Source organism: Mesorhizobium sp. B263B2A (assembly GCF_020165775.1).
Taxonomy (GTDB): Bacteria; Pseudomonadota; Alphaproteobacteria; order Rhizobiales; family Rhizobiaceae; genus Mesorhizobium; species Mesorhizobium opportunistum.
Genome location: NZ_JAIUIU010000008.1, coordinates 1 through 111,289 on the forward strand (window position 1 = coordinate 1; position 111,289 = coordinate 111,289).

Consider the following 111,289-nt stretch of genomic DNA (forward strand, 5'->3'; position numbering starts at 1 on the left):
TCGGCGAAGACGCGATAACGACGCTCGGCATGGAGCTGGTCGATCGCTTCCTCGAAGAACCGCTGATAGTTCATGTCGGCTTCCCAATTTTTGGCGGGATCATAATCATTGACCTATTGGTCGTCCACCGGGCCATTTTGGTCAAAATGCCACGCCCCGCACCTGTTCCTAACGCCGGCGGATCGTGGCCTATTCCCCTCCACGATACCCCCTTTGGATCACTTTTGTTTCAGCATGACGCCACATCGGTGAACGCCGGTAACCAACGGTTCTAATGGCCACGCGGCAGGCTTTCCAGTAAGGCGATGGTTGAGACAGTTTCCGATAAATCTTGGTAAGCGAGGACGCGGATGACGGTTTTGGTGACAGGCGGCGCCGGTTATATCGGCAGCCATATGGTCTGGGAGCTGCTGGATGCCGGCGACAGCGTGGTCGTTCTCGACCGTCTGTCCACCGGCTTCGAATGGGCGGTGGCGCCGGAGGCAAAGCTGGTCGTCGGCGATGTCGCGGACAAGGAATTGGTCGGTTCGATCATCAGGGACAACAAGGTCGACGCCATCATTCACTTCGCCGGCTCCATCGTCGTCCCGGAATCGGTTTCCGACCCGCTCGCCTATTACGAGAACAACACCTCGAAGACGCGCACGCTGATCGAAACCGCGGTTCGCGAGGGCGTGCCCAATTTCATCTTTTCCTCGACCGCCGCCGTCTATGGCGGCGCCGGACTGGAGCCGGTGCGCGAGGATGCCCGCCTGGCGCCGGAATCGCCCTATGGCCTGTCCAAGCTGATGAGCGAATGGATGCTGCGCGATGCCAGCCTCGCGCACGACATCCGCTATACCGCGCTGCGCTACTTCAACGTCGCCGGCGCCGATCCCAAGGGGCGCACAGGCCAGTCGACGCCCGGCGCCACCCATCTGATCAAGGTCGCCTGCGAGACCGCGCTCGGCAAGCGGCCCTTCATGCAGGTGTTCGGCACCGATTATCCGACACCGGACGGCACCTGCATGCGCGACTACATCCATGTCAGCGATCTGGCGGCGGCGCATCGCCTGGCCTTGCAGCGGCTGCGCGCCGGGGGCGAGAGCCTCGTCGCCAATTGCGGCTACAGCCATGGTTATTCGGTGCTCGAGGTCATCGACAGCGTGCGCCGTGCCTTCGGCCATGATTTCGAGGTGAAGATGGGCGCCCGCCGGCCCGGTGACGCCGCGGCGGTGGTTGCCAATTCGGATCTCGCCCGGGCGGAACTCGGCTGGATACCGCAGCGCGACGATCTCGACCAGATCGTTGCCGACGCGCTCGCCTGGGAACGCATCCTGACCGGCAAGAACTCCTCGCGCGGCTGAGTCAGCCCCCCGAGGGCTCGCAAGCCATCCGGCGAAGCGCTATGGAAGGCATTCGCGGAGGGCGCGGACGCGCTGCGCCGTGCCGAGCTTGGGGGATTGGCATGAAGATAACGGTGCTCGGAGCCGGCGTCGTCGGTACGGCGGCGGCCTATTACCTGGCCGGGGATGGTCACGAGGTCACCGTGATCGAGCGCCACGCGGCGCCGGCGCGCGGCACCAGCCAGTCGAATGCCGGCCTGGTGTCGCCGGGCGACGCCACCGCCTGGGCCTCGCCGGCGGCGCTGAAGACGTTCCTGCGCGCGCTCTACAACCACGATCTCGGCATCAAGGTGCGGTTGCGCTTCGATCCCTATTTCCTCGCTTGGAGCCTGCGTTTCCTGCGGCAATGCACTGTGGCGCGCCTGCGCGCCAACAGCCAGGTCAAGCTGCGCCTGGCGCTCTATTCCAGGGATTGCATCAACGCCATCTCCGCCGAAGCGGGCATCGGCTACGACGAGCGCAAGAAGGGCATCCTCTATTTCTTCCGCTCGCAGCACAGTCTCGACACCGGCACCGACAATTACCGCTATCTCGCCGAGCACGGCCTGCCGATCGAGATCGTCGGCCGTGACCGGCTGGTGGAGCTTGAGCCGGGTCTTGCCGGCGTGAAGGAAAAGATCGCCGGCGGCGTCTATTCGCCGATCGACCAGACCGGCGATTCCCGCCAGTTCGTCGAGAAGCTCGCCGCTCATGCCGTCGAAAAGCTTGGCGTGAAATTTCTCTACGGCACGGCGGTCGAGGGGCTGGACATCGAGGGCGACCGGGTGCGCGCGGTGATGACCTCGGCCGGACCGATTGCTGGCGATGCCGTGGTCATTTCTATGGGACCGGAGAGTGGTCTGCTCGGCCGCCGTTACGGCATAGACCTGCCGGTCTACCCGGTGAAGGGCTATACCGCGACCATTCCCCTGGAAGACGAGAGCAAGGGGCCGACCATGGGCGGCGCCGACGAGGACCAGCTGATGGCCTATTCGCGCCTTGGCAATCGATTGCGGTTGGCTTCGACCGCCGAATTCACCGGCTTCGACCGCACCCACAAACCCAGCGACTTCGCCACCATGTTCAGGACCGGCAAGGATCTGTTCCCCGGCGCCTTCGACGAGAAGAAGGCCGAACTCTGGGCAGGCCTCAGGCCAATGATGCCGAACTCCGTGCCGGTCATCGGCCAGGCGCGCTACAAAAATCTCTACCTCGACACCGGCCACGGCCATGTCGGCTGGACCATGGCCTGCGGCTCGGGGAAATTCCTTGCCGACCTTGTCGCCGGGCGAAAGCCGGAGATCGACCCGCAAGGGCTGGTCTATGTCAACTGAAGGAGCTCTCAAGCGGTCCACCGTTTCACGGAAACGTCGGACCGCTCTAACTCTTTGTTTTGGCGCGATTCCCCAAGGGAAAGCGCTACGCGCTTTTCCTGGGAAAACCGTTTCACACTTTTCCTGGAATTGCTCTATCGTCGTGCTGGCACCGAACCCATTCTCCCGGACTCAAACGGATCCTGTGATCATCCCCGCGCTTCGACCGCCCTGCGCCAGGCGCTGACATAGCCGGGCCAGGCCGAGTCGGTCGGCGGTTCGATTCGCCCGCCCTTGCCGTGCGCCGAGGCCTGATCCGATGCCAGCAATGCGGCGCCGATGCTGGTGCCGGTGGCGGCCTCAGAGGCAACTACGGTGCGTGCGGTCGCCGCCGCCAGCATGCCGACAAACAGCCGGTTGCGGGCGAAGGGCCCCTCGACGGTGGTCGGGCCGTCGGCGCCGATCAGGTCGAGGCAGGTCGCCGTCATCAGCGCCAGATAGAACGAGATGGCGGCGAAGCGCTGGCCGCTGTTCATGTCGTCGGCATCAAGCCAGATCGCGGTCTGATGTGGGAACGGCCCCGACCCCTGCTGGGTCGACGGCAGCAGCAACGTCCTACGCGCCAGCACGGCGTCGACATCTTCCTCGGTCCAGTTCTCCGGCTGGCCTTGCGTCAGCAACGAAAATTCGCGCCCGCCCATGAAACGGGCCGAGGGAACGGGATCGCCGAGCGCGTTGACATTGACCAGCGTGTCGCGCGCCGGGTCGAGCGTGACCTGTTTGCCGCCGACCGCCATCGACACCACCCAGGTGCCGGTCGAAACGACCGAGAAGGGCGGTGTATCGGAAAGGAGATGCGGCAGCAGCGAGGCGTTGGAATCGTGCAGGCCGCAGAAAACAGGTGTTTGCGGATCAAGGCCGGTTCGCGCCGCAAGCGCGGGCAGGGCCGGACCAAGGCGATCCCTGGCCGGCCGCACCGGCGCCATCAGCGCGCGCCAACCCAGGGTGTCGACCAGCGACGAAAAATCCGATTTCCACGGGTTCCACAGATCGGTGTGGCAGCCGAGCGAGGTCACCTCGTTGGCGGCGATGCCGGTCAGCCGCAAGGCCCAGTATTGCGGATACATCAGCACGGCGGCGGCTTTTGCGAATTCGGCCGGGAAGCCTTTCTGCTGCCAGAACAATTGCGCGCCGAGATTGAGGCCGAGCGGCAGGCGCGGCGTGCCGGTCTCGGCGAAGGGGGGGCGAACAGCGTCATAGTCCGCCGCCAGCCTGTCGGGGTCGTCGAACTCATAGTCGAGCACAGGCAGCACCAGTTCGCCCGCGGCATCGACCAGAACGCTGGTCGCGCCATGGGTGGTGATCGAGATGGCGTCGATGCGCTGTTCGCGGTTGAGGCCGGCAAGGCTGTCGAGGATGAACGCCCACAGCGCTTCGACATCGTGATGCGGATAGGGCGCCTGGCGCACCGGCGCATTCGCCATGCGGCGCAGCGCGACCTCGCTCAGCGTTGCGAGGTCGACCAGCGCCACCTTGGCGTTGGTCTTGCCGATGTCGATGACGGCGATGTGGCGCATCGCACTCATGCCATATGGAACACGGTTTCCAGCGGCACCGCCACCGGTTCGTTGTCCGGCTTGGTCTCCATGAGGTCGGCCATATCAGCCCACCAGCGCTGCATCACCGGATGCCCGGGCAAGTCGTCCATGCCGTGGTCGTCACGCCGCCACAGCACGCCGAACAAGATGTTGGTCTCCTCATCGAGGTGAATCGAATAGTCGCAGACGCCGGCCTGCTTCAGAAGCGCGACCAGCGACGGCCAGATTTCGTCGTGGCGCTTCTGGTACTCGGCCTTCATGCCGGGCTTGAGCTTCATCTTGAACGCGTATTTCTCAGGCATCAGCGTCCCCCGCGCAACCGCCGCCAGACGATCGGCAGCGCGATGACGATGATCAGCAACAGGCCGATGAAGATCGACATGACGATGCCGGGCACGTTGAGCAGGCCGAGCCCGAAGGTCACCAGTCCCATGATGAAGGCGGCGAGCACGACGCCCAGGATGCTGCCGGCGCCGCCCAGGATGCTGACGCCGCCCAGAACCACCATGGTGATGACTTCGAGCTCGTAGCCCTGCGCAATCGATGGCCTTGTCGAGCCGAGCCGCGAAGTGATCAGCACCGAGGCGATGCCCGCCATCAGTCCGGTCAGGCAGAACAGGGTGAATTTGATGCGGCCGACGCGCACGCCGGAAAACTGCGCCGCGACCGGGTTGTTGCCGATCGCAAAGACGCGGCGGCCGAAGCTCGTGCGATGCAGCAGGAACCAGTAGATGACGGCGGCGATGAGGAAGAGCATCAGTTCGAACGACACCACCCACCAGACATAGCCCTGGCCGAAGAAGGCAAAACTCTCGGGATAGCCCTTGTAGGCCTGGTCGCCGAGGATGATGAAGGCGATGCCGCGAAACAGGCTCATCGTGCCGATGGTGACGACGATCGAGGGCAGGCCGAGCCTTGTCACCAGCAGCCCGTTGAAGGCGCCGCAGCCGAGCCCGACGACGATGCCGATCAGCACTAGCACCGGCGTTCCGGCACCGGCCTGCACCGCCATGCCCATCATGGTCGAGGCCAACGCGATGATGGCGGCCACCGAGAGGTCGATCTCGCCTGAAATGATCAGCAGCGCCATGGCAAAGGCGATCAGGCCCTTCTCGGTGAAGTTGAAGGTCAGGTCCGACAGCGAATAGGGGTCGAGGAAGTAGGGCGAGGCGAAGCTGTTGATGGCGAAGATGGCGACCGCCACCACGATCAGCAGCGCCTCCCATGAAAAGATCGCCGAACGCAGCGGCTTGTCGAGCCGGTCGGGAATGTGGCGCGGGGCAGGGATGTCGGTCATGCCGCCTCCGCCTTTCTCAGGATGATGCGGCCCTGCTGGCGTTCGCCGCGCGCGTTGAGCACGACAGCCAGGATGATGGCGCTGCCCGAGATCGCCATCTGCCAGAAGGGCGAGATGTTGATGACCGGCAGAGCGTTGGAGATGATGCCGAGGAACAACGCGCCGAGCACCGCCCCACCGACCGAGCCGATGCCGCCGGCGATCGAAATGCCGCCGATGACGCAGGCGGCGATGATGTTGAGCTCATAGCCGTTGGCGACCTCGACCGAGGCGATCACATAGCGCGAGATCCAGAGATAACCGGATAGCCCGCCGACCATGCCGGAGATGCAGAAGACGATGAATTTCGTGCGGCCGACATCGATGCCGGCATAGACCGACGCCGTCGGGTTGACGCCAATGGCATAGATCGAGCGGCCGAGCGCGGTGCGTGTCATCACAACGAAGAACAGCGCGATGACCGCGATGGCGATCCAGGACAGCACGGGAATGCCGAGGAAGGCCGCTCGCTGGAAACCAATGAACTCGGGGCTCATCTTGTCGGCATTGACCCAGGCGCCGCCGGACAGGACGAACGTGGCGCCGCGATAGATGGTCAGCGTGCCCAGGGTCACCACGATCGAGGGGATGTTCAGCCGCCACACCAGCAGACCGTTGATGGCGCCAAGCACCAGCCCGACGGCCAGCGCGATGACGATCAGCAGCGGGATCGGGATCGCCGGATGCGCGGCGTTGAGCATCGCCACCACCATGCCGGTGAAGCAGAGGTTCGACGCCATCGACAGGTCGATCGACCGGGTCAGGATGACCACCATCTGGCCGAGCGCCAGGATCATCAGGATCGAGGTGTCGTTGAACACCTGGCGCAGATTGCCGGGATCGGCAAAGGCCGGGAAGCGCGTCGAGATCAGCCCGATCAAAACGATGATCGCCGCGGCCAGCCAGATTTCGCGGTATTTCAACAAAGCCTTCATGCCGCGATCCCCGCTGCCGTCCGGACCAGCGTCTCGGCGTCCAGTTCCTTGTTGTCGTAGACCGCCGCGACCAGCCCTTCGCGCATGACGACGACGCGGTCGGACATGCCGAGGATTTCGGGAAGCTCCGACGATACCATGATCACCGACAGGCCTTGCGCCACCAGCTCGGCCATGAAGCCGTGCACCGCGGCCTTGGAGCCGATGTCGATGCCTTTGGTCGGCTCATCGAGGATGATCACCTTGGGCGCGGTCGCCAGCCATTTGGCGATGACGATCTTCTGCTGGTTGCCGCCCGACAGCGTGCCGACATCCTGGCTGAGCGAGGAGGCCCGGAGGTCGAGCCGCTCGGTGTAGGAGCGGGCGAGCGAAAACTCTTCCGCCAGCCGCAGCAGGCCGGATCTCGACGTGCGCTTGAGCGAAGGCAGCGAGACGTTCTGGAAGATCGGCAGGCCGATCACCACGCCTTGCTTGCCGCGTTCTTCGGGCACATAGACGATGCCTGCCTCGATCGAATCCGCCGCGGATTTCGGCGCGATCGCCTTGCCGTCCAGCGTGATGGTGCCGCTCGAAATGCGGGTGATGCCTGAAATCGCCTGCATCACCTCGCTGCGTCCGGCGCCGACAAGGCCGTAAAAGCCGAGGATCTCGCCCTTGTGTAGTTCGAATCCGATGTCATTGAATTCGGTCGGATGCGAAAGCCCGGAGACGGTGAGCACGGGCGCGCCGATTTCGGCCTTGCGCTGCGGAAAGATGTGATCGACCGAACGGCCGACCATCATGCGCACGATCTGGCTCTGGGCAGCATCCCTGATCAGGCCTTCGCCGACCATCTCGCCGTCGCGGAACACCGTGTAGCGGTCGGCGATCCGATAAATCTCGTCGAACTTGTGGCTGATGAACAGGATCGCCTTGCCTTGTTCCTTGAGAAACTCGATGAGCAAAAACAGCTCCTCGATCTCCTTCATCGAAAGCGCGGCGGTAGGCTCGTCCATGATGACGATCTGCGCGTCGATCGACATGGCCCGCGCCACGGCGACCAGATGCTTGTTGGCGATGCCGAGATCCTTCAATCTTGCATCGGCGTCGATATGGCCGGCATGCATGGCATCGAGCACTTCGCGCGCATTCTTGCGCATCGTGCGCCAGTCGATGGTGCCGAAACGCGTGCGCGGCGCGTGGCCGAGAAAGATGTTTTCGGCGACGCTCAGATCGTCGAACAGCACGGTTTCCTGATGGATGGCGGTGACGCCATGGCCGAAGGCCGCATGCGCGCTTGGCAAGGTGACCGGCTGGCCATCGATGCTGATCGTGCCCGCGTCGGGCTGGTAGATGCCGGTCATGATCTTGACCAGCGTCGACTTGCCGGCGCCATTCTCGCCGATGAGCGCTGTTACCTGGCCAGGATAGAGCGACAGGCTGACATTGTGCAGCGCCCGCACGCCGGGAAAGCTCTTGGAGATGCCAGACAGCGTCAGGCGTGGGGCTGCCTTACCCTCCCCCTTGTGGGGAGGGTCGCGAACAATGTGAGCGGGGTGGGGGTCTACTAGCATATCAAGGTCCTGGTGCATGGAGATGTCGCCACCCCCACCCCGTCTCGCCTGCATCGCTTCGCGAAGCCGGCTCGCCGACCCTCCCCACAAGGGGGGAGGGTGGTGCGAGCGTCCGAGATCAATAGATCTTGGAGAACTTCTCGATGTTGGACTTGTCGAACTGGAAGGGCGGAGCCATCGCAGCCGAATTGGTGTCGTCGAGCGTGACCTTGCCGACGCGGCCGATCGACAGCGTCGCACCGGGCTTGGCCTCTTCCTTCTTCACCGCCAGGTCATGGGCGAGGTAGACGGCGGAGTAGCCGAGGTCGATCGGGTTCCAGAGAGCCACCGCCTGGCTGGCGCCGTTGTCGATGAACTTCTTGAACTCGGACGGCAGCGCGAGGCCGGTGACGTTGACCTTGCCGATCAGGTTCGCGTCGGTGACGACCTGGGCGGCGGCGACGACGCCGACAGTGGTCGGCGCGATGATCGCCTTGAGGTTCGGATAGGACTTCAACAGGCCCTTGGCTTCGTCGGTGCTCTTGGCCGAATCGTCATCGCCATAGACGGTGGCGACCAGTTTGATCTTGGGGAACTTCTCCGGCAGGATTTTCTTGGCCGCGTCGATCCAGGCGTTCTGGTTGGTCGCGGTCGAGGAAGCCGACAGGATGGCGACGTCGCCGCCCTCAGGCAGATAGTCGGCGGCAAGCTTGATGATGGTCTCACCGATCAGGCCGGTATCGGACGGGTTGAGGTGAAGCTGGCGGCCTTCCTTGGCAACGCCCGAATCCCACGAGATGACGGTGATGCCGCGTTCCATGGCCTTCTTCAACACCGGCACCAGGGCGTCGGCGTCATTGGCGGAAATCGCGATGGCGTTGACCTTCTGCGCGATCAGCGAATTGACCACTTCGATCTGCGCTTCGGCGGTCGCCTTGGTCGGGCCGGTGTAGATGATGTCGACATCGCCGAGTTCCTTGGCCGCCTCTTCGGCGCCCTTGTTGGCGGCATCGAAGAAGCCGTTGCCGAGCGACTTCACCACCAGCGCGATCTTGACGTTTTCGGCGTAGGCGGCATTCACGAACATGGCGGCGGAAAACGCCGCCGTAACCATCAATTTCTTCAGAAAGCTCATCGAATTTCCTCCCTTGAGCGTTGCATTCCATCGCCGCTGCGGGCGTGAGTTGGCCTCAGGCCTGCAGCGAAGATTCTTCCTTTGCCGATTTGCGGGCGACGATCAGCGTCACGCCCGCGGTCTCCAACATCTTGGCTTCGCGATCCTCGATGCCGTCATCCGTGATGACGGTGGCGATGCGCGACAGGCCGCACAGGATCAGGCTGGAGCGCTTGCGGAATTTCGAGGAGTCGACCAGCACCACCAGCTCGTCGGCCTGGTCGATCAGCTTCTGCTCCGCCTGGATCAACAGCGGATCGCCTTCCATCAGGCCGAGCGGCCCCAACCCTTGAGCGCCCATGAACATGCGGCGCGCGTAGAAATTGCGCGTCACGTCATTGTCGAAAGGCGACAGGATGATGTTCTGCTCGCGGTAGATCGTACCGCCGGACAGCATCACCGTGTTCTTGGAATGCTTGAGCAGATGCTCGGCGATCGGGAACGAATTGGTGAAGATCGGCATGCGCCGGCCGGTCAGGAAATGCACCATCTGGAACGTCGTGGTGCCGCCATTGATGATGATCGGCTCGCCATCCCCGCACAGTTCGACCGCTTCACGCGCAATCGCCCGCTTCTGAGAAGCATTGATCGTTTCGTTTACGGAAAAGGGCCGGCCGGCGAGCCCGATGAACTGTGGCGGCGAGATTGCCTCGGCGCCGCCTCGCACCCTGCGCAGCCGCTTCTGGACATGCAGTGCCGCGATATCACGCCGGATCGTCGCCTCGGAGGACTCCGTCAGGTCGACCATCTCCTGCACCGTCACCACAGGCTTTTCCTGGACGGCGGACAGAATGATCCTGTGGCGCTCTTTTTCGTGCATGGTTCCTCCCTGCTTGGCCATCTAGGCACTCAAAACGAGCAGTGTCAATCATTTCCGATCATATAATTTCATTGTGCAGTGCAATATGATCGATATTGATCGTTTATGATTGACAATCGGCCGGCTTGCGTAGACATTCCCGGCAAAATGGACTGCACCCTTTTGCGTCCCAGGGAGGATACCTATGCTCGACAAGCGCTCCGGCTCGCGCCTGGCCAATCTGTGGGATGATGCGAAAGCCAAGGGGATGAGCGACCCAGAGCTTCTGGTCTATCGCTCGAACACGCTCGGCTCCGACAAGCGCGTCACCAACTATGGCGGTGGCAACACCTCCTCCAAGATCTGGCAGAAGGATCAGCTCAGCGGCGAGACCGTCGAGGTGCTCTGGGTCAAGGGCTCCGGCGGCGACAGCGCCTCGATCAAGCTCGATGGCTTCGCCACGCTCTACATGGACAAATTGCGCGCGCTCAAAGGCCTTTATCGCGGCGTCGAGCATGAGGACGAGATGGTCGGCTTCCTGCCGCACTGCACGTTCAATCTCAATCCGCGCGCGGCCTCGATCGACACGCCGCTGCACGCCTATGTGCCGAAGCCTTTCGTCGACCACATGCATCCCGATGCCATCATCGCCATCGCCGCCGCGAAGGACTCCAAGGCGCTGACCAAGGAAATTTTCGGCGACGCCATCGGCTGGTTGCCATGGAAGCGGCCGGGCTTCGAACTCGGCCTGTGGCTGGAGAAATTCTGCATTGAAAACCCCGAGGCCAAGGGCGTCATCCTGGAAAGCCACGGCCTGTTCACCTGGGGCGACACGCCCAAGGAATGCTACGAGACGACGATCTCGGTGATCAACCAGGCGATCGAGTGGTTCGAGCGCCGCTCCGAGGGCCTCGCCATATTCGGCGGCGAGGTGGTGAAGTCGCTCGACGCCGCCGCACGCCGCGCCATCGCGGCGAAACTGATGCCGAAAATCCGCGGCCTGATCTCGGAAAAGAGCCATAAGCTCGGCCATTTCGACGACCAGCCCGCCGTGCTCGAATTCGTCAACTCCAGGGATTTGCGCTCGCTGGCCGCACTTGGCACCTCGTGCCCGGACCACTTCCTGCGCACCAAGATCCGCCCGCTGGTCATCGAGTTCGATCCGGCCAAGCCCGATGTCGACGCCGTCATCGCCCGCCTCGCCGACGACATTGCCGCTTATCGTGTCGGCTACCAGGCCTATTACGACAGCTGCAAGCATCCGGACTCGCCCGCCATCCGCGATCCCAACGCCGTCGTCTACCTGATGCCCGGCGTGGGCATGTTCACCTTCGCCGGCGACAAGGCCACCGCACGGATCTCGGGCGAATTCTACGTCAACGCCATCAATGTCATGCGCGGCGCTTCGACCGTCTCCTCCTATGTCGGCCTGCCCGCGCAGGAAGCCTTCGACATCGAATACTGGCTGCTCGAGGATCTGAAGCTGCAGCGCATGCCCAGACCGAAGTCGCTCGCCGGCCAGATCGCGCTGGTCACCGGCGGCGCCGGCGGCATTGGTCGGGCAACGGCCAACCGGCTGCTGCGCGAAGGCGCCTGCGTGGTGCTGGCCGATATCGATGAGGCGGCGCTCGCCAGCGCCAATGAGGAACTGGCGAACGCCTACGGCAAGGATTTCGTCCGGCCAGTGGTGATCAACGTCACCTCGGAGGACCAGGTCGTCGCCGGCTTCGCCGAGACGGCGGTCGAGTTCGGCGGCATCGACATTCTGGTGTCGAATGCTGGGCTGGCCTCCTCGGCGCCGATCGAGGAGACGACGCTGGCGCTGTGGAACAAGAACATGGACATCCTGTCGACCGGCTATTTCCTGGTCTCGCGGGAAGCATTCCGGCTGTTCAGGGTGCAGAAGATCGGCGGCAACGTCGTCTTCGTCGCCTCCAAGAACGGCCTTGCCGCCTCGCCCAACGCCGCCGCTTATTGCACCGCCAAGGCGGCCGAAATCCATCTCGCCCGCTGCCTGGCGCTTGAGGGCGCGGAGGCCCAGATCAGGGTCAATGTCGTCAATCCGGACGCCGTCCTGCGCGGCTCGAAGATCTGGACCGGCGAGTGGAAGGAACAGCGCGCCGCTGCCTACAAGATGTCGACCGACGACCTGGAAGAGCACTACCGCTCGCGCTCGATGCTGAAGCGTTCGGTGTTTCCCGAAGACATCGCCGAGGCGATCTACTTCTTCGCATCCGACATGTCGGCCAAGTCGACCGGCAACATCATCAACGTCGATGCCGGCAACGCGCAGAGCTTTACGCGCTAGGCCTTCTTCCTTCTCCCCGTTCACGGGGAGAAGGTGGCCTGAAGGGCCGGATGAGGGGCAGCGTTGACGGAACGCATTTTGGGAGGAATAGCAGTTGTCCGAAACCATCATCTCCACCGAAATCGTCGAAAAGGACAACGCCGCGCGCAAAGCCAACCTCGAGCGTGACTACGCCTCGCTCGGCGAACGTCTTGATCGTCGCGGCATCGCCATCGACGCCATCCGCGACAAGGTCGAGAAATTCGCCGTGGCCGTCCCTTCCTGGGGTGTCGGCACTGGCGGCACACGCTTTGCGCGTTTTCCCGGCGCCGGCGAGCCGCGCGACATCTTCGACAAGATCGAGGATTGCGCCGTCATCCAGCAATTGACGCAGGCGACGCCGACCGTCTCCTTGCACATTCCGTGGGACAAGGCCGACCCGAACCGGCTGAAGCAGGCGGCCTCACGCTTCGGTCTCGGCTTCGACGCCATGAACTCCAACACCTTCTCGGATGCCAGGGACCAGAAGCTGTCCTACAAATTCGGCTCGCTGTCGCATGCCGATGCCGGCACCCGCCGTCAAGCGGTCGAGCACAATCTCGAATGCATCGAGATCGGCAGGACGCTGGGCTCCAAGGCGCTGACGGTGTGGATCGGCGACGGCTCGAACTTCCCCGGCCAGGTGAATTTCGCCAAGGCGTTCGAGCGCTATCTCGACGCCATGAAGCAAATCTATGCCGGGCTGCCGGCGGACTGGAAGCTGTTCAGCGAACACAAAATGTACGAGCCGGCCTTCTATTCCACCGTCGTGCAGGATTGGGGCACCAATTACATGATCGCCAGGGAGTTGGGCGACAAGGCCTTCTGCCTGGTCGACCTTGGCCACCACGCGCCCAACGTCAACATCGAGATGATCGTGTCGCGGCTGATCCAGTTCCGGAAACTCGGCGGCTTCCACTTCAACGATTCCAAATATGGCGACGACGATCTCGATGCCGGCTCCATCGACCCTTACCGGCTGTTCCTGGTCTTCAACGAATTGGTCGATGCCGAACTCTCCGGCGCCGAGGGTTTCGATCCCGCCCATATGCTCGACCAGAGCCACAACGTCACCGATCCGATCGAAAGCTTGATGCTGTCGGCGGTCGAGGTGCAGCGCGCCTATGCGCAGGCGCTGCTGGTCGACCGCAAGGCGCTCGAAGGCTTCCAGGAGGCCAATGACGCGCTGATGGCGACGCAGACGCTGAAAGCGGCCTACCGCACCGACATCGAGCCGATCCTGGCCATGGCGCGGCTGAAGACCGGCGGTGCCATCGATCCCGTCGCCGCCTACCGTGCCGCGGGCTACCGCGCCAAGGTCGCGGGAGAGCGTCCGGCGGTCGCCGGCGGGAGCGGCGGGATAGTGTAGCCCATAATTCGACGTTTCAGTCGATCCGACAGGGGCGAGGACAGCACTTGAGCACCCCCCTCTGCCCTGCCGGGCATCTCCCCCGCAAGGGGGGAGATTGGCCGCTTCATCGGCGGCGCTCTTCCTGCAACGTCGGAGATTGGCGAAAGCAGGGACAACAACCGATCTCCCCCCTTGCGGGGGAGATGTCCGGCAGGACAGAGGGGGTGTGAAGGATCGCCACCCGTTATTATTGGCTGGACTAACCCACCCCAAGAGGCTCTTCTAGGCGCACCCCTCACGCTCCCGGAGGCACGCCATGCCGCTCACCCGCAGAACGCTGATCGCCGTCAGTCTATCGTTGATGCTTACCCTTCAGTCGGTGGCGGCTTTCGCCGCCTCGCCGGCACCGGCGAAGGGCGAACACGGCATGGTGGTGACGGCCCAGCACCTGGCATCCGAAGTCGGCGTCGAGGTGTTGAAGAAGGGCGGCAATGCCGTCGATGCGGCGGTCGCGGTGGGTTATGCGCTCGCCGTCGTCTATCCGAACGCCGGCAATATCGGTGGCGGGGGGTTCATGACCATCCGCTTCAAGGACGGCAAATCGACTTTCCTCGATTTCCGCGAACGCGCGCCGCTGGCGGCGACCAAGACCATGTATCTCGACAAGGACGGCAAACCGGTGAAGGGGGCGAGCCTCGACGGCTACCTCGCCGTCGGCGTGCCGGGCTCGGTGGCCGGCTTCGAGATGGCGCGTGAAAAATATGGGACGCTGTCCCGGCAAGACCTGATGGCGCCGGCGATCACCTATGCCAAGGACGGCTTCGTCCTCAACCAGGGCGATGCCGCGTCCCTTGCCGGCAATGCGGAGCGGCTGGCCAAGGATCCCGCCGCGGCCGCCATTTTCCTGAAGCCCGATGGCAAGCCCTATGGCATCGGCGAGCGGCTGGTCCAGCCTGATCTTGCCGCCTCGCTCTCGGCGATTTCCGACAAAGGTCCTGATGCATTCTACAAAGGCGCGATCGCCGACGCCATCGTCAAGGCAAGCGGCGCCAAGGGTGGCATCCTGGCCAAACCAGATTTCGAGCAATATGCGGTGCGCGAACTCAAGCCGGTGACCTGCAGCTATCGCGGCTACGAGATTACATCCTCGCCGCCGCCAAGCTCGGGCGGTGTCATCATCTGCGAGATACTCAACGTGCTGGAAGGCTATCCGCTGTCCTATCTCGGCGCTGGTTCGGCCGAGACGGTTCATGTCATGGTCGAGGCCATGCGCCATGCCTATGTCGACCGCAATTCGGCACTTGGCGATCCCGATTTCGTCGACAATCCGGTCTCGAAGCTGCTCGACAAAGGCTACGCCAAGGACATCCGCGACAAGATCGATCCGTTCCGCGCCGGCGTCTCGCAGGATCTGATGCCGAAGGGCTTTGGCGAGTCGAAGGAGACGACCCACTACTCCATCATCGACAATGAGGGCAATGCGGTCGCGGTCACCTACACGCTGAACGGCTCGTTCGGCGCCGGCGTCGTCGCCGACGGCACCGGCATCCTGCTCAACAACGAGATGGACGACTTCACCCAGAAGCCTGGCGTGCCTAACCTCTATGGGCTGGTCCAGGGCGAGGCCAACGCCATCCAGCCCAAGAAGACGCCGCTGTCGTCGATGAGCCCGACCATCGTCGCCAGGGACGGCAAGCCGTTCATGGTCATCGGCAGCCCGGGCGGCTCGCGCATCATCACCATCACGCTGGAAGCGATCGTCAACGTCATCGACCACGGGATGAACATCCAGGAGGCGATCGACGCGCCGCGCATCCACCACCAGTGGCTGCCCGACACGGTTTACATCGAACCGTTCGGACTGTCGCCGGACACCGAAAGGCTGCTGGCCGGCATGGGCTATCACCTCGATCTGAGCGACCAGACCTGGGGCCAGGCGGCCGGCATTCTCATTGGCGGCAAGAGCCTGGCGGAAATCGGGAAGGGCGGCGGCGCGCGCTACAATGGCGCCATCGACAGCCGCGCGGCCTCAGGCGAGGCGCTCGGATACTGATTCCAGGCGGATTCTCGGACAGCGCCGGTTCAAAGCCCGGCGAGGGCCGTCAGGTCACCAGCGTGATCGTCGATGCGATCAGCATCAGGGCAGCGATGGCGACGAACAGCGCGTAGATGCGCGGCCGGTCGAGCAGAAGCGCGTTTCCGGAGATCCACGCCGATGTGGCGCCGCCCAGCGCGAAAAGGAAGCCGTTGCGGTGGCCGAAGGTCATCGATGCGGCCATCAGCCCGCCAATGATCAGGGCGCCGAACACGATGATCACGGCGACCGCGTATTTCTCGAAATCGTTGTTGCCGATTCCCGGCCCGATCGCGTTCAGATTTGGCAGGTCGTCCGGATCGAAAGGGTTGGCCGACCCATACTCGTCTTGACCTAAGGATTCTCGCATCACTCGTTCTCCGCTGACCGGCAACAAACCATCAACACTTGCCGAGCGCAACCCGATCGTATGTCCCCCTACATGCTGAGTGTCATCTTCAACACGTTCCAGCGGCGCTTGTCACTGTCTTTTCAGATACCTGGCTTGACCGCGCCCGCAATTCGCCCCCCGTTTCGGCCTTCGCGACTGCGGCCGCGAGTCGCAGCGCCTGCCTGCAGCCGCCAGATTGATGGCTCCTGGGCACCTAAAATCTTGACTATGAAAATCATGTTTTATAGTCAGGGCATTAGTCGTTCGACGCCAAGATCCGCAGACAGGCACGTCACGTTGGAAACAGATCAGGATAACCGGCTGGGCAAGGCAGCCGATCGCCCGCGCGGTCGAATGAGCCGGCGCGGCGCGCTGGCGCTGTTCGTGCTGCCTTTGGTCGCAACCATGGTTCGGCCGGCTGACGCGAAGCCGCTGCGTGTCGTCTGCCTGGACGATGGGCTGGCGGAGACTTTGCTGATACTCGGCGTCACGCCGGTCGCCGTCGCCGACCGCGAGGTCTGGGAAAAATGGGTGGTCGAGCCGCCGCTGCCGCCGCAGGTTGCCGATATCGGCACGATCCTGGAGCCCAATCTCGAATTCCTCCAGCAGCTTCGTCCCGACGTCATTCTCTCCATCCCCTATCTCGACGGCATCAAACCGCTGCTCGAACGCGTGGCGCCGGTAACGACGATCGGCATCTACACGCCGGATGGCCAGCCCTACCAGCGCGCCATCGAGGCGACCCGCCAGCTGGCGGCGCTTGTCGGCAGGGAAAGCGAAGGCGAAGCCCTGATCGCCGCAACGGAGGCGCATTTTTCTGATGTCAGGCAGCGGCTGGCGCCGCTGTCGGCGAGGCCGATCTATGTCGTCAGCTTCCTCGACCCGCGCAATGTGCGTGTCTACGGCGAGAAAAGCCTGTTCCAGGCGGTGTTCGACCGCATCGGCATCCGCAACGCCTGGACCGGCGAGACCAATTACTGGGGATTTGCAACTGTCGGCATCGACGGGCTGGCGACATCGGACGATGCGCGCCTTGCCTATCTCGAACCCTTGCCGGAGGGGGCGGGCGGCACGCTGACCGAAAGCCCGATCTGGAATGCCATGCCGTTCGTGCGCAACCGCTCGATCATGCGTCTTGCCCCCGTTCTGATGTTCGGCACGCTGCCTTCGGCGAGCCGTTTTGCCCGGCTGCTGGCGCAAGCGCTGACGACGGAGCCCGCCGGTGGCTGAGCAGGAGGCAATCTTGTCCGACGACACCAGCCTCGCCCCGCCAGTTTGTGCGTCGTCGTTTCCTATCCTCAAGAAATATCCGGCGGGCGCGATCCTGCTCTGCGCCGTGCTTATCGGCGTCGCCGCTGCCGCAAGCCTTTCCAACATGATCGTGCAATTGCCGCCGGCACTCTGGCTCGATGCGCTTGCAAGCCCCGATATCGGAGACATGCGGCAGGTGCTCGTCCACTACGCCTTCCTGCCCCGGCTTGCCGTCAGCCTGCTCTGTGGCGCGGCACTCGGCCTAGCCGGCACGGTGCTGCAGCAGGTCCTGCGCAACCCGCTCGCCTCGCCTGAAACCGTCGGCGTCTCGGCCGGCGCCTATCTGGCGCTGGCGCTCACGACGCTTCTTGCGCCGTCGCTGCTTGCCTTCGGCCGCGAATGGGTGGCGCTGGCCGGCGCGTTCACGGCCCTGGCCGCGGTCTTCGCGCTGTCCTGGCACAAGGGGCTGTCGCCGCTTGCGGTCGTGCTGGCCGGGCTTGTCGTCAGCCTCTATGCCGGCGCCATCGGCGCGGCGCTGGTGGTGCTGCGGCATGAATGGCTGGCCAGCCTGTTCATCTGGGGCGCCGGTTCGCTCGGCCAGCAGGACTGGTCGACGACGCTGTGGCTCTTGCCGCGCCTGGGCGGCGCCGCGCTGGCGATCGGCCTGATGGCGCGGCCGCTGACCTTGCTTGGTCTCGGCGACGAAGGCGCACGCAGCCTGGGCGTTCCGCTCGGCATCTGGCGCTTCGCCGGCCTGGCGGCCGCCGTCGCCCTCATCGCCTTTGTCGTCGCCGCTGTCGGCGTCATCGGTTTTGGCGGCCTCGCCGCCGCGACCCTGGCGCGCATCGGCGGCGCCCGGCGTCTCGGCCAGCAGCTCTTGATGGCGCCGCTGATCGGCGGCGCCTTGCTGTGGGCCGTCGACCAGGGCGTGCAGGTCGCGACCGGCCCGCAGGGCGATCTCCTGCCGACCGGCGCGATGACAGCACTTCTCGGCGCGCCGCTGCTGCTCTGGCTGCTGCCGCGCCTGAAACTTGCCACCGAGACGCCGTCGCTGGGCTCGGAGCACCTGCCGCGTGCCCGTCGGCCCGGCCTGGCGCTGGCGGCGATAGGCGGCCTCCTGCTTCTGTTGCTCGCCCTGGCCTTGCTCTACGCACCGGGGCCGCATGGGTGGACATTCGCGTCCGGCGACCAGCTGCAGCCCTTGCTATCCTGGCGGTTGCCCAGGGTGTGCGCCGCGCTTGCCGCCGGCGCAATGCTGGCGCTGGCCGGGTTTATGATGCAGCGGCTGACCGGCAACCCGATGGCCAGCCCCGAAGTGCTCGGCATCAGCGCCGGCGCCGCGCTCGGCATGATGGTGGCGCTGTTTTCGCTGTCCGATGCGGGCCGCCCCGTCCAGACCGCGGCCGCCACCATCGGTGCCTTCGCCGCTTTGCTGGTGACACTGGCGATCGGCCGCCGCGCCGCCTATGCGCCGGAGCGGCTGCTGCTTGCCGGCGTTGCCCTGACGGCCCTGTTCGACGCGCTGATCCTAGTGCTCACCGCCACCGGCGATCCGCGCGCCATGCTTTTGCTCAACTGGCTGACCGGCTCGACCTATGGCGTCGATGCGAACTCGGCGCTTTTGACCTCGGCGATCGCCTTTTGCCTGTTCTTGCTTGCTCCGCTCTTCATGCGCTGGCTGGACATGCTGCCGCTTGGGTCCGTTGCCGTGCAAAGCCTCGGCGTCAATCTGGGCGCGACGCGGCTCCTCGTGCTTTTGATGGTCGCCGCACTCACCGCGGCCTCGACCCTGGTGGTCGGGCCGCTGACCTTCATAGGCCTGATGGCGCCCCATCTTGCCCGCCGTCTCGGCCTCGCCCGCGCACTGCCGCAAGCCGTTGGCGCGGTGCTCGCCGGCTCGCTGATCATGGTTGCCGCCGACTGGATCGGCCGCACCGCCATCTTCCCACGCCAGAACCCGGCTGGCCTCGTCGCCACGCTGATCGGCGGCCCGGTGCTGATGTGGCTGCTGCGCCGCCGCTGATTTTGTCCCCTGGAGAAGAGCCATGACCGTCTCGCCGCAGGCGTCGCCCGCCTTGATTGCCGACACCACCATGCACGATATTGTGCCGGTCGGGGGTGGCGATCCCTGGCGGGTCTTCATCCATGTGCCATCAGGCCCGGCGCCCGAGGCCGGCTGGCCGGTGCTCTACATGACCGACGGCAACGCCGTCATCGCCACGGCGGTCGACGCCATGCGCGCGCAGGCCTTCTATCCCCTGGGCACCAATGTCGGCTGGGGCGTCATCGTCGCCATCGGCTATCCCGTCGAGAGCGCCTACGACCCGCTGCGCCGCTCATGGGACCTCGGCCCGCCGCCCGGCAAAACCTATCCGCCCTTCTACGAGGGCACATCCGAAGTCAGGACCGGCGGGGCAGGGGATTTCCTGGCCTTCATCGAAGACGAATTGAAGCCGTGGGTCGCCGGCCGGACCAGGATCGACGGGAAGCGCCAGGCACTCTATGGCCACTCCTTCGGCGGCCTGTTCGCCCTCTACGCCTTGTTCACGCGCCCGCTTTCGTTCCGAACCTTCATCGCGGCCAGCCCCGCCATCTATTGGGAGGACCGCGCCATCGACCGTTTCCTGGAAACTTTCGAAGCGGCTGTTCCCGATGGCCTGACGGCCGATGTCATCCTGTCGGCAGGCGAATATGAGACCGGGAAATTGGCACCATTCCAAATCGGTGCCGACGACGAACAAAAGCGCCTTGAGCAGAAAAAGCTGACGCGCACCGACGAATTCGCCCGGGCGATGGCGGAGCGCCTCGACGCCTTGCCCGGGATACGCGCGAGCTTCGAACTGCACGCCGGCGAGAACCACATGTCGATCCTGCCGGTGACAGTCAACCGAGCTGTGCAGGCGGCGTTCGAGGTGCGGCAAGGGAATATTGCCGCTGCCGAACGCCTGCCTCGGTAAGAAGCGCCATCATTCCTGTGAGGGGGGCGCGCTCAATCGACGATAGGGGACGCCATCGAATCTTGCCGTCACAAAATCCGTGACGGACATCCTGCGCTTGCGTCCGTCGCTGCAGGCGTAGACCGGCCAACCGGCATCGCTGCATTCGCTGGCGGCGCAGATACGCGCCAGGCAGTTGCCGATAGTCAACCGGAAGCCGCCCTTGCCGGCGAAGCCTTGCAACAAGCTGCCATCCGCCGAGCGCCATGTCCGCGCACGGAATTCCGCCCGCAAAAGCGATGGTTCGAGAGGGACCGCAAGATTGGTTTCGCCGGCACGCCCTGCGAGCTGCAGACGGAAATGCGCCATTGCAGTCGTGTACGCGGTCACAAGATCCGATTCGCGAAAATAGGCGATCGCCATATTGGAGCGGTCAAGCAGATGAGACATACGCTCGCTTGCCTCTACCGGCGTCAGCAAGGCAACAAAGACAAGAAAGGCGAAGCAAGCTCGCGACATTTTCCAGCAGCCATATCGATCTCGGCCTGCCGGTTGGCTCCGGTTGCCCTTCAGCAACATCCCGCCAATCGTCGCCCTGCGCAAGCCGCTTGCTGAGACAGTCAATAGGTGGCCGAGTGTGCAATCCGCAAGGCTACCCAGTCGAAGGGCTTGGAGCCGAAGACGGTGACGACGAATTTGCGCGGACCTGGCGAGGTGCAGGCGGCGTTTGCGGCAAGGAGCAACACCTGCCGCCAGGGTTCCTTAGCTGGCGCGGGCTGGCGGCAGTTCGAACAGATTGGCGCCGTTCTCCTGGCCGCGCTCGACGTAGCCGATGATGTGAAACCATCTGGCGACATCGGGCCCCTTGAGCCAACTGCGCGAGTGGATGGGAAGGTTACCGGCCAGCGCCTGGATATGCCTGATATGCCGCTTGCAGAAGCGGACGGTCGAGGCCCGGAAGAAATCATCCTGCGCGGCGAACAGCGTATCGGCGGCGTCGCTGCTTTCATGCCAGGCGATGATCGCCACCGCCTTCTCGCCCTCGATCAGCGCGTGCGCACGGCCTTCCTTCAAATTCATCATCAGATTGTCGTAGGCGATCTTGCTGTCCTTGCCGGCGGCGACGTACTCGTCCGACATCCGCTTGGAGAGGCCATGAAAGACGTCCTCGAGATCGCCGAGCGTAGCTGCGCGTGCTCTCATTTCACCTCCTGCAGCCCCAAGGGAAGTTTGCCCTAGGGTTGAGGGGGCGCCAAGCAAATTGAATCCCGACACGGGTGGATCAGAGCAAAGTTGTTCCGCCAGATCGCGGGGGAAGTCGCAACGGGGTCTTGGGGAGAAGATCGACAGTCGCGACGCCGGCCAATCGCTGCACGCGGTCGGCCATGTTTGCCTCAGCCAGCTTTGCCAGTGCGTGCTCGACTTGGTGCGCCGAGTCGTGCCGAAGCCTTCCGGGCTGGCGGGTCGATCTTCATCATCTGTCGCTTGGCCTCGCTCACCCGGCGTTGAGCGGACCGTATCCGGCCGCACAACGCCAAGCTGATGCCGATGCCGCAGTCGTCTCCGAGCAATTCTTCAGCACGTTCGAGATCCAGCTTCGCCCGGCCGACATTCTGCCTGGCCTTGGCCAGTTTCATATCCAGCAAATCCATTCTTCCGCTCCCATTCGGGTTGCGGTCCCTTCGCTTCGTTAACCGCGGCTGATCGCGTTGGTTCCGACAACGACTGATCACGGATGGCGAATTACATATTTGAAGCTGGCCGGATGGGTGGCCGAGGTCGATATTCCGGCCTCTGCGGTGGTTTGAGCGGAACATCGGCCAGCGATACCCGCATCGGCTTGCCGGGCAGCGATGGCACGGCAGCAGCCTGCCGCTTGCGCAACGCGGCCGACAGCTTGGAAACGAAGTCTCGTATCTCCATGGGCGCTCCTCCCGAGCAGCCCCCCGAAGCTTGCATACACTACCGCGGCAGTCGCTGCATTTAACTTTGATGTATCGGCGCGCCGGGCGTCGCGAACCGGCACTCGGGACCAAACGGGAAGGCAACGGCGGCTCGATCAGAATTTGCAACGTCAGTCGGGGTGTGCGCTGGGAGCGGTCGAACGGCGGCATGCCGAAGCGCGCTTCCAACTCCTGTAGTCACATCGGAACCTCGGCGCCATGGCCCGGTTATCTCACTGCGAGGAGGTGCTCCATGAATGCGACGAAAGAATTCCTGCGCAGCTGGCTGGAGGAGAATGTCGGCAACTTGCCGGCCGACACCGAGGTCAGCGTTCCGATGCTGGCGCAGCAGTTCGAGCAGGATGCCGATGCGGCCGGTTACGGGCGCGAAGTGCGGGAGCAGGAGCTAGGCAACATTGAAGATGCCATCCAGCGCGCACTCGATAGAACTGGCGACGGAAACGAGCAGGCGTATCTCGGCGAGGAGAATTCACTGGCGCCAGTCATCGATGCCCTGGAAGCAGCCGAGCCTGGGCATGAGACTTCGGAGGATGCCGAGGGCCCGCAGTAATGGATCTGCGTGCATGCCGGAACAAAAGGCCGATGCCAAAGGTTTGGCGGACAGATAATCCGTCGAAACAGAGAACGTATCGATGACGAAGTCTAATGAGAAAGCGAATCCTGCCAGATCGGGATCTAGCAGCAGTCAGCCCGTCCGGCAAACCGCGACGGACGAACGTTTGTCGCAAGAAGATCCCGTGGAGGGATCTCGCAAGACGGTGGATCATGAGCTCGATCGACAAAAGCAGCCGGCTGACACCGAGAACGCGAAATCTGGACGCCAGGCGCTACGCAATCAGGTCGAGGAAGAGACCGAACTGCCCCAGAAAGGATCGGCCTGAACCGGCCCATCAGTGACGCTGCGCCCCCGAGGATCGTTAAGCCCTGCTGGTGGACTCCCCGCCCTCGAATCCTTGCAATCGTGACCGCAAAGCCCAAACGGAAAGCCGTCCTGTTGCTTGCGGCGGCAACGGTTGGCTTGGCCCTGTACAACAACCTGCTTGCGAGACGGGCATTGGCTGGACGCCCGCTCGGGCGCTTCATCCACCTCCGCAGAACGAAGCTGCATTTCTTGGAGGCAGGCCATGGGCCAATGCTAATTCCGCCTCGGCTGGAGTCCGGCGCGCAGCGCGAGCAGATGATCGGTCGCCAGGCCACCGAACAATAGCCAAACGATGTCGGAAGCAGGCCCTGCTGCCAGCACGGAACCCAGGCCAGCCTCGACGCCGCAAATCGCGGACGAGAGGAACTTTCCTGTGGTTGCGGGCTTTATCTTCATGATTTCAAGCGATTGCAATGAGGGGAAGATGGTCGGCCCTGTTATTCGGCTGAGCCGCGCCTGCCTACCGCTGCTCTTACTGGCGCTAACCTCCTGTTCTTCGTCCGACACCGCCGAACAGCAAACGGAGCTTGCAAGCTCGACGGCGCAGGCGGCCGCGATGGTGACTGATGCCTGGCTTTCGGGTGCCGCGCCATCCTGTTACGCCTCTTCTGCCTTGCTATCCTTCGCCGAGACACTCGCCGACGCCGCCCGGCAGGTGCAGTCGGCCTCTCCGTCCGATCCAGCGAAGCGCGATGCGTTAAGCACTGCCTTCAGCCGGTTGTCGAACGCGGCGAACCGGGCCGCGAGCGCGGTCAAGACCGAACACCACGCGCAGGCCGACCAGGCGCAACAGGAGCTCCGTGCCGCGCAAGGCGATCTCGCCAAGGCCTACAGCGAATATTTCGCGCCGCAACGATGAAGAAGCTGCTCGAGATCTCGCTGGGTGTCGTGACCAGCGTCGGCGGCTTCCTGGAGGTCGGTTCGATGGCGACGGCGGCACAGGCCGGCGCGCTGTTCGGCTTCCAGCTCATCTGGGCGGTCGCGCTCGGCACCATCTGCATCATCTTTCTGGTCGAGATGGCTGGTCGCTTCGCCGCGGTGAGCCGTCATACCATCTCCGATGGCATCCGCGAACGGTTCGGCTTCAATGCGTTCATCTGGCCGCTGCTTGCAGCCTTGTTGGTCAACTTCCTGGTGCTCTCCGCCGAGATAGGCGGCGTTGCCATTGCGGCCGAGCTTGCCACGGGCATTGGTTTCCAGTGGTGGGCGTTGCCGGTGGCGTTTTTCGCGTGGCTGCTGTTGTGGAAGGGCACGTTCGGCCTTATCGAGAAAGGCGTGTCGATCCTTGGCCTCGTCACCCTCTGCCTCGTCGTGGCAGCCGTGATGCTTCACCCCGACTGGAAAGGGGTGGCTGCCGGTGCCGTGCCCAGCCTGCCGCAGCACGACACGGCAAAATACTGGTTCATGGCCGTCAGCATTCTCGGCGCCTCGATCTCGCCCTACCTTTTTATGTTCTATTCCTCAGGCGCGATCGAGGATCAGTGGGACAAGAGCTATCTCGGCGCCAATCGGGCGATTGCTGGCCTGGGCATGACTTTCGGTGGAACGATTTCCGTGGGCGTTCTGATCGTGGCGGCGGTGGTGCTTGGCGCTAATGGTGTTACCGAGGTGGACGACTATAACCAGCTTCCGCTGATGCTGATCCCGATATTCGGCTTCTCGGGTTTCGTACTTTTCGTTGCTTCGCTGGCCGTCGCCTGCTTCGGCGCCACGCTCGAAGTGGCGTTGCAGCAAGCCTATCTTGTCGCGCAGGGATTCGGCTGGACGTGGGGCGAAGATCTCAAGCCGCGCGACGATCCCGGCTTCAGCCTCGTCTACACGCTGAGCCTCTTCCTCGCCGCCGTTCCGATAGCGCTCGGTCTCGATCCCCTGAAGCTCACCATCTTCTCAATGGCGCTGACCGCAGCCAGCCTGCCGCTGACCGTCGTTCCGTTCCTTATCCTGCTGAACGACGACCGCTATGTCGGCGAGCACCGCAACGGCGTCGTTTCGAACACGGCCGTGATCTTCATCATCGCACTCGGCTTCGTGCTGGCGGTGGTGACCATTCCGCTGCAGATATTCGGAGGCACCTGATGCAACTGCTGCGCGATATCCTGGACAAGCAGGTCGTCGACCGCGAACAGGTCAAGATCGGCAAGGTTGATGGGCTGGTCGCCGAGTTGAGACAAGGAAAACCGCCCAGGGTCGTTGCCATCGAACTTGGTTCGGTCGCGCTGGGGCGACGGCTTGGCGCGGCGCCCGGGCGATGGGCCGCGCGGCTCGCGGCAAGGCTGAGCGGCAAGCGCCAGGCACGGCCGCATCGGATCGCGTGGAACAAGGTGCGCGACATCGGGGTCGACATCGAATTCGATATCGACGTGCGCCGGACCAAAGTCTTTGCCTGGCAGGACTGGCTGCGCCAACACGTCGTCGGCCGGATTCCGGGAGCCTGACGATGGCGACTGTCAATCTCGACCATCTGGCAGGCAGGCGCGTGTGGTCCGAAAACGGCAGGAGCATCGGCTATATCGAGGAGATCATCGCAGAGCAGGATGGCGACGACCTCGTCGTGACTGAATTCCATGTCGGTATCTTCGCCGCTTTCGAGCGCCTGTCCGCTTCGACCATCGGCACTGCATTGCTCGACGTCTTCGCGCTGCGGCGCCGCGAGGGTCTTTATCGGATTCCCTGGGACAAGATCGATATTTCCGAACCGGCACGCCCGAGGCTGCTCTGCTCGGAGCAAGAGCTTTCCGGCTTTACGGCCGGAAGCCAACGACGAAAAACTTCGCACTGAAATGCTCGTCAGACACGGCTCAAGCCAACCAACCATTGATCCCGCTCGGGTCTAGGCTGCAAAAGTCGGGTATCGAACGTGTCGGGCAAGCGCGGGTGAAATGGTGCCCTGACGGATGCAGTGGTCACAAACGTCCGGCGGCAAGAGGACGATCATCTTCGCTTCTCGCTCCGCCAAAGCGGTCTGCCGGCCAGCGAGAAGGGGATTGCGAGCACGCATGTCAGGAGAAGCGCTACGAATAGGTTCGCAATGATTTCGCCGAACTGCATGTGCAACTCCCGCAAACAAACACCCGCCGTGTCGCAGGCAACGGCGGGCGTTTGTGAACCGACGACAAAGGGACTGATGCTCGCCGGTTCCTAACCAAATGAGCTTCACCGGCTTATGTTTCGGGATTGGGACCAATGCTTTCGCCCATGGACTACAGTCGCAAGGCGTTCACATCCAGCTCAAGGCCGCTACGGTCGGCAACGTGACATTTCGCCAGCCGTTTTGCGCGGATGCCTCCGGAACCATCGCCTCGGCCTCGCCGTTCAGGGTTCGAGTCAGGAAGGAGGTTTCGATGACCGGCAAAGCACCACCCACACCTCCCGGGAACCAAAGCCCAAAGGGTCCCGGCGACCCGAAACAGGCGCCGCTTGATCAGAAGAGCAAGGGCGGATCTCCAGTTCAAGATCCGGAGAAACGCGGGCACCAGGGCAATACCAGGGTGAACGTCACTCCACAGCGTAGTCAGCAGGACCGTTGAACATGTCGACATCCAGCAAGACGCCCGCGAGCGTAAGACAAGGCGGCCCGGGCGCAGCTCACGAGAACGCCAAAGCTCCATTGAAGATCAGAAAACCGACGGCGAGTTCCGATCAGCGCAGCCATAGCGGGGTCTCCGGTGGTGGCGGCGAGCGCGACCGTCATCATAGCCATGATCCGGAGAGAAAAGGCGACACGCGCCCTGCACACCGGCGGTGAACCGCTTCCCGGGTTGTCTGGCGGGTTTGCTTCTGACTCCGAATGCTCGCGCGGGGCCATTGCCGTGGCTGTGCTGGGCTAAGAAACGAGTTGCTTGAAATCGCGGGCGAACGATTTCACCCTTTGTCAGATCGGCCTGCGAATTGATCGACTGCCCCCGCCATTTGTAGCATCAGCTCGTCCATTGAGATTGAATTGTCTCCATAGGGATAGAAGTCTGATTTGTCGCCGGTTTTCCATTTCTGCCGCAGTTCGGGTTCGGTAATGTCCCAATCGCGATAGGTCTGGCGCGCCAACTCGCGCAGATCGGCGTGCAACTCCGAGACCGCCGGTCGTCCCCAATAGTAATAGCCGTTGTAGATCTTAAACACTTTCAGATCGCGGCCGAGCACGATTGTGTGCGGGATCATCACGTCGTGCGACGTGTCAGTATATTCCTTGATGTCCAGATCCTTCTGTACGATCCGCTCCTCGTCATAGAGGAACGGCCACGAGGCCGCGGTCTGCTGGCGGTAGTTGTTCGTGGTATGCCAGTCGTCCGTTGTGATGGTGACAAGTTGGGTGTAGCCGACGACGAACTGCGGATGGAAGCGCACGAGCTCGAGCACATGCCGACGATCCTTCGGGCAGAATGAGCCACGCGTCAGCACAATGACCATAAGCTGGTCGCCCTGCAGATCCGATAGGCGCCGAGCTGTCTTGGTGTGGTCGGGAAGAACATAATCCGGGAATTTCGCTCCAGCCGATATATCCTGTCTCATCCGGAATTCTCCTATGTGTTTGGGACATGTACCGAACCCGCGTGGCTGCTGCTTGTTCCTGGGATTTGCGCGGCGCGAGAGGTGGAAGCCTCCAGGCTGAGCGCGCCGGTCTCGCGCTGGGCCGCTCATGGCCGCTTTCGTGGAATGGAACAGCGGCTTTGTGAAACTGTTGTTTATGCTGCAAAGGAGAATGCCAACGGTGGCAGTGAGAGCGAAACCATACTGGCAGTGACCTTCATCATCGTTGCGCAGCAGGCGCAGACAGGCAGCTGACGATGCGTAGGAAGCGTACAAATGCGTCCGAGAAATCGGAAGTCGAACGGCAAGAGGGCAGCGCGATCAAAGAAAGCGGGACGCTGCCGGGATCCGCGCCGACGGGCGACGATTTTCCTCGTCGGCCCAAGAAGAAGCGAGCGCTCGACGGAAATGACCGGGATGCGCATCCGGTCAGCGACGAGCCACTGCCGGACGACGAGGAAGAGCTCGTCACCTCGCAGAACCCGTCGAGGCGAGACATTGACGAGCCGTGACTGGGACGTTCGGGCTGCGACTTTCCGGGCGAACAAAAATGTCAGACCGCGACAACCGCGTGCATTTCGACATGTCGACCGAGGCAACCGGCGTGGTCGTTGCTTTCCGAGCACCAGCGGGTGAACCGATCCGCGCCCACGAGCTATCGGTGATCGGGACCATCGCTCGCGCCATCGCTCGTCTCAAGGGATTTTCCTTCAGAGAGGATGTCGCAGGCGTCACCAACAAGGCGGGGAACCACTATTTTGTCCCTGACGATAGCCTGCTTGCGGCCGATGCAGCCCGCTTGGGAATTCGTGGACCAGAACACCTCTATGGCGGGGTTGTGCCGTGGCATTTCGTAAAGACCAAGGCCATAACGCACCCACTCCTCGACGGTTCAGCCGACCGACCGAATGGATGGCGCTCACAGTTCGGCGAAGCCACCTGCATGGCTGTGCTGCCTGGCTATACTGTTTTCTCGCGATCGGATGCTTTGCGAGCAGCAGAACGTCTGCTCAGGCGTGGTCCGGTTCGTCTCAAGCCCCCGCTTTTTTCGCGGGGCAGTGGCCAAGTCGTCGCGACGACGTTTCGTGACTTCGAGAGGCTGATGGAGCGTTTTTCCTCGTCTGATCTGGAAACGTGTGGGCTTGTGCTCGAAACGAATATTCACGCCATCATCACGCTGAGCGTTGGCATAACGAGAATCAATGAAATCGAAGTCGGCTACCACGGCACCCAGACGACGACTCTCGACAACAAAGGTCGGGCCGTCTATGGCGCCTCTCATCTGAACGTTCTGCGTGGTGGTTGGCGGGCACTTCAGAATTCGGACCATCCGCTCACGCTGAAGCTGGCCGTCGAGCAGGCGCAAGCGTACGACGCGGCCATGGCCAATTACCCCGGATTTTTTGCCTCGCGACGCAACTACGATGTCGGCCAAGGGATCGACTCGTCCGGCATTTGGCGGTCGGGCGTGCTCGAGGCCAGTTGGCGGGTCGGCGGCAGCAGCTCGGCCGAGCTCGCTGCAATAGAACTGATGAACGCGGATCCGGAAATCCGAACCGTCCGCGTGTCCGCCGTCAAGCAGTACGGGAAAGATTGCAGGCCTCCGGAGGCCGCAGACATCCACTTCCAGGGAGACGATCCCGAGGAAGGCCTGATCACGCGCTATACCGTCGTCCTGCAAGCTAAGCGCCGCCTGCCTGGACAGTCATTCTCGTCCTAGGCGATCTGTTATCGTTCAGAACCGAACCGGCGCCTGAGCACTTATCAAATCCAGAACGATAAAAACTCCTCGCACGCAGCCGGAACGACACAGTCCCAATTGCCGTTAGCAATAAAAGCACAGGAGAAAGCGATGACCGGACGCAGAATCCGTGAGCAGCAAATGCGCAACATCGAGGAGCGCGAGAACACGAAAAACGCGCCCAAGGAATTCGACGCCGAGGCGGACCTGAAGCAATCGGCTGCCGAGCGCGAGGCGCGCCGGAAGGGGTCGGATATCAGAAGCGACCCGCCCGACCTCGTCGACCCGGACGACCGCAACATCCTTCGCAGCAAAAATCAGGAAAGTGCACACAACAAGAATCGAGGTGCTAAGTAGCACCGCCTTGCACCGGCGCGTCCGCTTTCGGCTTTGGCTCTTGCACCCCTATCTCTGAATTCTTGAACCTCCGCTTCGGTGATGTTCGACGCCAACAAACTCGTTTTTGGCCCGATCGAATGAGTTCATGCGCGTGAAACAAAAGAATGCCGAGGGTTCGCGGAAGGCTGGTGCGACGCCAAGGAAGCGGCCGCTCTGCTGAAAAGGGGATGAAGAATTTCGCAACAAAGGAAAAGGCGGCACGCTGATTGACTGCTGTCTCACCGCGCCATTGCCCCGTCAAAAGAATGCGGCCCCGGTCAGATTACCGGGGCCGCATCGCCAGACTCGGCGTGGCATGCGAACGGCAGCGCATGTCTCGTCAGCGCGCCTTACGCGGCCGCCTGCAGGGCCCGCTTGTTCGCACCGCTTTCGCCGAGCCTGGTAAGCGTCTCGTCGGTGGCGGATTCTTCCTTGAGAGTCTCGCGCAGCAAGGGCAGGGCGTCTTTCAGCCCCAGTTCCTCCGCCCAGGCGATCAGCGTGCCGTAGCGCGCTATCTCATAATGCTCGACCGACTGGGCGGCAGCTACAAGGCCGGCGTCGAGCGCCGGCTCGTCCTTGTATTCCTCGAGGATCTCCGATCCCTCTTCGATGATGCCGTCGATCGCGGGGCACGTCTTGCCTCGTGCCGGCTTGCCCAGCATTTCGAAAACCTGTTCGAGCCGGTCGACCTGGCCTTCCGTTTCGGTGCGATGCTTTTCGAAGGCCGCGCTCACCTCTTCCGCCTGAGCCGCCTTAGCCATCTTCGGCAGCGTCTTCAGGATTTTCTTTTCCGCATAATAGATGTCTTTCAGGCCGTCCACGAACAGGCTTTCGAGGCCGTTCGCGGCGCCGGACGAACTTTTCTTCGCCATGAATGTCTCCTTTAGTGGGTTGCCTTTCCAAGGAAAGGCGCCAGATCGTTGTTCTTAGCTACTGAACTCAAGGAAGGTGTTCGACTTCCTTGAGCAACAAAACAGGCATGATCGACCGATGTTCCCGACGAAATAACTTGTGAACTGATGTTCAGAAAATTCCGACGAGCCGAAGTAGGAGGAGGTAGTCACGTCAGCGGACCTTTACGGTCGCCGGACGAAAGCTGGTCGAGTATGCTCAGCGCTATGCTCGGCCCGGAATCCTCCAGCAGACCCTGCTCAGCGGCCGCTTTCTTGAAAGCAGCAAAGGCGATTGCCGGACGGCAAATCCCTTCACCCGCGTCTTCCACAAGGCGAGCCGCCTTGAGATAGGCTGGCGCGTCCTTATTCTTCCACGCCCTGCCAAGTGCCTTCTTGGCGTCGGCGATCGAGGAAACCACCATCGTGCCGCCGTTGACGAAGTGGATCGTGAGCGGCAGGAATCTGCTCAAGGCTCTTTCACCATCCTAACCACTCGTTCACGCCGCAGGCGGGGCCGATGAAGGGCACCGCCGTCAGGGCCGCCGCTGCCGGAACAAGAATGGGATTGTAGGTCCAAAAGGATTTCATCTTGCCACCGTGTAGTGGCCATAAACGAAGCTGCCGCCGAGTGGTTGCATCCAACTTCGATGTATCCACAGAGGGCTGGCGCCTGCCCGAAGATGACCGGAAAGCTGGAGGCGCGGTGCAACCTCAACCTTTTCTGTCCGCATGCGTTGTCCCCCGAAAGCGAAGGAGAAAACCGATGCCGACGAAATCCGCCAGGGCCGCAGTATCCGCCGTACCGACCAAATCCGCCACGCGGACCAGATCCACTTCCGAGCAGGCGGCTAGCAAGCAGCGGAGTGTGCAGCGCAAGGTCGATGCGGCCGATCGCGCCAAGCCGAACGGCAAATCCAAATCGCAACGAGCCATGCAGGCGGGCGCGCGCAAATATCCGGTGCCGCCGTTCCCGAAGCAGCATCATCCGAAACCCGGTGAGGAATGGGCGATCGAGCCGGCGCCGCTTTATGATGCGCCGTTCTGGCAGGGATCGAACAAGCTGACTGGCAAGGTGGCGCTGATCACTGGCGGCGACTCCGGCATCGGCCGCTCGGTCGCCGTGCTGTTCGCCCGTGAAGGGGCCGATATCGCCGTTGTCTACCTCAGCGAGGATCGCGACGCGAAGGTGACAAAGCAAGCAGTCGAGGCCGAAGGCAGGAGCTGCATTACCATACGCGGCGATGTCGCCAGGCGGACCTTCTGCCGCAAGGCGGTGGAGCAGACGCTGAAGGTCTTCGGCAAACTGGACGTGCTCGTCAACAACGCCGCCTTTCAAGTGCATTCGTCGGATTTCGCCGATCTCACCGAGCAGCATTTCGACACCACGCTGAAGACCAATCTCTACGGCTATTTCCATATGGCGCAGGAGGCCGTGCCGCACATGAAACAGGGCTCGGCGATCATCAACACCGGTTCGGTGACCGGCATCGAAGGCTCGAAGGATCTGATCGACTACTCGATGACCAAAGGCGGCATCCATGCCTTCACGCGGGCTCTCTCGGGCAGTCTGGTCAGCAAGGGTATTCGCGTCAATGCCGTGGCGCCTGGACCTGTGTGGACGCCGCTCAACCCATCGGAAAAGGAGGCGGAGGATGTCTCGCGCTTCGGCGCCCAGACGCCGATGAAGCGGCCGGCCCAGCCGGAAGAGATCGCTCCAGCCTACGTCTTTCTCGCTTCGCCGCAATGCTCCAGCTATATCACCGGCGAGATCTTGCCGATCATCGGAGGCTATTGAACGCAACCGCCGCTGCCGTAAGACCAGGCCTATTTCGACCAGGCATTGAAGGTCGGAACCATTCGATCCACGCGCAATTGACCTCTGCGGGCCGCGTTAGTCGGACCTGGTGGTAAAGAGAACAGGGTGGTCTTTCCGGCTTCACACCTTGGCCAACGAAAAGGCAGTCGAGCTCTTGTCCCACCCGACCCGCTTTAATTGGGCGCTGGCCATCGCATGGCGGAAGACAAGAAATCGAAGACCGACTGGTCGCAGGAAGGCTGGCTTTTGCTGAAGGAAAGCGTCAGCGGCTACGTCAATGACAACGCGCTGAGCCACGGCGCTGCGATTGCTTTCTACGCGGCGACCTCCCTTGCGCCGATCGTTCTCATCGTGGTGGCGATCGCCGGCATCGTCGTCGGCAACGATGCTGCCCAGCTCGCGCTCTCAGCCGAGTTCGCGGGCGTGATGGGGCCGCAGAGCGCCGATCTCCTCAAGGCAACGATCGAGACCGCTTCGCATCGAGGATCCAGCACGCTGGCCACCCTCATCGGGCTGATGGCGCTCCTTGTTACCGCCTCCGGCGTCTTCGGCGAGATGCAGCTGTCGCTGAACCAGATATGGAAGGTCAGGCCCAATGGCGTTTCGCTTTCGCGCCTGGTGCGGGCGAGGGCTGCGAGCCTAGGCCTGGTGGCGGCTCTTGGTTTCATGCTTCTGGTGTCGCTCGCGGCAAGCACGGCGATCTCGGCGCTGGGCGCGGTCATCAACCAGCACCTGCCTTTCGGCGAGCTGATCGTGAGCGCGATCAACACCGTCGTGTCGTTCGTGCTGATCGCGCTGCTCTTTTCCGCGATCTACAAGGTCCTGCCGGACCGAACGCTGAAATGGCGCGACGTCGCCGTTGGCTCGTTGGTCACGGCGCTGCTGTTCACCATCGGCAAGTCGCTGATCGGCTGGTACATCGGCACCAGCGCCATCGCGACGTCCTATGGCGCCGCTGGCGCGCTGATGGTCGTGCTGCTCTGGGTCTATTACTCGGCCCAGATATTTCTATTCGGCGCCGAGATCACCCGCGCCTATTCGGTGCTGAGCGGCAGCCGGCAGGATCGCGCGCCGATGGTGCAGAGCAGGCCGGGCTCGCAATTTCGATCTGGACCCACGACCGCAGTGCGGTTCGGATCTCCTGAGAACAAGATTCGTGGTTGGATCGTTTTCATCTGCCTGATCACGCTGCTGGTCTCGCAGGTCTGGCGGCGGGAGGACTGAGCGTCGCCCCTGCCGACGCCGCCAAGCGCGTAGACACCGTCCTCGCCGGCATGGACGATGCCAAGAACAAGGCAAAAGCGGCCGCCGATACGGCCAGGAAGGCAAGCGCCGCTTTCGCGCTGGTCGGCGCTTTATCCGTGATTGTGGGCGCTTTCATCGCCAGCGTCGCCGCAGCGCTCGGCGGCAAGCAGCGCGATGAAGACGAGGCGCTGTTCGTCCGGGACTGACTGCAAACGCCGCTCGCTTGCTGACATTACTCAATCAAATTCGCCCGCTGGCTTGCCGGCGGGCGAATTATTTTTAGTGGAGCTGGCAGGTAGTCATCCCGAGCCGCCCTGGCGGCTGGCGTCGCCTCATTGTCGGTCCTATCGTTCTCCCATCGCTTTTCGATCTCGTAGGAAAGCCAGCGGCAGAACATGCCGATGATCGAAGTGGCGGCGCCGCCGAGCAAGCAGGCAATCAGCAACGGACTTTTCGATGCGCTATCCCAGCTGACGATCGCCAGCAGGATCACGCTTGCCGCGGAGATCGAATATCCGATGCCCTTGAGCAGATGAAGCGACGATCTGGTCATGCTAATCCGCCTCCAAAGATGGAACAATTAGCTGTGACTGAAGTTCCATCTCCGCGATATGTCTCCAGCGGCGGGGCGCCGGGCGGCTCCGTCCGGGTCGGCTTGCGATCGCAAAGGCGCAGGTTCCCTCTCGGCACGTGCTTATCCAGAATGCCCGCAACACAGCCGCCATCCATGCAGGCCAAGCCTAACGAGATTGAGTGTTAGCGCTCCCGTTCGCTGGAATCTCGTACCCCGGGGATTCACTTGCCTGCCGAATAATTCTTAGCGCTTCCTCAGGCGTGAGACCGCATTTGCGGGCAAAATAAACCGCCTCGGTAGCCTCCGAGCGAGAGGCTGTCGCTATGGCGGACAATGCTGATTTCAATTTCTTCTTGGCCATGGTTCACCGTGGCAGACTCATTTGGTCAGCTAATAGCTTCGCGGCCCCAAATTCGGACTTTGAAGCATGGCGAGAGCGCAACGTTCGTGTGGTCATACGCTGACGCGAGTTGGAGAAGGGTTGATTCGAGCGATACAACCCTTCTTCATTGAGCGTTGGCCTACCAGCCTTGGCGGCGAGCCCAGTCATCGACGTCGGCGCGGACACGATCCTTCTCGATGCCGTAACGTTCCTGGATCTTGCCTTCAAGCTGGTCGCGCTTGCCGGCGATGCGGTCGAGATCATCGTCGGTGAGCTTACCCCATTGTTCCTTCACCTTGCCTTTGACCTGCTTCCAATTTCCTTCGACGCGGTTCCAATCCATGGTCCAAAGTCTCCTTAGGTTGCATTGCATAACAACGGCGGCGATGTCCGGGAGTTCCTGCCAAGAGGGTTGTCGCGAGTAGGCGTTTGCTTTTGCAAACGTATTGCGCCTCGCTGGTACCCAACTACATTTTGCAGTTGCAGATCGACGACGGCGCCACCTGATGGAACCTTATCCCGCTTGGTCGACTTTATGATCGAGGGCAAGGGCGCCCACGGATTTCATGGTCGATATTCGAAACCGCATTTCACCTGCTCGCGCGAACCGGACAAGCTCGCCGCAAGAACAGGCGCGCAACCGCTTCATTATTGTCATCGGCGCGTCGGCGGGCGGAATCGAACCGCTGAAGAAGATCGTGAGCGATCTGCCCGCGGAGCTGCCGGCAGCCGTGTTCATCGTGCTCCATGTCGGCCAGATCAGCTATCTGCCCGCAATCCTCGACCGCGTCGCCACGCTCAAAACCTCGGTCGCCGAGAACGGCGCGTCCTTCAGGACCGGCAACATCTATGTGGCGCCGCCCGGCTTCCATCTTCTCCTGCATGGCGACCACATGATGCTGCGGCGCGGACCGCGCGAAAACCTCGCCCGGCCGGCCATAGATCCGCTGTTCCGCTCGGCGGCGCTCAGCTACGGCGCGAGCGTCATCGGCGTCCTGCTCTCGGGTGCGCTTTCCGACGGCACCGCCGGCTTGAGAGCCGTCAAGGCGGTCGGCGGGATCGCGGCCGTGCAGCACCCGAAGGACGCGCTGGTGCCATCCATGGTGGAAAGCGCGCTGCAATATGTCGAGGTCGACCATTGCGTGCCGGCGGCCGAGCTCGCTCGCCTGCTGGCTAAGCTGGCGGCCGAGCCGGCTGACAGCACCTTGCCTGCCCCGCCAATGGTCAGACTGGAGGCGGCCATCGCCGCGCAGGAGCATTCGACCATGAAAGAAGCAGATCGACTTGGCGAATTGTCGGTGTTTACATGCCCAGAATGCAACGGGCCGCTGTGGGAGCTCGAAGACGGTGACATGCTGCGCTACCGGTGTCATACCGGACACGCTTTTACTACAGAGGCGGTATTGGAAGCGCAGGCGATCGAGGCGGATGAGATTCTATGGAGCCTGCTGCGGTCACATCAGCAACGGGCGGAATTTGCCCGGCGCATGGCCGAGCGGGAAAGAACACGGCATCGCTCGCAGCTCGCGAAAGAGCTTGGCCAGCGGGCAAAAGAATACGATGCGGATGCCGCTCTCGTCGAGCGCATCCTCGAAAGCAGGCGGGTTCGGGTAACGGGCAATGGAACAGTCGACCAGGAAGGCAACGGCAAGAAACGCGAAGGCTAGGCCACGGGGGGATGCCAAAGAGCCCGCGTCCTTCCCCATCATAGGCATCGGCGCGTCGGCGGGCGGCATCGGAGCGCTGCAGCAACTCTTTCCCGAAGTGCCGGCCGACAGCGGTTTTGCCTATGTGGTGATCCAGCATCTCGACGCCGAGCATGAAAGCGCGCTTGCCAGCATCATCCAACGCTCCACCACGATCGAAACGCAAACAGCGGCAGAGGGTGTGGAGATCGAGCCGGACAATATCTACGTGATCCCCCCGGGCGTCTCGGTAACAGTCGAGGACCGCCACTTTCACCTCGCCAAGATGCCTGCCGCGCGTGTCAAGCGCACGCCGATCGACGATTTCTTCACGTCGCTGGCGCGGGAGCAGGCTGAGTATGCGGCGGGCATTATCCTTTCGGGCACCGGCAGCGACGGCACGATCGGGCTGCGGGCAATCAAGGAGCACGGCGGACTGACGCTGGCGCAGGAAAGCGCCGAATATGACGGCATGATGCGAAGCGCTGTCCAGGGCGGGCTGGTCGACATGGTGCTTCCCGCAGGGCAAATGGCGGGAAAGCTGGTGGGTTATTTCAGCCGCTCCAACCGGACCGAAAGCGAGCGCGACCGCCGCAAGCGCGACTTGGCGGAACAGCTTTCGCGGATCTCGACGCTGCTCCGAGTACGCACCGGCCACGATTTCAGCGGCTACAAGGATAATACTATCATGCGGCGCATCCAGCGCCGCATGCAGGTGCTGCAGATCGACGATCCGGCGACTTTCTATGAGCACTTGCGCGACGATCCGCAGCAGATCGATCTGCTGTTCCAGGATCTGCTCATCGGCGTGACCAGTTTTTTCCGCGACACGCGGGCCTTCGAAGCGCTCGAACGTTTCGTCATTCCGAAGCTTTTCGAGGACCGCAAACCGGACGAGACGATCCGGGTCTGGGTGCCGGGCTGCGCCACCGGCGAAGAAGCTTATTCGATCGCGATGCTGCTGAAGGAGAACGCGCGCGGTGCCGTTTCGGCCAGCCTGCAGATATTCGCGACCGACGTTGACGAGCGCGCGCTGGAAATAGCTCGCGCCGGGCGCTATCCCGCGGCGATCGCAAGCGATGTCACGCCGAAGCGCCTCAAGGAATTCTTCACGCGCGAGGACGGCACTTATCGTGTCGGCGCCGATTTGCGGGAGATCTGCCTATTTTCAGCACACAATCTTCTACGCGACCCGCCGTTTTCCAGGCTCGACCTGATCGCCTGCCGCAACCTGCTGATTTATCTGGGCCCTGAACTGCAGGAGAAGATCGTGCCGGTCTTTCATTACGCTCTGCGCAGCAACGGCTATCTGTTTCTCGGATCGTCCGAGAACGTCACGCGTCACGGGCGCCTGTTCTCGACCGTGGACAAGACCAGCCGCATCTTCCAGAAGCGCGGTGAGGTGGCGGTGCAGCGGCTGCCGGAATTCCCGCTCGCCGCGGCGGGCAGGCAGCCCGCCCCGCATGCACGTCAGCGCGCCACGACTTCAACCTTGCAGGAGTTCGCGGAACGGCTGATCCTCCAGCGCTATTCGCCCGCCCATGTGGTAGTCAACGCAGCCGGCGAACTGATGCACAGTTCCGGCGGCACAGGCAAGTATCTTGAACTCGCCGCCGGCGCACCCGACCACAACGTCTTCTCCATGGCCAGGCGGGGCCTGCGCATGGACTTGCGGGCAGCGCTTCATAAAGCAGTCAGCTCCGGACAGGTGGCGGTCCAGAGCAACATTACGGTAGGCACCAATGGCGGACGCCAGACGATCAGCCTCGTCGTTCAGCCGCTGCCATCTGACGGCTCGGCAGATCCGCTCTACATGCTCGTGTTCCGCGATATCGGCGGCATCAAACCGGAAGCCGTGGACGAGCCAGACCGCACAGCCGACGATGTCGAAAGCGCCAATGTCAGCCAGCTCGAAAAGGAGCTGAGGGAAACCAGGGAACGGCTGCAGATCACGACGGAGGAACTCGAATCCTCCAACGAGGAGTTGAAATCGTCCAACGAGGAGCTGTCATCCATCAATGAGGAGCTGCAGTCGTCCAACGAGGAACTGGAAACCTCGAAAGAGGAATTGCAGTCGATCAACGAGGAATTGCAAACAGTCAATGCTGAGCTCAGCATCCGTGTCGACGAACTCAGCCGCGCCAATAGCGACATGGCGAACTTGCTCGAAAGCACCCAGATCGCGACCGTCTTCCTCGACCGCGATCTCTGCATCAAGAGCTTTACGCCGACGGCGCGCGACCTGTTCAGGCTGGTCGAAAGCGATGTCGGGCGGCCCCTCGCGCATGTGCGTCCGCGGTTTCTGGCCGACGGATTGCAGGGCGACTTGGAGCAGGTGCTACAGCGGCTTGGAGCGATCGAGCGGCAGATCGAGGGCGTCGACAACGACCGGCGCTACATCATGCGCGTTCTGCCGTACCGTACGGTCGAGAATGTCATCGCCGGCGTGGTCGTCACCTTCGTCGATGTCACCCAGATCGTGAAAGCCGAGGAAAAGATCGGCACGCTCTCGCAAGATCTGCGCAACCGCGTCGAAAGCCTAGCAACGCTGCTGGACCTGGTGCCGGTGGGCATTCTCATCGCCGAGAACGGTAACTTCGAGGCGATCCGTGCTAATCGCCGGGCGGTTGAACTTGCTGCCCGGAGCGGCGCGGACGGCAAGCTGGCATCAATGGCGGTTGTGCTGCCCCTGACGGTTAACGGCGTTGCAGTGGACGCGGGGGATCAGCCCCTGCAAAAAGCGATGCGGACGGGCAAAGCCATTCCCGGATATGAGGCGCGCATCACGCGGGCGGACGGTTCAAGCGTCGACGTGATGATTTCGGCAAATCCGCTGTTCGATGAATCCGGCAAGGTCCGCGGTGCGATCGCGGCCCTGGTCGACATATCGACCCACAAGGAGGCGGAGCGGAGCCAGGAGAGGCTGCTGCACGAGTTACAGCACCGCGTGAAGAACATCCTCGCCACGGTTACCGCGCTGGCTTCGCGCATGACCCGTTCGTCGATCTCGATAGGCGAGTTCTCGACATCATTTCACGAGCGATTGCAGGCGATGGCCCGCACGCACGAGGTCCTGTCATCTTACAATTGGGGCGATGCCGATCTCGAGCAGCTGCTCAGGGCGACTCTCTCTCCCTACGGCAGCACGGAACGCCAGGCCGTTGTTGTCAAGGGGCGGCCGCTCCACCTCAATTCGGCCACGGCGGCGACGCTCGGCATGGTTTTTTTCGAGCTCGCCAGCAACGCCGCCAAATATGGTGCGCTTTCCGTAGACACCGGCCGCGTCGAAGTGTCCTGGGATGTCGTAACGTTGAACACGTTAGCGATCAGCTGGAAAGAAATCGGCGGCCCGATCGTAGAAGAACCATCCCGCAGGAATTTCGGAACAACCTTCATCCAGCAGAGTTTGGAATACGAGTTGGGGGGAACTGTGGGGTTGAGCTTCAAGCCCTCCGGCGTGGAATGCCTGCTTGAAATACCCTTGTCCCGGACGGAAGCCGTCGATCTTCCGCTCAGAAACGAATGAATAAGAACGCTCCATTATCCGGCCTGCGGGTTCTCGTCGTCGAGGATGCATTCCTGCTTGCGCTCGATCTGTCGGACGAATTGAAGACAGCTGGTTGCGATGTCGTCGGTCCCGCACCCTCCGTCCAACAGGCACTTGAGCAGATCGACGGCGTCAAGCTGGACGGGGCGGTGCTCGACGTCAACTTGCATGGCGAACGCAGCTTCCCAATTGCGGAGCACCTCGCCACCCGCGGTGTGCCTTTTGTCTTTCTCACCGGCTATGACAGCGCCACGGTGTTCCCCGATCAGTTCCAGGATTCGCCGAGACTATCGAAGCCTGTCGACACGACGATGTTGATCGAGGCGGTCGCGCGTTTCGGCGAGCACAAGGATTAAGGCCACGCGGCGCTCTGGCCCGTAGTGATCGGCCTTCTCTCAGCAAACTGCGGCATCTTTCATAGACCACTGCCGCCAGGGCAGGCGAACTTGCGCCTGTAGCCAACAACCAACCAGACGGAGCCTATTGGCGGTTCACCAGCCATAGGCAGTCGTTCCAAGAGCTCGGAAAATTCTGCTCACGGGATGTGATGCATGACCTCCACAGCTGGATGGCCGGATCCTGCGGCGGAACAAAACGCCCGACGGGGCAGTTCGGCCGCAGGAATCAAGGCGGCACCCATTCACTCATGTTTGGCCGATCCTTTTCCGACGGCACCGGGCGCAAGTGATGACCGAGCAAACCAATAATGAGGCGGACAGGCGAGGGCGCAAAGGTGTCGGAAGAGCCGTTGGGCTGGCCTTGATCGCGGGGGCAGCCGACGACGATTGCTCGGCAATCGGAACTTATGCCAGCGCGGGAGCAAGATTCGGGCCCGACCTGCTTTGGACCGCACCCGTGACACTGCCGATGATGTACACTGTCGTGTACCTCTCATCGAAGCTCGGCCAGGTGTCGGGTCGGGGATTGTTCCAGGTCATCGCGGATTTCTACCCGCGCTGGCTGCTATGGTCGGTCCTGGTTGGAGTCTTGATTGGCAACGCGATCGAGGCTGCCGCGAATCTCGGCGCCATGTCGGCGGCGATCAACCTGTTCGTGCCGTTGCCCGTGCCGATGATCGTCGCTTTCATTGCAGCATCTATGTTCGCTCTTCAAGTCTTTGGTTCTTACGGCCTCCTGAGGAATCTATTCCGGGTGCTGGCGTTGGCGCTGCTCGCCTATGTTGTCTCGGCTGTCCTCGCCAAGCCAGAACTGAGTTCGGTGTTAGGCGGTACTTTTCTGCCGAAGGTTCATCTCAACCGTGAGTACTTGTCTATACTGGTTGCGATCATAGGAACGACACTTTCGGCCTACCTCTACACTTGGCAATCCAACCAGGAGGTGGAAGAGGAGATCGCCAAGGGCAGAACCACTCTTGAGAAGCGCAAAGGAGCGACTGAGGGAGAGTTGCGCCGGTCGCGCCACGATATTCTTATCGGCATGACTTTTTCCAACCTGATCATGTACTTCATCATCCTCTCGACGGGTTCGACGCTCCACAAGGTCGGCCAAACCCAGATCGAGACGGCGGCCCAGGCGGCTGAAGCGCTGCGACCGCTTGCTGGCGATGCAGCAGGCATATTTTTCGCCGCCGGTGTGATCGGTGTCGGCTTTCTGGCGGTTCCTGTCATGACGACAGGCGCTGCCTTCGATCTCGCGCAGGCCATGGGCTGGAACCATGGCATGAACGCGAAGCCGCAGAAAGCGCCGGCCTTCTATCTGGCGACGGGGGCATTCACCCTGATCGCGGTCGTCCTAAATTTTCTTGGCTTCAATCCAATGCATGCGCTGGTCTGGGCGGGCGTCGTGCAAGGCTTTTCCACTCCCCCGCTGCTGCTGTTGATCCTGTTGATGACGAACGATCGCAGGATTATGGGCGACAGGGTCAATAGCCGAAGTACGAACATCCTGGGGGGCATCACGACGACAGCAATCTTTGCGGCCTCGGCTGGCCTGGTAGTGAGCTGGTTCCTGTAGCCGGAACCGCGGTATCAATGATTAGTGAACGACACCCGAGCAAGGTTCGTTTCGAACAGGAACGATCGTCATCGTTGCGCATTCTTCCTAGTCATTGTTATCAACTCGCTGTCGGGGTTCGAACCGTGTTACCCAATGGCCATGCCACGCCTGACTGCGTGCCGGGCGAAATCAACGTTGTCGATCTCATCCCTGCCTTGCGCGCGTTTGCACGCACATTTTGCCGTGTTCCCGATGATGCCGATGACCTGGTGCAGGAGACCTTGACCAAAGGGCTTGCCAACTTGGACAAGTTCGAGCCGGGGACGCGCTTGAAGTCCTGGCTTTTCACCATCATGCGCAACACGCACTATACGCGGGTGAAGGCTGCAGCCAGAGAAGCACCTGGATTGCTCGATTGCGTCTCCAGCAGACCGATTTCGGAAGCCTCCCAAGAGTGGTCCATTCAGAGCAAGGAAGTTTACCAAGCCATCCAGAAGCTTCCGTCACATCAGCGCGAAGTGCTGATGCTGATCGGTGTGCTGGGCGTCAGCTACGAAGAAACCGCCGAGATATGCAATTGCGCGATAGGAACCATCAAAAGCCGCCTCAACCGCGCGCGTGCATGCGTCTTGGAATCGCTTGATGAAAGCTCATCGCAAGCGCTGGTCGAGAGACATGAGCATGTGTCGGAAGACCACTGGGATAGGGCTGCTGACAGACCTCGATGAAGGCATGCGTCAGGTTTCCGGTTCACAGCGACGCTTCTGGATCAGCGCATTCTGCAGCTCAATCGCGAGCTTGATCAGGCGATCGGGGACCTTTTCCTGCTCGATCGCGGTCAACAGCGATGCAATCTCTTTGTCTATGCTCAGGCTTGCGTCGCTGGCGGGATCGCGTTGGCTCGGGCGAGACATGGCATTCTCTTAGCAATTAAGGTCCCTTCGAAAATTCACTGAGACCATAGACGGCCAGAGTTTGCAAGGCGCTCCAGCCGCCAATCAGCCTTGGCTCGGCATTGGATTTTGCCCAGAGCAAAGCCCTCTGCCTGACCCCATACCTGATCCGTTTGCGCGCCTGCAAGTCCGGTGAGAGCCGCTGCAAGCTTAGTCTTCGGGAAGCCGGTTTCCCGCGTGGTCCTGATACTGATCGGACTTGGTCCGATTGCTGTCGAGGCCGCGCTGTTTTGTATGCTGCTTCTTATCCCGGTTCGACAGGACGTCATTTTCGCCGAGCATGTCTTTCGGAACCTCCGTTTTCGCCCCGGTCCCGGAACCTTTGCCCTGACTGCCGCGGCCCATGTGTTTCTTGCCGCCGGATGCCATCTGCTTCTCCTGGTCTGCCAGCTTCTGCGCAAGTGGTTTCGGCGCCCGAACTTCGGTTCGCCTGTTATGTTCCGCCGGTATGACGAATAAGAAAGGCGGTGCCATCCCAGCGACGGAACGGCGTATCGCCGTCGATCACGATGTCCATGGCACATGCATTGGCGAGGTTGCGGATGTCGGAAGAATCGGCGGCGGGCGACATTCGATATGAATAGTTGAGAATTGCCGCCATCCCTCCAGGTCGCAATAGGCGCGCCATTTCGCTGAAGTGCCGCTCGGCGACGCCGGCGACCACCAGGTAAGGGAAAATGTCCACCGCCAGGATGCCGTCAAAGCTCTCGTCGGCGAATTCGCCAAGATCCAGGCCAGAGGTCTGGCGGAACTCGACGTTGCCGATCCCGGCGCACCGCCGACGCGCGACTGCGATCATCCTGGAGGAAATATCGGTACCGACAATATGCCCGGTCTTGGCGTGGAGTTGGCATTCGAAACGGCCGATACCACAGCCGATGTCGAGTATTGTCTTGTCCGCGCCTGTAAACCCGTGTTTCTCAAGCCAAGAGGCGATCTCGGCGGTCGTGGCCGAGAGCTTTTCCTCATCGCCGAGCGACGAAAGTTGGACGCTGGCAGCCGGTGAGATGGCGACCGCCTGGTCAAACCCGCTGGCCAGCCGGCGGACCGTCACCTCACCGGTTTCGCCGTCCTGTCGGTCATGACACACGGAACCTGCCGTCGCCCGAAGACTGTCGAAGGCGTCCGTGTTGGCCGAAAGAAGCGCGGCCACGTCCTCGAGCCAGTCTCTGCAATGGGAGGCCTTTGTCCGCATCTCCAGCGCGATGTCCGCCAATTCCGCAGCATTGATTTCCGCCGTAAGATTGACGGCCAGTCTGGCTACCGCTACCTCGGCGGACAGGTCGTCTGCCATGCAATTCTCGAGAATGCGGCTGGCGGCCATCCTCTGCTCTTCTGCCGCGATCACAGCTCTGCGCTCCGGGTCCAGACCCTTTGTGCCGTCCACCTGTCCACCGCCCCCCAGCTATACTTGTATCTCTCCCGGCCGCGCAGAAAATCGAACTCCCGTGCCCCTTCGCGAGCGGCTTCGGCAATGGCCTCGCCGATCAGGATCGCGCCGGGGCTCTCCTGCGCATAGGCCGAGTCGAAACCACCGAGATAGGCATAGGCGCGATCATGATGATGGAAGCCATAATACGCACCGACGACAGCGTCGCCGATTCCGATCAGCCAGCATCGCGCCAGATCGTTCGCGGCAAGGCGGGGCAGGGCCTTCCGATGGAATCCCAGGGCCATGTCCGTCAACACGCCACCGCCCTCTCCAGCCCAACGGGCTTTGTGCAGGCGGATCAGGTGGCCGAGAAACATCTCTGGTGCGGCTTCCGCACGCGTGATCGTTACCCGGCCTCTCCGTCGCGCGGCTCTTAGAGCGCGACGAAGCTGTCGTCTTCGCCGCGCGGGAACCGAGCCCGCAATCGTCTCGCCGCCGGCCAAGGCAAGCACTGGGCAGGCGGCATGGCCGGCAGACAGGTTCTCTTCAATATCGGGCAGTACGAGATCCAGGGACACGGCTTCAGCCGGAAGATCCGGCAGAATCCATTGCGCCCATTCGAGCGAAAGCACTGTTTCGGCAATCGCGGTCCCGACGGTTTTCTTGAGTTCGGGTACGCAAAGAACATCGAGATAGTCGCTCAGCGATATCCCGATCGGAAGCAGGCGCGAACCTGACGCGTGCCTCTCGAGATAGAGCGGTGCCAGTCCCGCGAGATCATTTCCGCTCCACACAGCGATCACCGAGAGGTCGCCAGGCGCGAACGTCCGCCACCATGGCAACAGCCAGGCGGGCGACTGGAAAGGCGTGGCAGAGGCGCATTGCGACCAGAGCGGCCACCAATGCGGCTCAAGATCGTCGAACGCACCTGGGTCCCGTATGACATCGGTGCGCAAGCCGTTCACTGCGCGGCCCTCGACCCCGAGTGGGAAGCGCCGAATTCTGCCAATGCCCGATAGGCATCCATGTAGGCCAAAATCATGCGATCGAGCGAGAAGCGATGTCTCGCTTCGCCCAGGCATGTTTCGCGGTCGAGGTCGGCCGAGGCGTTTATGGCGCTCGCCATCTCGTCGACGTCGTTGACGAGAAATCCGGTCTTGCCGTGTTCGATGACATTGGGCAGGGCGCCATTCGGAAAGGCCACAACAGGCGTGCCGCACGCAAGCGCTTCCATGGCAACCAGTGAGCTTGTTTCCGCGGCAAGACTCGGAATGACCAGGCAACGGGCGGCATTCAGAAGCCTCCGCTTGGCGGAAAACCCGAGCGGTCCCAAGAAGCGCCGCCGTCTGTCGAGGCGAGGCGCCACCTCGTCGGCGAAATACTGGACATGTGTCTGGTAGGGATAGATCTGACCGCCAATCGCAAGCGGCACGGCGGCACGCTTGGCGGCCTCGATCGCCAGATGGACGCCCTTCTCCGGGCAAATTCGGCTCAGCACGAGCGCAAAATTGCGCCGCGATCGCATCTCGTTCAGCGCATCGATGTCTACGCCGTTTGGGATCGGCGCGATCAGTCTCGATCCAGGCGGCGCGGTTTTTTGCTGCGCCTCCGAAACAGCATGCAGCCACAGGTCCTCACGGGCCGGTCTCAGCACGTCGGGTGGATACCAGGCGAGCGGCAGGTGCAGGCTCACAAGCGTCGGGCCGTCGCCAGGGAGATAGGCGTCGAAATCGATGCCGTGCAGGTGAACGACGTCGATCGGCCAACGCGCCCGGGCCGCAGCGATTGCCGCGCGATGCGCGCGTTGGGCGCGGCTCTTTGCCGTCTCATCGAGCACGCCTGTTTCCGCGGGTGTCTCAACCAGTGTCCCGGCCGCGCTGGAGCTCCGGCAGGCGACGACGATGGAATGATGGCCTTGCCGCACCAGCGCGCGATCCAGCATCGACAGCACCTGCTCGGCGCCGCCGACCGCATCGGGGCCGACGGGCGCAAGCGGATAGGCGACGTTGAGCACGGTAAGCGTCATGGCTGATCGAGCCGAAGCTCCTCATGTGCGCGAGCCGCGGCGCTCAGCCAGGTCGAGGGCTCGAACCCCAGCGGCAGCAATTGATAATAGAGCCTTCCGTTGTTGGGTGGTGCGCGGAAGTTATAGGCGGGCGCCAAACGGAATCGCTCTGTCGCCCCACAGAACGATGCAAGCGTCCGCAACTGCGTCGTGTAGCTGGCCAGCATGGCTCGCTTGAGCCGAAAGGCCGATTCGGTCAAACGTACCTCGATACGATCCGTCCCGAGATCATCGGCGAAATCCTGGAAGACAGGGCCTTTCGGCCCCGCGGCGTAAAATGCCATCTCGATGATGCTGGGCGCCGGACACCGGTCGCGGCGCAGCAATTGACAGGCGGCATGAACCGCGAAGGCAGTGGCGTCGTGGTCGGGATGTCCTCCTTCATAGGGATGCGTGCAGACGAAGCGGATCTCGGCGGCAGCGAAGAGGCAGGCCAGCTCCTGCGCGAGCGGGACGAGATGCATGACCGTTTCCGTATCAGGATAGTCAAGGCTGGTCAGGATTCCGCACGACAGGCCCACCGCCGACAGCGCGGCCCCCAATTCACCGCGACGGGCATCGGCGTAGTCTTGCCACGTATCGAAACCATTGGCTTTTGCGTCGGCAAGGTTGCGCGGGGCTCCGTCCGTGACATGCACGATACGGCACTCAGACAGTCCGGCGAGGTGACCGCCGATGCCAATCGTCTCGTCGTCCGGGTGCGCCACGACGATCATTATACCGGCACCTGGATCGACGTCGTTGCCGGTCAGTCGTGTGGCGAATTCTGCCAGCAGATTAGGTGACTGGTCGATGGACGACATGGTGACCTCATGCGGCCGAGACCCGCCGCATCGGCATCGCGTCGCTGTGCACGCCAGGTGCGTAGCGGCGCATCATGCTCGCGCAGAATTCAGCGAATTCTTCGGGCACTTGTGGCGGACTTGTGTGGTGAGGCTGCATGCCCCGGTGTTCGGGCGTGAAGCAAAAAGTGACGGTGACGTCGAAATCCGCCAGGGCTTCCATCTGGCGGTCGAACCAATCGAGAGCGTTCGGTCTGAAACTGTCGGCCCAGGAAAGGCCCGTGCGCAGATTTGTGACGCCCAGCCGCTTCATCCAGGCGACGGCTTCGTCCAGCCGGTGGTCCTCGAAATGGAACCACTGGACCAAGCCCATCTGCGGAGTGTGGCGCAGGAATTCCTCAAGAGCCGGCTTGGGCGTGCCATCCTCGCGCAGCAGGCCCATGTAGAAATGACGGTAATAGGAGGAGCCTTCCACCTCGCGATGCCGCGTGGTCGCGCCCCAGGCGTGCGGCAAATCGTAGAGGCTGTACCATTGGACGCGGGGTGCGCGGCCAAGCAGCAGCTCCGCAGTCCGCCGCAGGCCCCAGACCTGGACCTCCTCGGCGCCGAAGCTCGACACGCCGGCTTCGCTGATCCAGATCGGCAGATCGGTGATTTCGGCAATCTCGGCGAGCTTTTGCGGCCATTCATGCATTTGCCAAAGATTCCAGTCGAGCGGGAAGCCATGCACGGCAACGGCGTCGACACGATCGAGCACACCGTACCCCTTCATCAATGACATGAACCCGGCGTCGATCGGCGAAATGCCACCGAGCACCCGGGTGATCGCCGGGTTTTCGAGACCGATCGCATCGGCCGCCAGGATTGCCATGTTCGCGAAGCGGCTCCAGTCCGGATCGAGTTCGGGGTCCCAATGCGACTTGTTGTTGGGCTCGTTCCAGATCATCGCAGCTTCAATCATCGTTTCTTCCTTTCGCAGGGTAGACCGCGCCTCCGCCAGCCGGCTCACCGGACGCACGGCAGAAGTAGACCTCGTCTTCCGGGTGAAGCAGGATCTCGAAACCTGAGCTGCGCAGCATGGCTTCGATGCAACTGCGGTTCGGAATCCACCAGTTGGTCGGATCGTCCGCATAGCGGTGTTCGATGAAGTGCAGTTTCGGAAACTCAGGTCGATCGAACAGATCGTGCGTCCAGAAATGGTAGTTCTGTTCGAGCGCGGGGACCTCGCTGCTGCCGCGTTGCATCGACTGGAAGATCACCAGATCCCGCGCGACGTGCCGGCGGATCAAGTCGAGTGCCAGCAACGGGTGGCGCAGGTGATAGAGCACACCCATGAAGAGCACGATGTCGAAAGTCTCGCCGAGGGCGCCGACGTCATAGACCGACAGCTCGCGAAATTCGATGTCGCAGTCGGCGATTTCGGCGGCGAAACGCGCCTGCGTCAGATAGGCCACGTCGAAATCGATGCCGAGCACGCGATCGGCGCCCCGCTTCTTCATTTCAATGGAATAGAAGCCGGCGTTGCAGCCGATGTCGAGCACGGACTTGCCTGAAAGATCGGCCGGGATCGCATCGGCGAACTTCTGCCATTTGACCAAAGGATAGTTGCCGAGGAAATGGTCGGGAGCCGTCTGAACGCCCGCCAATTCCATGTTATGGAACCACGGCCCCAGCGCATCGATGCGACGGCGAATTTCCGCGTCGGAATGCAACATGGTCAGCCTCCTTCGCCTGGCAGGTACGGCACCTGGGAACTGCTGGGCGGCACCAACATCGGCGTGCCTTCGTCTTCCGACGTTTCGTTGTTTTCAAGTAGCCGCAGTGCCGTGCGGTAGCCGTTGAACGTCCCGACATCGACATAGGCCAAGCCCGCCTTGACGCCTAAGGCTTCACCTCCGACGGCCAGATAGGCATTGACCAGCGTGCCGAAATATTCGTCGCAACCATCCCGCTCGCGCCAGAGCCCCGCGAGCCGGTGAAAGATGCGGCCCGGCATCTTGAATGCTCCCCATACCCAGTCCGTGGCCGCGTCCTGCTGCTTGACCTGGATCTGCTCGACCCGGCCATCCTGATCGGTGACCACGGCGTCGAAAAGCTCCGGCCGGTCCACAGGAAACAGCAGGAACGACAGACGGTCGTCCGGAAGTTGGCAGAAGCCGTCCTCGGGAAACCAGATCGTATCCGGCAGACCGATCAGCACCGTTTCTTCCGGCATGACGAGAGGCGCGGCGCGGAAGATCGCGTCGCAAAGGCCGACCGGAGAGGGCTGGGCCACGAAGATAGCGGCGGCGCTGTCATAGCCGGCGGCATAATATTCGAGTATGTCCGACTTGCCCGAGCCGATGATGAAGCAGATCCTGTCGACGCCGTTGCGCACCATTCGGCGCACCAGATATTCGCTGACCGCGCAGGGGCGCTCGGTTTGCCCGTCCATCCGGCTGCCCACCGGCAGCAACTCCTTGGAAAAACCCAGCGGTTGAATGCGGCTGCCGCGCCCCGCGGCAGGCACGATGCCCAACATCAGACGGCTTCCTTCATCTGTTCGCTTGCCGGCGCCCGGGCCGCCTCATTCAGGATTCGATCCAGTTCCGCGGCGCGACGAGCGGATGTGTGTTCATCGAGCACGCGTTCACGGGCTCTACGGCGCAGCGCTTCGATCTCGCCATCCGATAAACCGAGCGCTGCGACCACGTCTTCCGTGGAATGCGCGAGCAGTATCTCCTTGCCGGGCTCGAAGAAGCTTTCCAGGCCCGGCCAGTCATCTGAAATGATCGCGGCGCCGCAGGCCGCCGCTTCGAACAACCGGCCCGAGGGGCACCAACCCTTACGCGCCATCGCCTCGCGGGTGACGTTCAGGGTCAGACGTGACGAGCAGAAGAAGGCCGGATGGTCGGCGGGCGGCAGATGCCTGACGAAGAAGATATTGTCGCTCCACGGGAAATCCTGCGGGTATTGTGCGCCGCCAATGACAAAGCGGCGGTCGGGCATCCGGACTGCCGGCGCGACAAGCAATTTTTCGACGCCGGTCTGCCGATCGTCGGCATAGGTGCCGAGATAGGACAGATCTCCGGCAAATTCGGCCCGAGGCTGCGACGGCCGATGGTGGCCGGGATCCACATGGCCATAGAGCGGCACGACGAGACGCGCGCCCAGCATGGTCTTGAGTGCATCGAGCGCCGGGCCGCCGGTGTAGCTCAGCACCAGGTCGAAATCGCGAAGCCCTTCCGGGCCGAAATAGGGTGGCTGGTCGCCTTGTTCGATGCGCGCCAGCGTCACCGCAGTATCAAGATCATAGAACACTTTCAGTCCGGGACAGCTCTCGCGCGCGAGGTGTGAGGCTTGAACAGCATCCGGGCAGTAGGAGGTGACAATGACAGCGTCAGCCTCCCGGACCGCGACCGCCGCGGCCTGGGCAACATCATCCCAACCCCCATAGAGCACCACGTTGCCGCCATCGAGATGGTCGAGGTCCCTTGCGCCGGCGTAGTAGGGGGTGTCGTGCTCAAAGAAGCTGATACGCCAGCCGAGTGGCGCGAGCGCTCGTATCAGCCCGCGCCAGAGCGTGGCGTGTCCGTTTCCCCAGGAGGAAGTGACAGTGAGACCGAAGATGACCATGCGCATCGGCAGCTCCCGTCAGGCGACTTCATTCAGGCGAATGAGCTTTGAGCCCCAGTCGCCATGGACGATGGTGGTGATCGAGGCGGGCTCAATGTCGAAACGAAAGCAGTCGCCGAGCTGAAGGCCAAGGACCTTGCACACCGCAGCCTTGATGACGTCCGCGTGGCTGATCAGCGCGACGTATTGGTTTGGCTTCTGTTGGCGCAACGCATCCATCAGGCCGATAACCCGCTGCTGCGTATCCAGCATGGTCTCGCCGCTCGGCGTGCGTGCGTTCTGTCGCTGGTCATTCCACATTCGCCAGGCGGCATCGCCATTCAGCTCTTCGAACGTCTTGCCGGACCATGCACCGAAGTCGATCTCATCCAATTCGCGGCGGATCGAAACATGCTCGACGCCGCATGACATGGCGATGGGTTTTGCGGTCTCCAATGTGCGCTTGCGTGGACTGCTCAAAATCGCGGCAAGCGGCTCCCTCGCCATGCGCTGGGCAAGATGCTGCGCCTGTGATCGGCCTGCGGTGCCGAGGTCGATATCGTTCAGGCGGCCGGCCAGGCAGCGGCCGACGTCGTCATGCGCCGCGTGCCGGACAAGGAAGAAGGTCGTGGTCATTCCGCAGCGTCGAGCATCGGCTCGTCCCTGCCTGCGATGAAAGCGAGCGTCCGCAGGCGGGCCTCGGCGTCGGTGAACTGTTCCGGTGGCGACTTCATGAAGTAACTGCAAGGCCCCGTGAGCGCCCCCGCAATGCCGCGATCGAGAGCAAGCTTGGCGCAGCGCACTGCGTCGATCACCACGCCGGCGGAGTTGGGCGAATCCCAGACTTCCAGCTTGAGCTCGGCATTCAATGGCACGCCGCCGAAAGTCGTGCCTTCGACGCGGATGTAGGCCCATTTGCGATCGGTGAGCCAAGGCACATGATCGCTTGGTCCGACATGAATGTTGCCAGGTTCAAGCGGAACGTCGATCTGGCTGGTGACTGACTGTGTCTTGGAAATCTTTTTCGATTCCAGCCGCTCCCGCTCCAGCATGTTGAGGAAATCCGTGTTGCCGCCGAAATTAAGCTGGTAGGTGCGGTCGATACGCACGCCACGTTCCCGGAAAAGGTTGGCGAGCAGCCGGTGAACAATAGTCGCGCCCACCTGGCTCTTGATGTCGTCGCCGACAAGGGGAAGGCCTCGCTCTTCGAAACGTCGACGCCATTCCGGCCGCGAGGCGATGAAGACCGGAATGCAATTGACGAACCCGCATCCGGCTTCCAGAGCGCGTTCGGCATAGAACTGGGTGGCCGCTTCGGAGCCGACCGGCAAATAGGATACCAGCACCTGGGCTCCGCTTTCGCGAAGGGCTGCGGTCACGTCGGCGACCGGTTCGTCCGCTTCCTCGATTTCGTCGCGCAGATATTTGCCGATGCCGTCGAGCGTCGGCCCGCGTTCCACGCGCACGCCAATCGGCGCCACGTCGGCAAACCGGAAGGTGTTGTTTGGGGCGCTGTAAATTGCTTCGGCCACATCGCGCCCCACCTTGCTTTTGGCGACGTCGAAAGCACAGACGACCTCGATGTCGTCGACGTGGTAGCCGCCGAGATCGGCATGCATCAGCCCAGGGATAGGCTCGTTGCTTTTTGCCTGGCGATAGTAGGTTAGGCCTTGCACGAGGGAGGACGCGCAATTGCCGACGCCGACGACGCCGATGCGAACCTTTTTCGATGTCACGAAACTGCCGCCTCTGCTGTTGAGGGAACCTTCCACGTCACCGAACTGGGACGGGCCAGGAATGTTCCTTGAGAGCCGGAATAATTGCGAAGTCGAATCGAGGATCGGCATGTCTGCTTCGCAGACGGCCAGCACATAGACCGATCGCAACGCTCTATGACCGATTCTTGACCTCCCTGTTGGGCGCCACGGCTGCCGGGCTCGGGAGAGGTCTGTCCTAGATGGCCAGTTCTAGCGCGATTTTGACTTCAACTCGGCAAGTCGAGCTCTCGCTCCGTCTGCGATCACCTTTAGCTCGCTGGCCTGGGCGGCTTCGATCGCAAAGGCCCTGGACGGTAGGACGCCGGGATCTTCCTGGTGATTTTGAAGCTGCAGCTCATCCTCGATTTGCTCAAACAGGTGTTCGGGATTGCTGGAATCTTTGGCGGCTTCGGTGAGCAGCAAGGTCACGAGCACTCGAATAGCGTTCAGCCGGCCCTCGATTTCTTCGGCGGGAATATCTGACATTCGCTTCCTTCTTGCGGTCGGAGCCAGACTGCCGTTGTCGGCACGTGCATTAACGGCGTGGCTCCCCGGCCATCGGTGAAAACCTGATCACCGTTGTGTAAATGTCGTGCTTAAAAAGCCGTAGCTCGGCCAGTTGTTCCGATCCGGGTGCTCAAAACGCCGGCGAAGGCCATGGAACCTCGCCGGGTCTCCCAAGTTAAAGCGCGGGAGGAATACCATGTCGTTGAACGCCGCCCTCTTTCTGCTGGTGGGTTGCGCGCTCTGGGTTCCCGCCAACGCTGGTATCTGGGTCGCCGCAGAAGTCGAATGTGCGGGACCTGTCGAGCCGCCGGGTGTGCCGACGTTCACGACGATCGAAGCTACACAGCGGGCCGAAGCGCCAACCGGATCTCAGTCCCCGCCGGATAGCGGGCTGTCGTTGTTCCTACGCAACGGTTGCGGCGCGTGTCATGCCATAAGAGGCACCGAGGCCCATGGGACGATTGGCCCGGACCTGTCCCACGTCGGGTCGCGAAGAGCAATTGGTGCGGGGGTCCTGCCGAACACCGAGGAAGCCATAGCACGTTTCATCGCTCGACCTGATTTACTAAAACCGGGTGTGAAAATGCCTGCGTTCGATATGCTTCCGCAAATCGAAATCCAGACGATCGCGCGCTACCTGAAAGCCTTGCAGTGATGTCCGGTCATCGGATCTATCCTCGGACAAAGGCGCCCAATGCCCCTTCCGAGGAAGAAGATGAGATCAGCAGGGTGACGAACCAGCCGACAATGGTCCGACTCAAGCACGTTCTCATTGCCGCCGTCTGTTTGCCTATCGTCATTTTGCTCGGAGCGTGGATTGGGTTTTTCAACGTTGGTGCCAGCACCGGCCATTGGAAGGTGACGGCCTGGTTTCTGGAACTCGCCATGCGCTCGGCCGTGCGCACTTATGCTTTGACCGTAAACGCGCCGAGAACTCTCGACAGGCGCGGGATCCCGGCAGCGGCCGGCCATTTTGCGCAAGGCTGCGCGATCTGCCACGGCGCACCTGGCGAACTTCGCTCGCCGGCGGTGCTGCGCATGCTTCCACAACCGCCGGATCTGGCGCTGACGGTCGGAGATTGGACCGACGCCCAGCTTTTTCGAATCGTCAAGCACGGGATACGTTTCACAGGAATGCCCGCATGGCCGGCCCGCGACCGCGATGACGAAGTCTGGGCGATGGTTGCTTTCCTGCGGGAACTGCCGAAACTCGATGCGAACGAATTTCGGGCACTTGCTTTTGACGCCGGGGGCGCAATAGGCAACGCGCAGCAGCCTACTAATCCGGGCGCACTCGCCAACTGCACTCGCTGCCACGGGAGTGACGGCGAGGGGAGGAGTGGTCTCATCCCTGCGCTCGCCGGGCAAAACGAAGCGTACCTGCTCGCCAGCCTCGAGGCCTTTGCCAGAGGCGATCGCACAAGCGGCTTCATGGCCCTGCCGGTGACCGGCATCACCCCCGCGGAGATGGCCGCGCTTGCCCGCCATTTTGCAGCACAGCCGCCGGTCTCGACGGACGGCGATCCAGTCCCGGCGGAAGTGATCAACAGAGGACAGCAAATCGCGGAGGCCGGAATTCCGGAACGGAACGTCCCTGCCTGTTCCGGCTGCCACATCGGCGCTGACAAGAATCCGAACTATCCCCGCCTCGACGGCCAGCACGCGCCCTATCTCGAAGGGCAACTGAAGCTGTTCCGGTCCGAGGGCAGGGGCGGTACGCAATTCTGGCGTATCATGGCCGCCGCGGCCCAACGCCTTACGGACGAGGACATACGGGCAGCAGCGGCCTATTTCTCCAAGCGCTCTGAAGGCCGTCAATGAATACATCTGGATGTCGCGGAAGTCTGCCGAGCAGGGAAGGGCGGTGCCACGTAGCCTGCGTCGAGGCAAGCTCAAGGAACTTTATTCTTCCCTACCGGTTCTAAAACTCACGGATGGCCGGTTAGGCAGGCAGCCGAGTGAAGCGTCTTCCTCTTGGTGACCACCCCGAATGGATCTTTGGCCGGCTCACGAGATGCAGAACTTCGGGGTCGGCGACTGCCCCGGACGTCCACCGTCGCAGCTATGGCGCGTAAATACCGCAAAACAGAAGAACGCCGCCAATGAGGCAGAAGGCAAGGAGCGTCGCAAGATAGAAGCCGGGCTCGCCGAAAATCTTGATGTCGCGTCTGAGACTCACGGCTCGGCCCCTTCGACATGGGAAGAATCCAACAACACGGAACGGGACGGGAGAGTTCCGGATGCCGCGCTCCCCCTGTTTCGGGGTGTCTCCGAGAGGGCTCGGTCGCCGTTGGCCGGTCCGCTGGCTGTCATTGTTGACTCCGCTCTCCTTCCGGGCTGCGCCGGAGTGCAGTCGGCGCTAGATCCGCATGGCGAGCAGGCCGACACGCTGGCTGTTCTGTTCTGGACCTTCACGGCGGTGCTCGGTCTCGTCTGGCTCGTCACCATGGCTGGCCTGCTACTCGCGCTGACGCACCGGCGCGACAGTCGGGGCGAACCGGCAGAAGGCGCGCGCCCAGCCGTCAACCGGCCGATGCTTATCGCCTTTGCCGCGATGCTGACGTCCACCACCATTATCCTCTCAGGTTTGGCCCTGCTCAGCTTCGGCGGACAAAGGGCGATTTTTGGGAGTGGGGCCGGCGGCGCGCTGGCAATCTCGGTCACCGGGCACCAGTGGTGGTGGCAAGTCCGCTATGAAGGAAACGACGGCTTCGAAACGGCGAACGAGATTCGCATCCCGGTCGGCAGCCCGGTCGACATCAAGCTCGCCACGGCGGATGTCATCCATTCGTTCTGGATACCAAGTCTCGCGGGCAAGCTCGATCTCATCCCCGGCAAAAGCAACGAACTCCGTATCGAAGCGAGCAAGCCCGGCATATATCGCGGCCAGTGTGCCGAATTTTGCGGTCAGCAGCATGCGCATATGGCGATATTCGTCGTGGCGCTGGAGCCGAACGATTTCCAACGCTGGCGCGCCGGTCAGGCTGCGGCGGCAAAGCCGGTCGATCTGGCGCAGCAAAGCGCCGTGACGTCCACTTTGCCTGAGAACTTGCAATGAGCCTTTCGGTCGAAGAACCTCGCGCGGCCCGTGACTCCGATCTGGGCGACGAGGAACTGCGCGCAAGGTTGAACAAAACCTGGGGCACGACGCGCGGCCTGATCGGCGCCCTTTCAACCGTCGACCACAAGATCATCGGAATCCGCTATGCCGTGACCGCCTTCGCGTTCCTGCTCGCCGGCGGCATTCTAGCGATCATCATGCGGCTGCAGCTTGCGCGACCGGACAGCCACCTCGTCGATGCCGAGCTCTACAACCAGCTTTTCACCATGCACGGCACCACGATGATGTTCCTGTTCGGGGTGCCCGTCGGCGAGGCGTTCGCCGTCTACCTCGTGCCGCTCATGGTCGGCACGCGCAATATCGCCTTTCCGCGCCTCAACGCCTTTTCCTACTACGTCTACCTGTTCGGCGGCCTGATGTTATGGGGCGGGTTCGCGTTGAGCATTCGCCCGGATGTCGGTTGGTTCTCTTATGTGCCGCTCGCAAACCTGGATTTCACTCCAGGCAAGGGGCCCGACTACTGGGCGCAGATGATCACCTTTACCGAAGTCGCTGCGCTTGCGGTATCTGTGGAGATCGTCGTCACAGTGCTGAAGCAGCGCGCGCCGGGCATGACGCTCGACCGTATCCCGCTGTTTGTGTGGGCGATGCTCGTCAACTCCTTTATCATCATCTTCGCCATGCCGGCGATCATGCTTGCCTCGTCGATGCTGATCATGGAGCGGCTGGTCGGCACCCAGTTCTTCAATGCCAAAGCCGGCGGCGACCCGCTGCTTTGGCAGCACCTGTTCTGGTTCTTCGGCCATCCCGAGGTGTATATTATCTTCCTGCCCGGAACCGCTTTCGTCTCGGCGATCATCGCAACCTTCGCCCGGCGGCCGATATTCGGTTATCTGCCGATGGTGCTGTCGCTGATCGCGATCTGCTTCCTGTCCTTTGGTCTATGGGTCCACCACATGTTCGTGACCGGCCTGCCACAGGTCGGCGCGGCATTCTTCACCGCCTCCAGCATGGCTATCGCCATTCCGAACGGCGTGCAAATATTCTGCTGGATCGCCACGCTTTGGGACGGAAAGCCGGTGCTCAAGACGCCGCTGATCTTCGTACTCGGCTTTTTCTTCATCTTTGTCGCAGGCGGACTTTCGGGTGTCATGCTGGCGTCGGTGCCCATCGATACGCAGGTACACGATACCTATTTCGTCGTCGCCCATTTCCACTATGTGCTGATTGGCGGCACTCTCTTTCCGCTTGTCGCCGCCGTCTACTATTGGTTCCCGAAGGTGACGGGTCGGCTGATGGATGAGCGGCTCGGCAAGTGGCAGTTCGCTCTCGCTTTCATCGGTTTCAATATCGCCTTTTTTCCGATGCATCTGCTCGGCCTGTGGGGCATGCCGCGCAGGGTCTATACGTACCCGGCGGAGATGGGCTGGGGCGGGCTCAACCTGCTCGCCAGCGCCGGTGCGCTGCTGTTCTTCGCAAGCTTCGTGCTGATGCTTTACAATATGGCCGTCAGCGCCCGCTCCGGTCCCGTAGCCGGCGACAATCCCTGGAATGCCGATACGCTGGAATGGGCGACTACCTCGCCGCCCCAGGCGCAGAATTTCGATCGCATTCCCTATGTCACAAGCGGCTCGCCGCTTTGGGATGAGGACGATGTCAAGCCGGTGGTGAGCGGCCTCAAGGTCGACGAACGCGAACTGGTCGTGACAAGCGTCACCGAGGCCCGGCCTGATATTCGCGAGGAATCTCCGGCGCCTTCGATTTGGCCCTTTCTGGCGGCGTTCGCCACCGCCGTGATCTTCATCGGTTCGATCTACACGCCATGGGCGATAACCTGGGGTTCGCCTGTCGTCGCCATCGTGCTCGTTGCCTGGTTCTGGCCGAAATCCATGGAGGAGAACACCTAAGTGCCCCGCACGGTCATCGATGTCTCGGGTTTGCCGACCTATGCCTTCGGCTCGCGCGTCACCCCATGGTGGGGCACCTTCTCCTTCTGTCTGCTGGAAGGAACCGGCTTCGCCCTTGGAATTGGCGGCTATCTCTACCTGGCCGTCACCAACAAGGATTGGGCGAGGGATGCCATTCCCTTGAACCTGGTCTGGTCCTCGCTCTTCACGCTTGTCCTTGTTGTCAGCGCGCTGCCGAACTTCCTGACGAGGCGCGCGGCGATGCGGGAGGACTTGCGCCCGGTCCGCCTGCTGCTGCTCGTCATGAGTGCGCTCGGTCTGCTGCTCATTGGGCTGCGCATCATCGAATTTACGGCGTTGCCGGTACGCTGGCGCGACAATGCATACGGTTCCTTCGTCTGGCTGCTGCTCGGCCTGCACGGTGTGCATGTGCTGACCGACGTCGCCGATACGCTTGTCCTGACCGTGCTGATGTTCACGCGGCATGGCAGGGGTAAACGCTTCAGCGATGCCGAGGACAATGCGTTTTACTGGTACTTCGTCGTGCTCTCGTGGCTGCCGCTTTACGCGGTGCTTTATTGGGTGCCGAGACTCTGATGCGGATTGCCCGCCTCTTTCGCCAGGCGTCGTTGCTCGGAAGACTCCTTTCGGCGCCATGCGCGTTGCTGGCGCCGACCGTTGCGTTCGCCCACGGCGCGGACCAGGTACCTGGCGGCTGGTCATTCTCCGCCATGACCGTCATTCCGCTTGGCGTCGTATTGTTCCTTTATACCTGCGGTGTTGCCCGGCTTTGGTGGCAGGCAGGAGCGGGACGCGGCGTCACTTGGCGGCAAATGAGCTGTTTTGTGGCGGGCTGGGCGGCGCTTGGACTGGCACTTGTGTCTCCGCTGCATGGACTGGGCGAGCGGCTCTTTAGCGCGCACATGATCGAACACGAGGTGCTGATGATCGTCGCGGCTCCCGCGCTTGTACTGTCGAGGTCTTTCGGCGCCATGTTGTGGGCATTTCCGCCCTCCACGCGGCGGCACCTTGCCGGCGGCGCACATTGGGCATTTCTGCGAATGACATGGAGAAGCCTGAGTGAGCCGGCCTCCGCCACCGTCCTGCACGGTCTCGCCATCTGGCTATGGCATATGCCGGTCCTGTTCAATGTCGCACTTGCGAGCGAGCCGGTGCACTGGCTGCAGCATTTCAGCTTCTTGACGAGTGCGCTGCTCTTCTGGTGGGCCTTGCTCAATGGCCGCGCCCGCCGCAAAGGCCACGGCGCGTCGGTGTTTTATCTGTTCTTCACCTCCATGCATTGCGGTCTGCTCGGCGCGATTCTGGCCCTGTCGAAAAATCAGATATTCGTGGGGAACGACTCGGCAGCGCCGCGATGGGGCCTGACAGCGCTTGAAGACCAGCAACTCGGCGGCCTGATCATGTGGGTGGGCGCCAGCGCGTTTTATTTAGCGGCCGCGTTGATCCTTGCTGCGCTTTGGATCGGCAGCGGATCGTCCGCGAAGAAGAAAGTCGGTGGCAGCGCGAGTTCCGTTCGGGATTGACCCGACACCTGCAGGATGACTGCCGACCTATGCTGTCGAACCCGCTTGCCACCATCGGCCGCGACCAGATGTCATCTCACCACCTGCGGACGGAACAGCTCATTCCTTCCAATCTGGCCCTCAAACCCGGCCCATGAGCACCAGGATCACCAAGATGATTAGGATGACGCCGACGATGCCCGATGGCCCATAACCCCAGCCCGACGAATATGGCCAGGTCGGTATCGCGCCGATTAGCAGCAGGATCAGAATAATGATAAGGATTGTGCCGAGGCTCATATCTGTTCCTCTTCAAGGTGGTGCGCGGACCTGCTACTGAGCCGCTTTTTCGTCATGACATCTGACGCTCAAGGCTCAGTCCAGCCTGCGCAACATGTCAGCTTCCTGCTCGAGGATGCTGGCGACTTCTTCGCGTTGGAGATGCGTCATCATCAGGCTGACGCAACATTCGAGATACGTGATGGACGATCGTCGCAGGAAGTCGGCGGTTTGCGCGGCCGCCATCTGCTCGATGTCCTTGGCTGATCGCTTCGACTGCACGACTGCGTTCTCCGTGCCGGGGGTTATCGGGCCCAACCAGAATCTCTGTCGGATGTTCCCCTTCGGCGTAAAGAACGCGGGTCGCATCCGGATTGTCGCGGCCGCCAGGTTCAAATCCACCTGCGCCCGACCTGTTTGTCGCTGCGACCGGCGGCTCTGCCGCACCGTTGCCAAGATCGGCGAAATAAATGACCGTCTGCAGCAGACCTTGCCTAAGCGGCACTTTGGGCGACCAGCCAAGAAGCGACCGTGCACGGGCGATGTCGGGGCGCCGCCGGCGAGGGTCGTCTTCCGGCAAAGGCAGGAATTTCACGGGCGATCTGGTGCCGGTCAGTTCCCTCACCAGGCCTGCCAGATCGAGGATGGTGAATTCTCCAGGGTTACCCAGGTTGATCGGCTGGCGCGGATTGGGCTCGATATCCATGAGCCGCAACAGTCCTTCGACCAGATCGGTGACGTAGCAGAAGGACCGGGTCTGTCGGCCATCGCCGAATATCGTCAGCGGCCGCTTTTCCAGCGCTTGCATGACAAGATTCGAGACGATGCGGCCGTCGGCGGGATCCATCCTAGGCCCGTAAGTGTTGAAGATGCGGGCAACACGGACATCGGCCATGTCGGCTCTCAGATAGTCGAAGCAAAGCGTCTCCGCGGTGCGCTTGCCTTCGTCGTAGCAGGCGCGCGGGCCGGTGCAGTTCACATGGCCGAGATAGTCCTCGCGTTGGGGATGTTGTTCGGGATCGCCATAGACTTCGCTCGTTGATGCCTGCAGGAACCGTGCGTCGTCGCAAACTGCAAGCTCGAGCAGATTGAGCGTTCCGATCACGCAGGTGCGCGTCGTGTGGATGGGATCGGCTTGGTAGCGGGGCGGCGATGCCGCACATGCCAGGTTGAAAATACGATCGACCGGCTCGCCGAGCTCGAGCGGATTGCAGATATCTTGCTCGATCAGCCGAAATCGCGATTGGCCGATGAGCGACGTGATGTTTTCTATTCGGCCGGTGAGAAAGTTGTCGACACAGATTACGCGATAACCATCGCGAAACAGGGCTTCGCATAGGTGCGAACCGAGAAAACCGGCACCGCCGGCGACAAGCACCGTCCGTGTCCGTTGGGCCTTTTTTGAACGCCGCATCTCTGTGTTCTCCTGTCGTCTGCCTGTCATGCTGCACTCTCGACGCCCAGATCGAGCACCGGACGGATCTGTCCTGACTGCGTCAGTGCGGACGTGAATTCACGTGCCCGAGCGGTTCCCGTGTGTCTTGCCAGGACCAGCGAATGTGCCTGTCTGGCCATACGGAGTCTTGCCCTGTCTGACTGTGTCAGAAGGATTCGCGTCACATCATCCGCGCTGCCGGCCGTCTGGATCGCCGAAGCCGGAAAGAAATTACCGAGGCCGGGCCAGCGGTCGCTGATGATCGGCGTCCCGCACGCCGCAGCCTCGAAAAGCCGCACGCTGGGCGACCATCCGGCTGCGATCATCGAGGTGCGTGTCACATTTAGCGTGTAGCGCTGCCGGCTGTAGAAATCGGCATGCTCGGCAGGCGGCAGATGTTCGATCCGCGCGACATTGTCTGGCCAGGCGATATCGCGAGGATATTGCGCGCCCGCCACGACGAAGCGTCGATCCGGGAGCCGACGCGCAGGCTCAAGCAGAAGTGCTTCCAGGGTCTGCTGCCGGTCCGCGCTGTAGGTGCCGAGGTAGCCTAGATCCCATTCGATCGTATTGCCGTTTCGATGGTGTCGCTCGGGATCGACGGAACAGTAGAGGGGCTCTGCCCGGCGGGCGCCGAATTCGGATGTCAGGCGTTCGAGAGTCGGCCCGCCCGTAAAGGAGAAATAGATGTCGAAATAGGGAATCTGCCGGCGGGCCAGATAATCGCAATCATCTTCGGCAACCCTTGCCAGCGTCACCGGCGTGTCGATGTCATAAAAGCAGAATTGCCCGGTGCGCAGCGACGCGAGCTCGTCGATGATCGCTCTGCCCTGGGGTACGAAGGAACCGACCACCACGACATCGGCCCGCTGAAGCACTCGCTTGTGCTTGCGGTGGAGTTCGTCGACCGTGTCGTAATAGCGCAAGCGGCAGAAATCGGGCTCGCGCAGGTCGCGATGATGTGCGTACCAGGGCACGTCGCGCTCCAGGAATGTGACACGATGGCCGAGTTTGTTGAGCGCTCGCAACAGCCCCCGAAAGGTGGTCGCATGGCCGTTGCCCCACGAAGAGGACAACGAAAGACCGAGGAAAACGATATCGAGCGGCTTCGTCATTCCGCGGCCTCCACGGTCCGGCGCTCGAAATGCGCCTTGAAGATGGTATCAACCAGTTCAGCTCTCAGCGTGTAGGTGTGTTCGGCAAGAACGCGCCGAAGCGCTGCCGCGCCGATCGCCTTCGCCCGCCGTGGCCTGAGCGTGCGCGTAATCTCGGCAACATCGGCGCCGTCCCGCGCGACCAGGATTTCCTCCCCGGGCGTCAGGAACATCTCAATGCCGGCCCAGGCGTCGGTGATGAGGCAGGCGCCAGCTCCAGCCGCCTCAAAGACCCGTGTCGCGGGCGAAAATCCGTTGGTGGCCATGCTGTCACGGCTGATATTCAGCACCGCTTTTGGCGTGACGTTGAAAGCGTTGTGGTCTCGGGTGCCGACATGCCCAAGCCAGGAGACATTCGCCGGCAGCTGCTTGTCACCCCAGCCGGATCCGCCGAGCAGGAAGGTTTGGCCGGCCGAGGCACGCGCGGGCTCGAGAAAGAATGACTCGACCCGTGCCTCGCGGTCCGGCAGGCGATTGCCGAGAAAAGCGAGATCGCAGGTGAAGCGGGGGTCCTGGGCAACAGGGAAGTGCGTCTCGGGATCGAGCGCATTGTAGATAGGCACGCATTCGGCCGCGCCAAATCCTCTGTAATCCCAAACGACGGGATCGCCGCCGCCATAGGTCAGCACGAGGCCGATCCTCTTCAGCGCCTCGTGGAGGGGATGGTCGGAATCGTTTCGCAATTCGCCGAGTGTCGCCGGGGCGTCGACATCCCAGAACACCGTCAGCGCGTCGCTGCGGGCGTGGTCGAGCACAGCGCGCAACAGGGCTTCGTCTTCGTAGCCGACGCCGCTGGCCTTGACGACGATGTCTGCCTGCGCGGCACGGGATGCGACCTCCATCAACCCATCCGGCGTTGCGTCATAGACGACGACGCCGCACCAGTCGGGGGGCTCGATATCGCGGTGTTTCTGCCGGTCGAAGGCATCCGGCTCATAGAAGACGATATCGTAACCGCGTCGGGACAGGGCCTTCAGCAGGCCGCGATAATAGGTGGCGGCGCCGTTCCAGTAGGACGACAGCAGACTGGATCCGTAAAACGCGATTTTCATGCGGCGGCCTCCTTTGTTGATGCGCCCTCGAATGCATGCCGATTGCCGCACGCGACGAGTATGTCGAACAACTCATCCACGCGGCGCCGGCATGTGTGGCGCGCGAGAATGGTTTCCAGTCCGGCTCCTGCCAGCGCCTTTGCAAGCTCGGCGTCATGCAGCACATCGCGCAGGTGCTGCCGCATCTCGGCGCCGTCGCGGGCGAACAGGAAATCCGTGTCGGGACGGAACAGTCCTTCGACGTCCGACCAGGGCGCCGAGACAAGAGGGATGCCGCAGGCCAATGCCTCGAACATGCGGATCGTGGGAATGCCGGGCAGGTGTTCTCGGTAAGGCCGGCGCGGGATGTGCACTGTGACACGGTGCTGCGCGAACGCTTTCGGAACGTCCGCATTGGCGATCCAGCCCTCGTAGCGCAGGCCGGCATCGGCGAGTGCGGCCAGTGCTCCCGCTGGATAGCGCACGCCATGAACGGTTCCCGACAGGCCGAGCTCGCGTGCCGGATCGATCAGGAACTGCTGGATTTCGGCGCTGCGTTCTTCATCGCCCCAATTGCCGATCCAGACCAGCTCCGACACAGGCTCGATTTCGGGATGCGGCCTGAACAAACGATCGTCCGCTGCCTCGTGCCAGGTGAAGGCCCGTTTGCCCCAACCGGCGCGAAGATAGCTCTCCCGCAATGCCCCGCCAAAAACCAGAACGCCGTCAAAATGCTCCAGGTGGAGCGCCGAAATCGACTGCGTCGACGAGACGGCGCGGTGGTGCGTGTCGTGGAACAGAAGCGTGAATTTGCCGCCATTGAGCTTGGCTCGCCCAATGCGGGCGACGAGATCTGGATCCGTCCACTCATGGACGATCACCACACCCGAGTCGGCCATCCATGCCTCGTGATCGAAAGAAGCGTCGTAGGTCACCGGAACGAGCTCGGGGAAGTCCTTGCGGAAACGTTCGATGGCGAAGGGGCCTTGCTCGGTCAGCAGGTTCGAACGGCTCCACCCGTCGGCTGGCTCGAGCGCGATCACTTGATGCCCACGCGTGATGAGCTCGCGCATGATGCCGCGCTGGAAATGCGCATTGCCATGGTTCCAGTCGGACACCACCGAGTGGGTGTAGAACACGAATTGCATGATCAATGCCCCGCCACGGCCATCGCCGCCTGATCGTAGATTTCGCGCATCGCCGCCGACTGCGCCTGCAATGAATATCTGCGCGCACGCCGAGCGCCGCGCCGGCTGAGTTGGCGCCGCAAATCCGCGTCGCGGGCGAGGCGGGCGATGCATTCTGCAAGCGCGTGCGGATCACGTGCGTCGAAGAAGATGGCCGCGCCGTCCCATATCTCGCGATAGGTTGCAATGTCGGCGAGCACTAATGGCGTGCCCGAGAGCGCGGCCTCCAAAGCTGCAAGTCCGAAGGGCTCGTAGATTGACGTTGAAACGAAAATACTGGCCCTGGCCATAAGCTGACGTGCCTCGGCGTGGCCGATCGAGCCGAGCGAGACGCAATGATCGAGACAAGCCCTTTGTCCAGCCGCTCCTTCGAGCGGGCCGGCGGCATAGACCGGCCATTCGGCGATCGCAGCCGCGGCATCCAGCACCGCCGCGTTCTTGCCATCGTCCCACCAGCGAGCGGCTGCGAGGACGAACGACTCGCGGCGCGACGCAAGCGGGCCGGGCAAGGCGCCGTTGTGGACGACGCTCAACCGCGCGATCGGCCCGTAGCAGGTCTCAAGCATATCGGCGTGGCTTCGACTCGGCGCGACGACCACCCCGGCGCGATCGAACCCAGCCCTATTGCGATCTTTCTGCCAGGCCCAATCGCTTGCCACGGCTTGGCCGCGCACCGCATGCTGCCATGTCACGATGCAGGAATGCGAGACCGCGACGATAGGGCAAGGCAGATCGAGCTTCGCCGCTTGCGTAGGTGCGTTGAGGTGGACGAGATCGGCGCCATAAGCGGTCGCAAGGGCCTTCAGCTCGCCAGGAAACTGCTCGAGATCGTTCTCGTCGCGTGTCATCCAGTCAGGCGGGCTTTCAAGCCATTCGAGCGTGGTGAACGATTGCGCCTCCCTGACCTGCTCCGCCGAAGGCGGAGGCCCGAGACCCGCCAGCATGATGCTGTCGCCGCCGGTCGCAAGCTCGCGCGCCAGATCGAGCGAATAGCGCCAGACCCCGCCGACGGCATCGGTGGTCATCAGGATACGTCTCGGGCGATAGGTCAATGATTGCAGCATGAGCACTCCAACTCGGCAAGCGCGCGTGGACGCTGGTCCTGGATGTCGCTGAATGCCTGGAACGAGGCGAGGTAGTGCTCATGCGCACGCTCCCAAGCGAAATCGTCGGGTTCGCCCCACAGCTCGCGGTAGCTGGGCGAACTTGGATAAGGATAGAGCGGCACCGGCTCGTTGGCCCAGACGCCGTTGTCGATGAGGTGCTTGCGCCAATAGTCCACCAGCGCCGGATCGTCCTCGACCACGCCGATCAGATTGGCTTGGACGAAAGGGACATGACGGCGGGCATTGACCAGCAGCGCGGCCAATTCCTCGGTCCCAAGTCGGCAGCGCTTGGCCAGCATCTCGCGGCCTTCTACGGTCAGGCTTTCGAGGCCGGCTTCGATCGAGACGCAGCCGGCTTCGCCCAGCAATTCCAGCAGCTCCGGTTTCCAGAGATCGATCCGCGTCTGGACGCCGAACTGGACGTCGCGCTCGATCAACCCCTCAAGCAGCGCTTTCTGCGGCAGGAAGATCTCGTCGATAAAATACACATAGCCGACGCCCTGCGCGATCAGGCCGTCGATCTCGGCAACGACGGCGTCATGGTTCCTGCGCCGGTACGCATCGCGGAAATCGATCTTGGCGCAGAAGCTGCAATTATAGGGGCAGCCCCGGGACGCCTCCACTTCCGCGCCGGCACCTATCTGGTTCGCGTCGAACCGGTGATGATGGTGCGCATGGGCCGCGATCCAGTCCGAGGGCCAATGGAGCGCTGGGTGGTCGACGAAGCCGCTGACATGCACTCCGCCGTTTGAGATCAATTCGTCGTTTTCAAGCCGAGCCGTGTGCGAAACGGCGCTCCAGTCGCTTTGACGGGCAAGCTCCGCCACCACTTCCTCGCATTCGCCGCGCACGACGATGTCGACGCCAAGCTTGCGCAGGGTAGGAGCGGGCGTCGCCGAGCCGTGCGGCCCGACAGCCACGGTGCGGCCGCCGCGCCCGGCGAGATGCTTCAGGAATTCTGCCGGTACCCGCAGCTCCGGCTGCGCGCAGCGCCAGAAGAGGTAAGTCGGCGCGGTCGTCACCACCGTCATATCCGGCTCGAACGCCGCTACGTGCTTGGCAAGCGCGGCGTTGTCGAGATCCTGCAGTTGCCCGTCCAGCATCAGCACGGCGTGACCGTCCGCTTCCAGCAGGGCTTTGGCGTAACCAAGCTCCAGCGGCAGGTGCGGTTGGCGGCAACCGAAGTAGATGCTGTGTTCGTATGTCCAGTGCGGGTTGACCAGTGCGATTTTCATGCGACGTACCTCGCTGCTTCGGGAGCTGGCTGGAGACGGTGCCGCAGCAGCCAGCCGGCGAGATCGCGGACACCTTCGCGCCACAGGACATGCGCGCGCCAGCCGAGAGCGTCCTCTATCTTGCGGGTATCGGCGACGAAGAAAGGCTGATCGCCGGTGCGTTGCAGATCATGGCGAAGCGCAACGTCGCGGCCGGTTATGGCGGCGATCTCCGACAGCAGCGTTCGCAGGCTGACCGCATTGCGCGGTCCGCCGCCGAGATTGAAGGCCTGCCCCTTGAGATCTTCGATCCTGGCCAACACGCCGCGATAAGCGGCGACCGCATCGGACACATGCAGGATGTCGCGCACCTGCTTGCCGTTGCCGTATATCGTGATCGGCCGATCGCTGAGCGCGCTCAGCAGGAAATGCGCGACCCAGCCCTGATCCTCGGTGCCGAACTGGCGCGGTCCGTAGATGCAACTCATGCGCAGCACCGCGGTCGGCAGGCCGTAGGACTTGGCGTAGTCAAGGACATACTGGTCCGCCGCGCCCTTCGAGCAGCCATAGGGCGTGCAGAAATTCAACCCGATCGTCTCGTCCACGCCGTTGGCGCGGATGGCTTCGTCGCTGGGCTCGTAGCGATCGTCCGCTTCCCGCACCGCGACCTGGGGCAAGCTGCCGTAGACCTTGTTGGTGCTGGCAAAGACCACCGGCACGCTCGCCAGACGTGCCGCTTCGAGCACGTTGAACGTGCCCCTGAGATTGATGTCGAGGTCTTCCGTGGGATCGCGCAGGCTGGTGGTCACGGCCGTCTGCGCGGCCAGATGGAAGATCGCCTTGGCCGGCGCCAACGCCGAAACCAGGCTACTCTGGTCGCGTATGTCGACAGTTTCCACACTGAGACGGCTGCCGTGTTTTTGCGTCAGCCATTGGAGGTTCTGTTCGACGCCGGGACGGCTGAGATTGTCGATGACCAGCACCGGCTCGCCATCCGACAACAAGCTGTCGGCGAGATTGGAGCCAATGAAGCCGCTGCCGCCGACAATCGCTGCAGGTTGATTGCGATGATCGCGATGAGGTTGTCTCATGACACCAGCCCTCGCTCTTCAAGCTCGCGCTTCATGTCGGCACCACGATCGACGGCGACGCTGTTGCGAACCCAGGCTGCGAATTCGCCGAGCGAGTTCTCCAGCAGATGGCTGGGTTCGAAGCCGAGCAGCTCGCGCGCCTTGGCGATGTCGGCGAAGCAATTGCGGATGTCGCCCGAGCGCGCCTTGCCGAGGATTTCGGGGGGGCGCTTCGGAACGCCCATCGCCTCGGCAAGCAGGCGGGCGACTTCGCTGATCGTGTAGGATCGCCCGCTGCCGATATTGATGGCGTGGCCGGCGGCCGGGCGCTGCTCCAGGGCCAGCCGGAAAGCGCGAGCCACGTCGCGCACATGGACGAAGTCGCGCTTTTGGTTGCCGTCCTCGAAGATCATCGGCCGTTTGCCGTTGGCAAGGCGCGAGGCGAAGTTGGCGAGCACGCCGGTGTAAGGATTGGCGAGCGCCTGTCCGGCGCCGAAGACGTTGAACAGCCGCAGCGCTACCGCATCCAGATCGTAGGCCTGGCCGAAGATCAGCACCGCGCGCTCCTGCGCATATTTGGTCAGCGCGTAGATCGAGGCGAGGTCGGGCCGCTTCTCCTCGTCGGTGGGCACAGGCACTAGCATTTCGCCCGCGGCCGACAGCAGGTCCCACTGGCCGGCCCTGACGTCGACCGGGCTGCGGCGGGCACCGTTGATGCGCCGTCCATCCGGTGTCTCGTAGAGCCCTTCGCCGTAGATGCTCATCGACGAAGCGACGACAATCCGTTCGACGGGCTTCTTGATCAACGCCTCGAGCAGGGTCGCCGTGCCGAGATCGTTCGTGCCGACGTAGCGGGTGATTTCGTACATGGATTGGCCGACGCCGACCTCGGCGGCGAGGTGGATGACGGCGTCGATGTGCGAGACCGCTTCGGATACTGCGCCTCGGTCACGCACATCGCCCTTTATCAGCTCGGATTCAGCTGGGATGCTCACGGTTTCGCCGCCGTGCACCTGGTCGAGGAGCACGTCCAGGATGCGCACTTCATAACCATGTTCGACGAGTTCCTGGGCGACATGCCGGCCAATGAAACCGCAGCCCCCTGTAACCAGTACACGTTTCACGAGAACTCCTTGCGGATTTGACGTTGGGCTTCCGAACTGCGGGACAAAAGGTTTGTTCCCTGCTTCAACAAAGTTCCTCGCCGCCGTTCCCGATGCTGCGAGTTGGATACCAGGCTGCCTTGCTTGGAACATTGCCCTTTGCGTGCTGTTAGAGCCGCATCGGTTCCGCAGCGAGAAAGGGAAAGCCATGTCCGAGGCGAAGACGACCACCAACCACGATGAAATCCGCAAATGGGTAGAGGAGAGGGACGGCCGTCCCGCGGTGATCCGTACGAAGGGCGAGGGCGGCATATTGCGCATCGACTTCGGTGAGCCGGAGGAGGCATTTGAACCGGTCGAGTGGGAGGAGTTCTTCCGGATATTCGAGGAGAACGATCTTGCCTTCCTCCACCAGGACGAGCCCGGCAGCGGAGGAACCAGCCGCTTCAACAAGTTCGTCGAGCGCAGCCGGAAGGGTTGAGCTCGCGCCGGCATCGCTGCCATAGCTTTGCAAGCGTGTTGACGTTGCGGACCTCACGGCCGGTCGTCTGTCGCCCAAATTGGGCCGGGACATTCAAGCTTCGAGATATTGGCCAGAGGCGGCCGCCGTGGGATGGAACTATTTTGAGCATTCAGCCGTTCCGGGCGGAAAAGCGGAGTGGCCGCCATGGGACTGTTTTCCGATCTGAACAAAAAGCTGGCCGAGAACATCTATGCGCATGGCAATTACTTGAGCGACCCGGGAGCCGATCTGCCGCAGCGAGTCAACGAGACGGTAGATCTCCTTATGCCATTCATCCAGCCGGAGGCGCGCGAGGAGGTGAGGCTGCAAATCCTAGGCATCATCCACGAGCACATGTATGACGAGACCGAGATTGGATTGCGGGATCCAGCCGCCGGGGAGTGAGAATTCCTTCTCGTGACGATCGGTGACACTCGCTGGCGCGTGGCTGGCCTGATCCGGCGCAAGACCGCTGCACCTGCCTTGAATCGCTCGGCGTCCAACCTGCCACACAGCATTGGCGGCCGATTCTGGTGATCACCCGCGGACAGACGCCACCTAGCTGGGTCGTCAGGAATCCAAGGCAACGATTATCGCTGGATGGCGTTCGTTCATCGTCGACGCCCTTCGAGGAGGATTCAAGATGACCAAGAGCGCAGGTAAAATTCGAGATACGCTGGCGGTGGTTGAAGAACACGAGATCGAGCATTTCGCGCGCCAGAATGGGGTCACCACCGAACAGGTGAAGCGGCTCATCGCGCAACATGGTAGCGACCGGGTTGCCTTGACCCAGGCGGCGAAGGCGCTGAGGCAAGCCGGCAATCAGGACGCCAGCGGGGCCGACAAAGTGACAAGACAGGCACATAGGCAGGCCACGCCGATGCATCTTGGCAAGACGACCAGGCCTGGCTGAAACGCTGCCCAATTTGTGCGGTCAGCTACGGCATCGTCGAACTGACCCAAGCGCCAGCTAATATCCATGATTTTTCGTTCTCTTCCGTGACGGCGGCTTAAGATTCGCGGCGGACGGCGGCGGTTTGCCCGCCGGCGTCCCAGCCAGGCGCTGTTCGCGCAGCCGGGCCGTCTTCGCCTGGCGCGCCAGGCGTTCCGCTTCAAGCAGTTCGCGCGCCACAAGGGATGTGCGCTCATGTCTGTCCTTGTCGATTTTCCGTACGGCCACGGGTCGTTCCAAATCAATTTCGGTCGTTGGAGCCGTATCCAACTGACCCGGGAGCCGGTTGTTCCGAAGCCCACCGTTTCTTGGTTCCAACAGGGAACATCAGTGCCATTTGCCGGTTTTGTGAGCGGTGTGGTGATCCTGATCGTGCTCAAGAAACGATCGGAGTCGTAAACAGCCAAGGCCACGCACGAGCAGCAACAGCGGATCACGGAGGAACGCCTCAACACCGGACATGCGGGCAAAGATTTCAGCGCCGAACGGACGCACCGGGCTCGAACAATCGTCGCCGGCTCCTGCAGGCATGACTGACCCCGTCCGCGAACCGAGCGACAGCTCGCACGCAAGCCAGTCGTCGCGCCTGCGCCTTGTGACATTCTTCACAGGCGGGCTCTTCCTCCTGGCAATCCTTGCCGCCTCCTTTGCAGCGAGCGCCATAGTGCTTCCGCTCGTGCTTGCCGTCGTGCTCAAGTTGCTCCTGCAACCCGCTGTCAGCCTGCTGGAACGCTTTTTCGTGCCGAGGGCACTGGGAGCGATTTTGCCGATCGCCTTGGTGGTCGGGATATTGGTCGGTCTTGTGGCCGCCCTGTCCGAGCCCGCGGCGACGTGGGCTCAAAAACTGCCCCAGGGCGTGCCAAGATTGGAAGCGCATTTAATGGTGCTAAGCGGCCCGGTGAACAAGTTGCAAGGCGCGCTGGAAGTTGCCGAGGAAGTCGCAAACGCGCCTCCGCAGGGGCACACCATGGTAGCGGTACGCAGCGATCTCGGTCTTGCCGGGACATTGTTCGCCGGCACCAAGGCCGTTCTGGACGGACTGCTCACGACGGTCCTGGTCCTCTATTTTCTCCTGTTATCGGGTGACACGTTCCTTCGGCGCCTCGTCGAGATACTGCCGGATTTCGGCGACAAACGACAGGCCGTCGAGATTTTCCAACGGATCGAAAGTGACATATCCATTTATCTGCTGACGATAACACTCATGAACGCTCTTGTCGGATTGGCCACCGCAGCAGCCATGTATCTGTGCGGGATCGGAGACGTACTGTTGTGGGGCACGACTGCGTTTCTGCTTAATTTCGTTCCCTTTCTGGGTCCTCTCCTCGGGGTCGGTATTTTTCTGCTGGTGGGGTTGCTTGGGTTTGATAGTCTGTGGTGGGCGCTTCTTCCGCCGGGGCTGTATTTCCTGATTCATCTCATCGAAGGAGAGACGGTCACCCCCCTCCTTCTGGCGCGCCGCTTTACCTTGAATCCCGTTCTTGTCGTCCTGTCCCTGATATTCTGGTTTTGGATGTGGGGAGCGCCGGGGGCGCTTTTGGCGTTCCCGCTACTGGCTATGCTCAAGATCATTTCCGATCGGCTGTCGTCGCTGAGAGCCTTGGGCCATTTCCTGGAACGATGATGGTCAAGCAATACAGCCGAAGACACCAACTTGGTCCGGCGCATGTCGAGCGTGCAGCCAACCCGGTGGTGTAGGCGCGACATTTATACGTATGAAACTCTATCCCTTGTGGCCGCGCCAATCCTGATCCTTGGCTTCACGCAACACCCGCACGATCGCATCGACCGGTGATGGATCGGCCGCTGGTTGAATTTTCCGTGGCCACAGACGGCGAAGAAGCCTTCTTAAGTTTGGCATCGAAATAGCCTCCTTCCGCTATAAACTTGTGGTGCGCCGGCAACTATCGCAGCAGTGCGGCAAGCAGCAGCACGGCTGCCGCCAGGACCACGAACGCCGCAATCACCAGCACAGGTCCCGTCCTGGTCGGCTGAAGGTCGGGCGCGTTCTCTGGACGCCGCATTGCGTTGGCGAAGCTCGCCTGGTTGGTGAAATTTGGTTCATGCCGGACAGCGGGGCGGGCTGAATTCGCGGAACCCCCCGCCTCGGCGTCCGTCTCCTGCGGCGCGGCCGCTGGATCGAACCCGGGTGTCTTGTCTTGAGTTGTGCCTGCCTGGATTTCGCCCCGGTCCTCGGCAGGGGTCCGCTCGTCAGGTAAGGTCATCGGGCAACTCCTTCGCAACAAAACATCTGTCAGGCCTTGCTGTTCCAGATGGATATGCTGGAGGTGAAGAACAACGCGCCGTTCGGTAGCGCATTTTCGGTTATTCCGTCCGGTATTGCGGGTGACGATCGTGAGGGCAGCCGGAACAATTCCAATAGGTGCGCCTTTAATCTTCACTATTCCACGACGGCCGCAGGCTGCACAGCCAAAGAAAGGGCATGTGATGAATCCCTTACTCCCGCTGGATACATTGGCGGCACCTAGAGGCGACGGGCTGCACCCCAAGCTTGCCCGTCTGCTCAGATCACACCTTATTTTGGGTGCGCCTGGCGTGGTCGTGCTCGGCCAAGCCCAAGGTGACGGCCTGGTCCAGGCCGGCCCCCATCCGGTCGGCAATGTGGATGAAGCGTCGCAAAAGGGCGTGCTTCGCTTCCCCGAGCGGCCCTCAAGTTCCGGGCCCGGAAGAATTGAACAAGACGTCAGGCAATCTTCGCGGCCCCCACTCGCTCGTTGAGTCGGGAGCAGTCCTCCGCCTCCCTTCATGATGGAACCGGCCGGCCGGCGTTTTGTTAGGTCCGCAGGTGGACGCCGGGAGGCGAATATGAAGGCGCCATTGGCACTGATCGTAGAAGACGAATATCTGGTCGCTTCGGACGTTGCAGACGGACTGAAGCAAAATGGGTTCCGAGTAGCCTGTGTAGCCTCTGAGCATGCGGCCGAAACCTGGTTGGCCGACAACAGGCCGGATGTGGCCGTCATCGATATTCAGTTGCTGGACGGGCAGCGCGGTGTTGCCGCCAGCCGGCTTAAGGCACTGAATGTGCCTTTCATAGTGCATTCAGGCTATGATCCTGCGTTCCAGGCGCCTGTCTTTCACGATGCGCCATACCTGTCGAAGCCGGCTGCGATCCCGGATCTGGTCAAGCTCGCAAACCAGATCATCGAGAAACGCGCCGCACTGTAGGAGCCGATACTCCACCTTCTGGCGGCGGCGCAGCCCGATACACGAATTCCATCTTCCTCCGGAACATTGCTGACGACTGTCAGTTCGATATTGTGCAGGCGCCGTCGATTGGCACCTGCCCAAGATCGGTGGGCAATCCTGATCGGCCCGCGCCCCGGTCGCTTCGACGGGCCCTGCCGACTTGCCCGGTATGAACCGGTCGGACAACAATGGACGGGAGCCAATCATGAAACACCAAACGCTCGATCAATTGCACGCGATCGCGGATATCAATCCGCTCGTGCCGCTCGAGACAAAAGCTGAAAAGATAGAGAGGTGGGCAGAACTGCTCGACAAGAATCCGTTGCGCTGTCTCGCCGCGCTCACCGGCACCGAACATCTCTATCCAGCCATGCGAGAAGAGGCGCGGGCGCCAGGATCGCCACTCACAGTCGCCTTCGAGGATCCGCTGCTCAGGGCGTCGGGATTGCAGTCCGACACCTATGGGGAAGCCAGGCGCTTCTTTGAACTCTCCGATTGGGAATTGCACGAAATCGTCTGCAGCTGCCATGCCGGTGCAACCATGCAGGCCAGTTGGGCTGCTGGACGCGTCCGCCGGATCATCACCGGCAATCGGTTCCTTGCCTGGCTGAGAAGTCGCTTCATGCACTGACCGAACGGGGCTTTGGGCGGCGACTGTCGCGATAGTCGCCGGTAGTGCTCGGACGGACGTCAATGCAGCAAACTTGATCCGCTTGAACGGGCGATCTTGGCCATAATGCCAGTCAGCCAATCGGCGGTCGCCTGTCCCGTCGGCTTCGATTCGACCTCGTCGAGGGCCCTCTCCAGCGTGCGTTCGACCAGCCGGTCCGAAGCACTTACGTCGCCAAGCAGCAGCCGCGCCGCAAGCCTCAGCTTTGGCAGAAGGCCAAGAACATCGTCTGAACCGGTTCCCTTCGACTTGGCTCCTGATCGGGTAGATTGCGGAGCGAACAAAGCGTCGAACACGGCGGTCCTGGACGCTGATTTGGAAAGGCTGCTGGCGTGTCTCAGATGTTCCGGGATGGCTATGTCCTGATAACCGCTGAAGAACACGAACGGTACGTTGCGACGCATCAGTTCGTCTGCAATCGGGAACACCCGCCGACCCTTGAGGTCTATGTCCAGAATGGCGGCTTCGGCAGCCTGCGTGTGGCGTTCGGCTTGCTCTACCGTTGCTACGGGGCCGAGGATAACAGCACCCATGTCGCCGAAGAATTTTGCCAGATCGTCGGCCAACAGCCACTCGTCTTCGACGATCAGTAAGCGAACACCTGTCAAGTCTGGCACAGAGCGGTCCCTCGTTCAGTTCATAGCAGTCTTGGGGAATGTACGTGCCTTCGCGTTGCTACGCCCGATGCAGCCAGCCAAAGCCCGGCCTGCACAGAGTTTCCGTTACTCCTATTCCCGAAAGAGAGACTGCTACTGCAAATCTTTTACCAGTGGGTTTACCGTGGGGAGCGTCTCGCAGAACCATGCCATCGGAAAATTGTTTGTAGAACGTGGTGAGGGAGAAGTCGTTCCAAAGCCGGTTGCGTTTGGACATCAGGATTGTGCCGTTCGGAACCATTAGTCCGGCGCGCAGTTCGGACCCGCAGGACGTTGGGTACAAATGCAGCTCGCGTGAGAATCCCATGAAAACCACAACGGTTCGGTGCCGGAGAGCGTTGCAATGCTGAACGATCCGATGGTGCTGGTTCTGATGTACTTCGTACTGCCTGTCTGGCTGGTCGCCGGATTTGCCGACTGGCTCTGCCATCGTGCCACGCACATCGAATCGACGACCGGAGCAAAGGAATCGCTGATCCATCTGCTGATGTTCGCCGAAGTCGGCATTCCTTTGCTCGCGGCGATGTTCCTGGAGGTTAACGCCTTGGTCATTTCCGTGATGATGATCGTTTTTCTCATCCACGAGGCGACCGCCATATGGGACGTGCGCTATGCGACCACCGCGCGTACCGTGAGCCCGATCGAACAGCACGTCCACAGTTTCCTTGAAATGATTCCGCTGATGGGGCTTGTCAGCGTGGTTTCATTGCACTGGGGCCAGTTCCTGGCACTGTTCGGATTTGGGCCTGAGAGTGCTCGCTTTGGCCTCGCCTGGAAGGAGCAGCAGCTGCCTGTCGGGTACGTTGCAACTGTGATGGGCGTGATCCTGCTGTTCGAGCTGCTGCCTTATGTAGAGGAGTTTTTCAGGGGCTTGCGAGCCAATTCCGGCCGGCTGGTTCCTCCTAAGGCCCGGCGAAACAAAGGAGGTGAGACGGCCACGCGGTGAGTGAGCCGTTGCGCGTTGAGGCCTGTCTCAGCCGCTCTGATCGATCGCGTGAGGCGCAGGCTGCTGACCGAGCGGGCGCCTCGAGTCTCGACCCGCCCAAACCCAGACGGCGATCAATAGAAGGACGATTACTGCGATTGCAATCCATGCAAAGGTTCGCGACATCGGAAGTCCTTCCGCTGAGGCTCCTAGCCACCCGACTTGTTTGTGTCTGGATCCGAGGCGGTGCCGACTGCCGGCGCGACTAGACCCCGTTCGGCCTGCGAGCCTTCAGATTCGATCACCTGGACTGCCTGATCCCAGTGCTCCTGTTCCCGCCCTTCCGGCCGCCGCTCCCGCTCCCGGATTTCGTGGGCGCTGCGTCTGATGCGTTCTTCCCTGTCCATGGCTGCTGCCTCTTCGCGCGGAGCCGACACCTACACGCGCCCAATCGGCAGTCCGGTGATTTGTTCCATTGAGTCTGGACCGGTCGGCCTTGTCGCGCCTTGGGGAACGCTCTTCCGACTCTCCGGTTATCCAACAGGCCAACGAGAGAAACGAGAGATAAGCCATGAGCGAAGAAAAGAACCGCCGCGAGACCGGCGCCAGGAAATATCCGGCCAACACCGGCCCGGATCCCTCGGACCAGTTCTCACAAGCCGCAGCGAACAACGAGAAGCCTCACGGTCGATTTGGGCTCACCCGAAAACAAGGTGAGGTGGAAGACAAGACGCACCAATCCGAGGGTCAGAATCCCCCGGGGCGAGCGACACTCTGCCCTGACACGGAGGAAAACTCCGGAGCCGGCAACCCGATTGAGCGCTCCAGGGACGCGAAGGCGCCCAAAGAGTGATCGCGAATCGGACGCCTGCGTGAAGGATCGGGACGCTGAACGCAGGCCCTGCGAAACGTAGCTCCATCATCCGGCGCGCTGCCGCCATGAGTGTTGCAGTTATGAAGGAGGTCTGCCGCAGATGCACCTGAACGGCTACGAAGACGGCGGCCAGAGCAACTACCTGAGCATTACTTGCTCGTCCGCACCTTCTGCCGTGGATTGATCCCGCCGGCCCCGGACGGCGGAACAGCGGGCCTGCGGCCGCGTCATCCCTCGGCGTCCATCATGGTCTTGGCCGGCTCGCGCGCGACGTTCTGCGCGATCCGCTCGTGCCCCGGAGTCTGGGGCAGCGCGTTGCGGAAATTCTTGGCATAATCTGATGGCATCTTCGGCGGCATCATCGGCTCATAGGCATCGACAAGCGCCTCGATGACGACCGCCCCATCGGCGGCAAAGGCTTCGTCGAGAACACGCTCCACCTCGTCGGCCCGCTCGATGCTGAAGCCTTTGCCGCCCATAGCCTCGGCGGCCTTGGCAAAATCGATCGGCTGCAGTTCGCAGCCGAATTGCGGATTGCCGAGGAACATCATCTGCTCCCAGGCGATCTGGTTCAGCATGTTGTTCTTGACGACCAGCAGCTTCAGCGGAATGCCATAACGCACGGCCGTCGAGAACTCGCCGAGTTGCATGGCAAACCCGCCATCACCGACAATCGCCGCGATCGGCCGGCCGGGAAACGCAATGCCGGCGGCGATCGCGTAGCTCAGTCCGCAGGCCATCGAAGCCAGCGCGCCTGAAACGCCGAAGGCCTGGCCCCGGCGGAGGTCGACATGGCGCGCCGCCATTTCGGTGTTTTGACCGGAGTCGGTGGCCAATATGGCATTATCGGCCAGGCGTTCGCCAAACGCCCGGGCAACGAGTTGCGGTTTGAGTGGATGGGCATGGCCGTCTTCCGATTGGCGCATCATCTCTCGCCATTCCCGCATCGAGGTCTGCGCCGCGGCGAGGAATGCGTGGTCGGCCTTCCTTTTGAGGCGACGATTGAGCGCCCGAAGCGTCTCCGCCGCCTCGCCGACGAGACCCGCCTCGACGGGGAAGCGCAAGCCGATGCGCTGCGCGTCGCAATCTATCTGAACGCCGCGCGCCTGCCCCGGCTTTGGGTAGTATTCGATGTAGGGGAAGGTCGAGCCGACGATCAGGACGGCGTCGCAAGTTTCCATCGCTTCCTGCGACGGCAGGGTCCCCAGGATGCCAATGCCACCGGTGGTGTAGGGATGGTCGTCCGGAAGCACCGCCTTGCCGAGCAGCGCCTTGATAATTGGAGCTTCAAGCAACTCCGCGGTTTGCTCGAGCTCGGCCGAGGCACCGATCGCGCCGCGCCCCGCCAGGATCGCCACGCGCTTGGCGCCGTTCAGGATGGCGGCCGCCTTGTCCAACTCCTCATCCTCGGCAACGCAGTGAGGGACGAACATGTCCTGCGGCGTATGCGCGGGACGGTTGCGCTTGGAGCGCTCGGCCGCGTCGGAAGGCTGCTCCTGGATATCGCTGGCTATCGAAAGATGGGCGACGCCCTTGCGGGCCAGCGCGGTGCGGCAGGCAAGGCTTGCCACGTTCTCCATATGCGCCGCGTCCGAGACCTGCACGTTGTAGACCGCGACGTCGTTGAACACGCGGGTCAAATCGACATCCTGCTGGGTGAACGTCTCGATCAGATCGTGGAACTGCATTCCGGTAATCGCGAGCACCGGAGCCTGATCGAGCTTGGCGTCGTAGAGCCCCGTCAGAAGGTGGGCGCCGCCAGGCCCTGATGTCGCGAGGCACACGCCGAGCCTTCCCGTCCATTTGGCATAGGCGCAGGCCATGAATGCGGCGGACTCCTCATGACGCACCTGGATAAAGGAAATTTTGTCCTGGTTTTTCCGCAAAGCCTCCATGATGCCGTTGATGCCGTCGCCGGGCAGACCGAACACGACCTCAACGTTCCAGGCAATCAAAGTATCGATGAGAATTTCCGCTGCATTTGGCATGATGAGGCTCCACTGAATGCCTTCCGAACCGGCAGCGCCGCGGTTGGTTCCTTCAAATGGCAAAGAGTCCGAACTGGGGAACAAAGCCGCCTTCATCAAGGTTGGGCGGAAGTAGAGATCGGAGTGGAATCCATGGAGGTTTCCTTTTGCGATACATCGCTTCTGCGGATCGCCTATCTGAGCGGCGGTCCGGAGGATGGCCCTCCGGTACTGTTTCTCGGGATTCTCGTTTGATCGAGGGAACGCAAGCTCAGGAACAAGAAAGCCCAGGCCTGGTTACTCTCTCAAGGCATGGTGAGCGAGTCGGCAATCAAGGAGGCCGATGTGAGCGACGCACTGAAAACCACAAACCATGAGGTTATCCGGGCATGGATCGAGGCGCGGGAAGGGCGGCCGGCCGTTGCTAAGGGCGCCATCTTGCGCGTGGATTTCGGCGAAGCGGACGAGGAACTGCAGCCCATCGAATGGGAAGAGTTCTTCAGGATAATGGACACCAATAATTTGGCGTTCCTGCATCAGGACATGACGGCCGATGGCGCCACCAGCCGCTTCAACAAATTCGTCGATCGCGACTAATGCATGTCGCGCAAAAGTGACCTCGGTTTTGCGACAACGACATGCATCAAGCAAACGACCCAAAGCGCGTCGCATGAATCCGTTCCGACGCGACGCGCTTTAGGTGAACCAAGGCGCCCCCGAGAGGCCTCGATCACTGATTGCCCGGCATCTTGTTGCTGTCTTGCGGATTCTCTTTTATGCCGGCCGCCGGAGATGTGTCCTGGGGCGCGTTTCCGCCCTAGTTCTGCTCCGGCGTCCGCTTCACCGGCGCCGTCGGCCAGCCTTTTTCGACGTAGACGGACACCCAGTAGCAAGCCAACAGAACAACCACAGTCAGTATCAGCGGCAACAGCACTCGTCTCGCCGGCTTCCTCATTCGCTGCGCTGGCGGTCGATCCTTCGCGATTGAGGCGATGCGATAGTCATCGATCTCGGCGCACGGTACCGCGATCGATGTCCTCGGCTCGGGAAACCGCGGGATCGAATCCGGTCCAACCGCCTGCTTCGTATTCGTTCCGCCGCTCGGCGACGTTCACTGATCTGGAATCGCGAAGGATCCCTTCGACTTGCGGAGCAAGATCGTCATCGACGCGAGCGGTGACCAGCGTGCCGCCGCGGCGAACCCCTTCCGCATAGACATTGGCGTCGTTCTCCGACACGCCGCCGTCCGTCAAGGCGCCGATGATGCCGCCGGCGGCCCCGCCCACCACTGCGCCGGCGGCCGCGCCCGCGGCGGTCGCCGCCAGCCAACCAGCCGCCACGACCGGGCCGACACCGGGTATCGCCATGGCGCCGAGACCAGTCGCCAAGCCTCCCGCGCCACCCACCACAGCACCTATCCCGGCGCCGCTGGCTGCGTCCTCGGCAGCAGGAGAGGGATGCCGGCCATCAGCATTGTTGGCGATGACGCTGAGGTCGGATGGTGGCACGCCCATGGCCTCCAACTCGCCCACGGCATCGGCGGCATCGTCGTAATCGTCGAATAACGCGGCAATGGTTTGCATCTTGATGACTCCTATTGGTGATCACTGTTCGTCGGCAAAGACATTGCCTTGATAGTCGAGTGCGACGGAGGTGCTCTTTCCGTCTTTCTTCGCCTGGCCGCGCCAGATGCCCTGGCTGTCCTTGGCGAGTGAAGAGACATCCGTGTAGCCGGCGTCCTCAATGTGGTTTTTTGCCTGGGTTTCAGTGAAGCTGTTGGCGCCAGGAACGGGGGCAGGCGGTTTAGGCGTGGAAGCCGACTTGATCGCCGGCATGCCTGCGTTGGCCGCTGCGATTTTCTCGATCATATCCTGATGCATCTTCAGTGTCGGCAAAGTCTCCGCTGCGAATGCCTTCAAACTGGGATTGTCGCCGTCCTTTGCGTATGATTGGAAGAGGTCCACCGCATCGGCGTGCGCGCCGCGCTGCATCTCGACGTAAGGCTGGTCAAATCCCTTCGTGGTGTTCTGCAGCTTTTCCAGATCGCTCTTATGCGGGGCGTCGGGTTGAGCGGGCGCCTCCAGCTTCTGCTCGCCGGCGATCTTTTTAAGCTTCTCATTCGCCGCGCCGTGGTCGGCAATCATCTTCTCGGCAAAATTCTTGACCTGCTGGTCCTTGGCTCTGTCCTGCGCGATCCTGCTTGAATCCACCTCGAACATCCCGCCGATGGCTGCCTTGTTGACAAAGGTCTGCGCGTTGTCGGCGGCAACCGCCGGAAAGGCGAGCGGCGCCGCGGCGATGCCTAGCACCCCAAGAAGTATCCGGATGTTCATGGCTTCAAGCTCCTTTGCTCGATGGATTGAAGCCGAACAACCGTCTCACGGCTTTGTTCCAATCGCAGCCGTTTGGGCTTGAGGATGGCGTGCTTTCACCCCCCAAAGCGCGACGCGCCGCAAATCGTTTTCAAAGGGACGGCGCTGCGTGTACAGGAGCATTGTTCGATTGGCTCTCGCCGATCCCGCCGAACATCTTGGCATTGATCAGCGACGGACCCGTCGCCGGCCACGGCGATGTCTCGTTCAAGAGCATGTTTCCGACCTAATCTCGCTCGGAACAGTTCCTTTTAGCTGAGGTTTTAGCTGGCGAAGGGGACTCACGTTAGTCCAGGAGATGACCGATGAAACGCGTCCTGATCACCAGCATGCTGGCGCTTGGCGTTAGTTGTGGAGCGGCGATCGCTCAGTCACAGCAGCCCGCCGATAACCAATCCGGCGCAAGCGCCAACTGCACAGCCGGTACCGCTAATTGCCAAAAAGGGTTCGAAGGGCGAGCAAACCCAAGGCAACACCGGCGCCAGCACCGAGCAACAAACCCAGGGCAGCACCAAGGCCCAAACCAACGAGCAGGCCCAAGGCAAAGCCGGGACTGCCACTGAGCAGCAGGCTCAGGGAAAGACTGACACCAACTGTTCGGCTGGAATGAAGAACTGTAAGCAGGGTTCAAATACTGGCGAGCAGGCCCAAGGCAAGACCGGCACGACAACCAATCAGGCCCAGGGCAATAGCCAGACACAAACCAATGAGCAGGCTCAGGGCAAGACTGGCACGACAACCAACCAGGCCCAGGGCTCCAACGCGCAGGATCAAGGCAAGACCGCTTCGATCAACAACGTCACTGTTGAACAGAAAACCCAAATCACCAATGTGATCAAGGAAACGAAGGTTGAGCCGGTTTCCAACGTCGATTTCGACATCTCAGTCGGTGTGGAGGTTCCTCGGCAAAAGATCCACCTGCACCGTCTGCCGTCAAAGATCGTCAAGATCGTCCCGGCCTATGAAGGCTACGAATATTTCGTGCTCGCCGACGGCCGGATCGTCATCGTCGATCCCAATACCTATAAAATCGTCTTGGTTCTCACCTAGGCTGACTACGGAGGCCTGCCATGCAAGGGGATGGTAGGCCTATATTTCTTTGTCATCCAAGCACGGGCCAAACGTGCGTCGCTTTGGCGGCCGCCTATCGCCTCCTCGTTGCAGCCTGCGAAACTCTTAGTTGCAGCATAGCCGCGAATCGTTGCCGCCAGCTGTAACCCTGGGCATCTGCCGACCTTGCGCCGCACCAATTCAGCAAGTCGGCAGCGGAGCGGCCGAGCCGCTGCATGGAACAAATCTGGCGACGTTCTATTCGACATCAGAATGCACGAGGCAACGGATGTACGAATGGTTGGCGAACAAGGCGACCTTGATCTCGGCTTTTGCCAGTATAGGCATGCTGGCGATTTGGTCCGTTTATCTGCACATCTTCTGGCGAAGCCACCAGCGTCGAAGAACGCCGAAGCTCTTGATCAATTGGGGCGAAGGACGGGAGCTGTCGGCGCGGTGCTTCGTCACCAACATGAGCGAAGGAGCAGTTTTCATTCAAAGCGTCATCGCCGATCTGGAAACGCCGTCCGGCCATCATCGTATATTCATCTCCGATGCCGAAGATCTCAGGAATTCCAAGACGCCGTCTGGCTGGACGCACATGACGCGCCAAGGCCCGGTTGGTCCTGGAAAACTCGTCGACATGGGAAGCTTCGAAGGCATTCTGGAATACGCTCTGCATGAAAAGACGGGCGAGAAGATCCTCGGAGAATCGAGTTTAAGCCGCGGCATTCATCAGTTCGAAATTACGATCATTGGAATGTACGGTTCGGAAGATATTCTGATTGGAGCCTCACGCCGGTTTGAGATAGTCCACGCCCGCGGCAAGGCATGCTTGCGTTCTGCGACGGTCGAAACACGCCAAATAGTCTCGGCGCGGGAGCGTAAACGGCTGGCCAAGGAACTTGCGAAGCAACTGTGACGTGGCGCGAATGGAAAGTCCCGCCGGCATCGCATCGTGTTGATTCCAACACCTGACCTGGGCCACTGATGACCCGATGCAGTTCTGAGGTTCTGGCCTGCCACTAGGCCGGTGTTTCCGTGAAATTTCCCAGCTCGATTGGCAAAGACCGCTCTCGGTGGAGATGGGTTCTGCCAGAGAAACCAAACTCGCAGGTCGGGCCGGAGGTGTAGTGCTTCAGCGTCATCCAGGCATCACCACGCGCACCGGCACCGACTTTGCCGCCGGCACATGTGCCTTTTCGGCCCGGTGCCATAGCGGAATGAGCGGATTAAGCTCGGGGTAATAGCCGGCGCAGTCACCGCGCGGAATTGGATAGGGAATGACCCGCAGTCCGCGCACACGGCGCTCGACACTGTCGCCCGCGGCGGATTCCAGATCGATCTCCTGTCCGTCGCTAAGGCCCATCCGCCGGATATCGTCTTCGTTCATCATTAGCACCATGCGTGTTCCGTCGATGCCGCGCAGCCGGTCGCGATAGCCGTAAATCGTCGTGTTGAACTGATCGTTGGAACGGACGGTGATCAGCGTCAGTACGTCCGATCGCGACACGTCGATGTCCGGATCCGTCTCCAGCATCGTCGGCGGCTTGAAGTTGGCCTTCTTGTTGGGTGTCTGCCACACTCGGTTCGAGGCCTTTATGTCGCGGTGAAATCCGCCCGGCGCCAGGAAGCGTTTGTTGAAGTCCTTGAAGTGATCGGGGTAGCAACGTTCGATCTCGTCCCTCACGCGCGAATAGTCAGCCACCCATTCATCCCATGGTATCGAGCTCTTTGCCGCCACCGTCGCCTTCGCGAGCTCGGCGACGATGCGCGGCTCGGAGAGCAGGTTGGGTCCGACCGGCGGCCGGGAGCCGAAGGAGCCGTGGATGCAGGCCGTGGAATCCTCCATGGAGACGTGCTGCTCGCCGCTCTTCTGCACGTCCTTCTCGATCCGCGAGAGACAAGGCAGCAAATAGGTGACGGATCCCGGTATCAGGTGGCTGCGGTTGAGCTTTGTTGCGATCTGGACATGCAATCTCAAGTGCCGCCACGCATCTTCGACCAGCCCTGTTTCGGGAACGGCCCGCACGAAATTTCCGCCCAGTCCGATAAAGGCCTTCACCGACCCGTCGATCACGCCTTCGCATGTTTCCACAGTGTCGCGTCCTTTCTCGCGCGGCGGCTCGAACTTGTAGAATTCGGCGAACTTGTCGAGCGGGACCAATTCAGGCTTCTCCGAGATGCCGACGGTTCGCTGGCCCTGAACGTTGGAGTGACCGCGAAGCGGGGAGACGCCGGCGCCTTTCTTGCCGACGTTGCCGCGCATCAGGAGCAGGTTGCAGAGCATATGGACGTTCTCGGTCCCGTGCCGGTGCTGCGTCAGGCCCATGCCGTAATTGCCGATGACCGCCGAGGCTTTACTATAGACGTCGGCGACATGTTCGAGATCGGCGCGCGCAATGCCGGATCGGGCTTCGATCCTTTGCCATGGCGTGCGGCGTAGATAGGCCTCGAACTCCTCGAAGCCATGCGTGTGTTCTTCGATGAAGGCGACGTCGAGGACGCGCGGGGCGCCGGTCTGTTTCGCGGCGTCATCAAGAGCCAGCACTGCTTTCGCAATGCCGGTCATGGCCGCAATGTCGCCGCCACCGCGAATCTGATAGAAGTCGCTCGACATCCTGGTGCCCGCACCAGGCGAAAGCATCTCGACGGGGTTCTGTGGATTCTTAAAACGCTTCAGGCCGCGTTCCGGTAGCGGGTTGAAGGTGATGACAGGTATGCCGCGCTGGCGTGCTTCCTCGATCGGATGGAGCAGTCGCGGCGCGGTGACGCCGGTGTTGTGGCCGAAGAAGAACATCAGGTCGCAATGGCTGAAATCCTCCAGCTGGACCGTGCCGACCGGCGAGCCGATCGACTCGGGCAGGCCGACCGAGGTCGACTCGTGGCACATGTTGGACGAGTCCGGCAGATTGCCCGAGCCATAGATGCGCGCGAACAGCTGATACATGAACGAGGCTTCGAGCGAGGCCCGGCCCGAGGTGTAGAAGACGACGGATTTAGGATCGAGCCTGTTGAGTTCCGCGCCGATGTCGCGGAACGCGGTCTCCCACGCTATTGGCTCATATTTATCGGTGACCTCGTTGTAACGCATCGGCTCAAGCAGCCGACCCTGTTTTTCGAGATCGTGATCAGGCCAGTCGAGCAGTTCGTTGACGGAATGCGCGGCGAAGAACTCCGGGCCGCAGCGCCGTTTCGTCTGGTCCCATATCGTGGCCTTGGCGCCGTTCTCGCAAAATTCGAACGGCCGCGGCTCGGCGGGCTTCGCCCACGAACAAGAGACGCACATATAGCCATCGGCTTTGTTCTGCTTGAGCAGCGTGCTCCAGATGCCGGACATCAACAGACCTTCGCCGCGCGCCTTGCCGATCAGCGACTTGAGGGATCCCCATCCGCCGGTTGGATGGTTGTACTTGCGGATTTCAACATGGTCGGTGGTGGACGGGTTCATGGTGGAGCTCGGCTTGTTATGACTTTGATCTTCAACTCGTCCGGGTCCAACATGTTCCGGTGCCGGCGAATCTGTCAGCCGCATTCAGGTCGCGCGCAATGACCTGCCAACCCGCGCGAAGGCGCTTGGATCGGCACGGCCGGGCCGACCGTCAGCTACACCTCGTCGAAGCGGCTGCCTTCCTTGGACGGGTCGCGCGACAGCACACGTTCCTCCTCGTCGTCGGGCAGGGCCTCGTCGCTTTCCTGATCGGGGTTATCATCATCCTCCTCGGGCAGGGCCTGTTCGGCCTCGCGCAGATCCGGGCCGTTCTCGGTGACGACGCTGTCGGGAAGCACCTTGTTGCCTTCGAAGGAATCCCAATCCTGCTGTTCGATGGTCGGCGCTTCAGTTTCTTCCTGTTTTTGGGATCGCTGCTTGTTGCGGGGGTCCATGTCGTTCTCCAATATCCAATGACTGCTTCTTTCAGAAATCGCACCGGCGGCGGATTGTTCCGGAAAGTCACTGCTACGCGATCTGCTCGAAAGTGCATTGGTGCGGTGCTTTGTCCGGCCGCCAGCGCAGCAGCCTGGTGCCATGCCGGAAACGGTTACTGGTAACATGGTCGAAGCGGACCTCGACGACCAGTTCCGGCCGCACCGGTTCCCATTTCCCGCTGCGCTCCGTGCTCCAGCGGCTCGGCCCGCCCGGCGCCTTGCCGGTAAAACCTAGTCCGCCACGCAGCTCTTCGAGCCTCTCGGTCAGAGCGTTGCGTTCATCGTTGGCGATGGTTGAGGTGAAGCCGACATGATCGAGCTGCCCGTTTTCGTTGTAGAGGCCAAGCAGCAGCGACCCGACTTGCCTCGTGCCGGTCAGATAGCGGAACCCGCCGACTACGCAGTCGGCCGTGCGCAGCCGTTTTACCTTCACCATCGCGCGTTCGCCGGGCCTGTAGGGATCATTGAGCCGCTTGGCTACGACACCGTCCACGGAACCGCTGCCGGCGTCCTTCAGCCATCTGTCGGCTGTCGCAAGGCTGGTGGTTGCAGGCGAGAGGCGCAAAGCCTTGGACCGGGCCTTGGCAACGAAATCTTCAGCTGCATCGCGCCGATCATGCAAGGGCAGTTCGATCAGCGATTGTCCGCCCGGGGCGGCGAGCATGTCAAAGAGCACCAGTTGCGCGGGCGTTTCCCGACTGAGCTTGCGGATACGACTCTCCGCCGGATGAAGCCGCATCTGCAGCGCGTCGAAAGAGGCATACCCCTCGATCACGATTTCGCCGTCCGCAACGAATTCGGTTGCCGTGAGCGCACTCAGGGCCGCGATCAGTTCAGGAAAATAGCGGCCAAGCGGTTTGCCGGATTTTGCCCTGAGGTCGACGGTTTTGCCGTCTTTGAAGGCTAGGCAGCGGAAGCCATCCCATTTCGGTTCGTACTGCCAGGGGCCGTCGTCCCACGGCAATGCCTCCGCGGTGCGCGCTTCCATTGGCTGCGTGCTCAAGGGCAAGGGAAACTCGACGCCGGATGCCCCTACCATCGCTCTTCCATGTCGAGATGAGGCTGGTCAATGGTATTCATCCGGTTTGAACGTTCGGCGCGAGATGTGGTTTCCGAGGGAACAGGCATCAAGGCAACGCGTTTGTCCAAACGTTCAGAGGATCAGATCTTGAATCTCAGGCGCCGCTCCGGCTCGTCGAAATATGCGCTTTCCTACTTGGCTTCACCGCGGCGGGGTCGAATCCGCCGGGCATTGTGATGGCGGCTCAAGGATTGAGCTACGGGTCGCTTGGCAAGCACTGCGCGCATGTTTGCGTGGATATGGAAAGACTGTTCGCCGAACCCTCTGAATGGGCGACGCCCAGGATCACCAGGGTGCTTCCGAGAATTGTAAGTCTGGTCGAGAGAAAGGCCGACCAGACGATCTTTACCCGCTTCATCCCAGCGGCAAGGGCCGGGCAGGGCGTCGGCACTTGGAAGCGCTACTACGAGCGCTGGGCCTCGATGACAATAGAGGCCATCGGTCCGGAGATGGTCGAATTGCTGTCGCCGCTGCCTGCGTTGAAATGGGCGACAGCAGCCTGCCTCCGGCTCCGGTTTCGGGCGGGTCGATCTCCACGGCCAGCGTGTGTTCGGCGGTGCTCAAGGCCTGCGACGCTATCCGAACCAAGCTCTATGCCGCCGCGACCGACGAGGGCGGTCCGCTGGCGGGTTCCCATAACGAGGAATTCGACCTCGCCGACGGAAAGATCGTCGCGAAGAGCGGCGCCTCGGCCAAGGTCGAGGACGTGTTCAAGGCCACCTCATCGGCTTTGTCTGCGTCTTTGCCGGTGTTCTGCTCGTTGCCTGGGAGAACGCAAAAGACGACGGTTGGCCGCGCGCCCTGCTACTCCTTCAGACCCGCGACGCGCTCGAGCAGCGGTCGCTGCAGGACGGGAACCGTCCCGATTGTCCACATAACGAGGTTGCGGAACGTCTGGACGAAGCTGTTGGTCGACTGCGCTGTCGACAGAATGCGTTCGCTGAGCTCGATCCAGCGATGCCCTACCGGCCGGCGTTCATCGGTATATCCAGCCAGCGTGCCGTCGCCGAAACGCCGGGCAAAGGAGGCGGCATCCTCGATGCCGAGATTCATGCCACGGGCGCCAAGAGGCGAGTGGACATGCGCGGCATCGCCGCCGAGGAAGGCGCGGGCGGTCTGGTAGCGTGACGCCTGCCTTGCCGGAATGTGGAAACGATCGGTGCGCAGCACCTGCGACACGTGATAATTGCCCGGGACATGCGCCAGCGCATCGGGCGTGTTCGAGACCGCGCGAAAGCGGTTGTCGCCGATCGGTATGATGAAGCCGACGTCGCCGCTGCGATTGAGGAAAGCCTGCGCCGCTCCCGGCTCGTAAGGCCAGGATGCGATCTCTGCATCCGTGATGCTCCATTGCCGCCTGTGGGTGTAGCCCTCGAATTCGATGCCCACGGCCTTGCGGACCGAGCTGTGGGGGGGGGGGGGGCGGGGGGGGGGGGCGGGGGGGGGGGGGGGGGGGGGGGGGCAACGCGCCGCAGGGGGGGGCGCCGGCGGCGCCCAAGGCGATGTCGAAACTGTGCCTTTCCTCTTCGCCGCCTTGCGTGATCCGAGCCTCGACCTTGTCGGCTTGCTGGGTGAGGCCAACCAGTTGCGTACGCCATTCGACCTCGATGCCGAATGTCGCCAGCATCTCGGCCATGATCCTTTCCGTATCGCGCTGCGGCAGCGACAACAGGAAATTGTAGCGGTGCGGCAGCAGCGAGAAGTCGATTGTGACGAGCTCGCGCGTCTCCGTGTGGAAATGCGCGTGGCGGACCTTGAGCCCCTTTGCGAGCAGCTTCCCGCTAACCCCGGAGGCTTCGAGAACGTCCAGGCTATGCGCGCTGATGCCGACGGCCTTGCTGAGCGGCGTGGGGCCGTCCTTCTTGTCTATGATACGAGGGTGGACGCCGCGCCGCGCAAGCTCCAAGGCCGCTGTCAGTCCCGTCGGGCCGGCGCCAACGATGAGGATGGAAGCTGTTTCTCGGAGCACGATTGTCGCCTTTCGAATTGGAACTGTTTTTTCCCGCGCTGGTTTGAACGTCTAGGCGCGACCTTACCCGATACCCGATCGCAAGGCGCATCCTACGATAGGGAGACGTTCATATTTCACATCGGCATGTGGATGCTGGTTGTCGCCGGCGTTCTCCTGATCCTGATTTTGATCTGGATGTATGTCCTCGCCCGACGCCGGAGCGTGCGAGGGCGCAACGGAAATCGAGCAGGGAATAGACCGCATGGCGGCCGGACAAGGTAACGGCTCCAGGCGTTTCGTAGGGCCTGCGACTCCAGAGCGCTCATCCTGAAGCTAAAGCATAGGCAATGACTTCGTCGCCGACCTTGGTTTCCATGAAGTGATGGCCGCCCGGCGCGATGACAATGTATTGCTTGCCATCGACCTCATAAGTCATTGGAGTCGTCTGGCCGCCGGCGGGAAGATCGGCCTGCCACACCGTCTTGCCGGTCTTGATGTCGATCGCTCGTAGCTTGTTGTCGGTGCTCGCGGCGATGAAGATCAGGCCGCCGGCCGTAACCAGCGGGCCGCCATTGTTGGGCGTTCCGATGGTGAGCGGCAGCATCGACGGAATGCCGAATGGGCCGTTGTTGTTTGCGCTGCCGAGCGGCTCGTCCCAGAGCGTTCTGCCGGTCTTGAGATCGATGGCGCGGATATGACCATAAGGCGGCTTCGAGCAGAGCAGGCCCGTCGAAAGGCGCCAGCCGGCATTTACCGCGATGGCGTATGGGGATCCGGCCTGCGGATCGCCGATGTCCTTTACTTTCTTCGGGCTGCCACCTTTGTCGATCGGCTTGAAGCCCATCTGGTCCGCCTTCTCGCGCGGAATGAGTTGATCGTAGTTCGGCATGTCGTTGTAGTTGGCGACCAGCACGCCGCTGTCAGTGTCGACGGCGACGCTGCCCCAATCCGAACCGCCATTGTAGCCGGGATATTCGATGAAGGGACGATCAACCGTCGGCGGCGTGTACTCACCCTGATAGAAGGCCCGATGGAACTGGATACGGCAGTAGAGCTGATCCAGCGGGCTCATGCCCCACATATCCTTTTCGGTGAGCGGCGGCTGGTCGAGATGCGCGTAGCCGGAATAGGGCTGTGTCTTGGAAAGCTTATCCGGCTCGACGCCGCCCGAGGGTACCTTGCGCTCCTCGACCGGGAAGAGCGGCTTGCCAGTCTTGCGGTCGAGGATGTAGATCTGGCCCTGCTTGCTTGGCACGATGATGGCCGCGAGCTTGCCGGTCACGGCCGGGAAATCGACCAGCGTCGGCTGCGAGCCGAGGTCGTAGTCCCAAAGATCGTGATGCACAGTCTGAAAGTGCCAGACGGGCTTGCCGGTCGTGACATCGATGGCGACGATCGACGAGTTGAACTGGTTCTCGAAGTCCTTGCGGTCGACGCCGTAATAGTCGACGGCGGCATTGCCGAGCGGCAGGTAGACATAGCCGAGCTGCGGATCGGCGGCGGCGACGGTCCACATATTCGGCGTGCCGCGCGTGTAGGTATCGCCCTGAGGCGGCGCGCCGGTGCGATCGGGGTGCCCCATGTCCCAAGCCCAGGCGAGCTTGCCGGTGGTGGCGTCATAGCCGCGAACGACGCCCGAAGGCGCGTTCTCGGCCTGGCCGTCCTTCACCTGCGCGCCGACGACGGCGATGCCGCGCACAATGGTCGGCGGCGCGGTGACGGAGTACCAGCCGGGCACCGTCTCGCCGATGCCCTGGTTGAGGTCGACGCTACCTTTCTGGCCGAAATCCGAGCAGGGCTTCCCTGTCCGGGCGTCGATGGCGATCAGCCGCGCGTCCAGCGTTCCGAAGATGATCCTGGTGGCGCAGGCCTGATCGGCCTTCGCGCCTGGAACGGAGAAATAGGCGACGCCGCGGCAGCTCGCACCGTAGGGTATGGCGTTGTCGGACACCTTCGGGTCGTAACGCCATTCTTCCTTGCCGTTGCGCGCATCGGCGGAAATGACGATGTCCTTGGCAGAGCACGCATAAAGATGGCCGCCGATTTCCAGCGGCGTGTTTTCGGGCGAATAGAGATCCTTGGTCGCCTGGTTCGGCATGTCGCCTGTGTGAAAGGACCAGGCCCGGGTGAGCTTGGAGGCATTGGCCGCGGTGATCTGGTTGAGCGGCGAATAACGAGTGCCCAATTCCGATCCGCCATAGACCGGCCAATCGTTGCCTGGCTGATGGATCGCGGTGTCCTGCGATACAGGTGCAGGTGGGGTGGACGTTGTTGGCGGTTGAGCAGGTTGTGACTGCGCCAAGGCACTGATGTGGAAAAGGCCGAACGTCGCTGCTGCAATAACCGGCAGCAGCAAGCCCGTTACATAGGCTGCATTCCGGCTGCCTCGCCCGGCACCCTCGCGGAAAGCAGGCATGGCCAGCAGAACGAAGACAAGGATGATCGTAGGAGCCAAGACACGCGGCATCAGCGCCCAGCCGTCAAGACCCACCTCCCAATAAGCCCAGGCGAGCGTCGCGAGCCAGGCCAGCAAGTAAAGCCAGATACCGGCCGGGTTTCCAGCCAACATCAGGATGCCTGCCATCAGCAGCGCGATGCCGGCGGGAAGGTAGTACCATGATCCGCCAAGTGCGATCAGCCAGGCGCCGCCGGCCCCGATCAGGAGGCCGAGGATGATCAATAGGATGCCGACGAGAACGCTCCACCAGAAAGCGACGCCGCGATGGCGCACAGGACGATGAGCGGTGTCGGCAGCGATGTTGGTCATGGCATTATTCCAGCGTGGAACAGATCGTGATATCTGGCGAACGCACGCGACCGGCTGTGGTTGCGGATTGAATTGTCGACCCGTCTCCGTGGCGGTCACCATTCTGTGATTGCTGCATGGCTCCGGAACTTTCGTGGCGAAAGCACCGTTAGGTGTAGTCAACTCTGAGTTTGCCTTCAGCAGAACCGGCGAGGGGATGCCGCAGATCTTCTCGAAAAACGCCAATGGCATCGCGCGCTTTGTCATCTGGGGAAGTTGTGCAGTTCTGCTGATCGCCGCCGCGATCGGGGTCATCCTTCCCCGTTCGGACCTGGTAACGGGAGTAGGTGAGCCAGTGGCGCAGCCGGTGCCGTTCAGCCACAAGCATCATGTCGGCCAGCTCGGCATCGACTGCCGCTATTGCCATAACGGCGTCGAAACCTCGTCTTCGGCGGGTCTGCCGGCCACCGAAGTCTGCATGACCTGTCATTCGCAGCTTTTCACCAATGCCGACATGCTGGCGCCGGTACGCGCAAGCTTGGCTAGCGGCAAGCCGATCGAATGGCAGCGCGTCAACAGAGTGCCCGACTTCGTGTTCTTCAATCACGCGATCCACGTCAACAAGGGCGTCGCCTGCGAGACCTGTCATGGCGAGGTCGACGAGATGCCGCTGACGCGACGGGCGCATACGCTCAGCATGGAATGGTGCCTCGGCTGCCATCGCAATCCGGAACCCAATCTGCGTCCGCCGCAGGACGTGTTCCTGATGCATTGGCAGCCGCCTGAGGACGTCGCCGAGATCAGGCGGCAACTGATCGGCATGCTCGACATCCACCCCGAGACGATGACGGATTGCTATGTCTGCCATCGCTGAGAAAGGGTCAGGCTCCGGCATCGACATCGCGGCCCTGCGCAGGCGGCTGGCAAACGGTCGCGACATGTGGCGCAGCCTCGACGAGATTGCCGGTACGGTGGAATTCCGCCGCTTCGTCGAGGCAGAGTTTCCCGCGATTGCCGAGCGTCTGCCGGCAAAGCCGAACCGGCGGACGCTGCTCAAGCTGATGGGCGCTTCGCTGTCGCTTGCCGGGCTCGCGGCCTGCAGCAGGGCGGAAAGAATCGTGCCTTACGTGCGCCAGCCGGAAATCCTTGTTCCCGGCAAGCCCGTCTGTTACGCGACGACATTGTCGAGCGATGGTTTCGGCATCGGCGCCATCGTCGAAAGCCATGAAGGGCGACCGACAAAGGTCGAGGGCAATCCCGACCACCCGGCATCGCGCGGCGCGACCGATGCGGTAATGCAGGCGGCGGTATTGACGCTGTTCGATCCCGATCGCTCGCGCACGCCGCTCAAGGACGGCGAACCGGCGTCCTATGGCGATTTCCTCAAAGGCATGGCGGCGCTTGTCTCACGGTGGACGGCATCGCAAGGGCAGGGCGGCGCTCTGCTCCTCGATGCCTCGACGTCGCCGACCCTCGCGACGCAGATCGACGCGCTGCGGGCGCGCTATCCGAAGCTGAAAGTCTATCGCCATAATCCGTTGGCGACCTCGGCCGCGGGGGAGGCGTCGCGGGCCCTGTTCGGATCTGCGCTGACGCCGATCCACCACTTGGACCGTGCCGAGGTGATCTTCAGCCTCGACGCCGATTTTCTCGGCGAGGGACCCGGACGACTTGCCTATGCGCGCGACTTCGCGGTGCGGAGGCGCGTGCGCAATCCGTCCGACCGGATGAGCCGGCTCTATGCCGTGGAGTCTACGCCGACCGTTACGGGCGCAACTGCTGATCATCGTTTGGCGGTGAAGCCAGGTGGCATCGAAGCCGTAGCTGCCGCGCTGCGCGCGACGCTTGGCGGTCAGGCCGAGGTTCCCAGCTCACCGGTCGATCCGACGTGGATAACTGCGCTATCCAAGGATCTGGCGGCGGCCGGCCGCAACGCGCTGATGATCCCGGGGGCGCATCAGAGCGCCTTTGTGCATGCCGCCGCGCTGGCCGTCAACGCGGAGCTTGGCGCGCTTGGCAATACGGTGGAAATGATCGAGCCACCGGACACATTGCAGGTCGATGGCGATCTCACGACCCTGTGTGATGCAGTCGGGGATGGCGCGATCGACACGGTCGTGGTGGTTAGCGCAAATCCGCTGCACACCGCCCCGGCCGGCCTTGATGCGCATAAGGCATTCTCCAGCCTGAAGTTGCTTGTGCATCACGGTCTCTATCGCGACGAGACTGCTTTCTTGTCGCACTGGCATGTACCGGCGGCGCATGAGCTCGAGAGCTGGAGCGACATCCGTGCTCATGATGGCACGGCGTCACTGGTCCAGCCGCTGATTGCGCCGCTTTACGATGGCAAGACCTTACATGAGTTGCTCGCCGTGCTTGGCGGTCAATTCGCAACCGATCCGCTTTCGCTCGTTCGGCAGCATTGGGCAGCGCTCGATGACGGGGCCTGGAAAAAGGCGTTGGGTGACGGTGTCGTGCCGCACAGCGCCGCCAAGCCGATATCAGCGACAATGGCTCCGGAGTTGGGCGGATTGAAGCCGGCAGCGAAGGCAGGCGGCGGGATAGATATTCGCTTCGTCGCCGATCCCTGGCTGCGCGACGGGCGCTTCGCCAACGCCTCATGGCTGCAGGAACTGCCACGACCGCTGACCAAGATCGTGTGGGGCAACGCCGCGCTCATCTCACCGGCAATGGCGGAGCGGCTGAAGATTGAGAACGGCAACATCGTCAACGTCGAGGCCAACGGGGCTGATCTCGATGCACCTGCCTGGATCGTGCCCGGTCATCCCGACCAGACGGTGACGCTTTCCTTCGGCTTCGGGCGCAAGGTTGGTTCCGTAGCCGCGCTGTCCGAGGGCTATGATGCCTTCCGTCTACGGCAGGGCCTGGAATGGATTTCGACTGGCGCCGCGGTCAGGCCGCGCGAGAGCAGTGTGCGGATCATCACCACGCAGCATCACCAGGCGATGGAAGGCCGCGCCATCGTTCGCCACGCTTCGCTCGACACGTTTCGGCAGAATCCGCATTTTGTCCGCAAGGATGCGCCGCCGCCAACGGAGTCGCTCTATCCCGATTGGCCGTACAGTCAGGAAGCCTGGGCTATGGCGATCGACCTCTCGGCCTGCATCGGCTGCATGGCCTGCGTTTCGGCCTGCCAGGCGGAAAACAACATCGCTCCGGTCGGACCGGACGAATGCGAGCGCGGCCACGAGATGCACTGGCTGCGGGTCGACCGCTACTATGCCGGACCGGTCGATGCGCCCGACACCTTTTTCCAGCCGGTGCCCTGCATGCATTGCGAGAAAGCGCCCTGCGAGCTGGTCTGTCCGGTCAACGCCACGGTGCACACGCATGATGGGCTGAATGCGCAGGTCTACAATCGCTGCATCGGCACGCGCTACTGCTCGCAAAATTGCCCCTACAAGGTGCGGCGCTTCAATTTTCTCGACCATCAATCCTTCGACAAGGACGAAGCCGGTCCGGAGCAGGGCGCGCACAATCCCAATGTCAGCGTGCGCTCGCGCGGCGTGATGGAAAAATGCACCTACTGCGTCCAGCGCATCAGCGCCAGGCGTATCCAGGCCCAGATCGAGAACCGCGAGATCGCCGACGGCGAAGTGGTCACCGCCTGCCAGCAGGCCTGCCCGACGCAGGCCATTATCTTCGGCGACCTCAACAGAAAGAACGCTCACGTCGTCCGGGAAAAGAGCGCGCCGCAGAACTATGCCCTGCTTGAAGAGCTGAACACGCGCCCGCGCACGACCTATCTCGGCAGGATTTCCAATCCGAACGGCGATCTGGCCAGGCAAGGCGAGGCGACTGATGGCTGAAGCGAGCGCCGAAAGTCCGGCCGTTCTGCGCGGCCGCCACGATTTTCCCGAGATCAGCGGCCGCATCGGCTCGATCGTGCTCAGCGGCCGGCTGCCACGCCATTTCTGGACGGCGTTCTTCTTCTGCTTCCTGCTTGTCCTGCTGTTTCTCTATTCGATCACCTATCTGATCTCAGTCGGCGTCGGCGCCTACGGCATCGATATACCCGTTGCCTGGGGGACGATGATCGCCAACTTCGTCTGGTGGATCGGCATCGGCCATGCCGGCACGCTGATCTCGGCGGTGCTGCTGCTGCTGAGACAGCCATGGCGCGCCTCGATCAACCGCTTCGCCGAAGCGATGACGCTGTTTGCCGTCGCCATGGCAGGACTATTCCCGATCCTGCATCTCGGCCGGCCGTGGTTCTTCTACTGGCTCTTGCCGCTGCCCAATGTGCACATGCACTGGCCGCAATGGCGCAGTCCGCTGGTCTGGGATTTCGCGGCGATCGCCACCTACGCAACCGTCTCGTTGCTGTTCTGGTATATGGGCCTCTTGCCCGACCTTGCCGTGTTGCGCGACCGCGCCAGGTCGAGACCGGCGCAGCTCTTCTATGGCATACTGGCGCTCGGCTGGCGTGGCTCGGCCTTCCATTGGGCGCGCTACCAGGTCATCTATTTCCTGCTTGCGGCCTTGGCCACACCGCTGGTCGTCTCGGTGCATTCGATCGTCTCGCTTGATTTCACCTTCGCGATCACTCCCGGCTACCACTCGACGATCTTCCCGCCCTATTTCGTTGCCGGCGCGCTGCTCTCCGGCTTCGCCATGGTGCTTACCATCGCCATTCCGCTGCGTTGGGCCTTTTCGGTCCAGGACTTGATAACCCTCAGGCACATGGAGAACGCCGCCAGGCTGATGATCGCCGCCGGCATGGTCGTTGCGTATGGCTATGTCTCGGAAGCGTTCTTCGCCTGGTATTCCGGGGAGCCCTATGAACGCACCATGATGGCCGAGCGGGCGCTTGGTCCTTATTCGCCGCTGTTCTGGACGATGCTCACACTCAACTGCGGCCTGCTGCAATTGCTGTGGTTCCGACGCATCAGGCGCAACATGCCCCTTTTGTTTGCAATCGCCGTTGCCATCAATATTGGCATGTGGATCGAGCGCTACATCATCGTCGTCACCGGGCCGAGCCGCGACTATCTGCCGACTTCCTGGGGCGAGCAATCGCTGACCTGGCTCGATTTCGGTATCCTGTTCGGCTCGATCGGCACGTTCTTCGCGCTCGTCTTCCTGTTCATCCGCATCCTGCCCGCGATCACCATTTTCGAGGTCGAGGAACTGGCCGAGGAGGAGGGCAAGCTCAGATGAGCCTCTACGGCCTCCTGGCGGTGTTTGCCGATCCCGAAGTGCTTGTCGAAGCGGCGCGCGGCATGCGTGAGCGCGGCTACCGGCGCATGGACGCCTTCTCCCCATTTCCGATGAAGGAGCTGAACGAGGTACTGGCGATCCCGAAGACGCGACTGCCGTGGGCCGTGCTTGCCGGCGGCATCGCCGGCGCCGCACTCGTCTACGCGCTGATCTGGTATTCGGTCGAGATCGACTACGCCATCAATGTCGGCGGCAGGCCATTACATTCCTGGCCGCCTTTCGTCGTCATCGCTTTCGAGGCCGGCATTCTCGGTGCAGCCTTTGCCGGCTTCCTAGGCGTGCTCGCAGCTAACGGGCTGCCCCGCTACTACCATCCGGTTTTCAATGCCGAGAGCTTCACCTATGCGGGCGGCGGCAGGTTCTACCTTCTCATCGAAGCGACCGACCCCAAGTATCGCAAGGGCATCACCAAGGGCCAACTGACGCGGCTTGGCGCCGAGATCGTCGAGGAGGTCGAGGCGTGAGCCGCCTGCCCCTCACACTGGTTTTTGGGGCCTTGCTGGTGGCCGGCTGTCGGCAGGACATGGAGGACCAACCGCGCTACGATCCGCTGGAGGCCAGCAACCAGTTCGCCGACGGCATGTCGGCGCGAACGCCCGTGACCGGCACAGTTGCGCGCGACACCGATCTTTCGCGGACGCCGGACAGGATTCCCGATCCGGTCACGATAGAGCTGCTGCAGCGAGGGCAGCAGCGCTTCGACATCTTCTGCTCGCCCTGCCACGGCCGCACCGGCGATGGCCACGGCATAATCGTCCAGCGCGGTTTTTCGGCGCCGCCGAGCTACCATCAGGACGCGTTGCGCAAGGCCCCCGACCGGCATTTCTATGACGTCATCACCAATGGCTATGGCGCCATGTATTCCTACGCGGCGCGGGTGCCGCCGCAGGACCGCTGGGCGATCGTGGCCTATATCCGCGCGCTGCAATATTCGCGCGATGCGCCGATCGCCGAGCTTCCGCAAACCTTGCGTGCGCGGCTCGAAGCCAAGGCCGCGCCATGAGCCGCGTCGAGCAAGGTTTCCTGATTGCCGGCATCGCCGGGCTTGTCTGCTGCGCGGTGGGAATATCGCTCGACGCGAGGCCCGTGCTCGGCGCCTGGCTTGCAGCCGTCATCTTCGCACTCAGCCTGCCGCTCGGCGCGCTGACGATTTTGATGGTGCATGGACTGACCGGCGGGCGCTGGGGCGAGGCGATCCGTCAGCCTTTGCGGGTCCTGGCGGCGACACTGCCGCTTGCGCTGATCTTGCTCCTGCCGGTGCTGATAAGGCTCGATCTCATCTTCCCGTGGGCCGGCACGGATTCTGCGATGCTGGCCGAGAAGGTTCGTGAGAAGCTTGTCTATCTCAACGTGCCCTTCTTCCTGCTGCGCTTCGTCGTCTGCGCCGCAATCTGGCTCGCTCTCGCCTGGATGATGCTCAGCTCGACTGAAGAGCACCTCGCAAAGAGTGGCGATGGCAGGAAATATGCCCTCGGTCTCATCCTCCATGCTTTTGCGATAAGCGTCTTTTCAATCGACTGGATGCTGTCGCTTGAGCCGGAATTCACTTCGACCGTCTATGCGCTTTGCGAAGCGTCGGCCGAAGTGGTCGGGGCATGCGCCACGGCGGTCATTGTGCTGGCGGCAAGACGTGCGGTCGAAATCCTGCCCGGCGGCGAAGAAGACGTCGCTCTCAGCGAGGACCTCGCCAATATGTTGCTCGGTTTCCTGCTGATCTGGATTTATCTCGTTTTCATGCAATGGCTGGTGGTCTGGGGAGGCGATCTGCCCGACGAGATTCATTGGTACGTCATCCGCAGCGGCAATGGATGGCAATATCTGCTCTACCTTCTGATCGCGTTGCAGGTGGCGGCCTCTGCGGGCCTGCTCAGCCGGGACCTGAAACGCAGCCATGCCGGCCTGATCCGGCTCGCCGGAATTGCCCTGGCCGGGCATTTCGCCGACATGTTCTGGCGCGTTCGCCCGCCGCTCTTTTCTGGCGGCATTCTTTCGCTTTGGCACGATGTTGCCGCGTGGATCGGCCTGGGCGGGCTGTGGCTTGCGCTGTTCCTTTTCCTTCTTCGCCGGCCGGATCGGATCGCCTGGTGGAAGCGCGAGGCGGCCCATGGCTAAGGCGCATCGCCATCCCGAGACGCGCGATGTGCGGCCCCGCATGTTGGTCGCTTTCGGCGCCGGCCTGGTGCTGTTCATTGCGTCTGCCGCGATTGGCATGAAGCTCGCGTTCAACACCACGCCGACCTGGCTGCCACTGTCCGCGAACACCAGTCCGGAAAACCCCGAGTTGCAGACCGCGCCAAAGCAGGATCTGACCAGCTTCCGCGCCGAGGAAGATCGTCAGTTGAAAATGCTTGGCTGGGTCGATCGCAACGCCGGCATCGCCCGCATTCCTATTGACGACGCCATGTGGGCGGTGGTCAGCAACGGCTTACCGGACTGGTCGCAGCAGGGAGCCGGAGTCGCGAGCACTGAAAATTGCGCCTTGGTCACGGCTGCGGTTCCCCGGGCACCTCAGGCCCAGAATTGCCAGCAGCAGAGCAGGGCAGGGCGATGAGGAGCTTGTTGGCTGCGCTTTGTCTTTTCGTTGCCGGTACGGCGCTTGCCGCCGAACGACCGACCTTCGACCCGAAGCCCGGCGCGAAGCTAACTCTCGATCGCGAATTGGTCGATGCAAGCGGACGAAAGCTGACGCTGGGCGAAACGCTCGGCGGGCGTCCCGCGCTGGTCATCTTCGGTTACGACAGATGCCCAAACCTTTGCGGCGTCACACAGCAGGCGGTCGCCTCTGACCTTAAGAAGACGTCGCTTCTTCCTGCAGACTACCGCGCACTATTCATCTCGATCGACGCCGATGAGACGTCCGCCGATGCCACCGAGGCGCAAGCCGAAATCGCCTCCGCCGCCGGCCCGACGGGATTGTCCGCCTGGCGCTTCCTGACTAGCAGCGACGGCTCCGGCGCGGTGCTGGCCAACGAGGCCGGCATCACCTTCGACCGGCGCAAGGGCATAGATCAGTTCGTCCATCCGATCGCGGTCATTGCACTCACGCCGGCTGGTCGGATTTCGCAAGTGCTGCCGGCGCTGACCTTCACGCCGCGCGACCTTCAGCTTGCGCTGGTCGAAGCATCGGCCAATAAGCTCGGGTCGATCGCCGATCACGTCTTCCTGTTCTGCGCAGGCTTCGACAGTTCCAAAGGTCAGTACACCCCAGCCATCTGGGCGGCGTTGAAAGTGGCGAGCCTGGCAACGGTACTCGGCCTGGGCGCGACGGTGCTTTGGCAAACGCGCGGGAGGGGAAGATGAGCTTCGGCATTCCCTTCTTTCCGCAGGAAGCCTCATCGGAAGCTGGCCGGGTCGATGCGCTGTTTTACACGCTGCTTGCTTTCTCGGCCGTTCTCGGACTGGCGCTCACAGGTCTCGTTGTCGGGTACGCGGTGAAATACCGCGTCGGCTCGCCGGCGGATCGCACCGGCCAGCGTTCCCGCAACATGTGGCTCGAGATGAGCTGGACCATCGCCAGCCTGATCATCGCCTTCATCTTCTTCGGCTGGGGCGCGATACTTTTCGTTCGCCGCGACCATCCGCCGGCGGACGCGCTGGAGATCACGGGGCTGGGCAAACAGTGGATGTGGGAGTTCAGACAACCCGGCGGCCAGCGCGAGATCAACGAATTGCATGTTCCGGTCGGCAAACCGGTCGTGGTGTCGCTTGCCGCGCAGGACGTCATCCACTCCTTCTTTGTGCCGGCTTTCCGCATAAAGCAGGACGCGGTTCCTGGACGCACCACGCACATTTGGTTTATTGCTACCGAGCCCGGACGCTATCACCTGTTCTGCGCCCAATATTGCGGCACGCAGCATTCCGAAATGGGCGGCTGGGTGACGGTGATGGCCCCTGAGCAGTATGCCGCGTGGCTGAACAGCCAGGGCGAGGGCGAGACGCTTGCCGCAAGCGGCGAAAAGCTGTTTCGCGCGCTCGGCTGCTCCGGCTGCCACGGTCCGAACAGCAAGGTGCGGGCGCCGGCCCTCGAAGGCATCTTCGGCCGGCCGGTGGCGCTCGATAACCAGCAGACCGTAATCGCCGACGAGCGTTACCTGCGCGACTCCATCCTCATTCCGAAGAAAGAAATCGCCGCAGGCTACGAGCCGGTCATGCCGAGCTTCGACGGTCTGATCGACGAGGGCGAGCTGCAGATGCTGCTTGCCTATCTGAAATCGCTTTCGCCGCAACCAAGCGCGGGAGCAAAGCCATGACCCGTTCGGCAATGACGGGGACATATCTGGGCGAGGGAGCCGGGCCCCGCGCGTGGCTGCTCACCACCGACCATAAGCGTGTCGCCTGGCTCTACTTGGTCTCGTTGACGGCATTCTTCTTTCTCGGCGGCGCGATGGCGGTGCTGATGCGAATCGAGTTGGCGACACCGGCCGGCGATCTCGTCTCCGACGATGTCTATAACCGGCTGTTTTCGCTGCACGGCATCATCATGGTCTGGTTCTTCCTGGTACCGTCGATTCCGGCAACGTTGGGCAATTTTTTGCTGCCGCTGATGATCGGCGCGCGCGACCTCGCATTTCCGCGGCTCAATCTCGCCAGCTGGTACGTCTTCATCTTCGGCAGCCTGTTCGCGCTGTTTTCGGTGGTCGCCGGCGGCGTCGATACCGGCTGGACCTTCTACACGCCGCTGTCGACGCTCTATGCCAACGGCTTCGTCTCGACCGCAGCGTTCGGGGTCTTCGTCGTCGGCTTCTCGACCATCATGACCGGCATCAACTTCATCGTCACGGTGCACACACTGCGTGCGCCGGGGCTCACTTGGTTCCGCCTGCCGATTTTCGTATGGACGCTCTACGCCACCAGCCTTGTGATGGTGCTCGCGACGCCAGTACTCGCGGCCTCGTTGATTTTGATCGTGATGGAGCGCGTTTTCGGCATCGGCATCTTCAATCCCGACCTCGGCGGCGATCCGCTGCTCTTCCAGCATCTGTTCTGGTTCTACTCGCACCCCGCCGTCTACATCATGATCCTGCCGGGCATGGGCGTGGTATCGGAGGTTCTGCCGTGCTTCAGCCGCCGGCCGCTGTTCGGCTACAAGGCGGTGGCGATGTCGTCGATGGCGATCGCCGTCTTCGGCTTCCTGGTCTGGGGCCACCACATGTTCGTCAGCGGCCAATCGGCCTACGCCGGCGTGCTGTTCTCGTTCCTGTCCTTCTGCGTGGCGATCCCGTCGGCGATCAAGGTCTTCAACTGGAGCCTGACGCTGCGCAAAGGCGAGATCAGCTTCGAGACACCGATGCTCTATGCGTTGTTTTTCCTGGGACTGTTCACCTTCGGTGGATTGGCCGGGCTCTTCCTTGCGGCGCTCGCGGTCGACGTGCATGTCCACGACACCTATTTCGTCATCGCGCATTTCCATTACATCATGGTCGGCGGCATGGTGACGGCCTATATGGCCGGGCTGCATTTCTGGTGGCCGAAGGTGACCGGCCGCATGTATTCCGAGACAGCAGGACGCATCGCGGCGACCGTCACTTTCGTCGGCTTCAACCTGACGTTCTTCCCGCAATATGTGCTGGGCTTCGACGGCATGCCGCGGCGCTATCACACCTATCCGCCGGAGTTCCAGTTCTGGCATGTGCTGTCGTCAGCTGGTGCAGTGGTTCTTGCAATCGGCTATCTGATGCCACTGTTCTATCTCGGCCGGTCGCTGTTTCGCGGCGACCGCGCGCCCGACAATCCGTGGAACGCCACCGGGCTTGAATGGCAGACGGGCTCGCCGCCGCCCCCGCATAATTTCGAGACGGTGCCAGTCGTGAGCGGCCCTGCCTACGCCTACGACATGAAGGGGCTCGAGCACGAGCGCTTCAGCCCGCATCTGGAGGCTGGCGGATGAGCAGCACCGAAAGCGTCGCCTTTGACAGTCCGCACCGCGAACAGCGCGCCGACACCTTTGCCATGTGGGTGTTCATCGGCTCCGAGGCTATGCTGTTCGGCGCGATCTTCCTGGTCTTCCTCGTCGCGCATATCGACTACGGCCCCGCCTTCGCGGCGGCGTCGAAACACCTTTCGCTGCCGCTCGGCACCTTCAACACGGCCGTGCTGATAACCAGCAGCTTCACCATGGCGCTGGCGCATATGCTTGCGCTTCGCAGACGTTGGCGCGCGACGGTTTGGGCGCTGGTCGTGACCTCGGCGCTGGGCGTGTGCTTTCTGGCGGTGAAGGCGATCGAATACGGCAAGGAGATTCACGAAGGCCTGGCGCCGGTTCTCGGCCTACCGTTCCGTTATGCCGGGCCGGATCCGGCGCATGCCGAATTCTTCTTCGGCCTCTATTTCACGATGACGTCGCTGCATGCGCTGCATCTGATCGCCGGCATCCTAGTCATCGCCGGCACAATCGCCCTCTGGCGGGCTGCCACTCCCGCCAGCCGCTTGCGCCGGGTCGCGGCCGTTGGCCTCTACTGGCATTTCGTCGACATCATCTGGGTGTTCATGTTCCCCGTTCTCTATCTGGTCAACCGATGAGCGACCTTCGCAAACTCAGCCTTGGCTATGTCGGACTGCTCGCGCTGCTGGCGCTGACGGTCGGCTCGTCCTTGCTCGACCTCGGCGGCTTCAACGTCGCTTTGAACCTGGCGATCGCCGCCGCCAAGTCTGTTCTAATAGCCATTATGTTCATGCACCTGACCGGTGCTCTGCCTCGTCTTGCCGTCGCAGCAACCGGGCTATGGCTCGTGATCTTGTTCGGCCTGACGCTGATCGGCCGATAGGCGTAACGGCCACTATCAGGCGAGCCGACATGGCCATCGTGACGTGTCAAATGCCACTCCGCTTCAACAGCCTACAGCGGAGGCATGCCAAAACAGTCGGGAAACACCGATGGCGGCTTTGCTGTGGCCGACGGCTCTTCAGCGTTCCGATGACGATGCTTCGAGTTCGGGATCGTCTCTCGTGCGCCTGTAAGCGGAGAATGACCGATCAACTGCTGATTTGAACACGGAACCGTACCCTTCCTCCAAAGTTGTGCACGGAAAGGAACCTGTGTGATGCCCAAGTCAGAGAAACGGGAAATCCGACAGCCAAAACCGTCTGACCCCAATCCAAAGAACAAGCCGCCAAGGGACACTCGCGAAAACGCGGCGCCGAATCCGGACGGCCATAGCGAAATACCCGATCCGAGCACGCGAGAAGAGCTCGAGACAAGCAAGCCTAATCCGAAGCGTTAGCCCTACGATGGGGAGGCGATCGCACGCGCTTCGATACTGCCAATCCTCACGGGCGAACTCGCCCACAAATATTGGAGCATTTGTTATGAACACTGACGTGGCACGAACGGTTGTCGACGTTGTCGCCGACGGCTTGGTCCGACACGGCGTCGAATTCGTTCTGGGACAAAGCGTGCCGACCGCGCTCGTGCTCGCCTGCGAGGATCGCGGCATCCGAAATATTACATACCGCCAGGAGAATGCCGGCGGTGCAATCGCCGATGGCTTCGCGCGGGCCTCCGGCCGGGTGCCGGTGATGGTCTGCCAAAACGGTCCCGCTGCTGCGCTCGCGGTGGCCCCCTTCGCCGAGGCGAAGAAGGCGGGAATACCGATCGTCGCGATCATGCAGGAAGTAGACCGCTCTCACATCGGCAAGAACGCCTTTCAGGAATATGACCATAAGGCGCTGTTTGCCCCGGTGACCAAATGGTTTCACCTTCTCGAGAGCGCAGACGGCGTCGAGGATCATCTCGACCGGGCGTTCATCGCCGCCGCAAGCGGCAAACCGGGGCCAGCGGTGCTCATGCTGCCCGTTGATCTGCAAATGGCGCATGCCGGCACGTCTGCGCATCGTTCGATGCGGCTATGCAACTGGCCACTCGACCGGCCGCGGCCCGACGACAAGACGATCGGAGAAGCGGCCAGGCTTATCGACGCCGCCCGTCTTCCTGTCGTCATCGCCGGCGGCGGAGTGCTAAGTTCCGGTGCAGGCAGCGCGCTACTCCGCTTTGCTGAGAAAGCCGCCGCACCCGTTGCCACCACAAACATGGGAAAAGCGTCGATCCCCGAGACGCACCCGCTCGCGATGGGCGCGATCGGCAATCTCACCGGACCCGGCGGGCTCGGGAGGCATACGAAGCCGTTGGTGCAGCAAGCCGATGTTCTGCTGCTGATCGGCAATCGCACCAACGAGGACGGCACCGACCATTGGTCGCTGATTCCCGACGGCGCGCGTGTGCTTCACATCGATATCGATCCGCAAGAGATTGGTCGCAATTACGAAGCGGTGCGCCTCGTCGGCGACGCGCGCACCACGCTTGAAGCGCTGACCGACGCACTTGGCAGCCATTCCCGCAACCGCGATACGATTGAGCAACGCATCGCCGATGCCTGGGCAGCATTCGAACGCGAACGCCGGCCATTCTTGACGGATGCCGAACCAATTCGCGCCGAGCGCGCACTTGCCGCGATCCAGAAGCGTCTAGGATCAGACACCGTGGTCGTGGCCGATGCGAGCTACGCCTCGAACTGGGTTGCGGGCCAGCTTCGCACAAGCCATTCGAGGACGCGCGTGATCTCGCCGCGAGGCCTTGCAGGACTTAGCTGGGGCTTCCCGCTCGCGCTCGGCGCAAAGCTCGCCAGGCCCGAGGGGGAGGTCATCGTCGTCGTCGGCGACGGCGGTTTCGCCCATAGTTGGGCGGAACTCGAAACCGCCGTTCGGATCGGCATTGCGGTTACCGTGGTCCTCCTCAACAATGGCGTGCTCGGTTATCAGAAGGACGCCGAGAAAGCCAAGTTCGGTCGCTACACGGCGGCCGGTCACCTCGGCCAGGTCGACCATGCGGGCATCGCGCGCGCCTGCGGGGGTTATGGCGAAACTATCGAACATGCGCGTGACCTCGACGCCGCATTTGATCGGGCGGCTGGGTCCAACACCATTGCGCTTCTTGACGTGCTGACCGACCCTGGCGGCCATCCCCCGATCTCGCTTTACGATGGATCGCTTGACCGGCTGGACCGTGGGCGCGTCGTCCAAGATCCTGTTCCATAGACATTCCCCATCGCTGTGTATCTCCGCAACCTGCAAGAGAAGGAGCCAAGATGACCACGATCGTCGAAACGACGCGAATTGCCGAGAGGCCGGATGCGCTATGGCATGAGATCGGCCGGTTCGGGGCCGTAGGGGAGTGGCATCCCTTGTTAGACAAGGTCGAGAGCGAAGGCGAGCGTGAAGGCTGCCGGCGAACGGCCGAGGCGAAGGACGGAAGTCGACAAACCGAACGGCTTTTCGAAACGGATGCCGAGCAGCATTTCTATCGCTACGGCATAGAGTCAACCACAATGCCTGTGCGCGACTACGTTGCCGAGTTCAAAGTCCAGGACAATCATGACGGCACCAGCACCGTCGTCTGGTCAGCAGAGTTCCAACCAGAGGCTGATGAGCCGAAAGCGACCGAAGCGATCAGAGATTTTCTGAGGACCGGGTTGAATAATCTCGCTGCTGTGCACGGCAAGTAAGCTCGCGGCCGAAACTGGGCCCCGGAACGCAAGCTCCATCGGATGAAGAGACCTTCCGCACCCTCACAAGAGGTCTGCGTTGCTGATCTTTGGCCCTGTCATCCACGGCGGTGCTGTAGGCACATCCTCGATGACGCCGATCTTGCGGGCCCAAGTCGTAAAGGCCTTGTGCGCGGCCTCGACAGGCTTCCGACCGTCGTAAGCCGAGTAGCACGCCTCACAGGCCGCCGCGTGAAGGAGGCCACGTTTTTCGACAGGCCATTCTTCTAAAAACTCAATAGCATCCATCACGCAGTCGATTTTTTGGATGTAGCCATTCTCTCCTACGAAAACTGGCTGCCTGAAAGCATCACCTTCCATAGTGACCTCCCTTCAACAACTGAACCTGGTGATCGTTTCCGCAGATGCACTGCTCATATTCGAACCGCTGAATGCCGGCTGGACAACAGAAGAGATTGGAAGCACCTCTTCTCAATTCAAGACCAGCTTGCCAGGTGACGGCCAGCAGCAGCGACCCGGTCGCCGACGCGCTGAAATTGAGGTCGACCTTCGCCTCGCCAACGGGCTAAGTGCCGGATGACGATGTCGTCGATGCCGATCGGCAACCGTGGACGTTGGACATTGATCTCGAGCTTCCAGCCATCGATGCGGATTCCCAGACAGGCCTGCAGCATCATAAAGGCCGAGACCGCGCCTGCGTCAGACAGACAACCGGATAGGCAGTCGGCGCGTCGCCGATGGCCCGCGTAAAGCCGCAGAACAGCTCCGGCAGCCGCTGAAGAAGAGGAGACGGCCACGAAAAGCGACTGTTCCTGCCGTTCGATGCGGAACAGGACCGGCTTGTTCTGTGCCTTGCCGGGCCATTGAAATTTGGTCGAAACTCTCCAAAATTTCAGCCGGTGGAAATCGCGAGAGCCACCAAGATGACGTCAACAGAGGAGCCTTTTGGAAGCGGAAGACCATCGATGGAAAGAGCCATTTCGACGAGTTTTCCCCAAGTCGGGCCCGAGGGCCCTGATGTTTTTCTTGACCGGTTGCTGCATCCGGCACGGCATTTCGAGCGACCTCAGGACGTGCTGATCGACGAGACGCTGGACGTCCAGGAGAAGCGTGCAATCCTGTCATCATGGGCATCGGATGCCTGTGCAGTGGAATCGATGCCGGCGCTGCGCATGCCGCCCGGGGTCACCGAACCCGTTGACTTCGATGCCATCATGGATGCGTTGCGCCAATTGGATCAATGCGAGACGCTTCCCGCCAGTCGCAGTCATGAGCTCGACATCGCTGCCGCCGGATTCACAGCATTGGTAGATCGACTTTGAGCGAATGCCGCCTTTCAGGAATCCCAGGGGTCTTCCGCTGACGAGGAATTCGCCAGCGGAAAACCGAGTGCCTTCCTCCTGCCCATCCCCCCTACGTCGGATCTTGCCTGAAAATTTTCCTATGGCCTCTTGAATACGCAACTAGCTGTTCTAAATCGACAATCGCCGGTCGCCTGATGGGGCCGGCGCTTAGTCAGGAGGCGCTAAGGCTCCCCTTGGCGTCTTTTGTATCCATGTTGCTCAAAGGAGGATGTGGCTATGAAGACAAACCTCGATTTTACCCCCTTGTTCCGGTCCAGCATCGGCTTTGATCGCATTTTCGATCTGCTCGAAAATGCGAGCCGTATCACCGCGATAGACAATTGGCCGCCCTACAACATCGCCAAGACCGGCGAGGACGACTATCGCATCACAATGGCGGTAGCCGGTTTCTCGCAGGATCAACTGACCATCACTCATCAACCGAACTTGCTGCTTGTGAGCGGCTCGCAATCGGGTGAGGACGACGGCCAGTATCTTTATCGCGGCGTTCCCGGGCGCGCCTTCGAGCGGCAGTTCGAAGTGGCAGACCATGTGAAGGTCGTCGGCGCCAGCCTGGAAAACGGGCTGCTGAACATCGATCTCAAGCGCGAGCTTCCCGAAGAGATGAAACCGCGCCGGATCGCCATCGCCGGCAGCACGGCCCAGGCGAAGCCACGGCAGATCGAAGCCGAGAAGAACGCCGCCTGAAGTCAGAGTGAACCAGAAGCGACAGGCACCGGCGCTCGTCCGGTGCCGCGCTCTTGAACATGGAGGTGAATGAAGATGAACATGCGTGACCTTATCCCGTGGGGCCGCAACAACAACCAGGCCCCCAACATCTATGGCGGTGGCGATCCCTTTGTTTCGCTTCACCGTGAGGTAAACAGGCTCTTTGACGATGTGTTGAGGAGCTTCGAGACGCGTCTGCCTTCTATGGGGCAGCTCTCGTCTTTCGACAATGGCTGGCCGAAGGTGGAGATTTCGGAGTCGGACAATGAGCTTCGCGTCACCGCCGAGGTTCCCGGTATGGAAGAGAAGGACATCGAAGTCCTGCTCGATGAGGACGTGCTGACCCTGCGTGGCGAAAAGCGGTCGGAGACCGAAGAGAAGGGCTACTCCGAACGCTTCTACGGTCGCTTCGAGCGGCGCATACCTCTCGGCTACGAGGTCGAGGACGACAAGGTCAAGGCGTCCTTTGCCAATGGCGTCCTGACCTTGACGCTGCCGAAGAACCCAGACGCGCAATCGAAGGTGAAGCGCATCCCGATCACCCACTGACGCATGGAGCAAGTCGGGGGTGGCAGGCAGCCGCCTCCGACGCATCCTTCGCAAAATGGGAGGATTGAACGATGCAAAAGCAAGAAAGAGAAGTCACACAAGCCGCAGAAAATCTCGCACCGGCAAACGACAATCGCAAGCGCGCGCTGTCATTCGGCAGATCCGAGTTCCCGCATGATGCGGTCGCACGGATCTACAAGCCTTCCCGTTCAGTCATGACCTCTGGCCGTGCGCGGGCGAAAGGCTGGCGGCTGATCTTCGAGCGCCGTATGGCGCCGGTCATCGAACCGCTGATGGGCTACACCGGAAGTGGTGACACGCTGACTCAGGTGGAGCTCGATTTTCCGACGGTTCAGGCGGCCATCGACTATGCCGAACGTCAGGGCCTCGCTTATTCGGTTCAAGGAAGTCCGGCGGCCGAAGAGTCCAGCGTCGAAACTTCCGATGCGGGAAGGCGGCTGCAGGCCGGCGTGTACGTTGTCCGGAGCCGCCTCAAGTTGGCTTTGCTGCAGAGCAGCCATGGCGAGATTTTGCAGGCGCCCCATGCCCCATTGCGGACCGGCACTGACGGACCCGGCGGCGCTTTATGCATACCGATGGACGTCAGAAGACGAGAAACGCGCCATCCCCGCGAGGGCCAAGGTATTAATCTCCTTATCAGTTAGCCCGATAACAACGAAACCGATCGCTCATGTTCCGATGGAGTGGCTTCTGGCAAGGAAAACTCAATTCGCGGCAGGCCGCTTTTTGCCCTTCTTTTGCGGCTCGCGCGCCAGTGCCTTGCGGATCCGCTCGATCTGATCCTCGTCCGCCTGAACGGGCTGCGAACTGTCGTCGGGCAATCCCTCTGCGGTCTGACCGATCGAGACATCTCGCGGCCTGTCGTTTGCGCCGGTGGTGATCTTCCTGTTCTTGGCCATGCTCGCCTCCATAGATATGAGGGAAATGGCGAAGGCTGGATCAGAGTTGCAGCGGTGGCAAAAAATCGGCTGGCGACTTTGGCCGGAGCATCGACAGAGTTCAGAGTCGGTCAACATCGGCTAGCAGAGCGGCAGGCCGAATGGTCGCCCTGTCACCGGCCATTCTTCTTCAGCACGGAAACGAGCATTTGATCGAACTCCGACCGTGTCGGATAAGACGCCTGCGTGCCTTTCCGACCAACCGAGAAGCTTGAAGCCGCAACGCCCCAGCAGGCGGCTTCGTATGCCGATTTGTGCTCCAAGGTCGCGGCAGCAAACGCGGCAATAAAGGCATCGCCGGCCCCTGTCTTGTCCACGACATCGACAGACGGCGCCCTTATTGCTGTCGTCTCGTTCCTCTCATCGAGGATGCAGCCACCGTCGGAGAGCTTAACGCATGCAATTTCAACCCCCAGCGCGTTGAATTTTGTTGCCGCGTCGCGGGCCTGGCTTTCATCGGCTACTTCAATTCCCAAAGCATCTGCTGCTTCCTTCTGGTTGGGCGACACCGCATAGAAGCGTTTCAGGTCGGTCTTCTCGATCTGATCGGCAAATGTTGGATCGACGATGATCCTGAAGCCGCGTCTTTCGGCAGCTTTGAATGCGGCCTCAAGCACAGCACGAGGAACCTCGAAATCAGCGATCAGGACGGAAGATGGCGGGGCGTTGTCGATTGCCTGTACGACTTTTTCGACAGCGGGAGCTTGCCAGTCCATATTCGCGTTGGGGACTGAAAGGATCGACTTGTTGCCATCTGCCGGGACGACGACAACAGCTATGCCCGTCACGGAGTTTGGAGCGACAAAGACGTCCTCCACGCCGAGGTTCTCTTGCATGAACGGACCGATGGCCACCGTGGCGAAATCGTCGTCTCCGACCTGGCCGAGAAGCTTTGTTGGAAATCCGAGCCGGTGCGTAAAATAGGCGACGTTGGCAGCCTTTCCGCCGCTCTTTTGAGAAAATCCGGATGCTCTGACGGTC

The 111,289-nt window shown here is 61.9% G+C and carries 117 protein-coding genes and 5 pseudogenes (1 of these 122 cut by a window edge); 66 read left to right on the plus strand and 56 right to left on the minus strand.

Annotated features, from left to right (window positions below):
- From LB568_RS14905 to LB568_RS14915, 3 genes are all read left to right on the plus strand, one after another.
- Positions 1–275: hypothetical protein (locus LB568_RS14905; RefSeq protein WP_224730530.1), on the plus strand; the 275-nt coding region annotated here is incomplete at its 5' end.
- 75 nt (positions 276–350) lie between these two features.
- Positions 351–1,346 (plus strand): UDP-glucose 4-epimerase GalE, encoded by a 996-nt coding sequence (gene galE / locus LB568_RS14910; protein ID WP_224730531.1) that lies wholly within the window; start codon positions 351–353, stop codon positions 1,344–1,346.
- Between the two features lie 101 nt (positions 1,347–1,447).
- Positions 1,448–2,698 carry a D-amino acid dehydrogenase gene (locus LB568_RS14915; RefSeq protein ID WP_224730532.1) on the plus strand — a complete coding sequence of 417 codons (1,251 nt, stop codon included), beginning with the start codon at positions 1,448–1,450 and terminating at the stop codon, positions 2,696–2,698.
- A 188-nt stretch (positions 2,699–2,886) separates the two neighbouring features.
- Here the strand turns inward: LB568_RS14915 and LB568_RS14920 are convergent, their stop codons facing one another.
- The 7 genes from LB568_RS14920 to LB568_RS14950 all read right to left on the minus strand — a co-directional run bounded on the left by LB568_RS14920 (position 2,887) and on the right by LB568_RS14950 (position 10,072).
- On the minus strand, positions 2,887–4,263 hold the full coding sequence (locus tag LB568_RS14920) for an FGGY-family carbohydrate kinase (RefSeq protein ID WP_224730533.1): 1,377 nt from the start codon (positions 4,261–4,263) through the stop codon (positions 2,887–2,889).
- Positions 4,260–4,577, minus strand: coding sequence for an L-rhamnose mutarotase (rhaM, locus tag LB568_RS14925; protein WP_013897237.1), 318 nt, complete (start codon positions 4,575–4,577; stop codon positions 4,260–4,262). Before rhaM ends, LB568_RS14920 begins: the two co-directional genes overlap by 4 nt.
- Positions 4,577–5,572 carry an ABC transporter permease gene (locus LB568_RS14930; RefSeq protein WP_013897236.1) on the minus strand — a complete coding sequence of 332 codons (996 nt, stop codon included), beginning with the start codon at positions 5,570–5,572 and terminating at the stop codon, positions 4,577–4,579. Before LB568_RS14930 ends, rhaM begins: the two co-directional genes overlap by 1 nt.
- The gene (locus tag LB568_RS14935; RefSeq protein WP_013897235.1) at positions 5,569–6,546 is read right to left on the minus strand and encodes an ABC transporter permease; all 978 of its coding nucleotides are present in this window, start codon (positions 6,544–6,546) and stop codon (positions 5,569–5,571) included. Before LB568_RS14935 ends, LB568_RS14930 begins: the two co-directional genes overlap by 4 nt.
- Positions 6,543–8,099 carry a sugar ABC transporter ATP-binding protein gene (locus tag LB568_RS14940; RefSeq protein ID WP_224730534.1) on the minus strand — a complete coding sequence of 519 codons (1,557 nt, stop codon included), beginning with the start codon at positions 8,097–8,099 and terminating at the stop codon, positions 6,543–6,545. Before LB568_RS14940 ends, LB568_RS14935 begins: the two co-directional genes overlap by 4 nt.
- 118 nt (positions 8,100–8,217) lie before the next feature.
- Positions 8,218–9,213: a rhamnose ABC transporter substrate-binding protein gene (gene rhaS / locus LB568_RS14945; protein WP_013897233.1), complete on the minus strand. Its 996-nt coding sequence runs from the start codon at positions 9,211–9,213 to the stop codon at positions 8,218–8,220.
- Positions 9,214–9,268: 55 nt separating this feature from the next.
- Positions 9,269–10,072, minus strand: coding sequence for a DeoR/GlpR family DNA-binding transcription regulator (locus LB568_RS14950; protein WP_013897232.1), 804 nt, complete (start codon positions 10,070–10,072; stop codon positions 9,269–9,271).
- A gap of 184 nt (positions 10,073–10,256) precedes the next feature.
- Between LB568_RS14950 and LB568_RS14955 the strand changes: the two genes are divergently transcribed.
- The 3 genes from LB568_RS14955 to ggt all read left to right on the plus strand — a co-directional run bounded on the left by LB568_RS14955 (position 10,257) and on the right by ggt (position 15,781).
- Positions 10,257–12,359 carry a bifunctional rhamnulose-1-phosphate aldolase/short-chain dehydrogenase gene (locus LB568_RS14955; protein WP_224730535.1) on the plus strand — a complete coding sequence of 701 codons (2,103 nt, stop codon included), beginning with the start codon at positions 10,257–10,259 and terminating at the stop codon, positions 12,357–12,359.
- Positions 12,360–12,453: 94 nt separating this feature from the next.
- A complete protein-coding gene (rhaI, locus tag LB568_RS14960; protein WP_224730536.1) occupies positions 12,454–13,746 on the plus strand; it encodes an L-rhamnose catabolism isomerase in 1,293 nt (430 codons plus the stop codon).
- A gap of 298 nt (positions 13,747–14,044) precedes the next feature.
- Positions 14,045–15,781 (plus strand): gamma-glutamyltransferase, encoded by a 1,737-nt coding sequence (ggt, locus tag LB568_RS14965; RefSeq protein ID WP_224730537.1) that lies wholly within the window; start codon positions 14,045–14,047, stop codon positions 15,779–15,781.
- A 49-nt stretch (positions 15,782–15,830) separates the two neighbouring features.
- On the opposite strand, the gene LB568_RS14970 is transcribed toward ggt, so the two are convergent.
- Positions 15,831–16,172: a hypothetical protein gene (locus tag LB568_RS14970; protein WP_013897228.1), complete on the minus strand. Its 342-nt coding sequence runs from the start codon at positions 16,170–16,172 to the stop codon at positions 15,831–15,833.
- A 375-nt stretch (positions 16,173–16,547) separates the two neighbouring features.
- Here LB568_RS14970 and LB568_RS14975 point away from each other — a divergent pair, with 375 nt between their 5' ends.
- The 3 genes from LB568_RS14975 to LB568_RS14985 are packed head-to-tail and all read left to right on the plus strand — an operon-like array spanning position 16,548 to position 20,401.
- Positions 16,548–17,423 carry an ABC transporter substrate-binding protein gene (locus LB568_RS14975; protein WP_412033911.1) on the plus strand — a complete coding sequence of 292 codons (876 nt, stop codon included), beginning with the start codon at positions 16,548–16,550 and terminating at the stop codon, positions 17,421–17,423.
- Positions 17,416–19,467: a Fe(3+)-hydroxamate ABC transporter permease FhuB gene (gene fhuB, locus LB568_RS14980; protein ID WP_224730539.1), complete on the plus strand. Its 2,052-nt coding sequence runs from the start codon at positions 17,416–17,418 to the stop codon at positions 19,465–19,467. The genes LB568_RS14975 and fhuB overlap by 8 nt, the downstream gene beginning before the upstream one ends.
- A 22-nt stretch (positions 19,468–19,489) precedes the next feature.
- Positions 19,490–20,401, plus strand: coding sequence for an alpha/beta hydrolase (locus LB568_RS14985; RefSeq protein ID WP_224730540.1), 912 nt, complete (start codon positions 19,490–19,492; stop codon positions 20,399–20,401).
- A gap of 9 nt (positions 20,402–20,410) precedes the next feature.
- Here the strand turns inward: LB568_RS14985 and LB568_RS14990 are convergent, their stop codons facing one another.
- The 4 genes from LB568_RS14990 to LB568_RS15000 all read right to left on the minus strand — a co-directional run bounded on the left by LB568_RS14990 (position 20,411) and on the right by LB568_RS15000 (position 22,032).
- Positions 20,411–20,959: a hypothetical protein gene (locus LB568_RS14990; protein WP_224730541.1), complete on the minus strand. Its 549-nt coding sequence runs from the start codon at positions 20,957–20,959 to the stop codon at positions 20,411–20,413.
- 41 nt (positions 20,960–21,000) lie between these two features.
- Positions 21,001–21,123, minus strand: a complete 123-nt coding sequence (locus tag LB568_RS33470) for a hypothetical protein (protein WP_263497027.1) — start codon at positions 21,121–21,123, stop codon at positions 21,001–21,003.
- Between the two features lie 19 nt (positions 21,124–21,142).
- Positions 21,143–21,583: a hypothetical protein gene (locus tag LB568_RS14995; protein WP_013897223.1), complete on the minus strand. Its 441-nt coding sequence runs from the start codon at positions 21,581–21,583 to the stop codon at positions 21,143–21,145.
- Between the two features lie 191 nt (positions 21,584–21,774).
- Positions 21,775–22,032 carry a hypothetical protein gene (locus LB568_RS15000; protein ID WP_049802428.1) on the minus strand — a complete coding sequence of 86 codons (258 nt, stop codon included), beginning with the start codon at positions 22,030–22,032 and terminating at the stop codon, positions 21,775–21,777.
- A 544-nt stretch (positions 22,033–22,576) separates the two neighbouring features.
- Here LB568_RS15000 and LB568_RS15005 point away from each other — a divergent pair.
- From LB568_RS15005 to LB568_RS15025, 5 genes are all read left to right on the plus strand, one after another.
- Complete coding sequence (locus tag LB568_RS15005; RefSeq protein ID WP_224730542.1) at positions 22,577–22,894, plus strand: hypothetical protein; 318 nt, start codon at positions 22,577–22,579, stop codon at positions 22,892–22,894.
- A 745-nt stretch (positions 22,895–23,639) separates the two neighbouring features.
- Positions 23,640–24,125, plus strand: a complete 486-nt coding sequence (locus tag LB568_RS15010) for a hypothetical protein (RefSeq protein ID WP_013897220.1) — start codon at positions 23,640–23,642, stop codon at positions 24,123–24,125.
- Positions 24,122–25,342 (plus strand): NRAMP family divalent metal transporter, encoded by a 1,221-nt coding sequence (locus LB568_RS15015; RefSeq protein WP_140572455.1) that lies wholly within the window; start codon positions 24,122–24,124, stop codon positions 25,340–25,342. The genes LB568_RS15010 and LB568_RS15015 overlap by 4 nt, the downstream gene beginning before the upstream one ends.
- Positions 25,342–25,701 (plus strand): hypothetical protein, encoded by a 360-nt coding sequence (locus tag LB568_RS15020; RefSeq protein WP_013897218.1) that lies wholly within the window; start codon positions 25,342–25,344, stop codon positions 25,699–25,701. The genes LB568_RS15015 and LB568_RS15020 overlap by 1 nt, the downstream gene beginning before the upstream one ends.
- A gap of 2 nt (positions 25,702–25,703) precedes the next feature.
- Complete coding sequence (locus LB568_RS15025; RefSeq protein WP_140572456.1) at positions 25,704–26,045, plus strand: hypothetical protein; 342 nt, start codon at positions 25,704–25,706, stop codon at positions 26,043–26,045.
- Positions 26,046–26,483: 438 nt separating this feature from the next.
- On the opposite strand, the gene LB568_RS33475 is transcribed toward LB568_RS15025, so the two are convergent.
- Positions 26,484–26,618 (minus strand): hypothetical protein, encoded by a 135-nt coding sequence (locus LB568_RS33475; RefSeq protein ID WP_263497028.1) that lies wholly within the window; start codon positions 26,616–26,618, stop codon positions 26,484–26,486.
- Positions 26,619–26,795: 177 nt separating this feature from the next.
- Between LB568_RS33475 and LB568_RS15030 the strand changes: the two genes are divergently transcribed.
- The gene (locus LB568_RS15030) at positions 26,796–27,011 is read left to right on the plus strand and encodes a hypothetical protein (RefSeq protein WP_013897215.1); all 216 of its coding nucleotides are present in this window, start codon (positions 26,796–26,798) and stop codon (positions 27,009–27,011) included.
- 116 nt (positions 27,012–27,127) lie between these two features.
- On the opposite strand, the gene LB568_RS15035 is transcribed toward LB568_RS15030, so the two are convergent.
- A complete protein-coding gene (locus LB568_RS15035) occupies positions 27,128–27,772 on the minus strand; it encodes a redoxin domain-containing protein (RefSeq protein ID WP_224730543.1) in 645 nt (214 codons plus the stop codon).
- A gap of 81 nt (positions 27,773–27,853) precedes the next feature.
- On the opposite strand from LB568_RS15035, the gene LB568_RS15040 reads away from it, so the two are divergent.
- From LB568_RS15040 to LB568_RS15055, 4 genes are all read left to right on the plus strand, one after another.
- Entirely contained in the window at positions 27,854–28,045 is a 192-nt protein-coding gene (locus LB568_RS15040; protein WP_140572457.1) for a hypothetical protein, read from the plus strand.
- 2 nt (positions 28,046–28,047) lie between these two features.
- Positions 28,048–28,302 carry a hypothetical protein gene (locus LB568_RS15045; protein ID WP_224730544.1) on the plus strand — a complete coding sequence of 85 codons (255 nt, stop codon included), beginning with the start codon at positions 28,048–28,050 and terminating at the stop codon, positions 28,300–28,302.
- A gap of 38 nt (positions 28,303–28,340) precedes the next feature.
- The gene (locus tag LB568_RS15050) at positions 28,341–29,510 is read left to right on the plus strand and encodes a DUF3182 family protein (protein ID WP_224730545.1); all 1,170 of its coding nucleotides are present in this window, start codon (positions 28,341–28,343) and stop codon (positions 29,508–29,510) included.
- Positions 29,511–29,642: 132 nt separating this feature from the next.
- Positions 29,643–29,888: a hypothetical protein gene (locus LB568_RS15055; RefSeq protein WP_224730546.1), complete on the plus strand. Its 246-nt coding sequence runs from the start codon at positions 29,643–29,645 to the stop codon at positions 29,886–29,888.
- A 371-nt stretch (positions 29,889–30,259) separates the two neighbouring features.
- On the opposite strand, the gene LB568_RS15060 is transcribed toward LB568_RS15055, so the two are convergent.
- A complete protein-coding gene (locus LB568_RS15060; RefSeq protein WP_013897210.1) occupies positions 30,260–30,781 on the minus strand; it encodes a ferritin-like domain-containing protein in 522 nt (173 codons plus the stop codon).
- Positions 30,782–30,969: 188 nt separating this feature from the next.
- Complete coding sequence (locus tag LB568_RS15065; protein ID WP_041164431.1) at positions 30,970–31,272, minus strand: DUF982 domain-containing protein; 303 nt, start codon at positions 31,270–31,272, stop codon at positions 30,970–30,972.
- A gap of 293 nt (positions 31,273–31,565) precedes the next feature.
- On the opposite strand from LB568_RS15065, the gene LB568_RS15070 reads away from it, so the two are divergent.
- From LB568_RS15070 to LB568_RS15080, 3 genes are all read left to right on the plus strand, one after another.
- Positions 31,566–32,597: an SDR family oxidoreductase gene (locus LB568_RS15070; RefSeq protein ID WP_181176685.1), complete on the plus strand. Its 1,032-nt coding sequence runs from the start codon at positions 31,566–31,568 to the stop codon at positions 32,595–32,597.
- A gap of 216 nt (positions 32,598–32,813) precedes the next feature.
- Positions 32,814–33,842: a YihY/virulence factor BrkB family protein gene (locus LB568_RS15075; RefSeq protein WP_140572461.1), complete on the plus strand. Its 1,029-nt coding sequence runs from the start codon at positions 32,814–32,816 to the stop codon at positions 33,840–33,842.
- A gap of 50 nt (positions 33,843–33,892) precedes the next feature.
- On the plus strand, positions 33,893–34,069 hold the full coding sequence (locus LB568_RS15080) for a hypothetical protein (RefSeq protein ID WP_013897206.1): 177 nt from the start codon (positions 33,893–33,895) through the stop codon (positions 34,067–34,069).
- Positions 34,070–34,095: 26 nt separating this feature from the next.
- Here the strand turns inward: LB568_RS15080 and LB568_RS15085 are convergent, their stop codons facing one another.
- Together LB568_RS15085 and LB568_RS15090 are read right to left on the minus strand one after the other, a co-directional pair.
- A complete protein-coding gene (locus tag LB568_RS15085) occupies positions 34,096–34,416 on the minus strand; it encodes a hypothetical protein (protein WP_181176686.1) in 321 nt (106 codons plus the stop codon).
- Between the two features lie 542 nt (positions 34,417–34,958).
- Positions 34,959–35,162 carry a CsbD family protein gene (locus tag LB568_RS15090; RefSeq protein ID WP_013897204.1) on the minus strand — a complete coding sequence of 68 codons (204 nt, stop codon included), beginning with the start codon at positions 35,160–35,162 and terminating at the stop codon, positions 34,959–34,961.
- A gap of 223 nt (positions 35,163–35,385) precedes the next feature.
- Here LB568_RS15090 and LB568_RS15095 point away from each other — a divergent pair, with 223 nt between their 5' ends.
- The 5 genes from LB568_RS15095 (at position 35,386) to LB568_RS15115 (ending at position 42,735) form a co-directional block, all read left to right on the plus strand.
- Positions 35,386–36,486, plus strand: a complete 1,101-nt coding sequence (locus tag LB568_RS15095; protein ID WP_224730547.1) for a chemotaxis protein CheB — start codon at positions 35,386–35,388, stop codon at positions 36,484–36,486.
- Positions 36,440–40,030, plus strand: a complete 3,591-nt coding sequence (locus LB568_RS15100) for a CheR family methyltransferase (RefSeq protein ID WP_224730548.1) — start codon at positions 36,440–36,442, stop codon at positions 40,028–40,030. The genes LB568_RS15095 and LB568_RS15100 overlap by 47 nt, the downstream gene beginning before the upstream one ends.
- The gene (locus LB568_RS15105) at positions 40,027–40,407 is read left to right on the plus strand and encodes a response regulator (RefSeq protein WP_013897201.1); all 381 of its coding nucleotides are present in this window, start codon (positions 40,027–40,029) and stop codon (positions 40,405–40,407) included. Before LB568_RS15100 ends, LB568_RS15105 begins: the two co-directional genes overlap by 4 nt.
- A 331-nt stretch (positions 40,408–40,738) precedes the next feature.
- Positions 40,739–42,025, plus strand: a complete 1,287-nt coding sequence (locus LB568_RS15110; RefSeq protein ID WP_224730549.1) for an Nramp family divalent metal transporter — start codon at positions 40,739–40,741, stop codon at positions 42,023–42,025.
- A 17-nt stretch (positions 42,026–42,042) separates the two neighbouring features.
- Complete coding sequence (locus tag LB568_RS15115) at positions 42,043–42,735, plus strand: sigma-70 family RNA polymerase sigma factor (RefSeq protein ID WP_412033910.1); 693 nt, start codon at positions 42,043–42,045, stop codon at positions 42,733–42,735.
- A 9-nt stretch (positions 42,736–42,744) separates the two neighbouring features.
- Here LB568_RS15115 and LB568_RS15120 read toward each other — a convergent pair whose 3' ends face one another.
- From LB568_RS15120 to LB568_RS15180, 13 genes are all read right to left on the minus strand, one after another.
- On the minus strand, positions 42,745–42,921 hold the full coding sequence (locus LB568_RS15120) for a hypothetical protein (RefSeq protein WP_013897198.1): 177 nt from the start codon (positions 42,919–42,921) through the stop codon (positions 42,745–42,747).
- Positions 42,922–43,110: 189 nt separating this feature from the next.
- Entirely contained in the window at positions 43,111–43,329 is a 219-nt protein-coding gene (locus LB568_RS15125) for a hypothetical protein (protein WP_013897197.1), read from the minus strand.
- Positions 43,330–43,393: 64 nt separating this feature from the next.
- Positions 43,394–44,254 carry a class I SAM-dependent methyltransferase gene (locus tag LB568_RS15130; protein ID WP_224730550.1) on the minus strand — a complete coding sequence of 287 codons (861 nt, stop codon included), beginning with the start codon at positions 44,252–44,254 and terminating at the stop codon, positions 43,394–43,396.
- A gap of 50 nt (positions 44,255–44,304) precedes the next feature.
- Positions 44,305–45,297 carry a GNAT family N-acetyltransferase gene (locus tag LB568_RS15135; RefSeq protein WP_224730551.1) on the minus strand — a complete coding sequence of 331 codons (993 nt, stop codon included), beginning with the start codon at positions 45,295–45,297 and terminating at the stop codon, positions 44,305–44,307.
- The gene (locus tag LB568_RS15140) at positions 45,294–46,358 is read right to left on the minus strand and encodes a glycosyltransferase (protein WP_224730552.1); all 1,065 of its coding nucleotides are present in this window, start codon (positions 46,356–46,358) and stop codon (positions 45,294–45,296) included. Before LB568_RS15140 ends, LB568_RS15135 begins: the two co-directional genes overlap by 4 nt.
- Positions 46,355–47,200 carry a PIG-L deacetylase family protein gene (locus tag LB568_RS15145; RefSeq protein WP_224730553.1) on the minus strand — a complete coding sequence of 282 codons (846 nt, stop codon included), beginning with the start codon at positions 47,198–47,200 and terminating at the stop codon, positions 46,355–46,357. Before LB568_RS15145 ends, LB568_RS15140 begins: the two co-directional genes overlap by 4 nt.
- Before the next feature lie 7 nt (positions 47,201–47,207).
- On the minus strand, positions 47,208–48,140 hold the full coding sequence (locus LB568_RS15150) for a beta-xylosidase (protein WP_013897192.1): 933 nt from the start codon (positions 48,138–48,140) through the stop codon (positions 47,208–47,210).
- On the minus strand, positions 48,133–48,894 hold the full coding sequence (locus LB568_RS15155) for a TIGR04290 family methyltransferase (protein WP_140572471.1): 762 nt from the start codon (positions 48,892–48,894) through the stop codon (positions 48,133–48,135). Before LB568_RS15155 ends, LB568_RS15150 begins: the two co-directional genes overlap by 8 nt.
- A 2-nt stretch (positions 48,895–48,896) precedes the next feature.
- A complete protein-coding gene (locus tag LB568_RS15160) occupies positions 48,897–49,700 on the minus strand; it encodes a sugar phosphate nucleotidyltransferase (RefSeq protein ID WP_013897190.1) in 804 nt (267 codons plus the stop codon).
- Positions 49,700–50,800, minus strand: a complete 1,101-nt coding sequence (locus LB568_RS15165) for a glycosyltransferase (protein WP_224730554.1) — start codon at positions 50,798–50,800, stop codon at positions 49,700–49,702. The genes LB568_RS15160 and LB568_RS15165 overlap by 1 nt, the downstream gene beginning before the upstream one ends.
- Before the next feature lie 12 nt (positions 50,801–50,812).
- A complete protein-coding gene (locus tag LB568_RS15170) occupies positions 50,813–51,409 on the minus strand; it encodes a histidine phosphatase family protein (protein ID WP_224730555.1) in 597 nt (198 codons plus the stop codon).
- Positions 51,406–52,509, minus strand: coding sequence for an inositol-3-phosphate synthase (locus tag LB568_RS15175; RefSeq protein WP_013897187.1), 1,104 nt, complete (start codon positions 52,507–52,509; stop codon positions 51,406–51,408). The genes LB568_RS15170 and LB568_RS15175 overlap by 4 nt, the downstream gene beginning before the upstream one ends.
- Before the next feature lie 231 nt (positions 52,510–52,740).
- Positions 52,741–53,016 (minus strand): hypothetical protein, encoded by a 276-nt coding sequence (locus tag LB568_RS15180; protein WP_013897186.1) that lies wholly within the window; start codon positions 53,014–53,016, stop codon positions 52,741–52,743.
- Positions 53,017–53,233: 217 nt separating this feature from the next.
- On the opposite strand from LB568_RS15180, the gene LB568_RS15185 reads away from it, so the two are divergent.
- The 6 genes from LB568_RS15185 (at position 53,234) to LB568_RS15210 (ending at position 59,549) form a co-directional block, all read left to right on the plus strand.
- Positions 53,234–53,692: a c-type cytochrome gene (locus LB568_RS15185; protein WP_224730556.1), complete on the plus strand. Its 459-nt coding sequence runs from the start codon at positions 53,234–53,236 to the stop codon at positions 53,690–53,692.
- A 74-nt stretch (positions 53,693–53,766) separates the two neighbouring features.
- Positions 53,767–54,858 carry a c-type cytochrome gene (locus tag LB568_RS15190; RefSeq protein ID WP_224730557.1) on the plus strand — a complete coding sequence of 364 codons (1,092 nt, stop codon included), beginning with the start codon at positions 53,767–53,769 and terminating at the stop codon, positions 54,856–54,858.
- A 169-nt stretch (positions 54,859–55,027) separates the two neighbouring features.
- On the plus strand, positions 55,028–56,095 hold the full coding sequence (gene coxB, locus LB568_RS15195; protein WP_224730558.1) for a cytochrome c oxidase subunit II: 1,068 nt from the start codon (positions 55,028–55,030) through the stop codon (positions 56,093–56,095).
- On the plus strand, positions 56,092–58,005 hold the full coding sequence (ctaD, locus tag LB568_RS15200) for a cytochrome c oxidase subunit I (RefSeq protein WP_224730559.1): 1,914 nt from the start codon (positions 56,092–56,094) through the stop codon (positions 58,003–58,005). The genes coxB (LB568_RS15195) and ctaD (LB568_RS15200) overlap by 4 nt, the downstream gene beginning before the upstream one ends.
- Positions 58,006–58,602, plus strand: coding sequence for a cytochrome c oxidase subunit 3 (locus LB568_RS15205; protein WP_224730560.1), 597 nt, complete (start codon positions 58,006–58,008; stop codon positions 58,600–58,602).
- On the plus strand, positions 58,602–59,549 hold the full coding sequence (locus LB568_RS15210) for a cytochrome c oxidase assembly protein (protein WP_224730561.1): 948 nt from the start codon (positions 58,602–58,604) through the stop codon (positions 59,547–59,549). Before LB568_RS15205 ends, LB568_RS15210 begins: the two co-directional genes overlap by 1 nt.
- A gap of 120 nt (positions 59,550–59,669) precedes the next feature.
- Here the strand turns inward: LB568_RS15210 and LB568_RS15215 are convergent, their stop codons facing one another.
- The 9 genes and pseudogenes from LB568_RS15215 to LB568_RS15255 form a co-directional block, all read right to left on the minus strand.
- On the minus strand, positions 59,670–59,828 hold the full coding sequence (locus LB568_RS15215; protein ID WP_140572482.1) for a DUF3309 family protein: 159 nt from the start codon (positions 59,826–59,828) through the stop codon (positions 59,670–59,672).
- Between the two features lie 391 nt (positions 59,829–60,219).
- A pseudogene (locus LB568_RS15220) lies at positions 60,220–61,221 on the minus strand (UDP-glucuronic acid decarboxylase family protein); the annotation flags it as partial.
- Positions 61,222–61,247: 26 nt separating this feature from the next.
- The gene (locus LB568_RS15225) at positions 61,248–62,357 is read right to left on the minus strand and encodes a glycosyltransferase (RefSeq protein WP_013897177.1); all 1,110 of its coding nucleotides are present in this window, start codon (positions 62,355–62,357) and stop codon (positions 61,248–61,250) included.
- Complete coding sequence (locus LB568_RS15230) at positions 62,354–63,448, minus strand: glycosyltransferase (protein WP_013897176.1); 1,095 nt, start codon at positions 63,446–63,448, stop codon at positions 62,354–62,356. The genes LB568_RS15225 and LB568_RS15230 overlap by 4 nt, the downstream gene beginning before the upstream one ends.
- Positions 63,445–64,575, minus strand: a complete 1,131-nt coding sequence (locus LB568_RS15235) for a glycosyltransferase (RefSeq protein ID WP_224730562.1) — start codon at positions 64,573–64,575, stop codon at positions 63,445–63,447. The genes LB568_RS15230 and LB568_RS15235 overlap by 4 nt, the downstream gene beginning before the upstream one ends.
- 2 nt (positions 64,576–64,577) lie before the next feature.
- Positions 64,578–65,678 (minus strand): glycosyltransferase family 4 protein, encoded by a 1,101-nt coding sequence (locus LB568_RS15240; RefSeq protein WP_140572486.1) that lies wholly within the window; start codon positions 65,676–65,678, stop codon positions 64,578–64,580.
- Positions 65,663–66,955, minus strand: coding sequence for a TIGR04295 family B12-binding domain-containing radical SAM protein (locus tag LB568_RS15245; RefSeq protein WP_140572487.1), 1,293 nt, complete (start codon positions 66,953–66,955; stop codon positions 65,663–65,665). Before LB568_RS15245 ends, LB568_RS15240 begins: the two co-directional genes overlap by 16 nt.
- On the minus strand, positions 66,952–68,025 hold the full coding sequence (locus LB568_RS15250) for an NAD-dependent epimerase/dehydratase family protein (protein WP_224730563.1): 1,074 nt from the start codon (positions 68,023–68,025) through the stop codon (positions 66,952–66,954). Before LB568_RS15250 ends, LB568_RS15245 begins: the two co-directional genes overlap by 4 nt.
- Entirely contained in the window at positions 68,022–69,128 is a 1,107-nt protein-coding gene (locus tag LB568_RS15255) for an NAD-dependent epimerase/dehydratase family protein (protein WP_140572489.1), read from the minus strand. The genes LB568_RS15250 and LB568_RS15255 overlap by 4 nt, the downstream gene beginning before the upstream one ends.
- 187 nt (positions 69,129–69,315) lie before the next feature.
- Here LB568_RS15255 and LB568_RS15260 point away from each other — a divergent pair, with 187 nt between their 5' ends.
- From LB568_RS15260 to LB568_RS15280, 5 genes are all read left to right on the plus strand, one after another.
- Entirely contained in the window at positions 69,316–69,588 is a 273-nt protein-coding gene (locus LB568_RS15260) for a hypothetical protein (protein ID WP_013897170.1), read from the plus strand.
- Between the two features lie 186 nt (positions 69,589–69,774).
- Positions 69,775–70,014, plus strand: coding sequence for a hypothetical protein (locus LB568_RS15265; RefSeq protein WP_013897169.1), 240 nt, complete (start codon positions 69,775–69,777; stop codon positions 70,012–70,014).
- A 238-nt stretch (positions 70,015–70,252) separates the two neighbouring features.
- Positions 70,253–70,522, plus strand: a complete 270-nt coding sequence (locus tag LB568_RS15270) for a DUF3606 domain-containing protein (RefSeq protein ID WP_013897168.1) — start codon at positions 70,253–70,255, stop codon at positions 70,520–70,522.
- 234 nt (positions 70,523–70,756) lie between these two features.
- Positions 70,757–70,960, plus strand: a complete 204-nt coding sequence (locus LB568_RS15275; protein ID WP_224730564.1) for a hypothetical protein — start codon at positions 70,757–70,759, stop codon at positions 70,958–70,960.
- A gap of 130 nt (positions 70,961–71,090) precedes the next feature.
- Positions 71,091–72,185, plus strand: a complete 1,095-nt coding sequence (locus LB568_RS15280; protein ID WP_224730565.1) for an AI-2E family transporter — start codon at positions 71,091–71,093, stop codon at positions 72,183–72,185.
- Positions 72,186–72,465: 280 nt separating this feature from the next.
- Here LB568_RS15280 and LB568_RS15285 read toward each other — a convergent pair whose 3' ends face one another.
- Positions 72,466–72,963 carry a hypothetical protein gene (locus tag LB568_RS15285; RefSeq protein WP_224730566.1) on the minus strand — a complete coding sequence of 166 codons (498 nt, stop codon included), beginning with the start codon at positions 72,961–72,963 and terminating at the stop codon, positions 72,466–72,468.
- A gap of 424 nt (positions 72,964–73,387) precedes the next feature.
- Here LB568_RS15285 and LB568_RS15290 point away from each other — a divergent pair, with 424 nt between their 5' ends.
- A complete protein-coding gene (locus LB568_RS15290; protein ID WP_013897164.1) occupies positions 73,388–73,750 on the plus strand; it encodes a response regulator in 363 nt (120 codons plus the stop codon).
- Positions 73,751–73,976: 226 nt separating this feature from the next.
- Entirely contained in the window at positions 73,977–74,402 is a 426-nt protein-coding gene (locus tag LB568_RS15295) for a hypothetical protein (RefSeq protein WP_013897163.1), read from the plus strand.
- Between the two features lie 59 nt (positions 74,403–74,461).
- Here the strand turns inward: LB568_RS15295 and LB568_RS15300 are convergent, their stop codons facing one another.
- Positions 74,462–75,007, minus strand: coding sequence for a response regulator (locus tag LB568_RS15300; protein WP_224730567.1), 546 nt, complete (start codon positions 75,005–75,007; stop codon positions 74,462–74,464).
- Positions 75,008–75,440: 433 nt separating this feature from the next.
- On the opposite strand from LB568_RS15300, the gene LB568_RS15305 reads away from it, so the two are divergent.
- Positions 75,441–76,043 carry a diguanylate cyclase gene (locus tag LB568_RS15305; RefSeq protein ID WP_224730568.1) on the plus strand — a complete coding sequence of 201 codons (603 nt, stop codon included), beginning with the start codon at positions 75,441–75,443 and terminating at the stop codon, positions 76,041–76,043.
- 188 nt (positions 76,044–76,231) lie between these two features.
- Here the strand turns inward: LB568_RS15305 and LB568_RS15310 are convergent, their stop codons facing one another.
- The gene (locus tag LB568_RS15310) at positions 76,232–76,429 is read right to left on the minus strand and encodes a DUF2934 domain-containing protein (protein WP_013897160.1); all 198 of its coding nucleotides are present in this window, start codon (positions 76,427–76,429) and stop codon (positions 76,232–76,234) included.
- A 164-nt stretch (positions 76,430–76,593) separates the two neighbouring features.
- On the opposite strand from LB568_RS15310, the gene LB568_RS15315 reads away from it, so the two are divergent.
- Positions 76,594–76,875: a hypothetical protein gene (locus LB568_RS15315; RefSeq protein WP_013897159.1), complete on the plus strand. Its 282-nt coding sequence runs from the start codon at positions 76,594–76,596 to the stop codon at positions 76,873–76,875.
- 248 nt (positions 76,876–77,123) lie between these two features.
- Here LB568_RS15315 and LB568_RS15320 read toward each other — a convergent pair whose 3' ends face one another.
- Positions 77,124–78,827, minus strand: a complete 1,704-nt coding sequence (locus tag LB568_RS15320; RefSeq protein WP_318013278.1) for a thiamine pyrophosphate-dependent enzyme — start codon at positions 78,825–78,827, stop codon at positions 77,124–77,126.
- On the opposite strand from LB568_RS15320, the gene LB568_RS33480 reads away from it, so the two are divergent.
- The gene (locus LB568_RS33480) at positions 78,738–79,118 is read left to right on the plus strand and encodes a hypothetical protein (RefSeq protein WP_246678138.1); all 381 of its coding nucleotides are present in this window, start codon (positions 78,738–78,740) and stop codon (positions 79,116–79,118) included. The genes LB568_RS15320 and LB568_RS33480 overlap by 90 nt on opposite strands.
- A 90-nt stretch (positions 79,119–79,208) precedes the next feature.
- Entirely contained in the window at positions 79,209–79,460 is a 252-nt protein-coding gene (locus tag LB568_RS15325; RefSeq protein WP_041165141.1) for a hypothetical protein, read from the plus strand.
- A 404-nt stretch (positions 79,461–79,864) separates the two neighbouring features.
- On the opposite strand, the gene LB568_RS15330 is transcribed toward LB568_RS15325, so the two are convergent.
- Together LB568_RS15330 and LB568_RS15335 are read right to left on the minus strand one after the other, a co-directional pair.
- A complete protein-coding gene (locus LB568_RS15330) occupies positions 79,865–80,446 on the minus strand; it encodes a hypothetical protein (protein WP_140779971.1) in 582 nt (193 codons plus the stop codon).
- Between the two features lie 21 nt (positions 80,447–80,467).
- Positions 80,468–81,196 (minus strand): DUF4142 domain-containing protein, encoded by a 729-nt coding sequence (locus tag LB568_RS15335; protein ID WP_224730569.1) that lies wholly within the window; start codon positions 81,194–81,196, stop codon positions 80,468–80,470.
- Positions 81,197–81,574: 378 nt separating this feature from the next.
- On the opposite strand from LB568_RS15335, the gene LB568_RS15340 reads away from it, so the two are divergent.
- Both LB568_RS15340 and LB568_RS15345 read left to right on the plus strand, forming a co-directional pair.
- Positions 81,575–82,285, plus strand: coding sequence for a DUF1236 domain-containing protein (locus LB568_RS15340; protein ID WP_224730570.1), 711 nt, complete (start codon positions 81,575–81,577; stop codon positions 82,283–82,285).
- A 289-nt stretch (positions 82,286–82,574) separates the two neighbouring features.
- A complete protein-coding gene (locus LB568_RS15345) occupies positions 82,575–83,207 on the plus strand; it encodes a hypothetical protein (protein WP_224730571.1) in 633 nt (210 codons plus the stop codon).
- A 222-nt stretch (positions 83,208–83,429) separates the two neighbouring features.
- On the opposite strand, the gene LB568_RS15350 is transcribed toward LB568_RS15345, so the two are convergent.
- From LB568_RS15350 to LB568_RS15360, 3 genes are all read right to left on the minus strand, one after another.
- Positions 83,430–85,736 (minus strand): FdhF/YdeP family oxidoreductase, encoded by a 2,307-nt coding sequence (locus tag LB568_RS15350; protein ID WP_224730572.1) that lies wholly within the window; start codon positions 85,734–85,736, stop codon positions 83,430–83,432.
- Between the two features lie 155 nt (positions 85,737–85,891).
- Entirely contained in the window at positions 85,892–86,170 is a 279-nt protein-coding gene (locus LB568_RS15355) for a hypothetical protein (protein WP_140572503.1), read from the minus strand.
- Positions 86,171–86,243: 73 nt separating this feature from the next.
- Positions 86,244–87,251, minus strand: coding sequence for an ATP-dependent DNA ligase (locus LB568_RS15360; protein ID WP_224730573.1), 1,008 nt, complete (start codon positions 87,249–87,251; stop codon positions 86,244–86,246).
- A 218-nt stretch (positions 87,252–87,469) separates the two neighbouring features.
- On the opposite strand from LB568_RS15360, the pseudogene LB568_RS15365 reads away from it, so the two are divergent.
- Together LB568_RS15365 and LB568_RS15370 are read left to right on the plus strand one after the other, a co-directional pair.
- Positions 87,470–87,772: pseudogene (locus LB568_RS15365) on the plus strand (cysteine hydrolase); the annotation flags it as partial.
- Between the two features lie 5 nt (positions 87,773–87,777).
- A pseudogene (locus LB568_RS15370) lies at positions 87,778–87,954 on the plus strand (hypothetical protein); the annotation flags it as partial.
- 143 nt (positions 87,955–88,097) lie between these two features.
- On the opposite strand, the gene LB568_RS15375 reads toward LB568_RS15370, so the two are convergent.
- The 3 genes and pseudogenes from LB568_RS15375 to LB568_RS15385 form a co-directional block, all read right to left on the minus strand.
- Entirely contained in the window at positions 88,098–88,682 is a 585-nt protein-coding gene (locus tag LB568_RS15375; RefSeq protein ID WP_224730574.1) for an FAD-dependent monooxygenase, read from the minus strand.
- Positions 88,683–88,866: 184 nt separating this feature from the next.
- A pseudogene (locus tag LB568_RS15380) lies at positions 88,867–89,262 on the minus strand (FAD-dependent oxidoreductase); the annotation flags it as partial.
- 304 nt (positions 89,263–89,566) lie between these two features.
- Complete coding sequence (locus LB568_RS15385) at positions 89,567–92,011, minus strand: membrane-bound PQQ-dependent dehydrogenase, glucose/quinate/shikimate family (RefSeq protein WP_224730575.1); 2,445 nt, start codon at positions 92,009–92,011, stop codon at positions 89,567–89,569.
- Positions 92,012–92,207: 196 nt separating this feature from the next.
- Between LB568_RS15385 and LB568_RS15390 the strand changes: the two genes are divergently transcribed.
- From LB568_RS15390 to LB568_RS15455, 14 genes are all read left to right on the plus strand, one after another.
- On the plus strand, positions 92,208–92,864 hold the full coding sequence (locus LB568_RS15390) for a cytochrome c3 family protein (RefSeq protein ID WP_224730576.1): 657 nt from the start codon (positions 92,208–92,210) through the stop codon (positions 92,862–92,864).
- On the plus strand, positions 92,848–95,820 hold the full coding sequence (locus LB568_RS15395; RefSeq protein WP_224730577.1) for a TAT-variant-translocated molybdopterin oxidoreductase: 2,973 nt from the start codon (positions 92,848–92,850) through the stop codon (positions 95,818–95,820). The genes LB568_RS15390 and LB568_RS15395 overlap by 17 nt, the downstream gene beginning before the upstream one ends.
- On the plus strand, positions 95,813–97,171 hold the full coding sequence (nrfD, locus tag LB568_RS15400; RefSeq protein ID WP_013897143.1) for an NrfD/PsrC family molybdoenzyme membrane anchor subunit: 1,359 nt from the start codon (positions 95,813–95,815) through the stop codon (positions 97,169–97,171). Before LB568_RS15395 ends, nrfD begins: the two co-directional genes overlap by 8 nt.
- On the plus strand, positions 97,168–97,695 hold the full coding sequence (locus LB568_RS15405; RefSeq protein ID WP_013897142.1) for a DUF3341 domain-containing protein: 528 nt from the start codon (positions 97,168–97,170) through the stop codon (positions 97,693–97,695). Before nrfD ends, LB568_RS15405 begins: the two co-directional genes overlap by 4 nt.
- Complete coding sequence (locus LB568_RS15410) at positions 97,692–98,234, plus strand: c-type cytochrome (RefSeq protein ID WP_224730578.1); 543 nt, start codon at positions 97,692–97,694, stop codon at positions 98,232–98,234. The genes LB568_RS15405 and LB568_RS15410 overlap by 4 nt, the downstream gene beginning before the upstream one ends.
- A complete protein-coding gene (locus tag LB568_RS15415; RefSeq protein ID WP_224730579.1) occupies positions 98,231–99,343 on the plus strand; it encodes a hypothetical protein in 1,113 nt (370 codons plus the stop codon). The genes LB568_RS15410 and LB568_RS15415 overlap by 4 nt, the downstream gene beginning before the upstream one ends.
- Positions 99,336–99,782: a hypothetical protein gene (locus LB568_RS15420; RefSeq protein ID WP_224730580.1), complete on the plus strand. Its 447-nt coding sequence runs from the start codon at positions 99,336–99,338 to the stop codon at positions 99,780–99,782. Before LB568_RS15415 ends, LB568_RS15420 begins: the two co-directional genes overlap by 8 nt.
- A gap of 8 nt (positions 99,783–99,790) precedes the next feature.
- Positions 99,791–100,531 carry an SCO family protein gene (locus LB568_RS15425; RefSeq protein WP_224730581.1) on the plus strand — a complete coding sequence of 247 codons (741 nt, stop codon included), beginning with the start codon at positions 99,791–99,793 and terminating at the stop codon, positions 100,529–100,531.
- Positions 100,528–101,481 (plus strand): cytochrome c oxidase subunit II, encoded by a 954-nt coding sequence (gene coxB, locus LB568_RS15430; RefSeq protein ID WP_013897137.1) that lies wholly within the window; start codon positions 100,528–100,530, stop codon positions 101,479–101,481. The genes LB568_RS15425 and coxB (LB568_RS15430) overlap by 4 nt, the downstream gene beginning before the upstream one ends.
- The gene (gene ctaD, locus LB568_RS15435) at positions 101,478–103,118 is read left to right on the plus strand and encodes a cytochrome c oxidase subunit I (RefSeq protein WP_013897136.1); all 1,641 of its coding nucleotides are present in this window, start codon (positions 101,478–101,480) and stop codon (positions 103,116–103,118) included. The genes coxB (LB568_RS15430) and ctaD (LB568_RS15435) overlap by 4 nt, the downstream gene beginning before the upstream one ends.
- Complete coding sequence (locus LB568_RS15440) at positions 103,115–103,750, plus strand: cytochrome c oxidase subunit 3 (protein WP_013897135.1); 636 nt, start codon at positions 103,115–103,117, stop codon at positions 103,748–103,750. Before ctaD (LB568_RS15435) ends, LB568_RS15440 begins: the two co-directional genes overlap by 4 nt.
- Entirely contained in the window at positions 103,747–103,995 is a 249-nt protein-coding gene (locus LB568_RS15445) for a cytochrome C oxidase subunit IV family protein (protein WP_013897134.1), read from the plus strand. Before LB568_RS15440 ends, LB568_RS15445 begins: the two co-directional genes overlap by 4 nt.
- 541 nt (positions 103,996–104,536) lie before the next feature.
- A complete protein-coding gene (locus LB568_RS15450) occupies positions 104,537–106,261 on the plus strand; it encodes an acetolactate synthase catalytic subunit (RefSeq protein ID WP_224730582.1) in 1,725 nt (574 codons plus the stop codon).
- A 50-nt stretch (positions 106,262–106,311) separates the two neighbouring features.
- Positions 106,312–106,728: an SRPBCC family protein gene (locus LB568_RS15455; RefSeq protein WP_224730583.1), complete on the plus strand. Its 417-nt coding sequence runs from the start codon at positions 106,312–106,314 to the stop codon at positions 106,726–106,728.
- Positions 106,729–106,791: 63 nt separating this feature from the next.
- On the opposite strand, the gene LB568_RS15460 is transcribed toward LB568_RS15455, so the two are convergent.
- Complete coding sequence (locus tag LB568_RS15460) at positions 106,792–107,088, minus strand: DUF982 domain-containing protein (protein ID WP_013897132.1); 297 nt, start codon at positions 107,086–107,088, stop codon at positions 106,792–106,794.
- Positions 107,089–107,204: 116 nt separating this feature from the next.
- Positions 107,205–107,503 (minus strand): annotated as a pseudogene (locus LB568_RS15465) (amylo-alpha-1,6-glucosidase); the annotation flags it as partial.
- A 190-nt stretch (positions 107,504–107,693) separates the two neighbouring features.
- Here LB568_RS15465 and LB568_RS15470 point away from each other — a divergent pair.
- The 4 genes from LB568_RS15470 (at position 107,694) to LB568_RS15485 (ending at position 110,014) form a co-directional block, all read left to right on the plus strand.
- The gene (locus tag LB568_RS15470) at positions 107,694–108,050 is read left to right on the plus strand and encodes a hypothetical protein (RefSeq protein WP_224730584.1); all 357 of its coding nucleotides are present in this window, start codon (positions 107,694–107,696) and stop codon (positions 108,048–108,050) included.
- 258 nt (positions 108,051–108,308) lie between these two features.
- Positions 108,309–108,779, plus strand: coding sequence for an Hsp20 family protein (locus LB568_RS15475; RefSeq protein ID WP_224730585.1), 471 nt, complete (start codon positions 108,309–108,311; stop codon positions 108,777–108,779).
- Positions 108,780–108,854: 75 nt separating this feature from the next.
- Positions 108,855–109,349 (plus strand): Hsp20/alpha crystallin family protein, encoded by a 495-nt coding sequence (locus LB568_RS15480; RefSeq protein ID WP_013897129.1) that lies wholly within the window; start codon positions 108,855–108,857, stop codon positions 109,347–109,349.
- A gap of 71 nt (positions 109,350–109,420) precedes the next feature.
- The gene (locus tag LB568_RS15485; protein ID WP_224730586.1) at positions 109,421–110,014 is read left to right on the plus strand and encodes an ETC complex I subunit; all 594 of its coding nucleotides are present in this window, start codon (positions 109,421–109,423) and stop codon (positions 110,012–110,014) included.
- 60 nt (positions 110,015–110,074) lie between these two features.
- On the opposite strand, the gene LB568_RS15490 is transcribed toward LB568_RS15485, so the two are convergent.
- Together LB568_RS15490 and LB568_RS15495 are read right to left on the minus strand one after the other, a co-directional pair.
- The gene (locus LB568_RS15490; protein WP_224730587.1) at positions 110,075–110,269 is read right to left on the minus strand and encodes a hypothetical protein; all 195 of its coding nucleotides are present in this window, start codon (positions 110,267–110,269) and stop codon (positions 110,075–110,077) included.
- Between the two features lie 152 nt (positions 110,270–110,421).
- Positions 110,422–111,289, minus strand: partial view of a PfkB family carbohydrate kinase gene (locus LB568_RS15495; RefSeq protein ID WP_224730588.1) — the 3' portion only. The gene runs 83 nt beyond the window's last position; only the last 868 of its 951 coding nucleotides appear in the window; its start codon lies beyond the right edge, outside the window; it ends in the stop codon at positions 110,422–110,424.

Bases quoted from the DNA above. Each gene is read 5' to 3' on its own strand.
- galE (WP_224730531.1), top strand. From the start codon at position 351: ATGACGGTTTTGGTGACAGGCGGCGCCGGTTATATCGGCAGCCATATG.
- LB568_RS14915 (WP_224730532.1), top strand. From the start codon at position 1,448: ATGAAGATAACGGTGCTCGGAGCCGGCGTCGTCGGTACGGCGGCGGCC.
- LB568_RS14920 (WP_224730533.1), bottom strand. From the start codon at position 4,263: ATGAGTGCGATGCGCCACATCGCCGTCATCGACATCGGCAAGACCAAC.
- rhaM (WP_013897237.1), bottom strand. From the start codon at position 4,577: ATGCCTGAGAAATACGCGTTCAAGATGAAGCTCAAGCCCGGCATGAAG.
- LB568_RS14930 (WP_013897236.1), bottom strand. From the start codon at position 5,572: ATGACCGACATCCCTGCCCCGCGCCACATTCCCGACCGGCTCGACAAG.
- LB568_RS14935 (WP_013897235.1), bottom strand. From the start codon at position 6,546: ATGAAGGCTTTGTTGAAATACCGCGAAATCTGGCTGGCCGCGGCGATC.
- LB568_RS14940 (WP_224730534.1), bottom strand. From the start codon at position 8,099: ATGCTAGTAGACCCCCACCCCGCTCACATTGTTCGCGACCCTCCCCAC.
- rhaS (WP_013897233.1), bottom strand. From the start codon at position 9,213: ATGAGCTTTCTGAAGAAATTGATGGTTACGGCGGCGTTTTCCGCCGCC.
- LB568_RS14950 (WP_013897232.1), bottom strand. From the start codon at position 10,072: ATGCACGAAAAAGAGCGCCACAGGATCATTCTGTCCGCCGTCCAGGAA.
- LB568_RS14955 (WP_224730535.1), top strand. From the start codon at position 10,257: ATGCTCGACAAGCGCTCCGGCTCGCGCCTGGCCAATCTGTGGGATGAT.
- ggt (WP_224730537.1), top strand. From the start codon at position 14,045: ATGCCGCTCACCCGCAGAACGCTGATCGCCGTCAGTCTATCGTTGATG.
- LB568_RS14970 (WP_013897228.1), bottom strand. From the start codon at position 16,172: ATGCGAGAATCCTTAGGTCAAGACGAGTATGGGTCGGCCAACCCTTTC.
- LB568_RS14975 (WP_412033911.1), top strand. From the start codon at position 16,548: ATGAGCCGGCGCGGCGCGCTGGCGCTGTTCGTGCTGCCTTTGGTCGCA.
- LB568_RS14985 (WP_224730540.1), top strand. From the start codon at position 19,490: ATGACCGTCTCGCCGCAGGCGTCGCCCGCCTTGATTGCCGACACCACC.
- LB568_RS14990 (WP_224730541.1), bottom strand. From the start codon at position 20,959: ATGTTGCTGAAGGGCAACCGGAGCCAACCGGCAGGCCGAGATCGATAT.
- LB568_RS14995 (WP_013897223.1), bottom strand. From the start codon at position 21,583: ATGAGAGCACGCGCAGCTACGCTCGGCGATCTCGAGGACGTCTTTCAT.
- LB568_RS15000 (WP_049802428.1), bottom strand. From the start codon at position 22,032: ATGGATTTGCTGGATATGAAACTGGCCAAGGCCAGGCAGAATGTCGGC.
- LB568_RS15005 (WP_224730542.1), top strand. From the start codon at position 22,577: ATGAATGCGACGAAAGAATTCCTGCGCAGCTGGCTGGAGGAGAATGTC.
- LB568_RS15015 (WP_140572455.1), top strand. From the start codon at position 24,122: ATGAAGAAGCTGCTCGAGATCTCGCTGGGTGTCGTGACCAGCGTCGGC.
- LB568_RS15020 (WP_013897218.1), top strand. From the start codon at position 25,342: ATGCAACTGCTGCGCGATATCCTGGACAAGCAGGTCGTCGACCGCGAA.
- LB568_RS15025 (WP_140572456.1), top strand. From the start codon at position 25,704: ATGGCGACTGTCAATCTCGACCATCTGGCAGGCAGGCGCGTGTGGTCC.
- LB568_RS15030 (WP_013897215.1), top strand. From the start codon at position 26,796: ATGTCGACATCCAGCAAGACGCCCGCGAGCGTAAGACAAGGCGGCCCG.
- LB568_RS15035 (WP_224730543.1), bottom strand. From the start codon at position 27,772: ATGAGACAGGATATATCGGCTGGAGCGAAATTCCCGGATTATGTTCTT.
- LB568_RS15045 (WP_224730544.1), top strand. From the start codon at position 28,048: ATGCGTAGGAAGCGTACAAATGCGTCCGAGAAATCGGAAGTCGAACGG.
- LB568_RS15050 (WP_224730545.1), top strand. From the start codon at position 28,341: ATGTCAGACCGCGACAACCGCGTGCATTTCGACATGTCGACCGAGGCA.
- LB568_RS15055 (WP_224730546.1), top strand. From the start codon at position 29,643: ATGACCGGACGCAGAATCCGTGAGCAGCAAATGCGCAACATCGAGGAG.
- LB568_RS15060 (WP_013897210.1), bottom strand. From the start codon at position 30,781: ATGGCGAAGAAAAGTTCGTCCGGCGCCGCGAACGGCCTCGAAAGCCTG.
- LB568_RS15070 (WP_181176685.1), top strand. From the start codon at position 31,566: ATGCCGACGAAATCCGCCAGGGCCGCAGTATCCGCCGTACCGACCAAA.
- LB568_RS15075 (WP_140572461.1), top strand. From the start codon at position 32,814: ATGGCGGAAGACAAGAAATCGAAGACCGACTGGTCGCAGGAAGGCTGG.
- LB568_RS15080 (WP_013897206.1), top strand. From the start codon at position 33,893: ATGGACGATGCCAAGAACAAGGCAAAAGCGGCCGCCGATACGGCCAGG.
- LB568_RS15085 (WP_181176686.1), bottom strand. From the start codon at position 34,416: ATGACCAGATCGTCGCTTCATCTGCTCAAGGGCATCGGATATTCGATC.
- LB568_RS15090 (WP_013897204.1), bottom strand. From the start codon at position 35,162: ATGGATTGGAACCGCGTCGAAGGAAATTGGAAGCAGGTCAAAGGCAAG.
- LB568_RS15095 (WP_224730547.1), top strand. From the start codon at position 35,386: ATGGTCGATATTCGAAACCGCATTTCACCTGCTCGCGCGAACCGGACA.
- LB568_RS15100 (WP_224730548.1), top strand. From the start codon at position 36,440: ATGGAACAGTCGACCAGGAAGGCAACGGCAAGAAACGCGAAGGCTAGG.
- LB568_RS15105 (WP_013897201.1), top strand. From the start codon at position 40,027: ATGAATAAGAACGCTCCATTATCCGGCCTGCGGGTTCTCGTCGTCGAG.
- LB568_RS15110 (WP_224730549.1), top strand. From the start codon at position 40,739: ATGACCGAGCAAACCAATAATGAGGCGGACAGGCGAGGGCGCAAAGGT.
- LB568_RS15115 (WP_412033910.1), top strand. From the start codon at position 42,043: ATGATTAGTGAACGACACCCGAGCAAGGTTCGTTTCGAACAGGAACGA.
- LB568_RS15120 (WP_013897198.1), bottom strand. From the start codon at position 42,921: ATGTCTCGCCCGAGCCAACGCGATCCCGCCAGCGACGCAAGCCTGAGC.
- LB568_RS15125 (WP_013897197.1), bottom strand. From the start codon at position 43,329: ATGGCATCCGGCGGCAAGAAACACATGGGCCGCGGCAGTCAGGGCAAA.
- LB568_RS15130 (WP_224730550.1), bottom strand. From the start codon at position 44,254: ATGGCAGACGACCTGTCCGCCGAGGTAGCGGTAGCCAGACTGGCCGTC.
- LB568_RS15140 (WP_224730552.1), bottom strand. From the start codon at position 46,358: ATGACGCTTACCGTGCTCAACGTCGCCTATCCGCTTGCGCCCGTCGGC.
- LB568_RS15145 (WP_224730553.1), bottom strand. From the start codon at position 47,200: ATGTCGTCCATCGACCAGTCACCTAATCTGCTGGCAGAATTCGCCACA.
- LB568_RS15150 (WP_013897192.1), bottom strand. From the start codon at position 48,140: ATGATTGAAGCTGCGATGATCTGGAACGAGCCCAACAACAAGTCGCAT.
- LB568_RS15155 (WP_140572471.1), bottom strand. From the start codon at position 48,894: ATGTTGCATTCCGACGCGGAAATTCGCCGTCGCATCGATGCGCTGGGG.
- LB568_RS15160 (WP_013897190.1), bottom strand. From the start codon at position 49,700: ATGTTGGGCATCGTGCCTGCCGCGGGGCGCGGCAGCCGCATTCAACCG.
- LB568_RS15165 (WP_224730554.1), bottom strand. From the start codon at position 50,800: ATGCGCATGGTCATCTTCGGTCTCACTGTCACTTCCTCCTGGGGAAAC.
- LB568_RS15170 (WP_224730555.1), bottom strand. From the start codon at position 51,409: ATGACCACGACCTTCTTCCTTGTCCGGCACGCGGCGCATGACGACGTC.
- LB568_RS15180 (WP_013897186.1), bottom strand. From the start codon at position 53,016: ATGTCAGATATTCCCGCCGAAGAAATCGAGGGCCGGCTGAACGCTATT.
- LB568_RS15185 (WP_224730556.1), top strand. From the start codon at position 53,234: ATGTCGTTGAACGCCGCCCTCTTTCTGCTGGTGGGTTGCGCGCTCTGG.
- coxB (WP_224730558.1), top strand. From the start codon at position 55,028: ATGGATCTTTGGCCGGCTCACGAGATGCAGAACTTCGGGGTCGGCGAC.
- ctaD (WP_224730559.1), top strand. From the start codon at position 56,092: ATGAGCCTTTCGGTCGAAGAACCTCGCGCGGCCCGTGACTCCGATCTG.
- LB568_RS15210 (WP_224730561.1), top strand. From the start codon at position 58,602: ATGCGGATTGCCCGCCTCTTTCGCCAGGCGTCGTTGCTCGGAAGACTC.
- LB568_RS15215 (WP_140572482.1), bottom strand. From the start codon at position 59,828: ATGAGCCTCGGCACAATCCTTATCATTATTCTGATCCTGCTGCTAATC.
- LB568_RS15225 (WP_013897177.1), bottom strand. From the start codon at position 62,357: ATGACGAAGCCGCTCGATATCGTTTTCCTCGGTCTTTCGTTGTCCTCT.
- LB568_RS15230 (WP_013897176.1), bottom strand. From the start codon at position 63,448: ATGAAAATCGCGTTTTACGGATCCAGTCTGCTGTCGTCCTACTGGAAC.
- LB568_RS15235 (WP_224730562.1), bottom strand. From the start codon at position 64,575: ATGCAATTCGTGTTCTACACCCACTCGGTGGTGTCCGACTGGAACCAT.
- LB568_RS15240 (WP_140572486.1), bottom strand. From the start codon at position 65,678: ATGCTGCAATCATTGACCTATCGCCCGAGACGTATCCTGATGACCACC.
- LB568_RS15245 (WP_140572487.1), bottom strand. From the start codon at position 66,955: ATGAAAATCGCACTGGTCAACCCGCACTGGACATACGAACACAGCATC.
- LB568_RS15250 (WP_224730563.1), bottom strand. From the start codon at position 68,025: ATGAGACAACCTCATCGCGATCATCGCAATCAACCTGCAGCGATTGTC.
- LB568_RS15260 (WP_013897170.1), top strand. From the start codon at position 69,316: ATGTCCGAGGCGAAGACGACCACCAACCACGATGAAATCCGCAAATGG.
- LB568_RS15265 (WP_013897169.1), top strand. From the start codon at position 69,775: ATGGGACTGTTTTCCGATCTGAACAAAAAGCTGGCCGAGAACATCTAT.
- LB568_RS15270 (WP_013897168.1), top strand. From the start codon at position 70,253: ATGACCAAGAGCGCAGGTAAAATTCGAGATACGCTGGCGGTGGTTGAA.
- LB568_RS15275 (WP_224730564.1), top strand. From the start codon at position 70,757: ATGTCTGTCCTTGTCGATTTTCCGTACGGCCACGGGTCGTTCCAAATC.
- LB568_RS15280 (WP_224730565.1), top strand. From the start codon at position 71,091: ATGACTGACCCCGTCCGCGAACCGAGCGACAGCTCGCACGCAAGCCAG.
- LB568_RS15290 (WP_013897164.1), top strand. From the start codon at position 73,388: ATGAAGGCGCCATTGGCACTGATCGTAGAAGACGAATATCTGGTCGCT.
- LB568_RS15295 (WP_013897163.1), top strand. From the start codon at position 73,977: ATGAAACACCAAACGCTCGATCAATTGCACGCGATCGCGGATATCAAT.
- LB568_RS15305 (WP_224730568.1), top strand. From the start codon at position 75,441: ATGCTGAACGATCCGATGGTGCTGGTTCTGATGTACTTCGTACTGCCT.
- LB568_RS15310 (WP_013897160.1), bottom strand. From the start codon at position 76,429: ATGGACAGGGAAGAACGCATCAGACGCAGCGCCCACGAAATCCGGGAG.
- LB568_RS15315 (WP_013897159.1), top strand. From the start codon at position 76,594: ATGAGCGAAGAAAAGAACCGCCGCGAGACCGGCGCCAGGAAATATCCG.
- LB568_RS33480 (WP_246678138.1), top strand. From the start codon at position 78,738: ATGACGCACCTGGATAAAGGAAATTTTGTCCTGGTTTTTCCGCAAAGC.
- LB568_RS15330 (WP_140779971.1), bottom strand. From the start codon at position 80,446: ATGCAAACCATTGCCGCGTTATTCGACGATTACGACGATGCCGCCGAT.
- LB568_RS15335 (WP_224730569.1), bottom strand. From the start codon at position 81,196: ATGAACATCCGGATACTTCTTGGGGTGCTAGGCATCGCCGCGGCGCCG.
- LB568_RS15345 (WP_224730571.1), top strand. From the start codon at position 82,575: ATGTACGAATGGTTGGCGAACAAGGCGACCTTGATCTCGGCTTTTGCC.
- LB568_RS15350 (WP_224730572.1), bottom strand. From the start codon at position 85,736: ATGAACCCGTCCACCACCGACCATGTTGAAATCCGCAAGTACAACCAT.
- LB568_RS15355 (WP_140572503.1), bottom strand. From the start codon at position 86,170: ATGGACCCCCGCAACAAGCAGCGATCCCAAAAACAGGAAGAAACTGAA.
- LB568_RS15360 (WP_224730573.1), bottom strand. From the start codon at position 87,251: ATGGTAGGGGCATCCGGCGTCGAGTTTCCCTTGCCCTTGAGCACGCAG.
- LB568_RS15385 (WP_224730575.1), bottom strand. From the start codon at position 92,011: ATGACCAACATCGCTGCCGACACCGCTCATCGTCCTGTGCGCCATCGC.
- LB568_RS15390 (WP_224730576.1), top strand. From the start codon at position 92,208: ATGCCGCAGATCTTCTCGAAAAACGCCAATGGCATCGCGCGCTTTGTC.
- LB568_RS15395 (WP_224730577.1), top strand. From the start codon at position 92,848: ATGTCTGCCATCGCTGAGAAAGGGTCAGGCTCCGGCATCGACATCGCG.
- nrfD (WP_013897143.1), top strand. From the start codon at position 95,813: ATGGCTGAAGCGAGCGCCGAAAGTCCGGCCGTTCTGCGCGGCCGCCAC.
- LB568_RS15405 (WP_013897142.1), top strand. From the start codon at position 97,168: ATGAGCCTCTACGGCCTCCTGGCGGTGTTTGCCGATCCCGAAGTGCTT.
- LB568_RS15415 (WP_224730579.1), top strand. From the start codon at position 98,231: ATGAGCCGCGTCGAGCAAGGTTTCCTGATTGCCGGCATCGCCGGGCTT.
- LB568_RS15420 (WP_224730580.1), top strand. From the start codon at position 99,336: ATGGCTAAGGCGCATCGCCATCCCGAGACGCGCGATGTGCGGCCCCGC.
- coxB (WP_013897137.1), top strand. From the start codon at position 100,528: ATGAGCTTCGGCATTCCCTTCTTTCCGCAGGAAGCCTCATCGGAAGCT.
- ctaD (WP_013897136.1), top strand. From the start codon at position 101,478: ATGACCCGTTCGGCAATGACGGGGACATATCTGGGCGAGGGAGCCGGG.
- LB568_RS15440 (WP_013897135.1), top strand. From the start codon at position 103,115: ATGAGCAGCACCGAAAGCGTCGCCTTTGACAGTCCGCACCGCGAACAG.
- LB568_RS15445 (WP_013897134.1), top strand. From the start codon at position 103,747: ATGAGCGACCTTCGCAAACTCAGCCTTGGCTATGTCGGACTGCTCGCG.
- LB568_RS15450 (WP_224730582.1), top strand. From the start codon at position 104,537: ATGAACACTGACGTGGCACGAACGGTTGTCGACGTTGTCGCCGACGGC.
- LB568_RS15455 (WP_224730583.1), top strand. From the start codon at position 106,312: ATGACCACGATCGTCGAAACGACGCGAATTGCCGAGAGGCCGGATGCG.
- LB568_RS15460 (WP_013897132.1), bottom strand. From the start codon at position 107,088: ATGGAAGGTGATGCTTTCAGGCAGCCAGTTTTCGTAGGAGAGAATGGC.
- LB568_RS15470 (WP_224730584.1), top strand. From the start codon at position 107,694: ATGGAAAGAGCCATTTCGACGAGTTTTCCCCAAGTCGGGCCCGAGGGC.
- LB568_RS15475 (WP_224730585.1), top strand. From the start codon at position 108,309: ATGAAGACAAACCTCGATTTTACCCCCTTGTTCCGGTCCAGCATCGGC.
- LB568_RS15480 (WP_013897129.1), top strand. From the start codon at position 108,855: ATGAACATGCGTGACCTTATCCCGTGGGGCCGCAACAACAACCAGGCC.
- LB568_RS15485 (WP_224730586.1), top strand. From the start codon at position 109,421: ATGCAAAAGCAAGAAAGAGAAGTCACACAAGCCGCAGAAAATCTCGCA.
- LB568_RS15490 (WP_224730587.1), bottom strand. From the start codon at position 110,269: ATGGCCAAGAACAGGAAGATCACCACCGGCGCAAACGACAGGCCGCGA.